This window comes from Porphyromonas catoniae ATCC 51270 (assembly GCF_000565015.1).
Taxonomy (GTDB): Bacteria; Bacteroidota; Bacteroidia; order Bacteroidales; family Porphyromonadaceae; genus Porphyromonas; species Porphyromonas catoniae.
Window position 1 is genome coordinate 1 of sequence record NZ_JDFF01000011.1, and the last position, 115343, is coordinate 115343.

Consider the following 115343-nt stretch of genomic DNA (forward strand, 5'->3'; position numbering starts at 1 on the left):
AGGAATTCGCTGAAGAGGATGGAGTCATTGATCCGTTCTTCGACTTCGTAATCACTCAGGCCGTACCAAGTCTGAAGCAGTAGGATCTTGAACATCATCAAGGCATCATAAGCCGGATTGCCTGTGGCGTTCTGAGTCTTTGTATACTTCTTGTTGAGTAGTGTGCGAATACCTCGCCAGTCAACACAAGAGCTGATCTGTCGAAGGAACGAGTGTTTCAGGCGGTCGCGACGCACCTGTGTATAAACTTGCAGGAAGCTCGGAGCGGATTCAGTTTGTTTGGTTGGAATAGCGATACGACTATTTTATCCATGAAGATACTAAATATCAGTAATATACGCAAATGGAATAGACCTAGATCCCCTCCAGTGCCGTGCAATGGTCTCATATAGAACGAAGCTAGCCCCTCAGTGATAGCTCGTTCGTTATTGGCATCTAAGGCGTTGGTCGCCTCGTCCAAGAAGATGAATTGTGGATTTTTGTACACCATTATTGGCAAACTTCTTCTTATTTCCTTCACCTTTTCGATGACTTGCACAAAAAACCATAATGATAGACGATGGAAATTTGGGGAATTACATGCTATCATTATGGCTCTTTAGTTAGTTGGCATTTGTGGCCAGATTGTTATTTCAGAGTCCTAGCTGCATTCAGCACAACAAGCACCGTTACACCAACATCAGCGAATACTGCCATCCACATGGTAGCCAGTCCGAAGAAAGCGAGGATGAGCACTGACATTTTGATGCCAACGGCAAACCAAGTGTTCTCCCTTGCGATGCGCAGTGTGCGTCGAGCCTGACGGATAGCTACGGCTATCTTCGACGGCTTGTCGTCCATCAACACCACGTCGGCTGCTTCGATGGCGGCATCACTGCCCAGTCCGCCCATCGCAATGCCCACATCGGCACGTGCTAACACGGGAGCATCGTTGATGCCGTCGCCAACGAAGGCCATTGTCCCTTCTGCATTCTCTTTGAGAATTGTTTCCACTTGACTCACTTTGTCGCCTGGCAAGAGTTCAGCATGATATTCCGCAAGTCCAACGGTCTTAGCCACATCGGCAGCCACTTCTTCCTTGTCGCCCGTGAGCATCACCAATCTCTTCACACCTTCTGCCTTGAGAGCATTTACCGCATCAGCGGCATCCTCCTTAATTTTGTCTGACACTACAATATGACCTGCATATTCTCCATCGATGGCAATGTGGAGAATGGTACCCACTTTTTCACAGGGTTGCCACTTTGCGCCCACGCTCTCCATCAAATTCGTATTACCCACACTTACCGACTTGCCATTTATACGAGCCGTCACACCCTGTCCAGCTGTCTCCACTACGTCCTTTACATCGCAGCCGTCGTTTTTGTCAGGAAAAGCCTTGCGAATGCTGAGGGCAATGGGGTGCGTGGAATATCGTTCCACATGAGCAACTAAGTGCAATAATTCATTGGGGGCAATATTTTCGGGATGAATAGCAGTAACGTCAAACACACCGTGTGTCATAGTGCCAGTCTTGTCAAAGGCAATCGTGCGCACCTTTGCCAATGTCTCCATATAGTTAGAGCCCTTAATGAGCACACCCTTTCGCGATGCTCCACCGATGCCTCCAAAGAAAGTGAGAGGCACGGAGATAACGAGAGCACAAGGGCATGACACTACAAGGAATGTGAGAGCGCGATAGATCCACACGCTCCACAACTGCCCATTGACGAGCAACGGTGGTATAACTGCCACCAACAAGGCAAGTACAACTACTATGGGCGTGTATATTTTGGCAAACTTGGTGATGAATTTTTCGTTCTTCGACTTATTTTTTGTGGCGTTTTCCACGAGGTTGAGCACCTTTGCCGCCGTGCTCTCGCCAAATGCCTTGGTTACTTTTGCTGTCACCACACCATTGAGATTTATACATCCCGACATGATGTCATCGGCAGGGCGAATGGTACGCGGTACGCTCTCGCCTGTCAATGCAACTGTATTCAGACTTGATGCACCATCGATAACGATACCGTCCATCGGTACTTTCTCTCCTGGTCGAATTACAACGATGTCGCCTACCTTCACCTCTTCGGGATTCACGTCCACCAGCTCTTCACCACGCTTTACATGGGCGATGTCGGGACGGATGTCCATCAGCTGAGAGATACTCTTTCGGCTTCTACCCTCGGCAAAACTTTCAAAGAGTTCGCCCACTTGAAAGAAGAGCATCACAAACACCGCTTCAGTGAACTGTGGTTCTGCCCCCGGCATAAAACCGATGCAAAGGGCCCCTAATGTAGCTATAGCCATGAGGAAGTCCACATCCATGCCCTCGCCATGTGCAATGTCCTCGGCAGCTTCCGTTAGCACGTCGTAGCCCACAACCAAGTAAGGCACAAGATAGACAAGCAATAGTTGCCATATCAGCAGGTTCATTGTCCGTTCTACCAATACCGATCCTACTAAGAGTACACTAGCAGAGATTATCCTTATAAGTTTGTTTCTATTTTCCTTTTCCATAATTTCCACAACTTTTGTTTTTTGCAAATATTAGGATATATCTTTTGCAACTCAGTTGCAAAGATTCCCTACATCTGCACATTCCACCCTAAAGTGCAACAGTCTATGTTGAGTAGTGTGCGAATACCTCGCCAGTCAACGCAAGCGCTGATCTGTCGAAGGAACGAGTGTTTCAGGCGGTCGCGACGCACCTGTGTATAAACTTGAAGGAAGCTCGGGGCGGATTCTGTCTGCTTAGTAGGCATAGTTATACGACTATTTTATCCATGAAGATACTAAATATCAGAAATATACGCAAATGGAATAGACCTGGGTCCCCTCCAGTGCCGTGCAATGGTCTCGGGATGCTGGGGGGGGGACACTATAAGCGCCTCACCACAGCGGAACTAACACTCGGGGGCAAAGTCGTACCTTTGTCTCTAGTGAGTGCTTCAGACATCGTCCCAAAGAAGCACCCTTTACATCAGTTCCTATCATTATAGCTATGTTTTCTGGAATAATAGAAGGCTGTGGTCGGGTTGTTGCCCTAGAGAACCACGGAGACAACCTCGACATTACACTCTCTTGCCCTTTTGCCTCAGAGCTCAAGATTGACCAAAGTATTGCCCACAATGGCGTATGCCTCACGGTCGTTGCTCAGAGTGGAGACACCTACACCGTCACAGCCATCCGTGAGACACTTGACCGCTCTAATCTAGGCAAGCTCCAGATAAGTGACGAGGTAAACCTTGAGAGGAGCATGCTCCTAGGTGGTCGCCTGGACGGGCATATCGTACAGGGACATGTGGACATGACCGCCCTATGTACCTCAGTCGAAGAGGCGAATGGGAGCTGGCTCTATCGCTTCGAGCATCAGACCGACAAGGCACTTGCCGAGCGTGGCTACATCACCGTAGAGAAAGGCTCGATAGCTGTCAATGGCGTGAGCCTCACGGTATGTGACTCAGAGAAGACATCCTTTGGTGTGGCGATCATCCCATACACACACGAGCATACGAACTTCAAGCATATACGTGTCGGGAGCGTGGTGAACCTCGAGTTCGACATCGTCGGGAAGTACCTCTGCAAGATGCAGGCTTACGAGGGCTAGCTATGGGACGTCCCCTGCTCCTCTCCATACTAGTATGGCTCTCCTCTGCCCTCAGCCTCTGGGGGCAGATGGGTGCAGTACAGGTACGTCTCGAGGGGGAGAGCATGGTAGATCATCCTCGCTTCCCCCTCTTAACTCTCGGGGGGAAGGAGCGGTTAAACATCTCTTTTGACCTATTAGGGGATGGGGGCGATTTGCTCTCATATCGTCTCAAGAGCTACAACGCCGATTGGACTCCCTCCCCTCTACTCCCCGTGGAGTACATGCAGGGGTTTGATGCCTCCCTACCCTTTGCGCCTGAGCCTAGCCGATCCACCCTTGTCCCCTATGCTCACTATAGCTTGACCTTCCCCAGCGAGGGTGAACGCATCAAACGGTCGGGAAACTATAAACTTGAGTTCTACTCCGAGCATGACCCCAGTCGAACCCTATTAGAGATTCCCTTTGCCGTGGTAGAGCCCCTTCTGGAGCTGCACACAGAGCTTACCGATGCTGCCTATGAGGACTATCGAGGCCGACACCAGCAGGTAAACCTTCGGGTGACAGCCCCTAGCTTCTCCCCTCCAAATGATGACGGACTACGTATCATCGTCCTGCAGAATGCTCGCTGGGATAATGCTGTGACTCTCACAACCCCTTATCTGAGGCTTGGACAAGAGCTACACTTCGAACAAAGTCGGGGGGCACGCTTCCCTGCTGGCAACAACTACCATCGTCTGGAGCATCTGTCCGAAAGAGCTATCGGGCTAGGCATAGAGCGGGTTAACCTCGAGGAGGGACGTTACACAGTCTATCTACACCCCATACGCAACGAGAGCGAGCAGGCCTATCGCCACGAGGAGAGCCACCAAGGGCTACAGATTATCCGCACTACGGGGAGTGACACTCCCGGTACAGAGGCCGATTATCACAAAGTATATTTTCGCTTCCTCAGCCCAAAGCTAGAGGGTGGAGATGTACTACTAGAGGGTGAAGCCTTCCGCTATCTACCCCTCTCGGAGCGCATCCTACGTTATAATCAAGAGGAGGGCACATATGAGGGCTCTGTACTGCTCAAAATGGGGTATCAGGAGTATCAAATACTCTTTCAACCTAGGGGTAGCCAAGCTCTACTTGCACAGCCTACCCTTGGGGATCATTACCAGACCAAGAATAGGTACACGGTACTTGTCTACTATCGCTCTCGCTTAGACAAGACCGAGCGTCTGCTCGCTACCCAAGAGCTGTAGCTCAGGACACTCTATACAATATTACCTACCTTTGCAAGCAAGAGAATAGAGCAATCATAACAATAGCAACCAACGAACAAGTATGAAGACAAAACTGACATGGGCACTGCTTCTCACCATGGCTCTTACCCTAGCCTCTTGTGGAAGCAAGTCTAAAGACGAGCCCAAACCAACACCTCCCACTCCTCCCAACGGTATCGGCACAGTAGATAACAATGATGCCGATGGGAAGAAGGCACTTGCTGCACCCATCTACTTCCGTATCCCTAACGGAAAGGCGTTTAAACTTCAGGTAAAGGGATCGAAAGATCTAAAGCTCATCGGAGCCAGTGCTACCGCAAAGAAGGACATCTACACCTCTGGTATAGCTGGCATCGTAGGGGTAGAGGGTACCCTCGAGACTCTAGACCTCATGGCGAATGGTATCACCGAGTTCAAGATTGCCAAAGCAACAACGAGCCTCAAGAAGCTAACCCTGTTGACAGCTGATGGTGGAGGTCAAGCAGTCTCCTCCATAGACCTCACTAATGCTCCCGAGCTTACTTATCTATGGCTCGCAGGGCACGTCCTAGAGACCCTTGACCTCACAAAGCAAACTAAGCTCGTAGAGCTTGGCCTCGGGAGCTTCGGGGCTGGAGATCCATTCAATGGCAAGGAGCGCAGCAGTAACTATAAGAAGGTATCCTTAGCGACAAACAACGTTATCGAGCGTATCGTTACCCGCACACCCCTTAGAGTCTCGACCCTTGACCTAGACAACCTACCCAAGCTCAGATTCTTTCTTGCTCAATCTCCACAGCTTGAGAAGGCTTCCTTCGCCAAGAGTAATAACCTTGAGGTCGTCTACATGAGTAGATTTACAGCAGGGCAACCTGTTGAGCTTACCCTAGAGAACAAGCCCAACCTCAAGGATATCAGCTTGATTGATGTAGTCATCCCTAAGGTGAAGCTACATAACCTCCCTGCACTATCTTCCCAGAGCAACATATCTGGTATTAAAGCAACAAAGAGCGCAGACTTTGCTGGTATCCCTAGTAGCATGCTACCCTCCATCCTTGACAAGTTCTCACCCCAGACGGTAGAGACGCTCACGCTATCCGGCTCTGACGTAACGAAGCTAGACGTCTCTGCCTTTGCAGCCCTCACCAATCTGAACCTCAAGGGTACAGGTCTAAGCGAAACAGAGCTGATCAACACCATCAAGCAGCTCAAGCAAGCCTCAGGTAAGCTCTTCATCGAAAGCTCACGTAACACCACGGGCGTACAGAAGGCTCTTACCGACAAGGGCTGGACAGCTGAGACAAACTAATCCACGGCTTAGCCTACTACACCACGACATAGCCATCCCCTATACCTTGCCCCTCCAAATAGAGGCAGGTATAGGGGATAGCTGTATAAAGCCTTGACGAAAAACCTTATCTTTGCTCTACTATCGTCTGATAAATATTGACATAATCATAATCCAAGACTTATGGAGCAAAATGAATTCTTGGCACAGGTACGTGCTAAAGCTACAGGTTGGCTAGCCCCAGGCTACGATGCCGAGACTCGCCACGAAGTACAGAGGATGCTTGACAACCCAGACACGACTGAGCTCGTAGAGGCATTCTACAAGGACTTGGAGTTCGGTACGGGTGGCCTACGAGGCATCATGGGCGTAGGCTCAAACCGCATGAACCGCTACACCGTAGGTGCGGCAACCCAGGGGCTTGCGAACTACCTCAAGCGGGAGTTCGCCTCTCTTCCACAGATAGCCGTCGCCATAGGGCATGACTGTCGAAACAACAGTGATGTCTTCGCTCGCATAACAGCCGAAGTCTTCTCTGCCAATGGGATTAAAGTGTATCTCTTCGACGCTCTACGCCCAACTCCAGAGGTATCCTTTGCCATTCGTGAGCTAGGATGTCAGAGCGGTGTCATGATCACAGCCTCGCACAACCCGAAGGAATACAATGGCTACAAAGCCTACTGGAATGATGGGGCTCAGATGATAGCTCCTCATGACCGCAACACCATTATCGAAGTAAATAAGGTGACGAAGGTCGAGGATATTCACTTCGATGCACGCCCAGAGCTTATCGAGCTCATAGGTGAGGACTTTGATCGTAAGTTCATCGAGCGTGTGGCTAGCCTTTCCCTACCTCAGAAGGAGTCGATTGCTCGCCACCATGACCTAAAGATCGTCTACACCCCTATCCATGGCACTGGGGTACGAATTATCCCTGCTACCCTTAGAGCAATCGGCTTTACCAACATCATCAATGTCCCAGAGCAGGATGTCGTCAGTGGCAACTTCCCTACTGTCCACTCCCCCAACCCAGAGGAACCAGTAGCCCTAGAGCTGGCTATCGCTCGTGCAGAAGCAACAGGTGCAGACCTAGTCTTGGCCTCTGACCCTGACGCGGACCGCATAGGTGTAGCTGTCCGCAACAACGAGGGCAAGATGGTGCTCATCAATGGTAATGAGATCTGTGCTCTGCTTACTTACTACGCCATCGCTAGCCGTAGAGACTCTGGGCGGCTACAGCCAGAGGACTACGTGGTCAAAACCATTGTCACCACCGAACTCATCCGCACCATAGCAGAGCAGAATAAGGTAACACTCTTCGACTGCTATACAGGCTTTAAGTGGATTGCTGATGTCATTCGTCAGAATGAAGGCAAACGCAATTACATCGGAGGTGGTGAAGAGAGCTACGGCTTCCTTCGCGAGGACTTCATCCGTGACAAGAGCTCTGTCTCAGCCTGCTGTATGTTCAGCGAACTCGCTGCTTGGGCCAAGGACAAAGGTCTCTCTATCTACCAGCTCCTGCAACAGGTCTTCCTCGAGTATGGTCTCTACAAGGAGCAGGGGGTAAGCGTTGTCCGTAAGGGGAAAACGGGTGCTGAGGAAATCGAAGCTATGATGAAGAACTTCCGTGAGAACCCCATGAAGAGCCTTGCTGGTAGCCCTGTCATCGAGATACTAGACTATGCTAAGCTTGAGGGACGCTGGCTTGATAAGCGCGAGGTCTTCTCTCTCGACATGCCTACCACGAGCAATGTCCTGCAGTACAAGACAGCTGATGGGACAAAGGTCTCTATCCGTCCCTCAGGTACAGAGCCCAAGATTAAGTTCTACATCGGTGTGCGTGGCAAGGTCAGCTCCATCGAAGAGCTACCCTCAGCTGAGACAGCTTGTCTCAATAAGATCGCTACGATCCGCCAGGAGCTAGGCATCTAAAATGCCCTCTTCTCTTAGTAAGGAGACTGTGCTACGACCTCATGAGCAGTAGCACAGCCTCCTTATTTATGTATCTCATTCCTCTGTTTAAGCATCTCATAACATCCCTCTCTCCCTATGAATATCTACCTCTGCCCCTCACCCGAGCTCTATCCCCTCTATCATCGTCCAGGGGCTATTGTCATCATTGTGGACATCTTCCGCGCCTCCACAACGATGATTACCGCTCTGGCACACGGAGCACGGAGTATCCTACCGGTAGCAACGACAGAGGAAGCAGAAGAGCAAGGTAAGGCTCTGGGGTGCTTAATCGCTGCCGAACGTAATGTGATGAAATGCCCATTTGCTCAGCTAGGGAATGATCCTGCGGAATACACCGAAGCCCTTGTATCAGGGCAGGATATCGTCTTTACCACAACCAACGGTACTCGTGCACTGAATATAGCAACCGAACACGGAGCAGAGGAAATACTCGTTGGGGCATTCACCAATCTTAGTGCTACGCTACGCTATTGCCATACACAGGGAAAGGACGTCCTAATCCTAGCTGCAGGATGGAAGGGACAACTCGCACTGGAGGATACACTCTATGCAGGAGCCTTTGCCTTCCTCGCCGAACAAGCTACGATTGGGAAGGCCTCTAATGATGGGACACTCATCCTTCGTGACCTATGGCAAGCCAAGGCTCAAAGTCTAGAAGATCGCATCACCTACATCCAGCACTCTGAGCACTATGCACGCCTAGTACAGGCTGGATTTTCCTCTGCCGTCCCACTTTGCATGACCCTAAACACAACGTCAATCATCGCTCGAATGCGAGGAGCTCGTCTTCTCCCGATAGACAGCCAGCCATAGCCTCGTTCCTTCATGCCTCTCCTTCCTTCCGACACCTCTAAAACTCCCCCCACCATATTTCTTTATCTCATAAACTCACTACGCTGATATCCCCTTGTCTATTATTTGGTTTTCGGGCTGTTCGTAGGTGCTATATCAAGACTAAATCTATCCATACAGTCCCTCTGATAGATTGTGCACTCACCTTACTGCTAAGTGTATATAATTACGTACTTTTGTAAGCAATTCAATGATAATGTATTCTAAACAGACAGATCGTTCTATGACTATCGACCAATTCGACTTCAAAGGCAAGAAGGCCTTCGTACGTGTAGACTTCAATGTCCCACTCGACGAGCACTTCAACATCACCGATGATACACGTATCCGCGCTGCTCTGCCAACCCTCAAAAAGATCCTTGCTGATGGTGGATCAGTCATCATCGGCTCGCACCTCGGCCGTCCCAAGAAGGTCGAAGATAAGTTCTCCCTCCGCCATATCCTCGCACATGTCTCTAAGCTCCTTGGCGTAGAGGTGAAATTCGCTCCCGACTGCGTAGGTGAAGAAGCTCGTACACTGGCAGGTAACCTAAAGCCAGGTGAGGCTCTACTACTAGAGAACCTCCGCTTCTATGCTGAAGAGGAAGGTAAACCTCGTGGGCTAGCTGAGGATGCTTCGGACGAAGAGAAGGCAGCAGCTAAGAAAGCAATCAAGGAGAGCCAAAAGGAATTCACGAAGAAGCTCGCTGCTCTGGCTGATGTGTATGTGAATGATGCCTTCGGGACAGCACATCGTGCACACGCCTCCACTGCCCTCATCGCTGCTTACTTCGATGCAGACCACAAGCTCTTCGGCTATCTCATGGGTAAGGAGGTAGACGCCGTAAATAAGGTGATGCAAGACATTCGTCGTCCATTCACTGCAATTATGGGTGGATCGAAAGTCTCCTCTAAGATTGATATCATCGAGAACCTCCTCGGGAAGGTAGATAATCTCATACTCACAGGGGCAATGACCTATACCTTCGCTAAGGCTGCTGGTGGTAACATCGGGAATTCTCTCTGCGAAGATGACAAACTTGACCTCGCTCGTGAGATTGTAGCTAAGGCTAAAGCCAATGGAGTGAACCTTGTCCTATCAACGGACTCCAAGATTGCAGATGCCTTCAGCAACGATGCCAAGACAGACTTTGCACAGAATGATAATATCCCCGCTGGCTGGATCGGTATGGACATCGGTCCCGACAGCATCCGTGCCTATCGTGAGGTAATCCTAGGCTCGAAGACAATCCTATGGAATGGCCCTACGGGAGTCTTTGAGATGGATAACTTCTCTGATGGCTCACGTGCCGTAGCAGAAGCAATCGCAGAGGCAACAGCCGCTGGTGCCTTCTCGCTTGTCGGAGGTGGTGATAGTGTAGCCTGCGTGAATAAGTTCGGCTATGCTGACAAGGTCTCCTACGTCTCCACTGGTGGTGGTGCACTGCTCGAGGCTATTGAGGGGAAGAAGCTCCCAGGTATCGCCGCTATCGAAGGCGAATAATCCTCCTCTCTACTTCATCAATACACGAGCCCCCAGATAGCCGAATGGCTATCTGGGGGCTCGTGTATTAGTACATTCCGAAGAGATATACTTCTCTTAGATATATCGCTTCCTAGTCGTTATAGAGGAACTCCTGACCTCGGACAACACGACCTCGGTGCATTACGAAGCGAAGCTGTAAATCTTCGTTGAGGAAAAGTACATCTGCATCCCGCCCAGCCTCAAGAGCTCCCTTATCTGCCTCAATGCCCATGATACGAGCAGGTGTCGCTGTCGCCATGTAAACAGCATCAATCAATGGAATACGTGCCTGCTTCACAGCCGTACGAATCAGTCGATCCATCGTAGCAACACTCCCCGCCAACGCAGATCGGTCAGAGAGCTTGCAGACACCATCCTCTACGATAGCATGCCCCGTAGGATCCTTGAAGTCGGGAGGTGTACCCGTATAGAGTAGAGCATCAGTTGTGAGAGCCATCCGTTCGCGCCCCTTCGTTGCATAGGCCAGATGCACCATCAATGGTGGCACATGTATGCCGTCACAAATAACCTCGATATCAAAATCGGGCATGTCCAAGATTGTTTCTACAGCTCCAGGTACCTTATAGACACCCTTCTTATGCGAGACCTTCATGGCGTTATAGAAATGTGTAGCGAGCGTATAGCCATGCTCCCAAGCATCCTTGATTTCCTTCTCTCCTGCCTCAGTATGGGCTATTGCTGTCACGACATTAAATTTCTTGACATAACGCCCAAACTCCAATGTCCCCTCGATCTCTGGTGCAGCATCCCAGCGACGGATAATGCCATTACCTCGCTCCATGATCTTCATATATTCCTCTGGGTGAGCAGCACGAATGAGCTCTGGGAGCTGTGCTCCAGCCATCTTAACCGAGAAGTAAGGTCCCTCTAGGTGTAGCCCCTCAACTGTAGAAGTTTCCTCTGGGATAAGAGCTTCCGTACACTCAATGCCCTTCATGATTGTCTCATAGCTGGAGGTAGAGAGTGTAGGGAAGATTGTAGTCGTGCCATTCAAGAGGTGATAGTCAGCTGCCGTGCGGAAGGCCTCGACAGTACCATCCATGAAGTCCGCCCCAGCGGCACCATGTACGTGCATTTCAATTCCCCCAGGGATAATGTAGGAGCCACGAGCATCGATCCGATATGCCCCCTCCACTGGGATCTCGGTGTTTAGAATGGCTCGTATCTTCTTACCTTCGATGAGTACCGAGCCACCATCTATCCATCCAGAGGGCGTATAGATACGTCCACCTACTATTTGTGTGTACATCTTATTTTGTAGTAATTATAATGTCTTGAGGTATTTGTTGATTAAATGTACAGGTAGCCCCATTACGGTATAGAATGATCCTTCGATCCTGCTGATACCGGCATAGCCTACCCATTCCTGTATTCCATAAGCTCCAGCCTTATCTAGTGGGCTATAACGCTCTACGTAGTAACTAATCTCTTCACCCGTGAGAGGGAGAAAGTCTACGGTAGCCGTATCCATGAAGGAATGAACCTTCCCTGCCACACATATTGCTACACCTGTGGTCACATAGTGTCTCTCTCCAGCGAGCCTGTGGAGCATCGCTTTAGCTTCCTCTCCATCCTTAGGCTTACCAAGCACTTGACCTTTGAGGAACACAAGCGTATCGGCTGTGATGAGTAGGGTATTTGGCTCTAGGGAAGGGAAGTACGCCTCAGCCTTGCGTGCAGCTATGTAGCGTGGGATTTCCTCCAAAGGAAGCCCATCGGGATAAGTCTCATCTAAATCGGGCAGGACACGCTGCTCGAAGGTTAAATCAAGCCCTCTCAGGAGCTCTACTCGCCTCGGTGACTGTGAGCCGAGGACAATCTTATAGTTACTTAAGTTCTCCCACATCAGAATAGGGAACTGAAATAGTATCTTTTACTCTTCTTTCGCTTTCCTCTCTGCGTTATTACCAGCCGAAGCCTGCCGAGAGTGACCAGCAATCATTGGCACGCAGGGTTTGCTCAATCACGTCACGTACCACCCCGTAGCCTCCGTTGCAGAGTGATATATACTTAGCTACAGACTTCACTTCCGGAGCTGCATCCGCTGGTGCACAGGGCAGAGCCACGAGCTTCATAATCGTAATATCGGGTATATCGTCCCCGATGTAGGCAATCTCCTCAGGTCGAAGCCCCGACTCACGACAGAGTACCTCGAGCTGAGCAGCCTTATCAGAGATACGCATATACACATGGGCAGCTCCGAGCTGACGAAAGCGCCGCTCCATCGCATCGCTAGCACCACCAGAGATAACGGCGATGGTGTAGCCCTGCTTCACAGCGTACTGCATCGCATAGCCGTCCTTCACATTTACGGTGCGCATAGGCATACCATCCAGCCCAATAGGGCTGACGTTTGCACTTATGACCCCATCCATATCTAGGACGAATGCCTTGATCTTTGTCAGGTCGAAAGGTATACTACTCATGACTTTTTTAAAAGATTTATTATACAAAGGTACAGTTAATTACCTAGACTGCAACATCCCTAAAAGTAGGTAATCGCCCTTTTGTAAAATGAAATAAAAAGACGGCCTCCACCTTTATGTGGAAGCCGTCTTGATTTCTATCGCAAGGGAATTCTATCGATTCCCATTGATGGCGAAGGTAAGTTAGAGGTTTACTCTACGGTGCCCTTAATACGGATCGTGAAGGCACCATCACGACCATTGCTGTATATAGCAATATTCTTGTAGAAGGGCCCGGGGCGACCCGCAGGGTTGTAGGTAACGGTGATTTTACCCTCCTTGCCTGGAGCAATAGGCTCACGGCTGTACTCAGGTGTCGTACATGCGCAAGGCGTAGCGACACGTGTGATCACTAGGGGCGCATCACCTGCATTGCGGATAATGAAGGTATGAGAGACCTTACCGTTGGCCTCCTTAATTGTACCAAAGTCAAACTCCGTAGCAGGAGAGCTGATCACAGCCCCCTTCGTCTGAGCCATCAGGACTCCAACAAAGAGGAGCACTGCGCTCAATATATATCCAATCTTTTTCATATTTCTTAATCTTAACTTTAAGTATTCTACAACTTCACTCGAAGCAAAGATACTCAATAATATTGAAGTGAAGGTACCAAGAGAGCTGGGTAAAATGTTTAGGATAAGCGTGAAAGATTCGTATAAGATGGGAAGATTAGCGAACCCAACCACTAGAGAAGTAGTCTGGTAACTCTAGAGTTTTAGGCGCAAAACTTTAGAGGTGCACTTCGGAAGCTCTAGAGGTTTCCATGAAAGGGTAACATAGCATCCTATCCCGAGCAAAAGGCTAGACAAAGGCAAAAAGCCTCCTACCACAAACAACGTACGATTACTACACACAAATGATATCTACTCACAAGTGTCATCTATTCTAGGTAAGGATGGCGAGCATAAGTCACTTGTAACGAACAAACATATAACAGTCCGGCATAGATACAAATATGAAATAGGATAGAGAGCTCGTTACGTGAGCAATCATCCCCTTCGCCTTACACTGGATTAAGCTCCGAGAGACGGTAGGCTTCGTGAATAGCCTTATTGCGACGAAGTATCTGACAAATAGCCTCTACCTGATGGCTACTGAGTACTTGGATGCTGATCTTACCCTCGAAGATACCTTCATGTGCCAGCATGTGAATCTCACTGATGCTGACCTTGAAGTCCTCAAGCAAGACTTGTGTGATGACATTTAGTAGGCCTTTTGAATCAATGCCACGCACGACGAGCGTGGTCTCAAAGCGTGGCGTGTAATGAAGCCCCCACGTAGTAGATATAAGGCGATCCCCTTGAGCTGTCTTGTAGCGAGTAGCCTCGGGACAAGACCTACGATGGACGATGATCTGCCCGTTATCGGCAAGGATCCCAAGCGCATCATCCCCAGGTATTGGATGACAGCAGGGGGCAATATGGTAGTTGAGTCGCCCATCCTGCTCCAGCAGTTCGTAGGGACGAGTACGATCGATGACAGCGGGCGATACTGAGCCTACAACAGCTTGCCCTTCTACACGCTCTTTAGATCCGAAGAGCGATGTAATGGCACGTGTCATTCGATTACCTCCTCGGTTGGCTCCCTTATTTTGGAGTGCCTGCTTAAAGTCCTCAGGGAAAGTAAATGTCCCCTCCCCAATATGCCGAAGGAACGTGTCAGGCTTATCGAAGTGATAGAGATAAGTAAGGCGATCAAGCAAAGAGGAAGAGAGCGTCTCACCATGCTTACGGAGCTCCTGCGTTAGAAGTTCTTCCCCTAGGGCAATAGCCTCTCGCTGGCGACGGCGTAGTGCAGCCTCGATCTTAACCTTGGCATAAGCTGTGGTGACGTAGTCAAGCCAAGCAGCTTCAGGCTGGGTCATCTTACTGGTGAGGATCTCGACCTGATCCCCATTGGAGAGGCGATGAGAGAGCGGAAGCACCTTGTGGTTTACCTTGGCTCCGATACAGGTATCCCCAAGGTTTGTATGCACAGCATAGGCGAAGTCTAGGACGCTAGCATTGATGGGGAGAGTGATGGGGCGCCCCTTAGGAGTGAAGGCTGTAATATCATGGGCATAGAGACTGAGATGGATGGTGTTAAGGAACTCCATACCCTTCGAGTCTGGATGATTGAGTACCTCGCGAATGGTATCAAGCCACGCCTCAAGCTCGTGGTCTTCCTCCACTGTGCTATTCTTATAGCGCCAGTGAGCTGCGAGCCCCTTTTCTGCTATTTCGTCCATCCTTCGGCTACGGATTTGCACCTCAATCCACTGGGCATCGGGGCCTAGCACCGTGAGGTGTAGAGCCTGATACCCATTACCCTTTGGGGTAGAGATCCAGTCACGCAGGCGGTCAGGTCGGTTACGGTAAGTCTCGGTAATTGCTGTATAGATATCCCAGCAGCGATTCTTCTCTGGGTAGCCATCATTGCTCTCAAAGATGATACGTACAGCAAAGAGGTCATAGACTTCCTCGAAGGGAATACCCTTGAGCTGCATCTTACGCCAGATGGAGAAGCATCCCTTCACTCGGGTCTTCATCTCGTAGCTAATCTCCATACTATCCAGACGTGCCTTCAGTGGAGCTGCAAAGCGCTGGAAAAGGTCTTCACGCCCAGCCTCCGTCTCTCTGACCTTACGTAGTATTTCCTCATAAGCCTCGGGATGCTCATAGCGGAAGCTGAGATCCTCTAGCTCCGTCTTGATGGAGAAAAGCCCAAGGCGATCAGCAAGAGGGGCATAGAAGAATGAGGTCTCACCAGCTATCTTCAACTGCTTCTCTGGCTTCATGGATGAGAGCGTACGCATGTTGTGCAGACGGTCAGCAATCTTGATGAGAATCACACGGGCGTCATCACCAATCGTCAGCAAGAGCTTACGAATATTCTGTGCTTGTAGGCTATCGATACTCTGAGGTACCTGTTCTGTGGAAATCTTGGTCAGCCCCTCTACAATCCGAGCAATCTTATCCCCGAAGCCTCGACGGATATCCTCCACCGTGTACTCCGTATCCTCGACCACATCATGCAGCAGTGCCGAGCAAATGGAGGTAGAACCAAGCCCTATCTCCTTGCAGACAATGCGTGCCACAGCGATTGGATGCAAGATATAAGGCTCACCACTACGACGACGTACGAGACCATGAGCATGGCACGCTAGGCGGAATGCTTGGTCAATGATCTCCGTCTTCTTACGGTGCGGTGAGGCGATGTAGTCACTAAGCAGTGCTTGGTACTCCTGCTGGATGAGTGCTTCCTCCTCGGGCGTGAAGCTAAGACTAGGCTGTGACATAGTAGCTAAGGTAAAGGTGATTAGATCTGGGAGATGAGATAGACGGTGTATAGGACAAAGCAAAGAACAAGCACGGCACCCTCCATGCGCTTAATCACACGCTGACCAAAAAGGACTGCAAATACATACAAGAGGAGAGCTGCAAAACTCATCATCGTAAAGTCAAGTGTTGAGACCCCTCCAATGTGGATAGGGGTAACGGTAGCCGTTGTACCGAGGATAAAGAATACATTGAAAATGTTTGATCCCACGATATTCCCGACGGCTATCTCTGGCTCCTTCTTTAGGGCTGCAGCTATCGAGGTAGCTAGCTCCGGTAGAGAAGTCCCAGCTGCAACGATGGTCAGACCAATGAAGCCCTCACTCATACCTAGGTTGCGAGCAATGCTGGAGGCTGAGCGAACGAATAGCTCCCCTCCAGCAATGAGGCTTGCAAGCCCACCGATGATGAAGATAATGAGTAGCCAGAGAGGGTAATGCTTCACAGGCTCAGAGGTCACATGGGGGTCACTTGGTTTATCCTTGGCAATAGCAAAGGTATAGGTTAAGAAGATGAGGAAGAAGCCTAGAAGGATAATCCCTTCACTCCTGCTCAGTACATTCTCTACCTCTCCTATCCCTGAGAAGACACGGTCTAGAGCCATGACCGATAGGACAAGGCATGCAAGGAGCATCAGAGGCATCTCCCGCCGTATCGTACTCCTTGTAATGGTAATGGGTGTAACCAACGCTGTGATACCACCAATGACCAGCACGTTGAAGATATTACTCCCAACGACATTCCCTATCGCTATATCCGAGTTTCCCCTAAGCGCGGACACGAGGCTAACAACAAGCTCGGGAGACGAGGTGCCGAAGGCTACTATGGTGAGCCCTACAACGAGCGGTGATACCCCAAAGCGACGAGCTAGGACTGAGGCTCCCTCGGTCAGATAGTTGGCGCCAGCGATGATGAGGACAATGCCTAGGATGAAAAGGAGAATATCAAGAAACATAAAGAATATGAATAGGAGAAGGGACTAACTATTAAAGGTGATACATAACAAGGCAAAGAGGCTATCCAACAGGCCTAATGTCCACAGCCTGGACAACCCGAGCAACCACTGCTCCTCTTATCGTCTCTCTTGGGGCGAAGCATCCTCACCAGAGAACGTCCAACAAAGAAGAGCACAATACCAACAATGACGAGTACGATGATTTCCTGAAGCATACAGTATCTTACTTATCCCAGTAGTAGGGAGGTTTGATAGACAATAAAACAAACGAGCCACGCTAAAGCACATGAGTACACTGCAGCGAAGGCACCCCATCGCCAGTGTCCCGCCTCACGCCCTATTGCTATGAGCGTAGCGATACATGGGAAGTAGAGCAGGACAAAGAGCATGAACGTATAGGCGACAATCGGCGTGAAGGAAGGTGCCCCATCCGCTCTCCGCTCGGTGCGCATACGTTCGGAGAGCTGGGCCACAGCCTCCTCACCATCATCCCCTGAGCCCGTATAGATGACACCCATTGTACTGACCACGACCTCCTTGGCCATAAGCCCTGAGACAATACTTACACCCATTTTCCAGTCAAAGCCTAGAGGACGGATGATTGGCTCACTGATATGCCCTATGCGCCCAATGATAGACTGCTCCTGATGGTAGATAGCGAAGGCATGCTCCAGAGAATCTACCTGGGCTTGCTTCTCCACCTCTGGGAGGAGGGAGGCTTGCACTGCCTCTACCTTCTGATCCTTCACCGCACGGGCATCGTTCTGCCTAGGGTAGTAGCTCATAAACCAAACAAGGATAGAGGCCGCAAGGATCACAGTACCCATCTTCTGTAGGTATTGCTTGGCTCGTGTCCAGACATGGATGAGGATGGATCGAGCCGTAGGCGTACGATAGGGAGGGAGCTCCATCACGAAGGGGATATCCTCCCCCTTGAAGGTTGTGCTTTTCAGCAGGCGTGCCGAGCATACGGCTACCAGCACACCAATTAGGTAGAGAGAGAAGAGTACAAGCGTTGCCTGCCAAGGGATGGGGAAGAATGCTCCCGATAGCAGTATATAAACCGGTAGGCGTGCCGAGCAGCTCATGAATGGTAATACGAGCATCGTGACAAGCCGACTCTTCCTACTCTCAATCATGCGTGTACTCATCACCGCTGGCACATTACAGCCAAAGCCCATGATGAGCGGGATAAACGACTTGCCGTGCAAGCCCATCTTGTGCATGAGCTTGTCCATGATGAAGGCTGCTCGAGCCATGTATCCACTGTCCTCTAGCAGGGAGATAAACAGGTAGAGGATGATAATCTGAGGCAAGAAGACGATGACACCCCCTACCCCTGCGATAACCCCATCAACGATGAGGTCTCTTAGTGGCCCATCTGCCATGATGCCACCTACCCATTCCCCGAGCTTCGCCACTCCTAGATCGATGAGATCCATTGGATATTGCCCTAGGGCGAAGGTGCAGAAGAACATGAAAGCCATCAGGGCTAGGAATATTGGGAAGCCCCATAGACGATGCGTCACGATGTCGTCAATGCGATCGGTCAGCGTTCGTTTACCACTATGCTTAGGGCGATAGGTCTCCTTCAGTGCGCCAGAGATAAAGCCATAGCGAGCATCCGTAATCAGGGCTTCGGCCTCCTCACTTCGCTCCTCCTTCAGACGGCGTAGGGCGAAGTCACGAGCAGATAGCAGGAAGCCCCCACGTGCATATCGGTGTAGGAGTTGGCTCTCGATGTCCTCGTCTCTCTCTAAGAGCTTAATCGCAGTCGAGCGCGCCAGAATCGGGTCGTGTAGTGTGGTATGCTCCTTGACCTTCTCTGTCAGTTCCTCAATCATAGGCTCCAGCGTAGAGCCATAGGGTATGCGCAGAGGGCGAAGTTTACCACGCTCGGGGTCAAAGAGCTGAGGATCGGCAGATTTAATACCTGGTGCTAGCGAGATGACCTCATCGAAGAGCGCCTCCAGTCCTAGCCCCGTACGGCATACGGTAGGGATCATCGGTACGCCCAGCAAGCGGGATAGGCGAGGATAGTCAAAGTACTCCTTGCGTGCGATGAACTCATCGAACATATTGAGGGCTACGACGACTGGCAGCCCAAGCTCCTTGAGCTGAAGCGTTAGGTAAAGGTTACGCTCAAGGTTACACGTATCGATGACATTGAGGACGAGGTCTGGTCGCTCATCACCCGTTATATAGCTACGTATATAGAGCTCCTCTGGACTGTAAGGCGATAGAGAGTATGTACCAGGGAGGTCGATGATCTCTAGTCGATAGCCTCCGTAGTATATATGCCCCGTCTTCGCCTCTACAGTGACGCCACTGTAGTTCCCCACATGCTCATGTGCGCCACTTGCTTGGTTGAATAGCGAGGTCTTCCCACAGTTGGGATTCCCCAAGAGCGCAATACGTAGCGTAGGGAGTGTCCCTGCTTGGGCTCTGCCCTGCATCCGATGTAGGCTGTGTAGCTGTGGCTCGGGAAGTAGCTCCTCATCCCCACCCTGCATCTCGGGGTGAGGCTCCATAAGGGGCTCAAGCGGACGCACCTCAATGAGCTCAGCATCCTTACGACGGAGTGAGACGTTGTAGTCAAGTATCTTGTAGTAGATAGGATCCTTGAGGGGGGCATTGTGTACGGACATGATCTCCTTACCCTGCACGAAGCCCATCTCGAGGATACGCTTACGGAAGGCTCCCGAGCCTCCCACTCGCACGATGACCGCCTTATCTCCTGTCTTTAGTTGCGCTAAGTTCATACCCAGCAAAGTTACTCAAACTAGCTGACCTAGCTGACTAATGCATCTAGGCTATTTATGAAGGCTATGATGCCCAAGGAAATAAAAGGAACTATATTCTTGCTCCTATCGATGACTCTGCTAAGAGGACGCCTCTCTAAACCTATTGTGAGGCATGCACTACAAGCCTCATCTCAACCCCACCCGTGGGTATCGCTCAAACCCATGCATGGGTTTGCAGGAGAATGCATACATGGGTTTACGATGAAACCCATGCAAGGGTCTCTTTCATCACCTTACATGGGAAGCGAATAAGTTGTACACTAGAGAAACCACGAGGATTAGACCAGTTACAACGAGTAGGGAATTAAGGATGGGGAAGTGAGCCTCTTCCTTAGGCAAAGGAAAGGCTCTAGCTACTTACGCTCGGTAGCAGTAGCCATCACAGTACCGTCATGGAAGCGTAGCTCCAGCGGTGACTCTGGCGTGATAGCAGAGGCAGAAGTAAGGATTTTCCCTTGAGAGGAAATAATACTGAATCCACGCCGAAGGATGGTATCTGGATGAGCGAGGCGTATGGACTGCTCGTAGTGTGCGAGGCGGGTCTCTTCCCGTTCTCTTACATGGTTTAGGGCAGCTGAGAGTGGAGCTATGCTCTGCTCTAGGCTGTACTTCTCCTCACGAAGGCGGTAGCGGAGTGCCGAGGGGATGCGCTGAGTATCTCGAGCCAAAACGTGTCGAGCCTCGTGGAGGAAGCCCTTGGCAGATACGAGGAGCTTAGAGTAGAGGTTTGTATTTCGTCTCTGCTCTTGCTCGAAGAGCCTCTGCGGAGCAATCCTCAGACGAGCCATGAGGGTATGTAGCATCTGCCCTCGCCCTAGGGATAGCGTTTGCAAGAGCTGTGGAAGGGACTTGCTCAGCTCCTGAAGTTCTGCTAAGAGCGATGCCTGACTTTCAATGAGAAAGGCAGCAACGGCTGTTGGGGTCTTGAGCGAACGATTGGCGATGAGATCCAGTACAGACTCATCTCGCTCATGCCCTATGCCAGAGATAATAGGTAGTGGGAACTGTGCGCAGACTTCGCATAGGCGGTAGTCATCGAATGCTCTTAGTTCGCTCACCGCACCACCACCTCGGATAATGACCACCGCATCAAAGTGCTCCTCCTGCTCCAGTACACGCCCTAGGGCAGAGATCACCGAGTCCGTTGTATGCTCCCCCTGCATCTGTGCTTGGAAGAGAGCCGTGTAAAAGACCACCCCAAAGGCATTATCGTAAAGCTGGCGAATGAAGTCTCCATATCCCGCTGCACTAGGTGAGGAGATAATAGCTAGACGCTGTAATGGAGTTGGCAGGGAGAGCTCTTTGTTTAGGTCATACAGCCCTTCCTTGCGTAGGCGAGCAATGGTCTCTAAACGTAGACGGGCAATCTCCCCAAGTGAGTAGCGAGGGTCTATATCAATGATATTCAGACTAAGGCCATACTGCTCGTGGTAAACAACCCCAACGAGGGCAAGGATGCTCATCCCAGAGCTTAACTGACCTACACCACTCCTCTGGAAGCTACGCTCTATCTCATTGTAGGTCGATGCCCAGATGGTCGCCCGCACACGAGCTACCACCTCTCCACGCTGCCCCTTCTCTAGTAGCTCTAGATATCCATGTGCCTGCACACCACCCCTCCTTAGGTCACTTACCTCCGCACGCACCCAATAGTGCGCAGGGAATGAATGCTCTAAGCACCGGCGGACTGAGCCAAGTAGCTCAGTTAGGGAAAAGGAACGGGGGGAGGTAGTGTCCACTACTGGGGCACTTCGGTGGGTATATGGATGCTTCGGTCGAAGCTGACATCAAGTGAGATAAGCGTCTCAGTAGCGACCACCCCAGGGATCTCCTGGATCGTGCCATTGAGGATACGCATGAGGTCATTATTATCCACTGCATAGAGCTTAATGAGCAGGGTATAGGGCCCTGTCGTATAGTGGCACTCCGTGATCTCTGGTATCTCCTCTAGCCGTGCAGCTACCTCCTTATAGAGTGAGCCTCGCTCAAGGCGCACCCCTACGAAGGTACACGTATTGTAGCCTAACTTCTTAGGATTAACATGGTATTTAAGGGAGGTAATCACACCACTCTCGATCATACGCTGCAAGCGTTGGTTGACCGAGGAACGAGAGCTATTCTCGCCTTCAGCTACATCCCTCAGGGGGACACGAGCATTGTTGGTAAGACGTCTAAGGATCTTTAGATCCAGATCGTTTAGCTTTTTCATCTAGAGAAAAGTGATACTTACGTACTTAATTGGTGCAAAAGTAGTAAAGTTTTGTTGATACAAGCTGTGTGATCAGACTACACGCATGAAGATAAGAGCGCATGAACCTAAATACAAGACTACTCTTCCTCTAGATCAACCCAGTCGTACTCTAGATCTGCCTCATCCTCCACCTCTTCTTCGTCCTCGAAGTCTGGTAGAGGCTCATCGTCATCCTCCCAGACCAAGCTCTGCACGTCGATGGCTTGCTGGATGATGGTCTCTGCTCGGTGCTTGGTCTCACGGTTCAGCTCCTGCCATAGGAGGTCTTTCAGTTCTACTAGTCCGAGGTGTGCAGCTGATGAGATGAAGATAATGGGTAGCTTCTCTGGGAGTGATTGGCTTAACTCTTCCCGAAGCCACCCCTGTATCTCCTCATCAATGAGGTCACATTTGGTAATGGCCAGCACCTTACGTTTCTCTATCAGCTCGGCATTATACTTGACCAGCTCACCGAGTAGGAGCTTATACTCGTTAGCGATACACTCTGTGTCTGCTGGGATCATGAAGAGCAACAGAGCATTACGCTCAATATGTCGAAGGAAACGCAACCCAAGTCCCTTACCCTCCGATGCACCCTCTATAATACCAGGGATATCAGCCATGACGAAGGAGCGATCATCTCGGTAGCACACCATCCCGAGGTTAGGCTCCAAAGTAGTGAAGGGATAGTTAGCGATCTTAGGCTTGGCAGCTGTCAGGACAGAGAGTAGCGTGGACTTCCCTGCATTGGGCAGTCCCACAAGACCTACATCGGCAAGCATCTTCAGTTGGAGGATTACCGTACGCTCACGTGCAGGCTCACCAGGCTGTGCATAGCGAGGAGCTTGGTTGGTAGAGGTCTTGAAGAAGGTATTCCCCTTTCCTCCTCGTCCTCCCTTGAGGAGTAGCTCGGTCTGCCCATTCCGGCTGAGATCCATGATGAACTCTCCTGTCTCAGCATCATAGATCACCGTCCCAACTGGCACCTCGATTGTCTGGTCAACACCATCTGCACCCGTGGAGCGCTTCCCGCTACCACTGGCACCATTGGTGGCAATGATGTGTCGCTGGTAGCGTAAGTGCAGGAGCGTCCAATAGTTCTCATTAGCGCGAACGTAGATATCTCCACCTCGTCCGCCATCCCCACCATCAGGCCCTCCCTTAGGGATGTACTTCTCTCTGCGAAAGTGTGTAGAGCCTCGTCCACCTTTGCCTGAGCGACAGTAGATCTTGACGTAGTCTACAAAGTTTGATTCTGCCATAGGGACTTTAATCCTTGGGATGAAAGGGTAAGAAATAAATCGAATGAAATAAGGAAAGGCACGTAGCTGAAGCATCCCGACCAAGAAGGGGGTGACACTTCAGCCACTATGCCTTATCCTCCAACCGTAATGGGTCTATACGCTCGCTTGAACCCTCTCTTTAGCCTAGGGCATCAATGACACGAGCGATACGAGCTGTGATGTCGGTGATTGCTCCGCTACCAGCTATGGGGTGGTGCACACCCTTCTTTGCATAGTGCTCTGCGATGGGTGCAGTCTGAGCGTGGTAGACACCGAGACGCTTCTGGATCGTCTCTAGATTATCATCGCTACGACCGCTATCCTGACCTCGCTTGAGAAGACGCTCTACGAGCTCATCCTCCGCAACCTGAAGGTCTAGTACGGCATGCACCTGAGTATCCAGCCTAGCAAATAGGGCATCCAGAGCTTCGGCTTGTGCTACCGTACGAGGGAAGCCATCGAGGATAATCCCCTTCTTAGGCTTACGCTCTCTGAGCACCTTCTCTATCATGTCGATAATGAGGCTATCAGGTACAAGCTGTCCGGCATCCATATAGCTCTTGGCAGCCTTCCCTAGCTCACTCTCCTGACGGATCTCTGCACGTAGGATATCTCCCGTAGATATGTGGTCAAAGCCATACTTCTCGATAAGCACTTCGCTCTGGGTACCCTTACCCGAACCAGGAGCACCGAAGATCACTAAATTCAACATTGTCTTATGCTTCGTCTTTAAGTTGATAAATATCTTTGAACATACGCCCATAGTTGTCGTAATCCAGCCCATGACCAAGGATGAACTTATTCTCTATCTCCTCGGCAACGTACTCGGCCTTCACGTCACATTTAAGCGCCTCAGGCTTGGAGAGCATTGTAGCGATATGCACTTCTTTAGCACCCAGTTCGTAGAACCGCTTCTGTAGGCAGTGCATCGTGAAGCCTGTATCAATCAGGTCCTCAACAATGACGACTACACGTCCCTCCAGTGGCACAGTCACAGGCATGATTTCACGTAGCTGCCCCGTACTCTCTGTACCAGCATAGCTACTATACCGAGCGAAGGCCACCTCAAAGTCCTCATCAATGGCGTACATGAGCTCGGAGGCAAACATAAAGGCTCCATTCATGATACATACGAAGAGCGGGTCTCTGCCCTTAAAATCGTTCTTGAGGCGAAGGCCTAAGTCTCGTATAGATTGGCTTATGCGCTCTGCCTCTATGTAGAGCTGGAATGTGCGACCATGTACTACTACTTCTCTCATATAGCCTGATGTCTGGGTAGATATTTGTAATCTATGGGGTAATACCTTAAAAGAGGTCACAAAGATAACATTTCCTCCCCGAACTCTTCCCGAGCAAGCACCACTTTATACTCCTCACCACCTCCACCATACAGATAGCCGTACTCCGACTAGACAAGAGAGGCTACGCACCAAGCAAGCTCTTCCCCTCCACCTCATACACACTGATAAAGAGCGAGATAGCAAGAATCAAAAAGCTGTCACAATGAGTTATGGTAACTCGTTAAAACAAGTTATGGTAACTCGTTGTAGAGACTTATGGTAACTCATCGTAACGACTTACCATAACTCGTCACAGCGACTTATGGTAACTCTTTCGCACTCTCCTTAAATCCGTTTATATAGGCACTTTATGAAGGCTCAAAAGTGGGATTTCTTCCACATAAATTCCCCTTACCTATATTCCCCACGGAGGGTAATAGGTAAGGGGATGACTAAACATGCTATTGCGACCCGAAAGCCCCACTATCTGTAAGGGCAAGACATACTAGAGCAGGTGCATCTTCACAAGGACAATCTTGGTGGAGGTACACCGCAACATCTCGAAACGAAGTGACCCTATCTCCAGCACTTCTCCCTGCGAAGGTATACTCGAATGATGGTGCAAGATGAACCCCGCTATCGTCATGAAGTCTTCGTCCTCGGGAAGGGAAAGTCCAAACTGCTCGTTAATATCATCGATCTCCATACGTCCGCTGAAGATGAACGTACGGTCATCAACCTTCTTGGCTATGCGTTTCTTGCGATCATGCTCGTCCTCTATATCACCGAAGATCTCTTCGACCACATCCTCGAGCGTGACCATTCCAGCTGTACCTCCCAGCTCATCAATCACAACAGCGATGCTCTTCTTACGTTGCATAAGGAGCTTCATCAGCGCACTTGCCTGCATGCTCTCAGGGACAAAGATCCCAGGGACAATATGCCGATGCCAATCTCCACTTCGGAACATTTCACTAGAATGAATGTACCCAATGGCTTCATCAATGTTCTCCTTATAGATGATGATTTTTGACAGCCCTGTACGGATAAAGAGCTCCTCAAGATGCGCCTCTGTGACATTATATTCTGCCCCGACGATCTCGTTACGAGGAATCATACAGTCACGTACCTGAAGCCCAGAGAAGGATATAGCGTTTTGAATAATCTTCACCTCGGTTTCAATGCCCGATGCTTGACCATCATCAGAGCTATGTGTGAGGTAGTACTCTAGATCAAGGGCTGAGAGCGCAGGACGGATAGAGACCGAGCTAGCCTTTTGACCTGCAATGAGCAGTATGCCACGTGTGATAAGTCCAATGATAAGGACAAAGGGATAGAGTACCACATAAACCACAAAGGCTAGCCCCGAGAAGAAGCGCATCGTGCGGTTAGGATTCGCACGGAACGTCACCTTAGGCATAAACTCTCCTACAAAGAGGATGAGCAAGGTGCTTAGGATAGATTGTAGAAGCAGGATCAGGCCATCGTTCTTCCCGACAAGAGAAATAAGCCAAGGCTCCATAAGCTCCGCCATCAGCAGACCATAGATGACAAGGGCAACGTTATTGCCGAGAAGCATCGTGGTAATAAACCGATCAGGACGACCGTAAAGCAAGCCCAAGATCTTAGCTGAAAAGCCTCCCTTATTTCGGTCTAGCTCAAGACGCAACTTATCGGTGGAGAGGAACGCAATTTCCATCCCCGAGAAGAAGGCTGAAGCAATAAGTGCAAGCAGAATATATAGGTAAAGCATCGGATAAGTGGCTAACGAATACCCCTCTGGAGTGTATCCGGGGTAGCGGGTTGAGGTGAAGGACTCTTCGCAGCGTCCTCTTCGTACTCAATCACACCTCGGTTATCATAAATTTCGTACCAACTGAGGTCATCTGTTGCCTCGAAGTGTGAGCCACGAAGCTCTCGGCCTTGTGTAAAGAAGTACGTGGTATCCTTAGAGTAAAGGCGGCGACTGTCACGTAGCCAGAAGAGACGATGAGTATTCAGTCTCTGACCATTAGGTCCCTGCACACGTACATTGCCAATCAGCTCCCATTCCTCATTCTGAGTACGACGAATGGCAGAGTCTGCTTTAATGAAGACTTTACTCCCGCTGATGGTGTCGTAGGGACGAAGGAGCAGTCCATGAGGGAAGACCCATTCATTGCGCTCTGGACGCTCATAGATGAGTAGCTCTGCAGCTGTCATGCGGTAGCGTATCAGGCCAGAGTCTGAGATGAGCGTGTTGAGCTGAACCATTCGTGCCGAGTAGAGAGAATCGATGTTTACAGCGAGATTCTTAGTCTCTACTCGCTCCTTCGAGCACGCAACAAGGAAGAGAAGCCCCGCAAGGACAATGAGGACTCTAGACAGGACAACGCAGGGCAACGAGAAAAGACCTCCTACCAAAGACGTAGTGTCCTTGGTAGGAAGTCCTTTATATCCCCCGGCCGCAGAGTGCGGCGGAAGTTCAAGCATAGGCTAGGCTATGGATTAAGGGATGACGACCGATTCGCCGCCGATGTTTAGCGTACTGCCCTTCTTTATCTCTGGGTGCATGAAGATATCCTGAGCTGAGGGGAGGAGGCGAGAGTACGAAGAGATAAGACGATTAGCCTCACCTGCAACCTTAGGATCAACGCTGGCAGCACGGCGCAGCTTGTTGATGACGAGGTAGTAGACGCAACGCTGCTTCACCTTATCATCAGGGAAGTAGCTAGAGGCTGAGTTAGCAGTCATCTGAGCTAGTACAATTAGCGCACGACCCGAGTTGGGGTTCTCAGCAAGCACCTTACTAGCATAAGCACGGGCTTGGCTGTAGTTATTTTGCTTCATCGCTAGCTGGATAAGCACTTCGTAGCACTTAACGCGGTCAGTAGAACTCTTGGAGAGAGAGATTGCCTTGTTGAGGTAATCACTCGCTTCGGAGTACTTATTATGCTCAATGAGGTTCCCAGCGAGAAGCATAGCTGCAGTAGCAGTAGGCTCGATATCGAAGAGGTACTGGCTAGCACGGAAAGCAGCAGTAGAGCTACACCCTGCATTCTGGAAGAGAGAAGCCGTGGAGGTAAGGAAGGCCTTATCCGTCTTATGTGCTTCAATCTTGTCCACTGTATAGACCCTATTCAGCATCTCACAGCCAGCTAGACCACTCTGGGCGAACTCGGCATCCATTGGGTTCTTAAACGTCTCAATCTGCTTGCGGGCCTCAGCATCGTTAGCTACAGCTTCGAGAGCGGCATCTGCATAGCCTGCAGCCTCGAGGTAGTCATTGATGTAATTCTCCACCTTCGTCGTATCCCTCATTGCCACAGCACGAGAGGAGAAGGCAAAGTAGTAAAGAGCCTCTGGTGCAGTCTGCTCCTTGTAGCGAGCCACAACAGGCTTGAGCCAAGCGTAGACCTGAGCATAGTCTGCATCGTTACCTACAGTGACTAGATACTCCTTTGTCTTACCTAGCATAATCTTATCTGCTCCCATCTTAGCGTCGTCACCAAAATAGGTAGCACGATCATCATAGAGCTTCAGTAGATCGGCAAGAGCTTTCTTCTTCGCTGCGGGATCCTTGGCCTGACCAAGTTTCCACTGAAGGATCTTCACCCCAATGATGTATATATTCTTCGAGGAAGCAGGGCATTCATCGTAAGCCCTCTTCCAGTGTTCAAACGCATCTTGATAGTTACCCGTCTTACCAAGACTGGTGAATAAGCTGATGCTTTGGCGGCAACGGATACTGTCCTGACCTGAGCCAAAAGGAGTTCCTGAAGCCTTACCCGTCTGAGCATAGGCAGCCGTGGAAAGGAAGCCAAGGGCTGCCACCAGGATCATTCTGTTCAGTTTCATTATCTCTGTATTTAGTATTTATGTTACACCGATTCTTAATCGGTACTACTTAGATTACTCTCTATTCTCGTGGGTTTAATTGATACGAGCCTTGCGGAACCAACCCTCATTAAAGGTCACACCCACCGTCAGTCCTAGGCTATGCTCCTTGACCATACCCGAGGCTTGTGGGTGAAGATAGCTATAGTCAATAGTCAAGCTCACCAGCGATCGGCGATCCACCAAAGGAATACCAATCCCTAGGGAAGCCCCATACTGAGTATAGCCAGCGAGCGTACCATCCGGTGTAGGCACCTTCACATAAGAGTTCGAGCCATTGAGGCCAAAGCGGTAGTAGGAGCGACTAAAGATACTCCGTCCACGATAGTTGGGGAGCCACTCTCCGCCGACAGCTATACGATAACGATCGGTAAAGCGAGCACCGGTACCCGCATTATCCCCTGCACTCCCCCATTTCATGTAGGAGACATCCGCCCCGACCATGAAGACATCCTTGTATCGATAAGTCAGTCCACCTGACAGGCTCATCGGGGAGATATGTTGTGCGCCAGAGGAAAGGGTGTCCGCCCGAAGGAGGGTGCTACGCCCTGTCTGGGTATTGTACTGATATTGTAGGAGTACAGACTCTGACCGTAGCCCCATCTCTGGAGCAAAGGTTGCCCCAAAGACTAAGCTCTTACCACGCTTAGCATCAAGCATCCATTCATATTGAGCTCCGAAATCGAAACGAAAGCCCTTGAGGTGAAGCTGGCTCCGATCCACAGGGTTGATGGCATTACTTCCACTACTATAGATGACCTGATGCTGTCGGGTCGTATAGCCGAAGAGATATGAGGCATTTACCCCGAGGGAGAAATTCCCGATACGCCCACCAACACCTAGATAGAGATCGTTATAGCTCCCCTCACCTGAATAGGCACGTTGGTAGAGGCTACCGCTGTTATCCCCCTGGAGCTTCTCTGTGTTGCCGAAGCGATAGCCTACAGTAGAGAAGGGCATGATCCCCGCACTAATGGCTAGATGCTTGCTCACAGGGAAGAGGATTGTGGCGTAATCAAGATTCCCGAGTACACGGCTATCCTTCTTGCTCCCCTCCGATAGGTATGACCCTCGGAGAGAGACAGCAAGATCCATGATGAACGTCAACGAGTCCACCGCAGTATATGAGGCAGGGTTAGCAGGGCTGACGATGTTTGGGTCACGCAGTCCTGCGCCAAGCCCCCCCATGGCACGTGCGCCTGCCGTCATTCGCTCACCGAGTCTACCATAGCCATAGCGACTATAGGGGGAGCGCTCACTATTATTCTGTGCATGTGCGCACGGGATAGTGAGAGTGGCAAGTAGTCCTGTGAGGACGAGTCGGGAGATGATCTTCTTCCTTGTTATCATTTGTTGTACTCCAATATCTTATTCAGCCCAAAGAGCACCAAGTTTGGCTCTACATATACATCCTCCTCGAGGAGCTCCTGGATCATTTGTGCATCACCTCCGGTGAGGTAGACAACGGCCTCGGGGTGAAGGCTGCGTAGAGAGCGAATGTAGCCATCTACCTCGTATATGAGCCCCCGCAAAGCCCCTCTACTCAGAGCCTCTTGGGTCGTTGTCCCATAGCCTAGAGAGGTATCCTTCAGATCGGAGAGTAGAGGCAGACGGGAGGTAAAGTGATTAAGAGCCTTGAGCCTAGTGTAGAGCCCTGGGGAGATATTTCCTCCGAGATACGTGCCTGAGCTTGTGACACGCTCGAAGGTAATGGCTGTCCCTGAGTCTACAATCAATAGTTCCCTCTCTCTCGGAGCGAGCGAGTAAGCACCGACGACAGCTGCCAGTCGGTCACTCCCTAAACGCTTACGATCATACGCCACCTCTAGTGGGACGGCTGTATGCTCATCCACCATGACCACAGAGGGCAAACGCTCGGAGAGAAGCCCCAAGAGAGGCTTGTCCACTCGTGCTACAGAACTGTATATAGCAGCCTCCAGCGAGGGGTGAGCCGATAAGATTTGTCCTGCGTCTCGTAGGGAGAGGTGAGGGAAGGTATAGCATTGTACTAGCTCCTCCTCGGTAGCAATAGCCACCTTGCACACCGTATTCCCTTGGTCAATGATTAAGTTCACTTAAAGGTAAATCGTCTATTAGACCACAAAGAAACGCTTTTTCCGTGGAATAGGCTCCATTAAATACGCTAGCAAGTCCTTTTCTCAACCACTGAGGGCTCCGTCGTGCTATCTGCTATAAGTCAAAGAGAGACTCCCCTTCGCCTAGCTCGGAGCGCAGGAGGGCAAGGGCCCGCTCCTCTGCCGAACGCATCGCAGTCTCATCCTCGGGCGTCTTATCCTTCAGCCCGCAGAGGTGTAGCACACCATGTATGATCACTCGGTGGAGCTCTTCCTCGTAGCTTGTACCCAATTGCTCAGCATTACTGCGTACCGTATCTAGGCTAATGAGCATGTCTCCTGACACCTTATCCCCCTCGCTCTCGTCGAAGGTAATGATGTCGGTGTAATAGTCGTGATCGAGGAAGTCTTGATTCGTCTGTAGGATGCGCTCATCCCCACAGAACTGGTAGCAGAGCTCCCCGACCCTACGGTCATAGCTCTCGGCTACCTCTTCGATCCATGTACGGATAAGCTTCTTACGGAGCCTCGGCTCCTCCACATCTTCATCCGAATAAAAGGCTATCATATCTATGTATTTAGTTGGTGCGAGTCTACTCTTGCTTAATCAGGGGCTCTTCGTCGGCCAGACGTCCATGTCCGTAGCGCAAAATCTCGAATGGCTCCTCTGTACAATCAACGACCGTAGAGGGGGCAAGTGGTATATCCCCAGCATCGAAGACCCCTGAGACGAATGAGCCAAATCGCTCATCGATTAGCTCGGGATTGGTCACATACTCTGGCTCATCACTATCCTCTATCGGTAGGGATGCCGTGATGAGCGGGTTACCTAAATGCTCACTGAGGAGCTGCCCAATAGGGTGCTGAGCCAGACGCACGCCCACCTCACGTCTATGCTTGAATATCCGAGGTAAGGCTCCCGAGGCAGGGAGGATAAACGTATAGTTCACCTCATGCTCCTTGATGAATTTAAATGCTCGGTCATTCATCTTGCAGTACTCCGACACTTGGCTCAGCGAGTGGCAAGCCATTGAGAGGGATTTCTTTCGGACGTCTATCCCCTTGAGTCGGCACAGCTCCTCTATAGCCCGAGCATTCAGAGCATCACAACAGTAGGCATAGCCCGAGGCTGTCGGATAGATAAAAATCTCTCCATCCCTGAGCTGATCTACGAGCCTTGTGAGGAGGCGGTAGTCGGGATTATCTGCGTAGAGCTTAATCAGCATGGCGTGCTCCTTCCTTATTTAGCGTTAGAGATGGCTGTGCCTTGGCGTACGATTTCGTAGATGAGGATCCCTGCAGCCACAGACACGTTCAGCGAGCCAATGGCTCCGACCTGAGGAATACGCACGATATGGTCTGCTCGGCGAAGGACTTCCTCCGAAACCCCTTCGTCCTCAGCCCCAAGGACAAGGCCAAGGGGTAAGCGAAGCTCCGTCTCAGTATAGACGTCTCGTGCCTTCTCGGAGGCAGCGACAATTTTCAGACCGCTTGCCTGGAGGAGAGACACAGCTGACATAATAGAGCTTACCCGACATACAGGGAGACGATGCAAAGCTCCTGCCGAGGTCTTAATCGCATCCGCCGTCACCGTCACACTCCCACGCTCGGGGATGATGAGGGCATCGACACCAGCACACTCCGCCGTACGTGCTATTGCCCCGAAGTTACGGACATCAGTGAGTCCATCCAACAGGAGCACGAAAGGAGAGCGTCCCGCCTCATAGAGCATGGGGATAAGGGTCTCTAGCGGCGTGTACTCAATCTCACTGATGAAGGCGATGACCCCTTGGTGCTGCTTGCGTGTCAGACGTGTCAAACGCTCCTCGGGTACAATCTGTAGGGGGATCGTACGCTCACGTGCTAGGGCAATAATGCGACTGACCTCCTCGCTCCTCAACCCACGTTTAAGTAATATCTTGTCGATCTCTCGCCCAGCCTCCAATGCCTCAAGCAGAGGATGCATGCCAAAGATCAAATTAGGCTTTCCCATCTAGTCGTATCCTATTCTTTCAAATCTCTTTAGGACAAAGATAGCAAAAGGTAGCCTTTGTTTCGATAAAGGCTTACACCTTAGCTCCACCAACCTAATCCGCCAACCCTCCCACAGAGGCTACGAGGAAGGGGTAAAATAGGTATCCCCGTAACCTTGCCAGAGGTATCCTCGTAACCTCGCTGGAGTTTGCCCCGATACCTCCAGCGAGGTTACGAGGATACCTCTAGAGCGGAAGCAAAGGATCTTCGTCCAGAGAGGTAAACATTCCTATTCACCACCCTACCCTAGTCCAAGGTCAAATACCCTTCGGTGGCTAAATCTGGGTATCTTTGTGGGCTATTAAGCGCATCCTTGCGTTAAGTAGCTGGGGATGCTTGGGTATCTAAACAGCCTATTCAAGGACAAGAGCACCCCTCCATAAAGGGAACAGAGGACAAGAGATGATGCAGACTAAGGAGCAGATGCGCCTCTTCGGGGTATTCTTTCGTATCGGTATCGGTACGATAGGTGGCGGGTACGCTATGATCCCGATGATGGAGCATGAGGTCGTCAGGAAAGAGGGCTGGCTCAGCGAAGAGGAATTCATAGACATCATGGCCGTGGCTCAGGCAACCCCTGGGGTCTTCGCCGTGAACATGGCTGGGCATATCGGCTACAAACTCGGGGGCGTACGAGTAGCACTACTGGCAGCCCTTGGGAATATCCTTCCCTCCTTTGTCATCATCTTGCTCCTAGCGGCACTCTTTAGACAGTTCAAGCAGTACCCCCTCGTCGAATATGCCTTCCGCGGGATACGCCCCGTGGTAGTTGCCCTCATCGCCGCCCCCGTTTTCACGATGGCACGTACAGCTGGGCTTACCCGATACACGTTCTGGATACCCATTGTAGCAGCTGGACTAATTTACCTGCTAGGGGTCTCCCCGATCTACATCATCCTCATCGCAGGCCTCTCGGGATGGCTCTGGGGACGTTACTCACGCCATAAAGAAACGCTGCGATGATCTTCTTTAAGCTCTTCCTCGTCTTCTCCAAGATCGGTATCGTAAACTTCGGTGGAGGGTATGCGATGCTCTCCCTCATACAGGACGAAGTGGTACGTAAAGAGGGGTGGCTCAGCTCGGGGGAGTTCACCGACATCGTAGCCGTGAGCCAGATGACCCCAGGGCCTCTGGGTATCAACATCGCGACCTACGTGGGCTATACCTCCGTACTCAATGATGGCTATCCCCCACTGATGGCTATCCTAGGCTCCTTCATAGCTACACTATCGGTGCTTTGGCTCCCCTTCCTACTCATGATCGGTATCAGCAGATACCTACTGAGGCATAAGGATAGCCCCTTCGTTCGCTCCATCTTCTCGGGTCTGAGACCTACAATCGTAGGGCTTGTGGCGGCAGCTGCCTTGGTATTGATGAATGTCGAGAACTTCGGTGCCCCTAGAGAGGCAACTCTGCAGTTTGTGGTCAGTATCCTCCTGTTTGCCCTTGCCTTCGTTGCCTCCTATCGTTTCAAGACAAATCCCCTACTGCTACTAGCTGTGGCAGGGGGCTTTGGTATGCTCTTCTATAGCTTCGTCCCTGTCTAGTACAGGGTACGGATACATTTCCCCTCCTATTTGACTATGTCCTTCGCTCCTATTGGTGTCTTCGACTCAGGCTATGGTGGCCTGACGATCCTCTCTGAGATACAGAGGCGTCTGCCTCAGTATGACTACATATACCTCGGAGACAACGCACGCTCACCCTATGGCACGCGCTCCTTCGATGTGATCAACGGCTTCACCAAGGAAGCGGTAGAGTACCTCTTTGCTCAGGGATGCCCTTTGATTATACTGGCTTGTAACACCGCCTCGGCAAAAGCCCTAAGGGAGCTCCAGCAACATTACCTACCCTACACCGATGATCCCACACGCCGTATACTCGGTATCATCCGCCCAACAGTGGAGGCCATCTCGAGCTTCACACGAAGCAACCATGTGGGTGTCGTCGCCACCCCCGGCACCGTCTCATCAGGGTCTTATACAACAGAGGTAGGGAAGCTCTTCCCCGAGGTCATCGTCAGCGAACAAGCCTGCCCTATGTGGGTACCACTCGTGGAGTATGGGGAGAGCCAAAGCGAGGGAGCTGATTACTTCGTGCAGAAGTACATCGGGCAGCTCATGGCACGAGACGAGGCTATCGACACGGTACTCCTAGCATGCACTCACTATCCACTCCTTCGAGACAAGATTCAGGCAGCCCTGCCTAGTGGGGTATCACTCATCTCGCAGGGCGAACTGGTCTCCGCCTCACTCGAGGACTACCTTATGAGGCATCCTGAGATGGCTTGTAGGCTAAGCCAAGGAGGGGCGGTCTCGTACCGTACGACAGAGTGCCCCGAGAAGTTCGAGGAACTTGCCTCCATCTTCATGGGCACAGAGGTGAATGCCATTCGGGTTAAGATTGACTAGCCCATGAAGCAAATTCTCCTACTCCTCACCCTTCTCTTTTCCCTTTCTCCCTCCTTGATACATGCGGAGGAACTACCCCTCACCCTCGGGGCAGAGCGCATGGAGCTTCTCCTACCTCTCCTGCAAGGCAAGCGAGTAGCCCTCATGGTCAATCAATCCTCCCTCGTTGGCAAGGATAAAGTGCATCTAGTAGACACACTCCTCGCCCAAGGCGTACAGATTATCAAGCTCTTCGTGCCCGAGCATGGGCTAAGAGGGAAAGTAGATGCTGGGAAGTACGTACAGAGCGGGAGAGACACAAAGACAGGGCTACCTATCATAAGCCTCTATGGACAGAGAAAGCGTCCCTCCGAGACCATGCTCTCCGATGTCGATGTGCTGGTATTTGACCTACAAGATGTAGGGGTACGCTTCTACACCTATATATCCTCCATGCACTACCTCATGGAGGCCTGCGAAGAGACACAAAAGACCTTCATCGTCTGTGACCGCCCCAACCCCAATGATTTCATCGATGGCCCTATGCGGGAGCCAGACTGTCGCTCCTTTATAGGCGTTGACCCTCTTCCCCTAGCACATGGCATGACTGTAGGGGAATTAGCTCTGATGATTAATGGGGAGAAATGGCTGCGCTCCAAGAGAGCATGTCGGTTGAAGGTCATCCCCTGCCTCGGCTGGAGACATGGGGTTAGCTACAGCTTACCTGTGCGCCCAAGCCCCAACCTTCCTAACGACACCTCCATAGCCCTATACCCATCTCTTTGCCTCTTCGAGGCTACAATCCTCAGCGTAGGTAGAGGTACAGACAAGCCCTTCCAAGCCGTAGGACATCCCGACCGACGCTTCGGGAAGTACGTCTTCACCCCCGAGGTAAAGCTTGGAGAGGACTCCAATCCCAAGCATAAAGGGAAAGCCTGCTACGGAATCGACTTTTCCTCAGTCCCCTTTCCCAAGGGGCAACTAACCCTTGCACCCCTTCTACAGCTCCAGCAGAGAGCATCACGCCTAGGGCTTACCCTCATCAACCAGTCTCAGCTCTTCGACCTGCTCGCAGGGACAAAGAAACTTCGCACCCAGATCCTTGAGGGCTGGAGCGAGGAAGCTATCCGAGCCTCTTGGCAGAAGGGTCTCTCCACCTTCCGTAAGCTCCGCAGGCACTACCTCCTCTATCCCGATGACCGGGAGACAGCACAAGCTCCAGAAAGCAAGTAGCACCAAGTCAATCAGCAAAGCAGAGCTGAATCGCCAAGCAAAGCAGAACTAAGTCGCTCAGCAAAGCAAGAAAGCCTCTACCCACACTGTGAGTAGAGGCTGGAAAGGAATAACTAGGAAATATCTTTAGGAGCCCTAATAACGCTAGCTAAAGAGTCTCCAGAGCCCTGCTGTCACCATCGTCACTACAATCCCAAGACCTAACGGCAAGGCAATGGAGAGGAGCGTCCAACGCCAACTCCCCGTCTCCTTATAGATTGTATAGATCGTAGTGCTACATGGATGGTGCAAGAGACAGAAGAGCATCAAACACACCCCTGTCATGAGTGTCCAGCCACCACTCTGCAGGACAGCAAAGGTCTCCGCCGTACCACCCTCCATGAGTACCCCTGCTTCACTCCCCGACCCTCCGAGGACGAGTGTCGTCAGCATCAGGACAGTAGGCATGACAATTTCATTAGCAGGAATCGCAAGGACATAGGCTAGGAGTATTACGCCGTTCAATCCCATAAGCCAACCCGGATACTCCAGCAAGCTGATGAGGTGCTCTGCGATGCTCATCCCCCCGATATGGATATTGCACGAGAGCCATATCAAGCCTCCTGCAGGCGCAGCAAACACAACAGCTCGCCAAAGGACAATCAGTGTGCGGTCAATAAGAGACGTGTAAAGCGTCCGCCAGAACTGCGGAGGACGATAGGGCGGTAGCTCTAAGTGAAAGGTAGAGACCTCCCCTCTAAGCACCGTATGAGACAGCACCCAAGACGAAGCAAACATTACCCCTACACCTAGTAGCACAACCGCTAGCACAGCCCCAATACTTGCTAGCCCTGCGTAAGCTGTCGGTACAGCTGCACCGATGAAGAGAGAGGCTAGGAGGATCTGCGTAGGCCAGCGTCCGTTGCAGAGGGAGAAGTTATTGGTGATGATGGCTATTAACCGCTCTCGCTCACTATCAATGATTCTCGTAGAGACCACTCCAGCTGCATTACACCCAAAGCCCATACTCATGGTAAGTGCCTGCTTACCATGCGCTCCACTTCGGCGGAAGAGCTCATCGAGGTTGAAAGCCACCCTCGGCAGATAGCCGAAGTCCTCCAAGAGCGTAAAGAGTGGGAAGAAGATAGCCATAGGCGGGAGCATCACCGAGACCACCCACGCCATAGTTAGATAGACTCCATCTACAAGGAAGCCCGTCAGCCACCACGGAGCATGTAGGTGTAGCATCGCAGACTTCAGCAAGGGATGGATGTACCCCACTAGGAGATCACTGAGGAGCTCTGACGGGACATTCGAGCCAACAATCGTAAGCCAAAACACCCCACCCAGTAGTAGGAGCATAATCGGGAAGCCCCAAGCACGACTAGTCAAGATACGGTCAAGCCGAACGTCAAGCGGTAGGCGTCCCCCTGCATCGGCCTGTGTAACGACCTCCGAGCAGATACGATAAGCATCTGCATAGATGGCCTCCGTCCATTGGTCATGGAAGTTATCACCGATGACGAGGTGTACCTCCCGTGCCTTCTCTAGGAGCTCTGGGTGGTTAAAGCGTGTTGTTACGGATGGGTCATCCTCTATGAGGCGATAGGCAATCCATTGCTTATTCGGTACCTCTGGGTAATACTGACCTACAGCCTCCTCGAGTAGGGCTACCTGCTGGGCAGTATGCTTCGGTAGGCTATTCTTACGATAGGGGCTACAAACATATTCACCGAGGGCTACGGAGCGGATTGCAGCTAGGAGCTGATCCATGCCCTCGCCAGAGCGTGCACTAGCTCCAACGACGGGTATGCCTATACGGCGCGAGAGGGCATTTAGGTTAATCTCTATCTTGTTGCGCTTGGCCTCGTCGAGGAGGTTTACACAGAGTACAGCCCGATCTGTGATTTGAAGTACCTGAAGGAGCAGATTCATGTTCCTCTCTAGGCGTGTAGCATCGGCGACGATGACCGTGACATCAGGTGCAGAGAAGAGTATGAAGTCTCTAGCTATCTCCTCATCCTCACTCGTGGAGGATAGGGAATAGGTCCCCGGGAGGTCTACAATGCGATAGTCGTCACCAGCATACGAGAAGCCCCCCTCTGCCTTGCCAACAGTCTTTCCGGGCCAGTTGCCAGTATGTTGCTTCAGCCCTGTGAGGGCATTGAAGACGGTACTCTTCCCAGTGTTTGGATTACCAGCCAAAGCAATGGTGAAGCGCACATCCGTGGTATGCTCACCCTTACGTTGGAGGAGGGCTCGGGAGGAGGGGCAAGAGCTATTACAGCCCTCACATGAGGTCGGGGTCTGGTGCTTGGTCATTGTTTCGGTGGCTGGATGAGGATATAGCGTGCTTGGTCTTCCCTAAGAGCAATCGCTGCCCCACGTACTATATAGGCAATGGGATTACCCAAAGGGCTACGCATATCGATACTAATACTACTGCCTGGCACAAAGCCTAGATCCATGAGTCGGCGACGCATAGCCCCCCGACAGGCAGGTGAGAGGGATAGGATATAGGTCTCTACTCCTAGAGGTAGGCGTGTGAGGCGTTGCACCTCGCCTGCATGTGTATCCTTAACCTCCTCGGGACAGGCTTCTCTCAGGCTAAGAGCAAGCAGTATGGGCGTGGGGAAGGTGAAGGTCTCGCCCTCGTAGCGCAGGACACATACATCCCCACTCAGCGTCTCCATATAGAAGATAGAGTCCTTCGTAAGACCTAGAGAAGATAAATATTGGTAGCTCATCGGCTCATCATCCTCAATATGTAGGACGAGATACCACCTCCCCTCGTGCAGCTGCTCTAGGGGCAGTACGGAGGGTGTGCTCGGACGAAGACCTTGGCTCGTCGGGATGGGGTCACCGTGCGGGTCATAAAGGGGATTACCGAGGAGCTTAGCGATACGCTCATGCTCCTTGGCCGTGAGTTCATGCTCCTTGGCATGAGCTAGTCGGTGCCACTCCTTAGGTGAGTAGCCCGAATGCTCAGCTAGGTACAGCTCGTAGAGGCGATGGGCACGTGTTAGCTCGATGGCTCGTTGCTCCCCAAGGGGGGTAAGCTCCATCCCCTCAGAGAGGAGATAACCCTCGCGACGAAGCTCTGCGATAAGCTCCGACTGATCCTCTTCACTCAGCTCCAGAGAGGCAATTGGGGAGGGACTAGACGAGGGTGTAGTACGAGCCTCGTAGATGGCCTTTAAGAGGTCTTCGGCAGCAGTACGTCGAGTAAGTCGCTGGGGGAGGAGACCAATCTTATGTAGCCAGCCTAGAAGACGTTGTCTGAGATTAAGCTTCATCGTACTTCGGGGTTAATAAGGGAATAGTCCCTAGGTGAGAAAGGAAATGGCTACACACGCTCCCGTGTGTAGCCATTTATCCTATTAGTGGGAGCCTATGGTCTCGAAGAGTAATGTTGTCTCCTTAGCCTAGATAGTTTTTAAGTGGATCACTGAAGCCCTCCTGACGTAGACGGCGGATGGCCTTCTCCTTAATCTGACGGACACGCTCACGGGTGAGGTTAAACTTCAGTCCGATTTCCTCCAAGGTCATCTCCTGGTGCCCTCCTATACCGAAGAAGAGCTTGACGATCTCACCCTCTCGCTCGGAGAGCTTAGAGAGGACATGGTCGATTTCCCTAGAGAGGGATTCATTCATGAGGGTACGGTCAGCGTTGGGAGCATCTTCATTGACCAGCACGTCCAGGAGGCTGTTGTCCTCGCCCTCAACGAAGGGGGCATCGACGGAGATATGACGACCAGAGACCTTCAGAGTGTCTGTTATCTTATCCTCGGGGATGTTTAGCTCCTTAGCTAGCTCCTCTGGGGAGGGCCGACGCTCGTTCTCTTGCTCGAACTTGGATAGAGCCTTCGTAATCTTGTTCAGCGTACCCACCTGATTGAGCGGGAGGCGTACAATACGAGCCTGCTCTGCCAGTGCCTGAAGGATTGACTGACGAATCCACCATACGGCGTAAGAGATGAACTTGAAGCCACGTGTCTCGTCGAACTTCTCTGCAGCCTTAATCAAGCCTAGGTTGCCCTCGTTGATGAGGTCAGGCAGACTGAGCCCTTGATTCTGATACTGCTTGGCTACGGAGACCACGAAGCGGAGGTTAGCACGGGTCATCTTGTCCAGCGCCCGACGGTCCCCTCGCTTGATTGCCTGGGCTAGCTCTACCTCTTCCTCGATGGTGATGAGTTCTTCGCGGCCGATCTCCTGTAGGTAGCGGTCTAGAGAGGCACTCTCACGGTTGGTGATCGACTTTGAGATCTTCAGCTGTCTCATTATTGTTTCTTCTTACTTCTAACTATTATCTACTCTACTAACGCCCTTTGCCCCCTGCTGGGTATCTAAGCCCCACCCTAGGGCGCACCTAAAGGGTATCCCACCCGAGAGGGAAGAGACACCACCTAGCTAGGGTCATAAACAATTGTATCCGTGCCTGAGACCAACGTCTTGTCACTACCCAATAATGATTTGCTTGCCGAGGCATTATAGATTGTGTGGCAAGCCTTGTCCTTACGGGACGATGAGCGTCTGAGTAGAAGAGCGCACGACATCAGGGCTACTTGAGAAGGGGCATATTATAGCCCTCCAACCCAAGAACTGCAAAGATACAGCTTTTGTTCCTAAGATCCTCTAAAATGCTCTCCATGAAGCTATCACCTCACAATCGACTGGTGGGTTTCCCTCCAACCCCAATGTGGATAGCGAGGGAACCCACCCGTGGGTATCAAAACACCCCTTGCAAGGGTCTCCTCTCCTATCCTTGCAAGCCTTTGTCCCCAAACCCTTGCAAGGGTTTCCCCAGCCGATTTTAGAGGCAAGGGAAAGGGCTACACCATGGACTCTTGTCCACAATGTAGCCCTCTTTCTTTGGGAGGCATAAAAGACCTAGCCTCGACGACGTAGCTCTGAGAGGAGGACCGCCGTAGCAATGGCGACATTCAGCGACTCTGTATGCCCTCCCCCACGAGGATAAGGGGGAATGGTGAGGCGTCGCTGTACTAAAGCCTCAATCTCAGGCTGTATGCCCTGACCTTCGTTACCCATAATGAGCAGAGCCGAGGCATCTGAGGATGGGAGCTTAGCTGTATATAGATCTTCGCCTCCGAGGAATGTACCAAGAAGCTCCCCCTCATATTGTCGGAGGAAGGAGAGAGGCTCACTGAGGCGATGCAGGTGCACCCGAGCGAGTGCCCCCATTGTAGCTTGCACAACTTTCGGAGCATACGGATCAGCAGTACCAGGAGCCAAGAAGACGTCACGCACACCATACCAGTCAGCTGTCCTTAGGATCGTACCTAGATTTCCGGGATCCTGTATTCGATCGAGGAAGATACTGAGCCCCGAGGGTGTCGGAGGAAAACCTTCATTCACCTCAGGGAGAGAGAAGGCAGCCAAAGCCCCCTGAGGTTGCCTCAGACTACTGATGCGCCCCCACTCAAAGCTCCGAGGGACGAACTCTACACGCTTGGGGTATTCCTTCGGTAGATAGGTCGAGAGCAGAGCCTTGACCTCCGTCTCCAACTCTTCACTGACTACGAGCAAGGCACACGAATAAGCCCCGAGGAGCTCCGCTATGAGCTTCAGCCCCTCGGCAAGGAAGAGCCTTTCGGCACTGCGCCCTTTACTTTCGTGTAGTGATTTTAAGGTCTTGAGTTCGGCCTTACTCAGCATCGAAGCGCACTTCCTTGAAAGCGTAGGCACGCTCCCAGCCATCCTCACGCTGCAGGACCAGTCGCCCCTCAGGCGTCACATCCTTAATCTGCGCACGGAACTGACCATTGATGTCCGTGAACGGATAGAAGCCCTCCCTCCGATAGAGATACTTCATATAGTGACGATGCACATCCATGTATCGCCCCAGCAGGAAGTCAGGCAAGAGTATGGCCAGCTGCTCATGTAGGCGAATAAGCACCTCCATCGGCTCAAGATTGCGCCCAGTAATCATGCGTAGGGAGATCGCAATAGGTAGCTCTGGAGGAAAACTCTCATCATTGATATTCATCCCGATGCCAATAACGGAGTAATCCACTCTCTGCCCTGTGAGGCTGTGCTCAATCAATATGCCCGAGAGCTTACGATCACCATAGAAGATGTCATTAGGCCACTTTACCTTTAGCTGCGACTTCTGCTCATCATTCATATACGAGGCATAGGTACGTAGCACTGCCCAAGCGGCAAGCTCTGAGACAGCGAACTGTTGCTTACCCTGAAGGAGATCTGAGCGCAGGAGGATTGAGAAGGTAAGGCTATCTCCCGGACGAGAGGTCCAGCTATTGCCACGCATCCCTCGCCCTGCTGTCTGCTGACGGCATACGACGGTATGTAGCTGAGGGAGCTGTCGGCCCGCGCCAACCTGCTCGATGAGGTACGTATTCGTACTCTCTACCTGATCGATGAACTCTAAGAGTGATGTATCCATGAGATGAATAAATTATTTAGTTGTCGTTGGAAGTAAGGGGTGGTAGGGTGGCTCGTATAGCCCTCGGGAGCTTAGCCACAACGAGTTCGTAGGAGTGCCTAATGAGACGCACAATCTCACGGTACGGTAGGTCTCGCTCGAGATAGACCGTGTTCCAGTGCTTCTTATTGAGATGGTAGCCAGGGATGACTGCCTCATACTTTGCTCGGAGATCTTCAGCCAAATCAGGGTCACACTTCAGGGAGGCTCGAGGCTCACCACCTGAGAGTACAGTCATGGCGAAAATACGCCCCTTGACCTTAAAGACTAAATACTCATCTCCGAAGGGCAAAGACTCATCTGCACACGGGAGCGTAAGACACTCCTCTCGGAACTGCTCTATATCCATTATCCAGTATTATCATTACTTTTGCCTCTCGAGTCATATCGGCTCGTAAGCATATCTTATAGAGGCAAATGTATGAAAAAACTCGTGTTTGCGAGTAACAACGCACATAAGCTAACCGAGATACGTGCTATCTTGGCTGGGAAAGTAGAGGTCATAAGCCTCAGCGAGCTAGGTTGTCACGATGACATCCCCGAGACGGCAGAGACCCTGGAGGGTAATGCCCTAATCAAGGCTGAGTACATCCATCGTCACTATGGCGTCTACTGCTTCGCTGATGATACAGGACTAGAGGTCGAGGCTTTGGACGGAGCCCCAGGCGTGTACTCGGCTCGCTTCGCAGGGGAGCATGCAACCCCAAGTGAGAATGTCTCTCTCCTACTAGACCGTCTATCGCACACCCCAGAGCCTCGTCACGCTCGCTTTCGCACCGTAGTAGCCCTCATTGATGAGCTAGGCACACACTTCTTCGAGGGGAGCATCGAGGGTACAATCACCACAGAGCGTAGAGGAGAGAATGGCTTTGGCTATGATCCTGTTTTCATACCAGAGGGAGAGGTACGCACCTTCGCACAGCTCAGTGAGAGCGAGAAGAACAGCATGAGCCATCGGGGGCGTGCCGTCAAGAAGCTTGCTACCTATCTATCCGCCTTAGCCTGTCACCACGAATAACGTCACTACACTACTATGCTACGTCTGCTCCTCAGGGTCCTATACCTGCTCTACTTCATCTGTATCGGAGGGCCACTCTTCCTGACCGCCACACTCCTATGCAGTCTCGTGACGATCATCAGTAGTTACCTCGGTGCACCAGCCTCATTCATCAGCGGGGCAACGGGCATTTGGTCTAGGATATGCCTCTTCGTCTCACTCTGTCGAGTAGAGGTACGAGGCAGAGAGCATCTCCCCTCACGTGACGCACCATGTGTCGTCGTAGCAAACCATCAAGGAGCCTATGACATCTTTGCTCTGAATGGGTACATTGGTATCCCCTTTAAGTGGGTACTCAAGATACAGCTACGTCGCCTCCCCTTCGTAGGTAAAGCCTGCGAGGCAGCACACTACATCTTCGTAGACGAAACGAAGCCCTCCTCCATTGCTAAGACCATCTCTGACGCAAAGCGCGTACTGGCCACAGGCAACTCAATTTTTATCTTCCCCGAGGGAAGTCGTACCCTCACAGGCGAGATTACACGCTTCAAGAAAGGAGCTTTCGTCATTGCCTCCGAGCTAGATGTACCCATCCTACCGGTGACGATTGACGGAGCCTTTGCCATCCTTCCCCGAGGGCATATCCTCCCCCACCCTAGGAAGATTATCCTAACGATTCACCCAGCCTTCCTCATGAGTGATCAGGGTACTCCGCCAGCACATATACCTGCCTCGGCACGCCACGCGCAGCAGGTGATTGCCTCTGCACTCCCCAAGGGAAGCTAGAGGAATACCTCACCCTTTCTCCCACAGACAACAGAGAACATCCCTAACTACCACAAATAATATCCCCCACAGAGCCTGTGACTCTGTGGGGGATATTATTATATATATGCCTCCCCAAAGGGAGATTGTATAGAAGGACAGAAGTCCTCAATGCTTAGCGACCCGAGATCAATGCACCGAAGTCACGCTGACCACGTAGCCCCACAAACTCTAGGTCATTTGCAATACGTGTCGTAAGCGTTGGATCTAGCTCTATGGCTCTACGTAGCGCAGCGATGGCAGCAGAGCTATCATTTGTGCGCGCACCAATGATGGCTCGCAGATATTCTGTCGTAGCATTAGGCTTAGCGATAGCAGAGAGTGTGGCGAGTGCCTTACTGTAGTCACGATTGAGGATCTGTGCTACGGCTGCATTATTGCTGGCATAGTCCCCATAGGCTGTCTGAGCCTTGGCATACTCCCCTTGGCTTAGGTAGAGGTAGCCAAGTACCTGACCTACCCCTGGGAGGCTACTTCCCTCAGCGATGAGCGAAGTGGCCTTAGCCACATCTCCATCCTTCAGTGCAATGAGCCCAAGGTTTACCTTGCTCTCTGCATTATCCTTTTGCTTGAGGGCTTGCTCAAACCAACGCTTAGCTGTCACGTAATTCTCTCTCTGCAGGTAGAGCGTACCGATATTATTATAGGCTCTATAGTCCTTAGCATACTTCTGTGCTGTGAGCTTGTAGATGCTCTCCTGTTGCTGCTGGTCATCGGTAAGCGTTGCAGCATATAAGAGCTCTTCGACAGTGAGTGCGCTTGGGTACTTCTCTAGAGTCTTCTTAATCTCATCATCACTACGACCGATAATCTTGACATTAGCAATGAGGCGTGAACGGCGGAGCTTAGGGAGGACTTCCTCGGCTAGCTTACTGAAGACGCTGGAGATATTCTTAATCTCGCGCTCACGTTGCTCTGGGTCAGGATACATGCTGAGTACACGTAGGACAAGGTCTTTATCCTGGAAGTTACTCTGCTCAACGAGCTGCTTAAATCCTTCCCAGTCCTGTGCAGTGTAGTGGGCATCAATAGCGACGTCTTGCATCTTCTCCTTACGGAAGCGTCCCTTCAGAGCCGTAGTCGTATTCTTCTCACGAGAGGCACTAAGCTTCTCATTCAGCTCACGACCACCATCAGGGGAAGCGTATGCTTGCACCTCGACTGACACCTCTTGATTGGGGGTTTCCTTAGCATTCTGCACTGTGTACTGCCACTCTTGTACCTCGTCCTTGGTAAGCTCTGAGCTGCGTACGTTAGACTGCTGGATCTGGAACATGATGTTCGCATCGTACGCCTCCTTCACAATCCGCTGGAAGCCATCAGGAGCAATCACGGGAGCTACACCTGCCACCGTTGCTAGAGCCTCGGTAGCAATCACCCCATCAGCGACCTTCAGATCTGGGAGCTGGATGGTACGGCTACCCTGCTTACCCTTGAGGTTGAGGTACAGCTCACTCTTTGCCATGGCTGGGATATAGGGGATGGAGAACTGCACCGTAGCATTGGAGCCATTGGCATAATGCACAATCCGGTCGTTTCCATATACCTTTTCTCCCTGGAAGGTCGTACCTGTACCCCACTTCTCCCCTCCTTGATAACGGATAATGGGGACTACGGTTAGCGTAGCATCCTTAGGGAACCATTTGGCAGGGAAGGTCAGATGCACTGTGACAGGCACCTTACCACCGACTACCTCTAGAGGCTGAGGCTCTGCCTTCACTTGATCAGCCGTGAGTGGTCGTAGCTTAGAGCTACAGCTACTCGTGATGGCAAGCACTGCTACAGAGAGCACTGCGGTCGTGATCACATTCTTAATCATTACTAAATCGTATTTGTATTAGATAATATTCATTTGTTCGTCTTGACTTTATTCATCCTTATGCTCTCCTTTATGAAGTGAGGGGAAGAGTAGAGAAGCCAATGCCCCTAGGATCAATAGGACAAGTAGGGCTGAGCTTACATTAGCAGCCAGCTCAGTACGATGGATTGATTTCGGATCGAAGACCATCTCTAGCTGATGCTCCCCTGCTGGGATATAAGCTGCACGAAGGACGTAGTTCGCGCGAAGGATAGGTAGCTCCTCCTTGCCATCCAGTATTAAGTGCCAGCCATGCGGATAATAAACCTCAGAGAAGACGAGTAGGCGAGGCTGTTCTGTCTTAGTACGATAGGTAGCCCTGTTAGGCACATAGCTACGCAGCTCAACAGTAGGCTCTGGCATCACGGTATCGAGGGCTACAATAGGCTGGTAGTCCTTCAGCATGGGACGGAATCGGTCGTCTATAATCCCCCTACTGCGAAGAGGTGCATCATCTAGTGCCTTCATCTCCTCATCGGCATTCCCTACCCACTGAACTTCATTGACAAACCAAGCAGCTCCGAAGGCCTCCTCATTACGCTCAACATGCAATGCCCCTGACCTATCTGGCAGGATGAAGTAGCGAGTATCAAGCATATTATAGACCTGCATGTTCTGCTTGGATAGTTGATGCTCTATGAGATCTTGATAACGACGTAGTTTAGCGGCATGATAGCCTCCCACACTACGATGATTAGCACTTGTGGTAGCATCATTGAAGCTGTTTACCGCGAGGTTCATCACACGATAATGAGGATCTTTATCTGCCATGATTGTCCTATCGGCGTCTGTGACGGGCCGAGCCTGCTGTGCAACAAGGTCCTTATCGATGAAATGCTCATCGTTGAGGTAACGCTTATCTACCAGCCACAAGTCCCCTAGGGTAATCACCCCGACAAGGAGATAGAGAATAGGAGCTTTAATCTTCCCCCAATAGTAGAGCGCACAAGCCCCAAGTGAAAGAAGGAGGACGAACACACTACGCCAAGCATCTGCCGAGACGATGCTCGCACGAGCATCCTTGAGTGCAGCCATGAGGCTGGGTATCGGTAGCTGACCATCTCCCATTGCTTGGCGGAACATCGCCTGCTCCTGCTCGCTCATCAAGCTAAAGAATGTGCCTGGCACAAGAGCGAGAATCAAAGCTACGCCCAGCGTAAGGGCAAGGCTAACACCCAGTGCCACTCTGTTTGCAACTACCTCCTTCGGCTCTCGTACAAACTGTATGAGCCCCAAGACAGCAAGTGCTGGAATGGTAAACTCCGCTACCACGAGGATCGAAGAGACAGTCCTAAACTTATTGTACAGCGGTACATGATCAATGAAGAGGTCTGTCAGCCACATCATATTGTGTCCCCATGCGAGGAAGATCGAGAAGAGTGTCCCCACCAAAAGAGCCCACTTCAGCGGCCCCTTGACGATGAATGCCCCGAGGATGAAGAGGAAGAGCACGAAAGCCCCCACGTAAACAGGACCAGCGGTGAAGGGCTGGTCACCCCAATAGTGGTTAAGACCTCCTAATATCTGCTTGTAGTCAGAGGGGATATGCTCCATCGCAGCAAGATCCTCTTTGAGTTCTCCCGTTGCACCACCATAGGCATTCGGCACAAGCAAGGTTAGTGTCTCACCCTTCCCATAGCTCCATGCTGTGATATATTCCTTATCCAAGCCGGCACTTGTAGCCTCTACTCCCCCTGAGATCTTATCCTCCGCACTGGGCGTCAGTTCACTTCCCCCACGGATGGTCTCTGAGCCATATTCATAGGTATGATAGAGGTTAGAGCTATTGATGCCGAGGGCGATAAGCCCTGCTCCTAGTGTCACGAGGGAGGCAAACACAAACCGCCGTAGCTTCTTTGTCCGAATGGCCTCCCACAGATAAGCCCCTAAGATGAAGAGAATGAGGAAGGCAAAGTAATAGCTCATCTGCACGTGGTTCGAGAGGAGCTGGAGCGAGGCAAAGAGAGCCGTCAGTGCTCCTCCCACGAGGTACCTTCCTCTATAGCTATAGACAATCCCAGCGATGGTGGGTGGGATGAAAGCCAGTGTCATGAGCTTCCATATATGCCCAGCTGTAATCAGGATGATGAAGTAACTGGAGAAGGTCCACATCACAGCCCCCAGCACCGAAGGCCATCGCCCTACACGCATCGCCCGTAGGAAGAGATAGAAGCCCCCAAGCATGGCGAAGAGGAGCCAGCTGTATCCAGGCAAGAGACAGAATGGCCACTGCAGCGTCAATACGCCCTGTATCTTACTGATGATATAGAGTGAGGGGTAGGAGGGCGAGATTTGGTACATCGGCATCCCACCGAAGAGGCTATTTGTCCAATACGACACCTCTCCCGTTGCTTCGGCCAGACGATGCACATCCGATCCATTGCCACTTGCTCCAGCTACATCTTGCTGGAAGAGCTCTCTTCCCTCGAACACAGCAGGGGTAAAGTAGGCGATTGCAAGGAATATAAAGAGGATTAAGATGCCTCCCAGCTGAGGCAACACCTTCTTCAGGTGCTCCGTATTTATCTGTATTATTGGCTTCACGCGGGTCTGTCTGTCCATTAGTCTATTTACCAAAGCTAATCAGGCCTCTCTGAGGCACTGCGCCCCAAAGTTACCAAAAAGCCCCCACTTATCTCCTGCCATACGAATAGGTCTCTCAGGGTACACATTCCCCACATAAGTGCCATAGTAGGGATAAAGAGAAGTAGCCCAAGGTGGTTCATCCCCCAGCTGTGAAATCCCCAAACCACATCATTATGGTGAAAAAAAGGAACACAAGCCTTTGGGCTAGGAGTAAGATATAAAGTAGAGTTTATGCCTCTTGTAACAGCCTCTGTCTATCGTATTTATGGGGGTACATAACGAGTTACCACAACTCGTCTCAACGACTTACCATAACTCTCTTCGACGACTTACCATAACTCGTTGCAGCGACTTACCATAACTCGTTGCAGCGACTTACCATAACTCGCTAAAACAAGTTATGGTAACTCGCTATGGGCTCCTTTAGGGCAAAGGATAACCACCTGAATAAGAACCTGTTACACAGGAGTGGTAGACAGGGAAAAATTGAGGTATATGAAGCCCGGAACAACTGAACAGAGAGGCTAGTAAGAGGTGAAGGAATGTAACAATAAAGGCTCCTCAGCTTGGCATTACGCAAGATTGAGAAGGTTTCTTTGTTGTTTAGTACAAGTTTTTACCTATCTTTGCTACCGAACTGAGCAAGAGTTGCCCAGTGCTTTCATATAAAACTAACGAAACGTATATGAAGAAGTTTTTCATGGTAGCAGCCCTTGCTGCTACATCGCTTGTCGCAGCACAGGCACAGGAAGAGTTCAAGCCAAAGGCTGGGGATGTAACCACAGATTTTAGCCTCTTTGCTAATGGTCTCTTCAACACCCCACTCTCTCTCCACAATGGAGGAAACGTACCAGCTGGTGCAAGTTTTAGTGGTGAAGCTGGAGACTTTAAGCTAAACCCTGTAGGGGTACTCAAGGGTCGTTACTTCTTCCAGGATGACCTTGCTCTACGCCTCTCTCTCGGTCTAGCAATGCCCTCAGTCAAGCAGACCACAAACAATACAAACGACTCTCAAGAACAGAAGTACCGCACCTCAACGCTTTTCGTGGGTCTTGGTATCGAAAAGCACTTCGCTGGCACAAATCGTCTCTCTCCTTATGTTGGTGCAGAGCTACACCTCGGCTCTTACTCAACCAACTATGAGTTACACCATACAGCCACAGCTGGTAACGTAACGACTAAGACGGACAAGGAGGTTAAGACAGCTCCAGGCTTCGTCTTCGGTGGAGGCCTCTTCCTCGGTGCCGACTACTACATCGCACCTAAGGTGTTCCTTGGTCTCGAAGCTGGTCTTAACATTGACTCTCGTAGCCTAGGTAAGACGACTGATATCACAACAACTAACCAGACCATCAATGGGGTTGCACAGCCCACGACAACAGCTGATAACAGTGGGAAGACCAAGTACAGCGGTGCTTCTCTGAGCACAGACCTTCAGGTTGGTTTCAAGATTGGTTTCGTCTTCTAAGACAAACCTTCTTTCTCGCTAGCTAAAGGCTAGCAAATGATCAAGGCCTTGCGGGAAACGCTCCTGCAAGGCCTTGATTATTGTTAGAGAAGGGGCTAAAATAACTCGTCCGTAGGTGCAGCATCAGAGAAGATAATACTCGTAGCACCAAGCGTGATGACATCACCCGACTCAAGATAACACCACTCACGTGGCTCGAGGATACGGCCACCAACGAACGTACCCACATGGCTGTCGTCATCCGAGAGAGCGAAGCGTAGTCGTCCTGTCTTTCCTTCGCTGATACGTAGGATGGCATGGTGTCGATCCATACTTGGGTCAGCTGTCGCGATAGGGATGTCGGTCTTCGTGTCCTTGTTCCTTCGCCCGATATGATTATCACCAAGGAACAGGGGGAAGGTCTGTTTGTGGGCAAAGACATTCTCAATCACCGTGAGTGAGCCGAGGGCAGGCTTCTCCGCCTGCTGGGTACCCTCCTCCCTCGGCAGACGAATACGTAGATTCAGCTGACGTGCACACTGTGGACAAACAAGCGAGATGCGTTCCTCTCCCTTGGCCCTCATCTCATCAATACGCTGACGTGTCAGAGGGATGGGCGTGTCACACTTAGGGCAAAAAATCTTCTTCATTGCACACAGGAGAGGGGTTGAGACTAAGGCTTCACCTCGGCTTTAGCCTCCTTTGGAGCTGTAAGTAGCTCACGATAACGCACCGGGTCTTCTAGGAGCTTTGTTGCCTCAGCAGTCATCTTATCTTCGCGGATGCTTCGCTCAATTGCTCCACGATTGTAGTAATAACGTGTGAGAATCGCTGTCGTGAGGTACTGCTCAATCTGAGGACGATGGAACTGCAAGTCATGCTTCAGATCAGGTACAAGGAGTGCCTTGAGCTGATCAAAGGCTTCCTTCCCCTTCGTATAATAGCCCTCAAACTTAGCGAGCTCAATGAGCTTCGTCAGCTCCTTGCTACTCTGACGGTCGTAATCAAACTTCTTGTCAATCAGACGCTGCGAGAAGTCTGCATAATCCTTGTCCGTCAGCTTGAAGTCAAGAGGTGAAGCAATCGTCTTGTGCTTATGCGTGTAGTCAGTGACCCAGTCGAAGGCATCATTATTATAACGCAGATAGATAAGCATCGTAGGAAGGGTATCCGCCTTGAGTGCAACGTCTGGCAGGATACCACCAGCATCACGTACCTCACGACCAGCACGTGTATGATACACCTTGGTCAGGCTATCGGGAAGTACCGTCGCACCCTTACCCTCACGAAGGGACTGATAGTCGATGCGCTGTATGCATCGTCCACTTGGGATGTAGTATTTGGCTGTGGTGAGCTTCAGTGTACCATCGTAGGGCAGTGACATAGTCGTCTGAACAAGTCCCTTGCCATAGCTCTTCACTCCCATGATGACGGCTCGATCCATGTCTTGTAGGGCACCGCTGACGATCTCAGAGGCGGAGGCAGACTGAGCATTGATTAGTACGACAATAGGCATCTCTGTATCAAGAGGCTTACCGCTGGTACGATACGTTGCACTTTGTCGGCGTGTATCACGTCCCTTCGTTGTGACGACAACCTCACCTGCAGGCACAAAGAAGCTCACAATCTTGATTGCTTCATCAATGAGTCCTCCCCCATTATCTCTTAGGTCAAGGATGAGGCTCTTGATTTGGTGCTTCTCCTTGAGCTTGAGGAACGCATTCTTCACTTCGTCAGCAGCCGTATTGGGGAAGTTCGTCAGCGCGATGTACCCACAGGACTTACCTAGCACACCATAGTAAGGAACTGGATTAACCTGTATCTTCTCTCGGCGAAACTCTATACGACGAGGCTTCGATTCTCCACTACGCTGGATGAGCAGTGTAATCTTACTCCCAGGTGTGCCCTTGAGTGCTGCACTGACGATCTCCGATGTGGACTTTCTATAATCCTTACCATCAATCTCTAGGATCACGTCACCTGCACGCAGTCCAGCACGAGCGGCAGGCATACCCTCCATTGGGTCATTGATGATGATTGTACTATCAGGACGCTGAGAGATGACCGAGCCAATACCACCGTACTCACCAGTAGTCAAGAGGCGTATCTTATCATTATCCTCCGACGAATAATACTCTGTATAGGGGTCGAGACTCTCTAGCATACTCGTCAGCCCAATTTGGCTAAGTCGCTTGATGTCTATCGAGTCCACGAAGCTGCGCTCCAGCAGTGCCATTGATGAGCCTAAGACATCAAGGGCCTGGATATAGCTAAACTTATTATCACCAGCCTTCTTCCCCTTCCCTCCATTCTGTGCTACAAGTGAGCAAGAGGAAGCGAGTGCTAGTAGGAGGCAAAGTGTCTTTGTCCAATATCTCATTCGAATACCTTGTCTAAACGGATTAATTTATCTGTAGTTCACTAGAGGCGATCACCGAAGATCGCTGAGCCAATACGTACGAGTGTTGCCCCATGTCTCAGAGCAATGGGATAGTCTCCACTCATGCCCATCGATAGCTCTGTGAATCGCTCAGGGCAAAGAAGAAGCCCGGAGGTACGCACCTCATCGAAGACGCTACGCACGAAGGCGAATTCTCGCTCAATCTGTGCTTCATCCTCTGTATTACTTGCCATTGCCATAAGCCCACGTAGCTCCACGCCCTGCCACTCTTCGGGGGTGCGATGGATGGTCTCAAGCAAAGCGAAAAGCTCGTCCCTCGAGAAGCCACTTTTCGTCTCTTCTTGTGCCACATGCAGCTCTAGAAGGACAGGGATTACACGGCGATTATTTATGCTCGATCCGCTCACTCGATCAGCCTGTCTGCATATCTCTCGGAGCAATCGCTCACTAGTAACGCTCTCGATCATGGCGATGAAGGGAGCGATATACTTCACCTTATTTGTCTGCAGAGGACCGATGAAGTGCCAAGCGATGTCGGGATAGCTCTCGTGCAGAGCCTCCCACTTCCCTACAAGCTCCTGCACACGGCTCTCTCCGAATATTCGTTGGTGAGCCTCGTAGGCTTTGATGACGTAGTCGGCAGGGTGAAATTTCGATACGGCTACGAGCTGAGCTGTCGAAGGCAACTCAGCTCGTAGCTTAGAGAGGCGAGAGGCTATTTCCTCACTTCTGAGGAGCGACATACTGGTAGACGTCTAGGATCTGCGTATCGGTGATGGCCGCTAGTTCGTAGCTAGCCATCTGCCCATCGAGCTGTGCGGTGAGCTCCTTGACGGCGTTGGGGAGTGAGTCCGACTTGACAATCATCGTGGCAGAGGTTTTCTTCTCTGAGCCACTCTTCTCGTCAATAGTGATGAAGTTTACCTTAGCACGGAAGTAACGGTCATCCTCAGGTATGTCATTGAGGAATAGCTCAGCGATACGGGCACGACGGATATTGACGACCTCAAGCTCACCCATGGAGACTAATGGGGTAACCTCCTCGATGATACGCCTCTCTGCCTCTGTGAAGTTCAGGGCATCGACCAAGTAGCTTTCGGAGACCTTCTTCATACCCATACTGTCTGCCTGACGCTCGTAGGAGACCTTACATTCAAACCAATAGTTCATCTCTATATCTTTTACTAATTCTATTATTCTTCGTACATGCTAGCGATCTCTTTGGCGAAGTGCTCGTTGATCACCTTGCGCCGGATCTTCAGCGTATTCGTCAGCTCACCCTTCTCCATAGAGAATGGCTCGGTGAGTAGAACGAATCGTTTTACCTTCTCGTATTGTGCTACGGAGCTTAGTGCCTGCTCGATGTGGGTCGTCATGAGGCGGTGTAGCTCGTGGTTCTCAGCGAGAGCCTCATCACTGACGCTGGTATCGATACCACGCTGACGTGCCTCGCGTCTCAGTACCTCCCAGTTGGGGTATATCAGTGCGCTCACGAACTTATATCCATCCCCGATGATTGCCACCTGCTCGATGATTGGGTCGATTGTGAGCATTCCCTCGAGCATCTGTGGAGCGATGTACTTACCGTTGGCGGTCTTGAAGAGATCCTTAATACGCTCTGTGAAGTAAAGGGTATCTCCCTCAAGACGTCCAGCATCCCCTGTACGAAAGAAGCCATCCTCGGTGAAGGCCTCCGCATTGGCAGCATCATTATGATAATAGCCCGAAGCGACCGTAGGACCTTTGATTAGGATTTCACTTGTCTCTGGGTCGATCTTGACCTGCAGAGCTGGCATAACCGTACCAATGGAGTTTAGGTCAAACCCAACTAAAGGGCAGGAGCTCACCGTAGCTGTCGTCTCAGACAGCCCATAGCCTACGACCATCGGCACATTAATAGAACGGAGGAAACGATATATCTCGGGTGAAATCGCAGCACCAGCCGTGGGGAAGAAACGCCCACGCTGCAGGCCAATCGTCTTCCTCACCTTGGCAAAGAGTGTGTGGTCGTAGATGGAGAAAAGCATGCTCAGGTGAAGTGGAGCTTTCTTCCCTACATTTATATAGTCAAAGAAGTAACGCTCCCCTATTCGTATTGCATGGCGCATCACACCTCGTATAGGTGTAGGAGCCTGGTTGATCTTGTCCTGCACGCCCATATAGACTTTCTCCCAGAAGCGAGGCACGTTACTCATCATCGTTGGGCGCACCATCGGTAGGGCATCAAGAATCTTCTTTGGGTCTGAGAGGATGGCGATGGAGACCCCCATACTGAGGCAGAGGTACGTCCATGCCTTCTCAAAGATATGGTTCAGAGGGAGGAAGCACATCGATATATCTCGGGGGGAGATGAAGGGATACTTCAGCTGGTGTGCGTATACCTGCTCAATGAAATTACTGTGATGGAGCATCACACCCTTACTTTGCCCTGACGTCCCTGATGTATAGATGATGACGGCGAGATCTGTGGCGAGGGCTTCACTTGAGGTCACATTCGCCTTATTCTCGTAGGTCACAGAGTCTCCTCGGCGGATGAACTCATCGTAGTACATCGAGGTCGTATCCCCCTCTGCCAAGACCACCGCTGGGTCGATGATGATCAGCCTGCGCAGCATGGGACAGCGTTGCTGGACTTCGTAGGCGTTATTGTACTGAAACTGCCCACCGACAAACATCGTCTCTACCTCTGCATCCTCTACGACAAACGCTACCTGATCGGGGGTGCTCGTAGCGTAGAGAGGAACAGAGACTCCTCGCATCATGAATATCCCCAGCTCGGTACATAGCCCCTGCACGGTATTGGGGGAATAGATGGCGACTCGGTCGCCCTTCTTCAGCTGGAGGTAGGCTAAGCCTTTCGCTGCTGCTAGACAGCGGTTTGCCACCTGCTCCCCATTGAGCTTAACCCACTTCTCTGACTGTCTGCTATAGTAGCGCAGGAGTGGCTTATTCGGGTAGCGAGTGCGGAACTGATGGGGGTACTCCGCAAAGTGATATTTAGGGAATGGGGAAGTCATCTCTATTGCATAAAAATGGTTGCATCACACTCCTCGGGGTAAACCTCCCCGAGCAAATGATTACTCTACAAAGATAGCCCAAAAGCATCAGCTATCGCACGAGCGTGCGAGCAATCCCTAGAGCAACACATCCTAATTCCTAGCATACAATTAAGAGATCGACCATCAGCATTGATGTTTCTCCATCATTGCTTCCTCTACGTTTTACCCTCCAGACACCCAGGCTGATGATCAGTCATTTGTCTTCGTCATGTGTTGCCTCTGGACGCGAAGATGTAAGCATCCCTACCCATCCGACGTAACGCCCTCTATTTACGTCATTTGCAAAGGCATTCGGTGAGTTACCATAAGTCGTCCCAGCGAGTTACCATAACTCTCTGCAACGACTTACCATAACTCCTCTGGACGAGTTACCATAACTTTTTGAAGCGAGTTACCACAACTCGCTCCAGGCTCTTTTAGTCAGCCACATAATCCCCTGTCTATTAACCTACTACACAATCAGCAATGAGAAGGGGAATCAAGGTATTACACGGGGCGAGGGGAATACATACCTAGATACATTGCCCTCCTCCTGCATAAAAGAGGTAGACTTACTATAGCTTGTCTTTACTCATTATTATATAGCGTATATTTTGCCCCTTTATATTTATTTGATTTATTTGCTTACCTTTGCAGTTGTAATATTAGTTAAGATTAATGGCAAGTAGTCAGATACATAATGAGGTAGATACACTGAGAGGCAACGCTTCTCAGCGTCTCTTCTTTGCCAACGTTTGCCAAAATCTTAACATAATTTTGCCCCCCCCCCACTAGCGGGAAACAATACTTAACAAAGAATAGAAGCAGGGACACTGCATGGCACGTATCGCCATGTAGTGTCCCTGTCGCTTTATGTCCAACCTACAATTAAATGATAGCTTATTATGAGAAAAACCTTATGGGGACTCTTCTTCGTGGCAACGATGCTTAGCTCGTGTAAGAAAGAAGATCCTAACTCCCCCTCCTTCACGCAATCCTCGGAGAAGGAAATGAAATCTAGAGATGCGCACATCTCATTCGACATGGAGGTAGATCAGCCCAAAGCGTTAAACTTTGATATCAACGCCGACGGCCTTCCCTTGCTTATCCGTAGCCAAGACAAGATTAAGGTGTATTGCAGCATTGTGCAGTCAGAAGCTTCCACAGTAAACTTTTATGGCGGTGGATTTGTAGAACTAAAGCGGGTGCCGGGAACAACAAATACCTTCAGGGCTCGAGACGCAGCGATAAAAATGTGGATTTATAGTCCGTATAGGGAGGATAATCTCGGTACTAGGTGTACCATGTCTTGTGCAATTATCCCCATGACAGCTGAGGAAGAAAACTTGGCTAAAGATGGGAAACTAATGCAAGCAATGATTATACAACAATCCACCCCTAATACGCCCGGACAAGCAACAGTAGTACACCCCAATGATACAAGAGTGACACTCAATATCCCTTACTTCTCATCGGAAGTACAGATGAAATTCGAACGTCAGAAAGGAGGCGAAATGGAAGGACGAGCGCTGGCCAAGGTTAAAATCAAGCCCTACGGTACGCTCCTACGTCATAGGTTTGTCAATAAGACTACTCAGCCAATCTCAATCAAGCGATTTGGACTCTTCACGACAGGGTTTAGCCAAAACATAGCAGTAGATCTCAATCATAGATACCGCGGAAAAGAGCAGGATTCTGATCCTACAGTCTACCCTACTGCTCGCATCGTAAAGTGGTATAGCGGTAGCAATAGGTACCAGGTCTACGGCAGCCATGACCGCGAGCAAAGGTTCTCCGTCGCAGACTACGAGCTACAGACACCACTACAGATCCCTGCCGGTCAGACGTCAGATGCTTATATCCTTACTTGGGGATACCCTCACTCTGAGGGTCTTAATTATTTTTATAGGTCTCCGCAGCATAATGATATAGTCAAATATCCTCGTGTCATTAGGGTATACTATGCAGAGACAGAGACCGGGGAAAAGCTAGCAGTCTCTGGATATAAAATCAATTACTCATATCTGCCTCCTGCAGGCACGAGTTATACCGTCACATCTACAATCAATCGTCCTAGACTACCGATTGATTATGTCCTCTATGCAAACCTCAGTGGCGATGGTCGATTGAGCACCTTTAATCCTGAGCCCGTGGGGACGGATCCCATACACAGTAGAGCTGACGTAAATTACCCTAAAACCTACTTTGATATGATGCACGTATCTATAGGCGAAATAGCAGCTAACCCAGCAGAGAAATTCGGACATAACCCGATGCATGCACCGACTCCTGAGGACTGGAGATCAATCTGTGCTGAGTCGAAGGATCTGCCAAATACTAAGGGCGCAAAAAAGACAGGGGTATCCGAGACTATAAAGTTCGGCAACGTCTCTGGCACATTTACTGCAGACTACAAGCTCTCTAATGACCTCTTGGTACTCTATGGACTTCGTCTCAAAGGAAATGGAGACAAGTACCTCTCTGCTTGGAGATACGTTGTTAAGCAGATCCCTGGAGGCTTTGGTGGCCCAACAATAGATGGTCCTGGTGGATGGCCTGCTTTCGGCAAGAACTCTATCGTACAGGTTCGTTACCTCGGGCCGGGATCTCCAGTCACAATAGATGATATTGCTCAAGAAAACTGGTGGACGACAAACAATCAAAATGATGAGATTCGTGCATTCCCTCATCTGGGGTACGAAGACTGGTATTCGCCAGCCCCAGGGCATGGGCGAGTGGTCTTTCCTGGAATAATTAGCTACCTTGGGGAGGATCCGACAAATGGCATGGTCTGCTGGTTCAACGGAAGAGATATGACCACCCCTGTCCATAAGAGTACGCTGGGTAGAACTTTCAAGTACACCATTCGTCCTTTCTTTGATAAGTAAGACTATGAGAAAAGAAGCATATCAGAAACCCCAAGTAGAGCTTTTCAAGCTACGGGACAAGCTAAGTATCCTAGTCACTGCCTCTATCCATGATGCAGAGATTGATGACTGGGAAGATGACTGGGAAGATGGCGGCGAATTCCCATCTGGACAATAATAATATAGATGAGCTACCAAGGATGGCTCGTGGGTGCAAATCCCACAGCGTGAAATTTAGGTATATACCTAGATAAATCTTAGTATATACCTAAATTTTTCGCTCTGTAGTGGCGGTGTAGGCATCTATCCTCCCGCTCATTCAATCGGAAGCCCCCGACCAGTCATTACTGGTCGGGGGCTTCCGATTTTGCTAGGGAGATCAGGAGCGCTTGAAGGGATAGGGTAACTAGATGAACTGAATAAAGTAGGCAGAGGTAGTAAGGTTTGAGTCATTTCCTTCTTTGATTTCTTTCCTTAGATGGTATTTGACATCCTTCTTTAGACTGACGTCCTTCTTTAGACTGAGTTGGGTTGACATCTTCCTTTCCCTCTTTCTCCCCACCTTCTTTCTTGCTTACTCAGTCGATTTCTTCCCTATCGCCTCATACCGAGCAAGCAGAGATGCAAAAGAAGCGAGGTAGTGTCTTCGGTGACACTACCTCGCTTTATCATTGTCGGGATGACTGGATTCGAACCAGCGACCACTCGCCCCCCAGACGAGTACTCTAACCGGGCTGAGCTACATCCCGCTCTTGCTTAGTTGCGGTGCAAAGATACGTACATCAATGCTAATTACCAAATGTTTCCCTTAGAAAGTCAAGACCTTCCTTAATCTTTTCCTCGCCTTCTAGTTCGATTGCCTCTACCTTGCCTGGCTCCAGTATGCCCATGAGGACAATCTTTCCCGAGGTATTCTTCTTGTCGTGGCGCATGAGGCGCAGTAGCTCGGGATAGTCCTTGCACGTATAGAAGAACGGTGCGTACAGCTCTCGTGCTAGGTGCATCAGCTGTCGGATGTACGTGCGGTCTGTCCCTTTTATGAGGCTAGTGATATAGCTCTCGATAAGGAGCCCAAAGACGACCGCCTCACCGTGTGGCAAGGCTCGACGAAAGGTATTCGTATGCGAATAAGCCTCAAGAGCATGCCCAACCGTATGCCCAACATTCAAGATGCGACGTAGCCCTCGCTCAGTAGGATCAGCCTCCACGATGGAGGACTTGTAGGCAACGCTCTTGGCAATGAGGGCTTCCCACTCATCATCCATCAGCCCTGCGGGATCTCCGATGCGTAAGATTTCTTGCCATGCTTCCTTACCCATCAACGTAGCGTGCTTAATGACTTCGCCATAGCCCGACAGGAGTTCCTCAATAGGAAGCGTAGAGAGGAAGGAGGTATCAACGAAGACCTCTAGGGGGGCATGGAAGGCTCCTACGAGGTTCTTTATGCCGTGGTAATCGATCCCTGTCTTCCCACCTACGGAGGCATCCACCATAGCAAGAAGTGTGGTAGGGACATTCACCGTACGGATACCTCGCATATAGGTAGCGGCAGCGAAGCCTCCGAGGTCGAGAAGCGCACCACCTCCAATCAGGATAAGCACAGAGTGCCGAGTAGCACCTTCATCAGCAAGCCAAGACCACAGCTCGGCAAGGCGATTCGTTGTCTTCTCGCTCTCCGTAGCGGGCAAGGTAAGGAAGGTATGACTACCCAACGCTTCACGTAGACGAGTAACAAGTGATGTGTGTAACTCTGAGACAACCTCATCACAGACGACAAAAAGACGATCGCAAGCCACCGCCTCAAGGAAGGCAGGTAGCTTGCGATCAAGCATATTTGTTCCGAAAGTCATGCAAGGAAAAGGCTATACCTTGAGGTTGAGAGCCACAAGGAGCTCCTCTACAGCTGCGTTTAGCCCATCTGGATTCTTACCTCCTGCTGTAGCGAAGTGTGGCTGTCCGCCACCACCGCCCTGGATGTGCTTCGAGGCAGAGCGGATGAGCTGTGAAGCATTCCACCCTCTACCGTCAACAAGATCCTTGGAGAGCATGAGCGTGAGGCTCGCCTTCCCGTCCTCGGCACAAGCCGCGAGGAAAACAAAAGGCTCATGTAGCTCACCTGCTATTTGGAAGGCAATATCCTTGACCACCTCTGTAGGTACGTTACGCTGGATGAGGAAGAGACGGACACCGTTCACCTCCGTACGCTTCTCTAAGAGCTTTGCCTTGATTTCTCCGACCTTTTGACGAACGTAATCGCTGACTTGACGCTCGAGGTCTGCATTCTCCTCGATGGTCTTCTTGATTGCAGTGATGAGCTGAGGGCTATTATTAAACAGCTCCTTGACGCTACGAAGCGTATCCTCGATACCATAGAGGTAGTTCTCTGCTGCCTCACCTGTGTAAGCCTCGATACGGCGTACTCCTGCGGCGACAGAAGACTCACTCACGATACGGAAGGTACCAATACGTCCCGTAGAGCAGATATGTGTCCCGCCACAGAACTCTGTAGAAGAACCAAAGCGAATCACACGTACTCGGTCACCATACTTCTCACCGAAGAGTGCCATTGCTCCCATCTCACGAGCCTCATCGATCGGTACTTCTCTAAACTCTTGGAGTGGTAGGTCTGCACGGATACGAGCCGATACCAATTGCTCTACTCGACGTAGTTCCTCAGGCTCTACCTTAGCAAAGTGCGCGAAGTCAAAGCGAAGCACCTCATCGGATACGAACGAACCCTTCTGCTCCACATGTGAGCCAAGGACTTCTCGCAGGGCTTCGTGCAAGAGGTGCGTGGCAGAGTGATTGGCCTCGATGCGGTGACGGCGCTCCTCACTGACCACAGCACGCAGAGTCCCCTCAAGGTCCTCGGGGAGTTGCTTCATCAGATGGATAGCAAGGTTATTCTCACGCTTGGTATCAAAGACCTCATACTTCCGACCTGTTGCGTCAATGAGACAACCCTTATCTCCAACTTGTCCTCCCATCTCAGCGTAGAAAGGTGTCTGAGAGAGTACAACTTGATAGTAGGTATTATTCTTCTGCTTGACCTCACGATAGCGTAGTATCTCGGTAGAGCACTCCACAGCATCATACCCGACGAAGTGTACCGAGCCATCAGCCACAGTCTGCCAGTCACCAGCATCAATAGCAGCGGCGTTACGAGCACGCTCCTTTTGTTGCTGCATCGCAGAGTCAAAGCCCTGCTCATCGACATTCATTCCATGCTCAGAGAGGATAAGAGCTGTCAGATCAAGTGGGAAACCATAGGTATCGTAGAGCACGAAAGCATCATGACCATCTAGGGTCGTCACACCCTTAGCTCTCGCTTCGTCTATTTGCTTATCTAGGAGGCGAATCCCCGTCTCTAGCGTACGCAGGAAGCTCTCTTCCTCCTCGCGGATGACCTTAGCGATCAGGTCACGCCCAGCCTCAAGCTCGGGATAGGCATCGCCCATCGTCTCAATAAGGACGGGTAGCAGAGCATACATAAAGGCTTCACGGCGCCCAAGGAAGGTATAGCCATAGCGGACCGCACGACGCAGGATACGTCGGATGACATAGCCCGCCTTGGCATTAGAGGGCAGCTGGCCATCCGTAATAGCAAACGCAATAGTACGGATGTGGTCTGCAATGACACGCATCGCTACATCCGACTTCTCATCTGCACCGTACTCGATGCCCGTGAGGGTCGCAATCGTCTGGATGATTGGCGTGAAGATGTCGGTATCGTAGTTGGAGGTCTTGCCTTGCAGTGCCATACAGAGACGCTCGAAGCCCATCCCTGTATCAATCACACGCTTAGGAAGGGGCTCAAGAGAGCCATCTGCCTTGCGGTTGTACTGCATGAAAACGAGGTTCCAAATCTCAATGACCTGTGGATGCCCCTGATTAACGAGCGAAAGACCGGAGACCTGCTGGCGTTCCTCTTCGCTACGGATGTCAATATGGATTTCAGAGCAAGGGCCACATGGACCTTGGTCACCCATCTCCCAGAAGTTATCATGCTTATTCCCATTGAGGATACGCTCCTGAGGGAGGTGCTTTCCCCAGATGCTAGCAGCCTCATCATCGCGCCCTAGCCCCTCGGCTGGTGCACCCTCAAAGATTGTGACGTAGAGCCTATCCGTAGGCAGCTTGAGTACCTCGGTCAGATATTCCCAAGCCCAGTCAATGGCCTCCTGCTTGAAGTAGTCGCCAAAGGACCAGTTACCCAGCATCTCAAACATCGTATGATGATAGGTGTCATGCCCTACCTCCTCGAGGTCATTATGCTTCCCACTGACGCGAAGACACTTCTGTGAATCTGCGACACGAGGGTATTTGATTTCGGCGTTACCGAGGATAATGTCCTTGAACTGGTTCATCCCAGCATTCGTAAACATCAGGCTTGGGTCGCCCTTGATGACCATGGGGGCAGAGGGGACGATCTGATGTCCCTTACTTCTGAAAAACTCTTTGTAGGATTCGCGAATCTCTTTTGAGGTCATTGCTCTACAGTCTCTATATATTTATATCGTATGACTTTGCGTAAATATCCCTTCACGGGGAAGTACAAAAGTACACTATTTCAAGTTAATATATGCATAAAAAGATGCGTATGACTTCTGGACGTCATACGCATCTTTTATGAGGAGGAGGTCACACTCCCGACAAGGGGAGGCAAAGAGGGAGAAAACGCTCTGCTCTAGAACCACTTAATCCTACGGAATAAGTAGAAGGCTAGCGATGAGATAGCCGCTGACACGAGGAAGATGATAAGAAAAGCCCAATACCATTCCCCGAGGTACACGTTCACATTCATCCCAAAGAAGCTCGAGATCATCGTCGGGATCGTCAGCACGATCGAGATACTCGTCATGCGCTTCATGATCGTATTGACGTTGTTGGAGATGATGTTAGCCGAAGCATCCATCATACTCGTCACAATGTCGGTGTAGATATTGATCGTATTGTAGGCCTGCCTAAGCTCTATACTCACGTCCTCGAATAAATCAGGGTCAACACTACTGGCACGAGACGTCGTACGAAGTCGCCCCAGCATCGCTTCGTTCCCTCGTATTGATGTGCTGAAGTACACGAGCGATCGCTGCAAGCGCATGATACGCAGTAGGTCTTCATTACGAATACTCTGCTCCAGCTCTTTCTCTGCTCTATTGATCTCCAGATACATCAGCTTCAGGTACTTCAGGAACCATACGGCTGAGGAATAAATCATACGAGTGATAAACTCTCGCTGACCCGCGATCTGGATGTTCTTACGGCGAATGTGATTGATGAAGTCAGGGAGCATCTGTGTCCGTCGGTAGCATACGGAGACCGTTGCTTCGTGCCCCGTGATGATGCCGATTGGCACAGTCTGATAGGGCATTCCCTGCCCTCCTCCATCCATCGGGATACGTAGGATGGTAAGCAACCATTCATCCTCACGCTCAGCACGAGGACGTTCATCAATATCGGCGATGTCGGAGAGGAATTCTCGAGGAATGCCCAGGTCTCTAGTGAGGAAGAGGAAATCATCCTCATCGGGGCATTCTACATTGACCCAGCAGGAGTGGGTATAGTCTGCTAGTTCGGGGAGCCCAGGCTCTAGGCTAAGGAAACTCTTCATATCTATCTTGTCTCCTAGCTGCCACCATGGGTAGCTATCTATGGAGATCTTTATCTACTTTGAGGGGAGAAAAACGAGACATTTCAGGGAGGAGAGGCATCTGAACCTCACACCCAAGTCATCGTCCTAAGCTCCGAGGGAAGGAGATAAAGATCGGACGACGACCATCATGCACCGAGCATGCGCTCATCCGGAGGGAGGGAGTCGTCCATAGCTACTTTAACTCTATTTATTCAAACTATTTTAACCTATTCTTTTAACCTATTCTAGAGGAGCAAACAATCTATCAGTTGCCCTTTCTATGCCAGCAAAGATAAGAAAAAGCCCTTAGTTTCTATCCGTGGCATCAGAGAAAGCCTCATTTACCTATTTCTTGCAAACATACCTAATGGCATACGAGGGAGGATACGACAAAAGGGAAAATCCCTTGTATTCATTTCGCCATTAGCTCTACACCGATTGGAAAAATCACCCCACGAAACACCATCATAACCAACTATAAAACAGCACGATACAAAATAATAAAAATTGGACTTCACGAGTTACCATAACTCTTCGCAACGACTTACTATAACTCGCTGAAACGAGTTACCACAACTCTCCGCAGCGAGTTACCATAAGTCGTCATAGCGACTTATGGTAACTCATTAACCACCCTTACAAATAGCTGTATACAGGGCGTTTTGTGGATGGCTCCCGTCAGACTCCCCTCGAGACCATTTAACGACGAAAAGAAATCGAACAACTAGGCGGTGTTCGGACATCTAAGCGAAGAATGAACCCGACCTCACAGCCAAGGACAAGGGCTAAGGAGCGTAGTGGCAAGGAGAGATACAGCACTGCATTGAGTCGGTTTCGCTATCTTTGTTCAAAGCAACTAGTTAGTCATGGTATTCAAACTCCATTAATTATCCTTCCCAATATGAACCAGCACATGCGGGCTTTTGCAATGACCCTCTGCCTTGCAGTAGCCACTCTCTCTAGCTGTAAATCTAAGTCTGGTGGATCCGTACTCCAGCAGAACGCTACAGGTAAGCCTGGCGAACTTATGCTCGTCATGGACAAAGAATACTTCGAGGCTCCAATGGGTCTCGCTCTCTATGACCTCCTCGAGGATGATGCTCCTGCTCTACCACAGAGCGAACCTTCACTGCGTATCTCACGTGTACCGACCCAATCCTTCTCGGGCTTCATGCAGCTCGTACGCAACGTGCTCATCATAGATGTAGACAAGGATCGCTACACAAAGACCTCCCTGAAATACAGCTACGATGACTGGGCAAAGGGGCAAATCGTCCTACGGATTACCTCGCCTTCACCTGACTCTGTCATCAGCTACACACAACGGGATGGAGAGGCGATCATGAACCTCTTCGTACGCCATGAGCTATACCTCTTCGCAGACCTACTGGCAAAGCAATACAGCCAAGTGGCGCAAAGGAAGGTGGATAGCCTCTTTGCTCATCGAGTAAACGTGCCTGAGGATATACGTGCGAGCAAGGTAGGGAAGGATTTTTTGTGGATGTCCAACTCCTCGATGCGCTCCCGACATGACATACTCGTCTACACCTATCCCTATACCTCAGACAAGGACATCAGCCTTGATGCTATTGTCTCTAAGAGAGACTCCGTCCTAAAGGCAAATATCTCAGGTGAATTTGAAGGCTCATACCCCTGCACAGAGCAAAACTATGGGCTGCTCTACCGCAAGGTACAACTCGGGCAGGAGCGTCCTCGTGCCGAGGTACGCGGACTATGGAAGATGGTCGGAGGAGCTATGATGGGCGGGCCATTCGTCTGCCAGGCAATAGTGGACGAAGTGGCAAAGAAGGTGTACGTATTCGAGGGCTTCGTCTATCGCCCTAACGAAGACAAGCTACACCTCATCCGTATGATGGAGGCTGCTCTCTACACCTTCCGTCCCTCAGCGACTAAGGATTTTGACCCACAGGTCATCCTCTCTACTAAGTACACCAAGGGCTTCTAAGCAATTCCCATGGAAGGAAAACGGATAAAAGTAGCCATCACACACGGCGACATCAATGGGATCGGCTATGAGGTCATACTCAAGATCTTCGAGGATGACCGCCTATGCGAGCTATGCACACCTATACTCTATGGCTCAACACGTGTAGCCTCTTTCTGGCGTACACAGCTCACTCTTGAGCAGGTCTCTTGGCACAAGATTTCTTCGCCTGAGGAAGCCCGAGAGGGCGTACTGAATATACTAGACTGTACCAGTGGGCATGAGACGGTGAAGATAGGGGAAGAGACCGCAGAAGCAGGACAAAGTGCATTCATAGCCCTAGAGCGTGCAGTGGCTGATATACGTTCGGGGCTATGCGACGTGCTGGTCACAGCTCCAATCAACAAGGCAGTGATGCCTCAGGACGTATTCCCATTCAAGGGGCATACCGAGTACCTACAAGCTGTAGGAGCTAAGAATGCAGGTGAGTCACTCATGGTACTCGCCTCAGGAGACTGCCGTATAGCACTTGCCACAACACATATCCCCGTCAAGCAGGTATCTTCTGCCCTAAGCAAGGAGCTAATCCTAACCAAGCTTCGACTACTAGAGGCCGGATTGCAGCAAGACTTTGGGATTACGAAGCCTCGCATCGCTGTACTAGCTCTCAACCCACATGCTGGGGACAAAGGCCTAATGGGCCAAGAAGAGATGATGGTTATCCGCCCAGCCATTGACGAAGCCTTTGCCTCAGGGATCATCACCTTTGGCCCTTATCCAGGAGATGGCTTCTGGGGAAGCGGGCGTGTAGATTCATTTGATGGTATACTGGCGATGTACCACGACCAAGGCTTGGCACCATTCAAGGCTCTCTACATGAGCCAAGGGGTAAATGTCACGCTCGGACTACAGTTCGTGCGTACATCGCCTGACCACGGCACGGGCTACGACATCGCGGGCAAGGGCATAGCTGACCCTACATCCATGCGAGAAGCCATTTACTACGCTCTAGATATCTACAGAGCACGCAGACGCTATGATGAAGCGACACGTAACCCACTACGTCGCCACTACCATAACCGCAGTAGAGACGATGAGAAAATCGACACTACGAGCAGCGAGGAATACTAACGAAGTGAGACGAAGACAGAAGGTGATTTAGCTCCAAGAGATGGCACTAAACGTCTACACAGCCTCTGCTGGATCGGGCAAGACCCACACATTGACACGTGAGTATCTACGACTTGCACTAGCCAGCGATAACGAAAAAGCCTTCCAAGGCATACAAGCGGTGACCTTCACCAACAAGGCTACTGCCGAGATGAAGGAGCGTATCATCGAGGAGCTTCATCGCCTCTCGGTAGAGCCTAAAGCTTCTCCTTTCTTCAAAGAACTAACAAGTGCTCTTTCTGTCACAGAGACAAAGCTAAAAGAGCGTGCCACAAAAACACTGCGAGCCCTACTGCTCAATTACACAGACTTTCGAGTACGAACGATTGACTCCTTCTTCCAAGAGATCATCCGCTCCTTCGCTCATGAGCTAGGATACTCTGGGAATATGCGCCTTGAGCTAGACGCCAAGTCAATCATCCACGAGGCTGTAGTTGAGGTCCTCGCAGACCAAGACACAAGTAAGGCAAGCAACAGCAGTGTACAGAGTTGGATTACATCACTTGCCGAAGAATCAATGGAGTCAGGGCGAGGCTACCGCATCGAGCAGTCGATGAGCAACTTTGCCCTACAGCTGGAGGTAGAGGCTGTGAAGCTCTTACGTCAAAACCACTCGTTCCCGAAGAAAGAAGACATCAAGGAGCTCCAGGAGGAACTCAAAACCATCATCGATGAGCTACGGAAGAAAACGCTTGAGCTCTGCCATGAGATTAAAGCCATCTTCGACGAACTTAAACTTCCTCAAAGCGAGTATAAACGGGGAAATAACCCCATATCAGGCATTATCGAATGTATTAAGGCTGGAGGTGATATACTTGAGAATCCATCAAAAGGATTCTACTGTGATCAATCTGCACTTCCTAAGCTAGCAACAAGTGAAGACCCTATATCCGTCCTCTTCAGCAAAGAGAAGCGAAAGGAGCATGAAGCAATAGTAGCTCCGAAACTCCCTGACATCATTTCTTTAATCGAAAAATTCAGAGAGCTATGCCACAGCGATGAAGGGAAGAAGTACATGACAGCTGTCACAATCTATAATTACCTTGGCCTGTATGGGCTACTCATCGATATTGACACCAAGCTCCAGGAGCTCAAGCAAACAGAGGGGACAATGCTCCTAGCAGATGCTCCTTCACTCATAGCATCTCTCCTGAAGGATGTACAGACCGATGCCCCCTTCCTCTACGAGAAGATTGGGACAAGGATCCATCACCACATGATCGATGAGTTTCAGGACACCAGCACCATGCAGTATGGGAACTTCCGACCACTCCTACAGAATGCCATGGCTGAGGGATCGGACTGCCTCATCGTTGGTGATTCTAAGCAGAGTATCTATCGCTTCCGTAGCTCCGATAGTTCACTCCTCACTACTACACTTGCTAGAGACTTCCCTAAGGAAATCAAACATCAAAGCTTAAAAGAAAACTGGCGAAGCACCCCAGAAATCATTGAATTTAATAACAAGCTCTATCCTCTTCTTTTAGAGCAGATCAAGAGCATATTCAAGGATCAGATTAAGGCTAGTTACTCCAACGAAGCAGATCCCAATCGAGAGGCTCTTGAACAATCCCTACAAACACTCCTCTCCACCTATACCGATATAGAGCAAACAGTCCCCAAGCAGAAGGCCGAAGCCAAGGGCTTAGTTGCCCTCTACACCTACACGGGGAAAAAGACAAACAAGAAGGGGGATGAAGAAGGACAAGAAGAGGCAAGAAGCGAAGACGATGCCCTAAGCCAACTGCCACACACCATCATTGATTTACAGCGAAGGGGCTACCGACCCAATGAGATTGCCATCCTCGTAAGGGAACGAAAGAATGCAGCAGCTGTCGCCGAAGCCCTACAGAGCTTCCCTCGCGAAGAGCTGGGTGAGTACTCACTGGACTTCATTTCGCAAGATGCCCTCTCTGTATCAAACTCCCCATATGTTCGCTTCATCATCGCTGCTCTAGCCTATATAGGGAAGGGTGAAAGTGACCTGCAGCTAGCAATCCTTGAGGAGGCATATGGGCAGCTCTTGATGTCCGGAGGCAAACAGGCTACCCCTACTCCCCTACCCGAGAATATACTCCTCGAGTTACAGACCATTGGACGAAGAGGTCTATATGAGGCAGCAGAAGCCATCATTCATCTCTTCCATCCTGTGTTACCTGAGGGTGAAGATGCCTATATCGTCTGCCTCCTTGACATGCTTTACTCTTGGGAGGCAGAGCAAACAGCTGACATCTCAACTTTCCTAGATTACTGGGATGAGAAAGGGGCATCACAGACCATCGTCACCCCAACAAATGAGCGAGCCCTCACCCTGATGACAATACATAAGTCTAAGGGGCTAGGCTTCCCCGTCGTCCTATTACCAGACCTCAATTGGAAACTAGATGAGAATGCAGGGAAAGATAAGATCCTCTGGTGCTCAATTGAGGGCAAAGACCTACCAACTCGCTATGCCAAAAGTATCCCAAGTGTACCCATCCGCTATAGCGCCTACCTACAACACACATACTTCGCTGGTGAATATTATGAGGAGCAAATGCACAGCACGTTTGATGCACTGAACCTACTATACGTTGCGACCACACGTGCTAAAGAGGAGCTACATATCTGGGTAAAGAAAGAATCAGACACCTCATCAAACAAGAATAGTTCATCCACATCACTAGGTACGATCAATAGGCTCTTTGCGCGTAAGCTCGACGATACTCCACTGCGAGAGCTATTGATAGATGGAATCGCTAACCTCCAAGAGGATACTCCTACCACCTCTGCATTTCCACAAAGGACGACCGCCACAAAGGCAACTCCAGGCGAGGACACACTTCGGATTAGCTCCATCACGTCTTACCCCATCATCCGTCGTATATCGGTGCTGCGCAAAGGTCTGGAGTACTTCACCGAAGAGAAGCAACGAGCATATGGACACACCATGCATCTCATCCTCTCTGAGATTAAGACGGGGGATGATATCGATACTGCACTAGAGCATGCCGTGTCTGAGGGGAATATCTTACCCGAAGAAGTAGCACAGCTTTCCAAAATACTGCAGGAGATCATCTCCACACCAGAGTGCAAGCACTGGTTCGATGGTACAGGACAGGTGCGCAACGAAACTCCTATCCTAGGTGGAGGACTAAAGGGAAGTAAACGTCCTGACCGTATTGTCTTCTACGACGATGCTCATGTCGAGATCATTGATTATAAGTTTGGCCACTATGACAAACACTATACGTCGCAAGTACGGGAATACATGCAGCTCGTTCAGCGTATGGGCTACAATGACGTGCGAGGCTTCCTCTGCTACATCGATCAGAAGAAAGTCAAGGTAGTCCCCGTCTCACTCCCTAATTCCTCCGCAAAGTCCTAACCAAAGGGGACAATCAGACATACCCTGAGATAGGACAAATCGTCCGCTGTTTAGAGTCTGCCTTAGCTCTCAGGCATAAGGAAGCGATTATCTAGAAGCACAAAAGGCTCTCTATCTGAGAGCCTTTTACTATTCGCTGTAAGGACATTTGTCTTTTTCTTACGTACCTAGAGTGGGACTCGAACCCACACAGCCAAATTGGCCAAGGGATTTTAAGTCCCTCGTGTCTACCATTCCACCATCTAGGCGAACCAAGACTTGCGTCATTTAAAGGTGGTGCAAAGGTACTCCATTTCCCGATTATTCGCAACCACGAGTAACGAACATCAGCGTCCAACCTACGCCATACGAATGCAGATAACAATGGGCTAATCTACCCTGCTGAGTCTGGAGGCTAATCTCAGCAAGGCTTTGCTACTTGTCGCAATCTTGCTCAGCCCTATCGAAGTTAGGTCTTAGGTTACGTATCGTGCGCTGTAGCCCCACGAGTCCTGCTCGCTTGACAGCAGTACCAGCAAAGAGCGCAAGGTACTCCTCTTCGGTCATTGCCTCCAGCTCCTCGGGCGAGAGTGCCAGCAGCCTCTCCCGAGGCTTATAGTCCTCGACTGTCGTCGGACGTGCATATCTATTCCACGGACAGCACTGCTGACAGGCATCACAGCCATAGACACGCTTACCGATACTTGCCCTTAGCTCGGTGGGTATCTCCCCTTTCTGCTCAATCGTGAGGTAACTGATGCATCGCCGAGCATCTATACGACCAGGCGAGAGGAAGGCACTTGTGGGGCAAGCCTTCAGACAACGCTCACAGCGCCCACACATACTACGCATGGGTTCATCACACGGTAGGTCAATATCCACCAGCAGTTCGCCGAGGAAGAAATAGCTCCCTGCACGTGGGATGATTAGCAAACCATTCTTACCTCGCCAGCCCAAGCCTGCACGCTCCGCCCAGTAGCGTTCCATGATCGGGGCAGAGTCCGAGAAGGCCCTCCCCTCGACCTCCAGCCCCAGCTCTATCTGCATATATTTCAGTAGCTGATCCAGACGCTTCTTGACGACCTTATGGTAGTCCCTTCCATAGGCATAGTAAGCGAACTGCGGGGCGTCAGGATGTTGCTTCTGCTGAGGATAGTAGTTCATTGCCACTACAATCAGGCTACGTGTACCAGGAAGTAGGGCACAGGGGTTGGCACGAAGTGCTCGATTACGTGCCAAGTACTCCATATCCCCATGAAAGCCTGCCTCGACCCAGCTATCATACTCTCTAAGGGCATCCTCTGCTACGGGTGCCGCACGAGCTACCCCACAAGCACTAAAGCCGAGGCGTAGAGCTTCGGCTTTAATACTTGTGACGATCGCACTCTGCGTCTCGTCGTATGGGATGGGATTTAATTGTTGCGAAATACCCAAGCAGTGCTATAAGAAGGGTGCTCCTTAACAAACGAATTAAGGAAGGTGTAAGCTGCATCAGAGCTGTCAAATGAGGCAACACTGAGGCGAATTACTTTCCCCGTACGAGAGCAATAAGCCTGTATATCCTTCGTCCCCAGTTCACTGACGGCCTGCTTGTAGTAGCTCTCTAGTCGCTCTTTCGTTGGCTCTGTAGCAATGATGATGTGGTAGCGATTATCCTGCTCAGAGCAGTACTGCAAGCCTTGCTCTTGTGGTATGTCTACGACCTCTGGCTTCTTCTCCTCGAGAGTTGCCGTACCAAAGAGTTGCTCTGCCGAATAGCTCGTAGGAGTGAAACCTGCCTGATAGCTACGCTCCGACTCCGCCCCTCGTCCCCAAGGGATGAGAGAGAGGGCCACAAATGCTACTGCAGCAGCATAGCCCAAGGCACGCTTGGAGAAACGTAGTAGGATGTAGTCTCCCTTCTCCCGAGGGGCAGTACGCGCTACTTCGGCTGTCTCTATCATCTCTATCATTTGCTGCTGGGCAAGACGTGGTAGCGTGAGTGATGTGTAACCATAGCTCGCTCCGAGGGTCGCAGGTGAAGAGGGCTGTGGGACAAAACTCACCACACCCGAAGCACTCATCTGCAGAGTACCGATCCCTGGTAGTTCGATTGTCCCCATCTGGATCAGTGCATGACGCAGCTGCTTCACCTCTTCCTCCAGCACCAAACGTGCTCGACGTAGGGAGAGTCCGAGGAGCAGGGCATAGCGTTCCTCCAGCAGTCCATCGCTGTGCGTGAGCTCTTGGTTGAAGTGCAGCTCCGCCGATGGTGGGTAAGCAATCGCCTTATCGGCGTTGTACGAAGCCGGGAGTACCTCACGGATGAAGCCCCCAAGCTGTGGTACGACAACGTAGTGATGCCGAAGTAGAAGGAAGGTAATTTGCTCTGCTAAGCGATAGTTCATAAGCTCCTACAGTTTATCTTTACCTGCAAAGATACGGTAAACCATCGTATCATGCCATCGTAGCTCCCAACATACCAAGAAACTAAAGTAAGGAGCAAGATACACCTTCGAGGAAGGTAACCTCATGCTGTCTCCCATGGCACAAAAGGGTACACAAGCCATGCTAACCACCTCAACAAAACGCTAATTAATAGCTACTTACAAGCACCCCTCAAGGGTGCAACAACGAGTTACCATAACTCGTCATCGAGAATTACGGTAAGTCGCTACAACGAGTTATGGTAAGTCTCCAAGACGAGTTATGGTAACTCATTGGGATGAGTTATGGTAACCCGTTCTCCCCTGCTCTGAAGATCCGTAGATAGGACGTTTTATGAATGTGGGAAATGGTAGCCCAGACACCTATTCCTCTTCGCTTACCTAGGCTCTAGCATCATGCCCCTACTCCTTAAATCCGAAGGTATGGAGGGAAGCAACGAGGGGCTTTGGATCTGTCACATTGCACCTCATTGGATAAGGGAGGAAGGCTCTTGTATGGACAAAATATTTATACTACCTTTGCAGAGCTTTCTGAAAAAGCAAGCGGCGAGATAGCTCAGCTGGTTAGAGCGTCGGATTCATAATCCGAAGGTCGGGGGTTCAAGTCCCCCTCTCGCTACTCACATTTTCACCATTCTCACTGATTAAGTGTGTGGAGGCTACACCCCGATGGGATGTAGCCTCCACTGCTATATATGCCCCAAGAAAAAAGGTCGTGCGGAGAGTAGTCTCACCGCACGACCTTTTACATGAAGGAGGGACAAAGCTCAGTGCCAGCCCCTATTTCGTCGCTAGATATGGCGATCCATGGGCTCTACAACAGGGAGCTGGAAGTCCACAAAGCAGAGACCTGCTAGTGCCGTACCATAGCGCTTCTCGATTGTAATCCCTTCGGTCACAAAGTTCAGTTCGCCGAGGAAGTACTGCGAGTAAGTCTTCTGATGGAGGTCATTGATCACACGGATGAGACGTGCCTCAAGCTCCTCAATGCGGTAGCGACCACTCACCTCACAGACCAGCCCACCAACCTTCTCATCGAAGTTCTCATCAGCGTACATCCAGGCATAGACGATCCCAGCCGAGACGAACTCATCCTGCTGTCCGTGCGATACGGACATGATCGTCTTAAGCTCTGAGCCAAAGGGAGGGAGATCTATCTCGTCCATCGTCGCAAGGTGTGCCGTAGCAGGTAGCACCGAGGAGTAGACCATGATATTGAAGTCTGATATACCAGCGTCATAGAGCGCCATATGATAAGAGCCAGCGTGTAGCTCTAGGTCAGACTCACCACTTCCCTTGGTGACAAAGAAAGTGTGGGGGATAAGATTCCCTACGTAGTTACTCATTTAGTTTCTGTACAAAATAATGTTTTAATACCCAATCTTCTCGTTCTCAGAGCAAACGTGCTACCCGACATCTGGAAGTCTCTAGATAGCAACGAAATGCGATGCAAAGGTACATTAAATTTGTGTATATACCCTTATCTTGCTGAGCATATGCCCCTTCCTGATGGCTAAAAGACAAAAGTAATAGGCGATGCACCATGTGGTACATCGCCTATTATAGCTCTTATCTGAAGTAGCCCAACCTCCCTTACACGGGAAGGAAGAGGCCGTGGGAGCAACTACTGTTGGAGGAGCTCAAGGGTGGAGAGCTTGTAGACAACAGAGGCCTGAATCATCTGCTGAGCTTGCTCCATCGATGCCATCTGAAGAGACTCCGCATAGGCTTGGTTGTAGTACTTCTTTGCCTCGGCGTAGTTCTTTAGCTCTTTGTAGGAGTCACCAACCATCACAAGGTAGTTGATCTTATTCATCAGTACAGGCTCAGCTGGGATAGCCTTCTCTAACCAAGCAATTGCCTGCTTGTGGTCAGCCTCCTTGAGCTTGCCACCCGCTGCATAGTAGAGGGATTGGGCAGCCTTACCATAGTCTCCAGGGAGGGCATCTTCTCCAAGCCCTGAGAGGTATTTGCCCATCATATCCATATAGCGAGGCACGTCCTTATCCTTGTAAATCGCATAGAGTGCGCCGAAGTAATCTACTGACTTCTGGTAGGGCGTCACCTGCTTGAACTTAATGACGTCGTAGGCCTTCTTGTAGTCCGTACGGATCTTCTCTAGGTAATCCTTATACCGAGCATCACCTTTCTTAACCAGCTCCTCCATACGGTCATCATTCTTCTCGATGACGTAGTAAGCAGCAGGCTCCCCTACGGCTGCGATCCAAGCATCCAGGTTAGCATTGATGTACTCTACTATCTTAGCTGTCTCATCAGCATCATCACCACCGAGGCTACTTATAATCATATAGTCCTTACGATTGATGAGGCTGTTATCCTTCATCTTCTCAGCGATGTAGCTACGATAGAGTTTACGTACACGCACCACCCACTTCTCGGCATCCATACCATCTTGTGTAGTGAGGAAGCGAGGAGCCTGTGTGAGTAGCTCCTGCTGGATGGTGAGGTCATTGGGACTCTTGCGGTGCTGCTGGTAGAGATCCTCAAAGCTGATGAGTTCGCCCACAGCGGTACGAGCCATTTCAATGAGTTCATCAGCGTTCATGAAGCCCACGTTAATTGCGATGGCCTTCCCCTCGGTATCAATGAAGCCGAGTGTAGGGAACGCATCTACCTTGTACTTCTTCGCTGTCTCTACATTCTCAGGCTTTTCGGCATCCATCTGCAGCGAGACGAACTTCTCGTTAAATAGCTTACCCACCTGAGGCTGTGTAAAGATGGTCTTCTCCATCTTCTTACATGGCCCACACCACGTGGCATAGAAGTCCACAAAGAGAGGTTTACCTTGCTTCTTGGCTTCCTTAAGAGCCTCCTCAAAGGTTCCCTTAAAGAAGCGTATGCCTTCGCCCTCTTGGGCCCGGGCAGGTAGAGCCACGAGCAGTAGGATGAGAGCGAGGAGGTATTGCTTGAGCTGTGTCATAGCAGTCATGTCTATTATCTTAATGTTTGATACCAAGACCTTACTCTTCCTCTTGGATAATGAAGGTGCAGATATCCGTGAGGATCTTCGTATGCCCCTCATTATACACCTTGAGGCTCACAGTGTAACGGCCATTAGGGAGGACCTTCACAGCCGCCGGGAAGACATTGATTGTGCCCCCAGATACGGTGATTGTACCCTTCTTCTCCTCTTCCTTGAAGCGTGCTGCATCACCGCCATCAGAGGCCTTCACATCGGAGAGCAGGTAGTTAACAGGGTTTGTACCCGACACCCCCTGGATACGACCTGAGGACCATGGCGCAGGATACTTCTGCTTCGTACTATGTGGACTATCATCAGCGACCTTGCGATACGCCTGTACTTCCTTCTTGGGGAAGGAGGCATGATCCGCATCCAGATAGCCTACAGCCACCTTCTTACAAGCTACACCCGCAACGATGAGGAGCAGGGCGAGAGCGGAGCGAATGATCTGTATTTTCATTGGAATATTTGCTTAGAAGTCACCTGGGGTGAAGTTATACTGGAGGGAGTGGACGATACCCGTTGTCGTGCGGATGTTATGCGAAGCGATTTCAGACTTCTTCTGCGTATCGCTTGACACGATATACAGATGGAGTCTCCCAGCACCTGGCACACCAGCGTAGGCGTCCTTGAAGGTATAGAGCCAAAGTACCTTGCCCGAGGCCATGGTGTAGTTCTCTCCACCTGTCCCGATTGGATTATTCGCATTCGAGGAAGGAGTACCTTGGGCAAAAGATTCAAGAGCTATCGCCTTCTTAGGTATCACACTAGAGAGAATGAATGCCTTGGCCTCATTAGCATCTAGCGCATCGACTAGAGCTTCAGTCTGCTCCTGTGTCAGGCTCTGTGCTTCTTCCTCTGAATGGTCATCCGCATACTTCTTTAACAGATACCTACGGATACTATGGTTGGTGATGCCTAGGAAGGTTATCTCCTTGCCATAGGAGCTCTTCCCCTCAAAGACGTCCTGCAGACCGATACGGCTAGAGAGCCGTACGAGCAGGCTCCAGTTGTAGGGATCTGACTTGAAGTACTCCCACATCGTGGTGTTATGGTTCCCATTCGCACGCCCAGTCTCTACAAAATCATACTTCGTACATCCTGAGAGCAGGACGAAGGAGAGGGCAAGGAAGAGATATAGTGAATGCCTAATATTCTTCATGATTACTATCATTTTAGAGTCCATGCTACATGTAGGGATTCCAGTACTTACGCTGCAGGATACGATGGTTTACGATCTTACCATCTCGATCCTGCCAAGCACTCTGAGGAATAGGTAGAGAGAGTGCTCCACCTGCTACATCACTTGCACTGAGCTGCTGGAACTTCCCAAGAAGCTCTGTACGATAATATCCATTACGGAGTATATCGTAGTAGCGAGAGTCATTCTCCATTAGGAACTCACGCTCACGCTCTCTAAAGATAGCCAGCTTGAGGTCGCTCTCACCCGTACGTGGATAGGCTACGGCACCTGCACGCTCGCGGATTTTATTCAGGTCAGCCTTGGCTAGACCTTCATTACCCAGCTTCGCATAGCACTCGGCACGCAGCAGGTAAATATCTGCAAGCCTCCAGTAAACATAGTTAGCATTGATACTCACAAACGATAGTCCAGAGGGAGCAGAAGCATCGTTCATGAATACCGCCTCACGGAACTTGTATGGGATGGCATAATCCTTCCCATCGACGACATGAGCCTCGTTGAACTTGTAGAAGAAGGCCTGCCGACGTTTATCGCTTGCATCAGGATAAAGAGTGAGGATTGTGCTCTTTAAGAGACGGAAGGAAGCCGTCGCAATATCCCCTAGGGTCTTTGTCTTGTCTACGGGCCACATAGCGAAGGCTGATGCCACATCGTTGTGTGTGACAGCAGTATTGCTTCGGCTCTTGTCGTAGGCAAGGCTAAAGATCTCCTCGGGGTTGTTTGCCTCGGGGTTGGAGAGCAACTTGCAGAGATCCTCTGGCGTAGAGACAAGAGAATAGGCTCCAGCCTCGCCCCCGATGATCTTCGTAGAGTACTCGACACTCTTCTGGTAAGCAGTCTGTGAGGTCTCCCCTGAGATTCCATAGAGGTCTATGATGCTCCCCTTCCACGCATAGAGGTGAGCCAAGAGCGCAGCAGCATTACCCTTAGAAGCATATTGCTTAGAGGAGAGTGTGCCACCACTCACGCTACGTAGCTTATCATAGGTAGGCAAGACGCTATAGGCTCGCTCGGCATGCTCAATGGCCTTATTCACCACGTCAAGCATGCTGGATAGTGGATAGATACGGATCTCCTTAGAGTTAGCGGTCACTACGGCCTCCCCGTAACCTCGGGAGAGAAGGAAGTAACCAAACCCAAGGGCGAAGTGAGCTTGCCCCGTATGATAGTTATAGCGATCCTCTGTGAGACCTTGCGTACGATGGATGTTATCCAGCAAGAGGTTTGCCTCGAAGATCATGTCGTACACTCCCGTCCAGTCAGCCCCACTCTGAAGGATGGTCTGAGGGTTCCAATCCCTCAGCTCATCTGCGCTCTGTGTCTCATCGGCTCTGAGACCAGCTTGGGTAAGGACAGAGACAGCATCCATACAGTTATTCATGTAGAAGTGTATGGAGGATGTGGTCGTATTTAGCTCGCTCTCTGAAGCGAAAGCATTCGTATATGTGATTGCATTCTCCGGTGTGTAGTCTAGCTTACAGGAAGAGACCACGAGGGGGAGAAGAAGCAGTGCTATCTTGTAACGCATCGTTTAGAACTTTAGGTTAAGTCCAAGAGAGAACTTACGGTTAAGGGGATACATCTCTCCCGTATCCTTCCCTGTGTAGGGATTGACAATCTCAGGATCGAGGCCCGAGTAATTGGTCAGCAGGAAGAGGTTTTCTCCAGAGAGGTAGATACGAGCATCCTTCAGACGGAAGCGCTTCACCCAGTTTGCAGGGAGGCTGTAGGAGAGGGAGAGTTGCTTGAGGCGAAGGTAGCTGACTGTCTCTATGTTGCTATCTATATCACCATCGAACTGTCCGATGTAGCCACTATCAGCAAAGTCCAGTGAAGGGAACTGGGTCTTGTCTCCTGGCTTCTTCCAGAACGTTGCCTTGTTGAAGTCATTCATCACGACACCGAACTTCTGGTTGAAGTTGAAGGCGCCATTCTTAACCATGTTCATCATCTTACGACCAAGGGTGTAAGTGAAGAGCACATTCAGCGTGAAGTCCTTGTAGGTAATCTGGTTGGTGATCCCCCCATAGGCTTGGGGAAGGGCACTACCAGCGTAGTACATGTCCTTACTATCGATGCGTCCATCACCATTCTGATCCTTGATCTTACGTCCCCCTACACGCAGTGGATAGTTTTCGTTCTGGAAGTAGAGTGGGTTACGCTTACCAAGCTGGTTGTAGTAATAAGGGATCTCAGACTCATCCTGCACGAGACCTTCATCCTTGTAGGTATAGATCCCATAGATAGGACGACCCAGTACCTTATCATCGAGGTCGGTATCTCCGTAGGATTTCCTGAAGAGGTTCCAGTTGCGAGCTATATTGAAGCGTAGCATCCAAGAGAAGTCTTTCCTCTTGATGATGTCTGCTGACAGGTCAAGCTCAAGCCCTTCGTTAGAGATAGCGGAGGTGTTAGCCCAAGTCTTCTTGGCTCTGAAGAAGTTCCCAGGGGTAGGAATCTGCATCAAGAGGTCATAGGAATACTTGTAGTAGTAGTCAAGCTTTAGCTTCACTCTATAGTTGAATAAATCCATATCCAACCCTAGGTCATACTGGTCACTCTTCTCCCATGTCAAGCGACTATTGGCCATGGAGCTGGGGATAAGCCCAGCCTCTCCGAGGTGGGTGTTACTCTCCTCCATCAAGCCATGTGCGAGGTAGGCTTCCTGAAACTTCTGTCCGGACTTACCCCACGAAGCACGAAGTTTCCCGAAGCTAAGGAACCAGAGGTCTTTCATAAAGCTCTCCTCACTGAACGCCCAAGCAAGTCCCACAGAAGGGAAGGGTGCCCAGCGCACATCACTGCCGAAGACAGACGAACCGTCATAGCGGATCGAGGCCTCAGCTAGATACTTCTTCTTGTAGTTGTATGACACGCGAGCTAGATAGCTGAGCATGGCCTGCTCCTCACGGTTTGTTTTCACAGACTGCAGTGCCTCTGTGATACCCTGTGTAGTGCGGAGCTTAGGCCATCCTTCTCCGATTTCACGGATGCGGTTTGTTGGTCCTCCTTGCGCACGTCCCTCCATGCTCTCCAGCAGGTCATAGTTATAGGTTACGCCAGCCATGAGGTCGAAGTTATGGGTATTCTTCAGATTGAACCGGTAGGAAAGGATGTTCTCCCACTGGATCATCGCCATCATGGAGCGAGCAGACTCTACAGAAGAGAGCTTATTATAATTGAGATAGGAAGGCTTGAAGATATGGTTATTGCTGTAATACACATCTCCAGAAGCCGAAGTGGAGAACTTAAGGTTACGGATAAACTCGTAGTCCAGCCCCACACTCAGACGAGCGTTGAACATCACATTGCGTGCCTTTGTATCTCGTATCTTCCGTAGTGTCTCCTCCTCTGCTGCCGATCCCTTACCAGGCATGACAGTAGGTGCTTCCTTAGGGTCTACAGCTAGCCCCTGCAGCTTCGCACCATTGGCTGCATCTTGGTTATTATAGGCTAGGTTCAGACGAGTGAAGGCATTTAACTTCGGTGCTAGGCGTAGATCTAGGTTTGAGAGGAAGGTAGCCCGCTTAAACCCTGAATTGATTTGTATGCCTCGCTCATCGTAGTAGCCTGCGCTGACGAGGTAGCGGACGTTGTCATTCCCTCCCGAGGCATAGAGGTCAGCATTGGTGACCTTACCTACCTGGAAGATGTACTTCCACCAGTTCGTATCGTTGTTGTAGAATGAGTTCAGGGAGTCTTGTACTGAGGCAGGAGGGAGTTGGTCTGCAGATAGGACATTCCCATTACCCCAGAAGTAGTCGTACGACCCATCGTTGCTTGGCCCCCAGCCGTAGGAGTTCGCATAGCCCTTGGGGAAGACTGATTGGTCTGTACGCCAATCGTAGTGTCCGGTCCTCTGGTGCTGTGCTAGTAGGTAATGCACTCTACGCTCACCATGCCCCCTCATCTGAAGGGGAGTAGCTGGTAGGAAAGAGATCGACTGAGAGAAGTTGACACCAAACTCAGGTTTACCCGACTTCCCCTTCTTCGTTGTGATGAGGATGACCCCATTACCAGAGCGCGAACCATAGAGCGAGGCAGAGGCAGCATCCTTCAGCACTTCTACTGATTCGATTGTCGAAGGGTCAATCCCTGCTAGAGCATTGATCCCCCCGGATACATCCGAAGGTAGCTTCGCAAGGGGCACACCATCTACAACGAAAAGAGGGCTACCATCATTCACTCCCTGCGTGTTGAGCGAACTGATACCTCGGATATTGATCTGCGTACCACGTCCACCAGGAGAGCCAGACTGGTTCGTCACCTCTAGCCCAGAGAGCTGTCCCTGAAGAAGCGTTTCAACTGAGGGGGCTGGTGCGTCCTTCAGCTGATCAGCCTTGATGGAGCTCACGGCACCGACTAGCTCACGAGTATTGCGGCGTCCATAGGCAATCACCGCTACCTCTCCTAGTTGCTTTACATTTTCCTTGATCGTGGCATCGACAGGTTTATTAGCCTCAAAGTGTACCGTAGCACTAAAGTACCCTACACTCGAAATCTCTAGCTCACCCGAGGGGAGGTCGGTAGTGATCGCAAAGCGACCCTCTGCGTCCGTCGTTCCTCCGAGCTTAGTGCCCTTGATGCGGACGTTTGCCCCGAACACGGGTGCACCTAGAGCGTCCTTCACGACCCCCGTAATCTTACTTTTCCCCTGTGGGGCTTGCTGGAGGCGGAAGACACGTATCGTCTTGCCGTTAATGCTGTAAGTGAAAGGTGTGCCTTTGAGAATACCGGCTATAGCCTTCTCAGGGCTTACCTCATCGAAGGAGACGGTAGCCTTATAGCCCCCCGTCTTAACCTCGGGTTCATAGTCGATTCGATACCCACTTTGTCGGGCAATGAAATCGAGGATACTCGAGAGATCTTTGTCCTTGAAGGACACCGAGATCGTCTCGTGTGGTGTCTGCGCAAAGGTTTCTGTAGGTTCAGCCAGTGTGAGGGCTAGACCACAGAGCAGTACCCCAGCGAAGGATTGGATGGTTCTTCGTCTGTGTCTCATTAGGGTGTAGTTTATCTTGTCATTCTATTTATCTCGTTCACTCAACAGCCGATGCGAAGCATGTCCTCAAGGCGTATACACAGTAGACTCTCTTAGATAACGCTCAGCACAGCCACAAAGATACACAAAAGCCTAAGGTAGAGTATAGGGTACTCTTTTGCCCATACTCCCCACCCTCTTCAACTAGGTATCGAGGGTACCTCAAGACAGGTTACGGGGATACCTCAAGAGAGGTTACGGGGGTACCTCAAGAGGGTTTCCCTCGATACCTCTCAGGGGGGTATCGAGCTAGTGTAGCTTAGCAGCACCAGCAAATTTAGACAATTTAGTAGACCATACATCTCTGTCCCTCCACTCCTATCATCACAAGGCTCATATCACACATTATGCACTCTATTTCCCTCAGATGCTGTACCTTTGCACCGAGAAGAGAAACACTCCTCTCTATTCACAAACTCCAATTTATAAGATGAAATCACATCTACACCTACAGGTGCGAGGTCTCCTTGTGCTTACGCTCGCCCTAGGTCTAGTAACCTCAGGTTGTCGTAGCAAGAACAATGACGACGCCGAGCGAGCCAAGCGAGAACAACTCCGTAGAGAGGCTGAAGCAAAGAAGCGAGAAGAAGAGGCCAAGCGAGCCAACAGCATCATCACAAACAACGTCATCAAGCAGATAAAGCTCGCAGCTTCCTTCGGCTTGAGATTTGGGGCTAATGCACCCTACAACATTGGCTTCCTTCCTGCAGAGCCTGCAGGCATGGGTACCCTACAAACTCAACCTGAATACATCTATATGGGTATCCCCTCAAACCTAAAGGATAAGGCGATTGACCTCTCCCAAGGAGATGCAACCACCAACACATGGACAATAATGTATCGAGGAGATGCCTCATCAGAGGCAAAGGTCTTCGGACATAACGGGAACACCACAGCTAAGAAAGGTAGTACCCTCACTTTCTCTGTCAAGGATCCTTGGAAAAATATCTTTGAGGTAAAACTACACCTCGTCTTCGAAGGTACAGACAAGAAGGAGCAGGTAGTGGATGTAAACTACCTAGGTTCGTTCAAGGTCGGAGGAGATGGTTTCCTTCCCTTCGATGACCTGAGAGAGTATAAGGAGGTAGAGCCTCAGAGCCTCAACTACGACACAGCGAACGTAAAGTCCAGCCTCATCTCTAAGCTGGCAAAGAGCAAGAAGCTCACCGAGCTCATCCTACTGCCTGCAGCACCAACCCAAGACAATTTCGACAAGCTCCCTGAGGGACTTGCCATCCGTCTTCCAGAGTCTCTCCTGGGGACAGACATCTCACTTACCGTCGATAACACCACGGAGCAAGCTCAAGAGAAGGGTTGGGCAATCACCTTCATAAAGGATGGGAAAAAGAGGGAGTTCTTTGGTAACCCTCTACTGCCTAAGCTACTTGAGGGCAGTAAGCTCCGTGTCGATGTACTCGGCGAAAATAAGTACAAGGTCACGGGAACGCTTATCTTCCATCACACTACGAAGCTCTATACCCTCACCTGCGCCTACGAAGGTACCTTCACGGAGGTGCCCGCAGCAAGCAAGCTGAAGTAACTTTCCCCTAGAGAGCGAGCCACGTCGTGTGCCTCTGCACTGATACCGGCTCGGACGCTCCATCAAATAAAGCCCCCCACTGACGTAGTTTCGTCAGTGGGGGGCTTTGTTTACTCTAAGGGATGGTGTGCCGTGGACGCTACTTTGAGAAGCGGGTAACAAGTTCAGCAAAGGCCGTGCGAAAATTCGTGAGGTCTTCGGTGAGTATCTCTGCCAGTTCCTCATCTTTCATACTACGGATTTGCCACGTCGTCTTGTCTGGGATGCGCTCTTTCCCAAAGAGGAGGTCTGCAAAGATCTCCCCCTGGAGTTTACAGCTAATCCACCCTGCACCAGAGGGCATGAAGCTGAAGTCTGCCTCTCGCCACTCAATCCTATCTAGCTCTTTAAAGAATAGGCTCTTGCGCCGGACATGATAGATACATTTATTGGTGAAGATATGCCGCCTAGCATACATAAATGGGACTTCGTCTGCCTCAAAGGCTATCTTCATCTTACGCTGCCACTTCGTCAGCGGTGACCAGAAATTGTAGTCACACCCTTCGTCATCTTGAGGGAAGACAAACTCCCGAGTAAGCCCTTCTTCCTTCAGGTAATATGCCAGACCAGAGGCTCGTGCAGGACGGAGGAAGCACTCCTCTGCCAGCTGCAGAGCCCTCCCCTCTAGCTCTAGAGTAACACCTCGTTTACTTAGGTAGGCTCTGCGCTCATCGAGCTGTGCACGAGCCTTCCTACCCAACTCCTCCTCTGCCTTAGTATCAACAAGCGGTGCGAGTAGAGCCTTCAGAGCCTCAATATCACTACCTTCCCACAGGCCAAAGAGCTTGAAGGGCGTAGCCTGCATGGAGGCGAGTCCATAGATCCCGAGGGTATAGTCTTTGGCCTCGATGATGTACTTACCCTTAGCCCCAGAGCCATAGGCTTGCCAAGCCTTCCCAACGATTGCGCTGGCCCAGAAGGCATTCCACGAACTAAAGAGTCGCTCAGCATGCCCCCCGACATGCTCTAGAAGTTCCCCTGCCTCATCCTCGCTCAGATAGCCTACATTACCTGCAGAAGCGATGATATCTACCATACGAGAGTAATTGAAGGCAAGGAAGGGAAGCCCCTCAGAGGCTACAAGGAACGTCTGATATTCCTCGAAGAAGTCTAGGAGCTTCTCCCCCTGCTTACTCTCTGGAGTCAGCAGGCTACGTAGCTCATTACCTACTGCCACAACGAGGGATACGGGCTGTGAGCCATCCATGATGACAGGTATCTCACCCTCGTGAAAATGCTCTAGGGTCTTCTTGATCCCAGCCGTCGGAGCATACTTCTCTAGCGCCCTCCCTCGGAGTCCCTCAGACCTTAGCTCTTTACCATACTCACGATACATCTCAAAGAGGATGGAGTATGCAGGTAGTACCACATAGCTCTCTTCATCGAGATCGCGTAAGATCTCTAGCGTAGTCTCCGCACTACGTACACCGTAGTTACTACGCAGAGCTTCCACAATCTGATCCTTAAACCGCAGGAGGTAAGCAGGAGCCGTCTCTAGCAGATCCTGGGCAATTGCCTCGGGGTTAAGCACCGTACGCATGAAGGGCTGGTAACGATACACGCTACTCAGTAGGGTATATTTGCTTTGCATGGGATGGGTAAATAGTAAATGGGAGTAAGTGAATCGAGGCTTACAGCTAAGCTCAATATAGTTTACCGGGATACCCCTTGGGAGGTATCAGGGGTAACTCCCAGGAGGTTACGGGGTAAACGATCAGGAGGTTACGAGGGAACCTCTGGAGAGGTTTACAGGAAACCCCAACAACACACAACAAGGCTCATGAGTAGAGAGAAACAGCCTCGCGACTACTTCTCTCTAATGAATATATTGATGGGTGTACCAGAGAAGTCCCAATGTGCCCGTATCTGATTCTCGAGGAAACGTTTATAGGGCTCCTTAACCCACTGAGGGAGGTTGGCAAAGAAGGCAAAGCTAGGCACCGCTGTCGGGAGCTGCATGACATACTTGATCTTGATGTACTTACCCTTGGTCGCAGGTGGAGGCGTAGCCTCGATGATGGGGAGCATGACCTCATTGAGCTGGTGTGTGGGAATCCGCTTACTACGTCGCTCGTAGACCTGCTGTACCTCCTCGAGGACTTTGAAGATACGCTGTTTGGTCAGAGCCGAGATGAAGATAATGGGGAAGTCCGTAAAGGGAGCGAGTCGCTCACGAATAGCTCTCTCAAAGGTCTTAATCACCGTATTGCTTTTCTCCTCTACCAAATCCCACTTATTGACGCAGACAATGAGTCCCTTGCTGTTCTTCTGAATAAGTGAGAAGATATTCAGGTCTTGGCTCTCTATCCCTCGGGTAGCATCCAGCATAAGCACGCAGACGTCAGCATTCTCAATAGCACGGATGGAGCGAAGGACAGAGTAGTACTCTAGATCCTCGTTCACTTTACCCTTCTTACGGATACCTGCAGTATCGACAAGGTAAAAGTTCATACCAAACTTAGAGTAATGCGTATAGATAGAGTCTCGTGTAGTGCCAGCTATGTTGGTCACAATGTTCCGCTCCTCTCCTATAAAAGCGTTGATGAGGGAGGACTTACCTGCGTTGGGACGTCCTACGATAGCAATGCGCGGAGCATCTAGGGGTTCATCCTCAGCCTCTCCCTCTGGTAGATGACTAACGATAGCATCAAGGAGGTCTCCCGTCCCACTGCCATTGACTGCAGAGATGGGCATAGGATCACCCAAACCGAAAGCATAGAACTCCGCTGCAGCATAATGCTGTGTATAGTTATCGGCCTTATTGGCAACTAGGAGTACGGGCTTCTTTGTCCTGCGGAGCTTCGATGCTACTTCGTCATCAAGGTCTGTCGTACCACCCTCGATATCAACAACGAAGAGGATCACATCAGCTTCCTCCATAGCGATCTCAACCTGCTTATTGATCTCGCCCTCGAAGACATCCTCACTCCCTACAACCCATCCGCCTGTATCGACGATCGAGAACTCTCGGTCAAGCCAAGTGACCTTCCCATACTGCCTGTCTCGTGTCGTACCTGACTCCTCGCTGACGATTGCCCCACGCGTCTGGGTCAGTCTGTTGAAGAGAGTGGACTTACCCACATTCGGACGTCCAACGATGGCTACTAGATGACTCATATTCTATTTCTATCTATTGTTTGGGTAGGGATGTGCCTAGTCTAGGCGGTAGCCATAGGCACGAAGTAGGTTATCTCTATTGCGCCAGTCCTTCTCGACCTTCACAAAGAGCTCCAGGAAGATACGCTTGTCAAAGAACCGCTCCATATCTCGGCGAGCCATCGTACCTACTTTCTTCAGTGCTGCCCCCTTATGCCCGATAATGATGCCCTTTTGGCTCTCTCGCTCCGCTACAATTAGTGCTTGGATATGAATGCGGTCTACCTCTTCCCTAAAGGTCTCTACCACCACTTCCACAGAGTAGGGTATCTCTTTTTGATAATAGAGGAGTACCTTCTCACGGATAATCTCTGTCACGAAAAAGCGAGCAGGCTTATCGGTTAAAGCATCCTTATCGAAGTAGGGAGGAGAGGGAGGAATGAGCGATTCAATTCGCCGACGGAGTGCCTCGACATTGAAGTTATTTAGCGCTGATAGTGGGATAATCTCTGCCTCGGGAAGCTCCTTATGCCACCGCTCTACAAGGGCAACAAGTGCCTCCTCATTCGTCAGATCGACCTTATTGATGATTAGAATCAGTGGACACTTAATCCCCCGCACACGATTCAGGAAAAACTCATTCTTGTCTGCGGTCTCCACCGTATCTGTTACATACAGTAACACATCTGCATCTCCGAGGGCAGATTCAGAGAACTCCAGCATGCTCTCCTGCAGCTTATAGCTCGGACGTAGTACTCCGGGGGTATCGCTGTATACGATCTGTAGCTCAGGGGTATTGACAATACCCATAATGCGATGCCTCGTAGTCTGTGCCTTAGAGGTGATGATGGAGACACGCTCACCCACGAGGAGATTCATCAGGGTAGACTTCCCGACGTTGGGGTTACCTACGATATTGACGAAGCCCGAGCGGTGCTGGGGACTTACTGATACTTCGCTCATCCGAGTGCTAAGTGTAGGGGTGGGATAGAAAAGGGAGACCTTGCCTGCCCGCACACGGAGGGGGACAGGCAAGGTCTCCTAGAGGGTGACTTAGTGCTTCGGGTCGTAAGCCCACTTCACATACACGGCACCCCAAGTGAAGCCTGCACCGAAGGAGGTAAGGATGAGGTTATCTCCCTTATGGAGCTTTTGCTCAAATTCCCAGAGGCAGATAGGGATAGTGGCAGAACTGGTATTACCTCGGTACTCAATGTTGACCATCACGCGATCCAGAGGTACCTGCATCTCGCGAGCCACGGCGTCGATAATACGCAAATTGGCTTGATGAGGTACTACCCAGGCGATATCGTCATACGTAAGACCATTACGCTCCATCACGAGGTGACAGCTGGAGGACATCCCCTTGACTGCCTGCTTGAAGACAGCGGCACCCTCCTGATAGACGTAGTGCATACGAGCATCAACCGTCTCGTGTGAAGGGGGACAGGCAGACCCACCAGCCTTCATGATGAGGTTAGTCTTCCCTACCCCATCGGTACGGAAGTAAGCATCCAGCACCCCTGAGTGCTCCTCGGTAGGCTCAAGCAGTACACAGCCTGCTCCATCACCGAAGAGAGGGCACGTAGCTCGGTCGGTGTAGTCCGTGACAGCTGACATCTTCTCCGCAGCTACGACAAGCACACGCTTGTAGCGACCTGACCGGATGTAGTTTGCACCCGCCTCTAGGGCATAGATAAAACTAGGGCAGGCAGACTGTAGGTCGAATGTAAAGGCATTGACACAGCCAGTCTCATGAGCTACGATCGAGGAGGTCGTGGGGAAATGGTAATCTGGGGTATTGGTAGCAAGGATAATACCATCAATCGTCTTCGGATCGATGTTATTACGCTGGAAGAGATCCTTGACCGCCTGGATAGCCAGGTACGATGCCCCCTTTGAGGGGTCCTTGAGGATACGGCGTTCGCGTATACCCACACGGGTCATAATCCACTCATCATTCGTGTCGACCATCTTCTCGAGGTCGGCGTTAGTCAGCTTATCTTCTGGGAGATAACCTCCGACAGCTGTAATAGCTGCGTTGATGATGCTCATAGGTTTTTTATTTCTGATATACGGATAGCAGGGGTTATCTTGCTACGCTTGAACATGTATAAAAATATCGAGCGCGAAGTTACAAAAAAAGCCCCAAAGCGACCTTTGGGGCTTCCTTTGTTTGTCCAGAGTGAAGGACTAAGCTTGCTCGATAGCGAGCTTACCGCGGTAGTAACCACACTCACCGCACACGGTGTGGTAGACGTGCCATGCTCCACAGTTGGCGCACTTGGCTAGCGTAGGCATAGCTGCCTTGTCATGTGTACGACGCTTAGCGGTACGGGTCTTAGACTGTCTTCTTTTAGGATGTGCCATAATCTATTTTGTTTTGAATTACTAATCTCGCTTTAATTCCTTGAGGGCTGCCCAGCGCTCATCGATCATACTTTCCTCTTCATCCTCCCCCGCATCTTGCGCTGCGCTAGCGATCTCTTCGCTCTGCACCCCATGGATGATCTCCATCATCTCCTCGTTGCAGTCTCCCTCGTCATGCAGACGCTGCATAGGCAGGGAGAGTACAATATCCTCATAGAGGAGCCACTCCAAATCCAGCACGCCATCCAGCTCAGGGATGACAAGGATCTCGTCACTCTCCTCCCGATACTCGGAGCCAAACTTTACGATCAGCTCCCGCTCGGCCTCTATATCGATCTCCATCGGATCGAGGCACCTATCACACGTGGTATCTACCACGCCATTGTAGGAGAAAGTAAGGTTGAAGATACTCCCCATGCGGTGAAGGTGAAGGTGTACCTCCACCTCGCCTCCCTCAATGCCATTTGCCTCGAAGCTCTGGAAGTACTTATCCTCTAAGAGCCAAGAGTACTCATGGTCGCCCTCGGATAGCGTCCTTAGGCAGAGTTTATACTGGTCTGTATGCATAGGGGCACTCAGCTAGTAGCGTAAAAATCTTCGCAAAGATACACAAAAGCCCCCACACCCACAAGAAGAAACTGCGAATAGTAGACAGCAAAGCGCAGAGCGAACCTATACGAAAAGTAGAGCTGGGCTTATCCGCTTGCTGTCCATCATTTTCGTGCTTCTTCTTTCGCCCTACCTTCCAAGCTCCCTAGTTCATTTGCCTCCCAAAGTACCCCTCCACTACCCCCACTTGTCATCCATATTTGTACCCTGTGTATGCTCCCACCCTCCTAGTCTCCCTAGATGATTACCCCTTTTACCCCCATCTCGCCACACCCTCATCCTCCCTCAGACAGGTACCGAGGAAACCCCTCACGAGGTATCGCCGTAAACTCCCGAAAGGTTCCCCCGATACCTCTTCACAGGTTCCCCCGTAACCTCCCATCCCCCATCCCTAGCCCTTAGAACTAAAAAGCCTCACTCTCCATCGCTGGAGAGCAAGGCAAGCACCGCAAAGCCTGTACTGATCGACCTATGAAAGTGCCGAGACCAAGTCTGTTAAGCTCCCGTAACTACGCACCTCTTCGCCATCCTTAATCTGCCAATCTGTCGCTGTCACTACCAACTTTAGCCCAGTCTCTGTATCCTCTGAGCGTTTATAACCAAGCCGTGAGAGCGCATGCATCGTCCAATAGACACGGTGATCCTCGCTAGGTATACCCTCTGCTACTAGGCAAATAGGACGAAGATCCTCCCTTTGCACTAAGAATTCTCCCCGCTCGACATCGTAGCTCAGCTCCTCAGTCCCGAAGACACGTCCCACATGCCCCCCGAGCACGAGTGCCTCGGGAATATCCGAGACGACCTTCCCCTCCCGATCCATCAGCCACAACCTATCGCCCCAGCTCAGTGCTAGGTCAAGCTCATGGGTGGAGATAAGCATACTCTTACCCAACTCATGGGCAAGTCTACGGAGCATCAACACCAAATCCAGACGAGAGGGAAGGTCAAGATGTGCCGTCGGCTCATCGAGGAGGATAAGCGGTGTGTCCTGAGCCAAAGCCCGAGCCACCATCACGCGCTGCCGCTCACCATCACTGAGCTCAGCGATGAGACGTTGCTCCATCCCCTTCAGGTGACTCTGCTCAATGGCTTCAGAAACCATTTTCTCGTCTTCACGTTGAAGTTTGCCGAAGAAGTTCGTATAGGGATAGCGTCCTAGTGCAACGACATCCCACACGGTCATATTCCCCCCATCTACCCGCTCAGTCAGTACCAGACTTAGTGCCCGTGCAACGTCTCTACGCCCTAGGCGAGCAAGGCTTCGCCCCAAGATCTTCACCTGTCCAGATAGTGGAGGGAGCAGACCAGCTATAGTATGCATGAGGGTAGACTTCCCACTACCATTAGGCCCCATAAGCATCACTACCTCACCCGAGGCTATACCTAGGTTTAGCTCCGAGGAAACCGTACGCCTACCTCGAGGCTCAGCATAGCCCGTCGAGAGATTTTCAAGCAAAAGGTGAGGACACTCTACCATATTAGCTAAAGATCTTTTTCCCTCTCTTCCGCCCCAAGACTACGAGAATCACTACGGGGGCTCCAAGGAGGGAGGTCAGGGCATTGATGGGGAGAACGAACTGGTATCCAGGAGCCTGCGTCAAGAGATCACACACCAGCAAGACGAGGCTCCCCACGAGCATCGTAGCGGGTAGTAACAGGCGATGGTCAGAGGAACGAAAGAGTAAACGTACGAAGTGTGGTACCGCCATCCCAAGGAAAGCAATCGGGCCAGTGAAGGCGGTAATGCCCCCGGCAAGTATGCTGGTGATCCCGATGAGCATATAGCGCACCCATAGGATGTTCACCCCAAGGGAGCGAGCATAGCTCTCACCGAGGTTTAGGGCATTCATTTGCTTGGGCATCAAGAGCGAAGCCAGAAGGGCAAACGCTACAACAGGGAGCATGAAGCCCAGCTGCCTCCAGGTAGTCGTAGAGACACTGCCAAATGACCAGATGAGGTACGTCTTCAGGGTTTCCTCGTGACTGAAGAACTGGAGGATAGAGATAACAGAACTGGCTAAGAACCCAACCATCACCCCAATAATCAGCACCGACACCATATCCCCTACTCGGCTTGCTACAGCCGAGATTACCAGTAGCACCACAAGCGAACCAAGGCAAGAGGCAAGGATGATCCCCCAAGTATTCACCCCTGATCCTAGGGCTAAGACCCCAGGGAAAAGCGCAGAGGCCATCGTATAGATGCCCACTCCCACGCCTGCACCACTATTGATACCTAGGATGGAGGTATCGGCAAGAGGGTTACGAAAAAGGCTCTGCATCATTAGCCCTGCCACGGCAATACCTGCCCCTGCGAAGAGGGAGGTCAACGCCTTAGGTAGACGGAAGTGTAGGATTAGATAGCTATAGGTCGTCTCTTCCCCCTTCCCTAGGAGCGCATCCAGCACGTCCCCAATTGGGATAGATACACTCCCCCAAGCTACGTCAGCGACGAAGGCGAGGAGCGTAAGGAGCGAGAGCGAAAGAAAGATGAAGGGGATCTTGAGCCTCATCACACAGAGCAAACAGAGGGTAATTACTTCAGCTTCACAAAGTAAGTCGGCTCATACTCTGGCAGTAGCTGAGGACGAGTAGCCTTGATTAAATCCTTGAGGATCAAGTCGGGGTGGTAGGGTGCTCCTTCCCAAAAGTCCGAGCTACCATAGTTATTCCGTTTCCGATCTACCCATACATTCCCAGCCTTGGCAGCTTCAAAATGTTGGTAGCGTTCGTTGAGAGAAAGGAACTCACGGAGCGTCGTCAGCCGCTGCGGAGTAACGCAGATCCATATGCCTGCATTGCGGTGATGACTGAAGACATACTCAAAGCTAACCGCCTCACTGGCACCCCCACGAGGGGCGAACTCATAGCGAAGCTTGGCATCCCTAAGCATTGAGGCCACGTATGAGCCTTCACTGGGGATATACCACACGCCTTGATAGTCGATCCCATAGAGAATTGGGAGCGTATCCTGCACGGAGGCTACGAGGTTACATGCCTCCTGATAGCGAGCCTCAATGGAACGAAAGACTGAGTCTGCCTGTACATTCCGACCGAAGAGCAGTCCAATCACTTTCAACCATTCAGCACGGGCAAGTAGACTCTCTTCCTGCCAGTTGTTTATGGTAATCGTGCTGATACCTGCTGCTATAAGTTCTTGGTCTTTATCCGTGCTTTCACTGAAACTTTGCAGGAGTACGTCTGGATGGGTAGCGAGGATCTGTTCGGTATTTCGCCCCATTCCCTGACCAATATTTGCGATGAGACCTTGCTCAACCTTTAGGTGCAGTAGGCTATCGTTGATATTGGAAGGTTCGCTACATGCCACCAGCACATCCCGTAGACCTAGTATGGGCAGTACCCCAACGTCTGTGGTAGAGAGACTGCCTAGGGTGCGGGCAGGGATAGGGATAAGCTGCGCCGTCGTCTCGAGGGAGGGACGCTTGCCACGTGGATAGAGGATGTATCGCCCAAGCGTATCACCTGTCACGGGACCTAGGATGAAGAGTTCCTTGTAACCCTCGTGATTGACGACCTGCATCCCCTTAGCATGTGTTAGGGTAACAGGATAGGCAAAATCAAGGGAGTCTACAGCGAGGCTATCCTGCAGCCCAGCCTGTCCTTTCCCCTTATTTGTACAACTAAAAATGAGGGCAAGGGCAAAGAGAGACAAAAGAATCTTTTTCATAATAACGGGGTAATTGGTTTCAGAGGAAAAGGGCTATACATGCAGGACGAGCGAAGGAAAATGCTATGTAACTAGTGAGGTGAAGGCTGGAGAGGAAGGAGAACGGACTCTGAAGAGACTAGAGGGCTAAGGCAGGAGAGATGCAAGGGCAAGGTTCAGCGAGGTTAAAGTGTAAAGGCCTCAGACGAAGGGGTGGGAGCAAGGCTACCCCTATCCCTATTCAGCTAGGACAAGACGCTGGAAACCAGGAGACATGATCGTACGAAAACGATCTGCACCATCCCCCAGTATCAGCATATATTCTACCCCAGGGAAGCGAGCGATGAAGGCGGGGACATCCTTTGAGGACAACGTCATGCAAGCCGTAGCAAGTCCATCGGCAAGCATACATGAGGGGGCAAGGATTGTTGCACTCAGTACATCCGTCTGAATGGGATAACCTGTACGGGGATCAATCGTGTGGGCATACTTTTTCCCGTTGATCACTCGGTAGTTGCGGTAGTTGCCCGATGTCGCTAGTCCCCCAGGTGTAGTAGGGAGCTGAAGTCGTAGTTCAAACTCACTGATCCTACCCGACACATCATCTATAGGCTTATCGATGCCTATGACCCAACCTTCACCCGAGGGGTTCGTTCCCCTAAAGGCAATTTCCCCCCCTAGCTCCACAAGGTAACTGGTAGCACCCTTGCCAAGGAGTACCCGACCAACGAGATCCGAACAATAGCCCTTCGAAATAGAGGAAAAGTCTATTTTCATCCTTGGGTCAGCCTTGATCAATTCATTTCCCTCAAGGTGAACTAGCTGATAACCTACGAAGGGGAGGATACTATCGATTACCTGTGGACTGATGCTATCTTTCTGCTCAAAGCCAAACCCCCATAGGTTGATAAGTGGGGCACATGTCACATCATAGCTCCCCTCACTTTTGCGGGAAATCTCCATTGCCTGCACAAAGACCTCTCGAAGCATGCTATCGGTATGTGTAGACTCATTTCTATTGATAGCCGTAATGAGGCTTGCGCTATCAAAGGGATTGAGGGAGCGACTAAATGTATGGAAGGTTGAGTCCACTGCTCCACTGTAGTCCTCGGGGAGGTCATACTGGACGGAGAAGTAGGTATGAAAGACCTCTCCTGAGAGCTTCGTGTACTCGGCCTTTGAGGATTCTTTGGCACACGAGGAGAGAAGAAGTGTTCCCACGAAGGCGAGGCAGAGCAAGCCACCTCTCTGGCAAAAGCGATAGACGGAAAACATCAGTCGAATAGTCGGTTTATAGGGAGAAATCACTAGAGCTCCTCCTCGATCTTATAGTCATTTCGATCCTGAGACTGGCGAGCGAAAAGCTCAGCAAGGAAGCCCGTGAGGAAGAGCTGAGTCCCGATCACCATCGCCGTAAGAGCGATGAAGAAATACGGGCGATCAGTGACCAGAGGGGCAGGTGTCCCCGAGGTAATATGTACCAGCTTCGAGATCAGGACAACAGCTAAAGCAATGAAGCCAACGAGGAACATCAAGCTCCCACCCAAACCGAAAAAGTGCATTGGCTTTCGCCCAAAGGTAGAGGTAAACCATAGCGTAATCAGGTCAAGGTAACCATTGACAAAGCGACTGAGGCCAAACTTACTCGTCCCATACTTACGCGCCTGATGCTGTACCACCTTTTCCCCAATACGGGAGAATCCTGCTACCTTCGCCATGTAGGGGATATAGCGGTGCATATCGTTGTAGATCTCGATATTCTTGACCACCTCCGAGCGATAAGCCTTCAGTCCACAATTGAAGTCATGTAGGTTGGGGATGCCCGAGAGCTTACGAGCCGTTGCATTAAACAGCTTCGAGGGGAGGTTCTTGCTCAGTATTGGATCATAGCGCTTCTGCTTCCAGCCACTCACTAGGTCATATCCCTCCTCACGTACCATACGATAGAGCTCGGGGATCTCATCAGGACTATCCTGAAGATCTGCGTCCATCGTGATAACGACATCCCCTCGTGTACGAGCAAACCCACACTGCAAGCCTGGCGACTTACCGTAGTTACGTCTGAACTTCACGCCCCGCACATTTGGGTTACGTTGCCTCAGTGCCTGGATGACGTCCCACGAGTTGTCCGTGCTACCATCATTGATAAATATAATCTCGTAGCTAAAGCCATTTGCCTGCATGACACGGCTAATCCAAGCCTCTAGCTCAGGTAGAGACTCAGCTTCATTATAGAGTGGGATTACAACGGATATATCCATAGTCTTCTAGTTCCTTTTCAGTATGAGCCCCGTAATCGTCCCCCATATAGCTCCAAGGAAGATCGTGAAGCAATAATCCGTCCAGAGCCACTGCAAGAGGCTGATTCCTCGTATCGATTCAATCATTTGCTCTACCTCGGCAGGACTTCCTATACCCTTCATAGACCGCATCTGAGTCAGCATCGGCTCTAGAAGCATAGGAGCAACGTCACGAAAGTAGAAGTACTGGGGGATCAAGGCCACTATTGCCCCAAAGACATGGAGCAAGACTACGAAGCTAAAGCTCAACATGAAAGGGTAAGGTCCCGTAGGGTGATTCTGGTCTCGATAAGCTCGCGCTGCTCGGAAAGCTACAATGGGAATATACACAAGTAGCGCCAAGTACAACAGGAAAAAGAGCGGAGAGATGTATACCCCCAAAAGGCGCATCCCTGAGAGAGCAGCCAGAGCCACACCAAAGGAAGTACCTAGGCGGAGCGTAGTGCGGAGCAGTGGTGATGACGGAGTAGGTGTTGTCATTATTCTACTTAATGAGTTACAAAGGTACTATTATTACCTGACTGAAACGAGCAAGTTTCCCCCTCTCAAATTCTTTCCTTTCAGAAAGCAAAGGCAATCTAATCCCCGCAAACAAAAGCCTCTCAGCATCTCGCTGGAGGTATCCCCGTAACCCCTCATGAGGTATCCCCGATACCTTCTCTTAGTTTCCCTCGATACCTCTAGGGAGTTTCCCCCGATACCTCTGCGCCCCTACCTCTACACAAGCGGTAGAGGTAGGGGCGCAAGTGATACAAATGAGACAAAGGCTACAGATCGAGGGTGGCGGAGAGGTAGAGGCGACGGGGCTGGTTCGGCCCATAGACATAGGCCGAGGCTCGTCCTGGTCCCATATCGGTGTCACGCTGGAAGGCGTTCAGGAAGTTCTGCACCCCCGCCTCTAACGTCAGCTTCACGAGCGAAGTGAGCTCAAAGGCGTAGCTTGCCCGAAGGTCAAGGTCTACAAATGGCTTCGCATTGTAGAGATAGGCGTGCCCGTCGGCTACCCCACGGTAACGAGTGCCGTCCTGCTCAAACTCAAAGTGGCCATCGGGGCGGATCTTACCAGCAGGTACCCCGAGCTTGTCGAAGCCATCATAGGGCTCATGTGGTACCTTCATCCCACCTGTATAGGTACCCGAGAGGGTAAGGCTTAGGGCACGTGTGGGGTGAATTGTCCCTGTGAGGTAGCCGTAGACATTGGGGGTACGTTCGTAGTCCTTGGTGGCTATACGCTTCTGACCGGTATTCGCATCCTCGCCGAAGAGTTCCTTTTCTTCTCCATAGAGGCTACGCTGGAGCGTGAGTCCACCCTGCAGGTCAAAGAGGCGGCGGTAGGCTAGCTTTCCCTCGAGATTGACCCCGTATACCTTGCTAGGGGCGCCCTTCATGTTCTGGATTGTGATCACGTGCTTCCCAGTGGAGGGATTGAGGACACCATCCTCACTGTCAGGGGTAAACTTATTCTTAATGAAGGTAGCAAAGCCCTCGCCCATGACATTGAGTTGCCAGCCACCGAAGGCGGTATACCAGTCTGCAGATAGGCTTAGGCTGCGTGAACGCTCTTCCTTGAGATCCTTCCCTAGGACACGTTCCTTGGGTTCACCACCTGCCAGCTGTACGTGCATCTCTTCGTCGAAGAATTGTGGAGCACGGAAGCCCTCGCTGTACGAGAGACGTAGGCTAAGATCCTTCGTTGGAGAGAAGCGTACATTGGCACGAGGGCTTAGGATAAGCAGGGGATCGATGCTTAGCTTACCCCCCTGCAGTAGGCGCACATAGTCCAGACGACCACCGAGGAGGACGCTCCAGCGGTCGTTCGTGTACTCGATCTGATCGTACTGGGAGAATGTCCAGGTGACTTGGTCGATAGCTTGTGAGCGGTAGCCGCTCTTGTCACGAAGGGTTGCATAGGTACCCTCTGCCCCAGCTGTGAGAGTAAAGGAGCGAGGGAAGTGGTGGATGTAGTTACCACCCACTTGGGCATCTAGCCCCTTGGTCTCGCCATAGGAGGTGAGGGCCTTTAGGGCTTCGTCGTATGCCTCTTGATACTTGCGTGCTTGCTCCTTCTCGAGGGGAGTGCCATTGGCGTTTCCTCGGGGAAGGGTCTTCAGTGGATCTAGCAAGTCTCCGGCATAGTCCCCGCCACCATAGTAGCTCTTACGCAGTACCTGCTGGGCAGATGCGTAGAGGCTAAACTGATCTTTACCCGAAGCCGTAGCCTGATCAAACCGCAGACTTCCTCCATCGACGAAGTGCTGGAGGTACTCCGATATACGGGCTTGGAAGGGAGCCTCACTGAGGCGATCTCCCCCACGGCGATACTCGTGCATGGAGCGATATTCCGCTGTGAGCTTGCTGTACATACCCGTCTTATAATAGGAGCGGAAGCCAAGGGCTCTATTCTTCAGCTCGGGTATATCGGTGAAGCTATCTCCGTCGATGTCTACCATCCCCCTGCGGGAGTGCTGACCGAAGACCATCGCTGCAGCCCGACGATCCTCTGTGACAAGAGCGCCGTTGAAGCTCGTGGTAGGCATCAGCGAAGTATAGCGGTAATCCGCACCCTCGTAGCTGGTGTAGCTGTGGCGCAGGCTAGCGGAGTTCCTCAGTGGTTCACGTGTGATCACGTTGATGACCCCTCCGACAGCATTTGCGCCGAAGAGTGCCGAGCCCCCTCCTCGGATTACCTCCACACGTTCGATCATAGACGAAGGGATCTGCTCCAGACCATATACTCCTGCCAGCGCACTGAATACAGGGCGACTGTCGATGAGGATCTGCGAATAGGCACCTTCGAGTCCGTTGATACGTACTTGGTTGAACCCACAGTTCTGACAGTTATCCTCTATTCTAAGTCCAGGCTGGAAGCGCAGGCCTTGGCTCAGGTTATCGGAGTGAGTTTTCTGGAAGATCTCCTGAGAAAGTACCGTAACAAGACTCGGAGCACTCCTACGCATAGTCTCGTGTCTATTGGCAGAGATGACCACACCGTCTAGGTCGATAGCCTGCTGACGTAGATAGAAGTCATGGTGGCGACTATGTCCCGCTTGTATCGCCACTCCACTTGACTCCAAGGCATAGCCGAGGAGGCGTGCCTCCAGGATGTACGTCCCAGGACGCAGGTTAGGCAGAATAAAGGCACCGTTAGCATCTGTGGTCGTACCTACGGTGGTCCCCTTGATAATGATTTGGACGTAAGGAAGGGCCTCGTGTGTCGAAGCGTCTACGACGGTGCCCACGATACTTCCTGTCGTCTCTGAGTGCTGAGCGAACGCACCTATCCCTACATATATAAGTAGGCAAAGCGCAAGAGTTGCTCGGAAAAGAATACTCTTCATGACATGATGTATTAAATGAATGAACGCTGAGGAGCCAAGGGCCTCGTCCCCAAGGTGCAGTCCACACCCATAGCTGGCTTGTAGCACAGATATAGGGAGGGATGTATGCGAAGATCGGAAGGTGAAAAGTCAGAACCTCTCTGGCAAGGTAAGGCTCTCTTTGGCTCTACTAAGCACAAAGATAAGGAAAGACTACCCTAACTCTGTCTTCCAAGGCTAAAATACCTACTTGAGGGGAAGGGCAACACGATCTTTACCAATCCTCTAATACCACCTTTTCTCGACCTTCAATGCTTCCGCCACTGAACTACTAAAACTTCCTTTATTGAGCCTCTAATAGCTCCGTTACCAGACTCCCAACCCTCTCTCTTCTAGACCAGCAAGACTTCCTTCACTAGATGAGAGACACAGCCATCCTTCACCTATCTCTGTATCCTTCTTCACCATATACCTTACCCTACCTCACACCTATTACTACCTGAAACATCTGCTTTTTGTAGCCCCCTCCATCCACTCTCTCCCTACCACTAGCTTAGCTTTTTCCTATATCCCCCTCAATCACCTATCATAGGTGACAACATCCACCTATCATAGATGAAGACCGCCACCTATGATAGGTGATTGAGAAGGTTTCCCCGATAACTCTATGAAGGAAGCAGGATGAATATGGCTGGTGCAACTAGCACAATTCGAAAGATTTTCCCCTCCTCACAGAGCGAGACTGCCGAGCTAGCCTAGACTACTCCAGACCTGCCTCTTACCAGAACTAGAGCAAAGACACCTCCGAGAGGACTCCCTCCAAACAAGATGGACGTATCGAGACGCCCTCCCCTAAGCAAAGAGGACAACACGGAGGGTGGATAAATAGAAAATGCTTTATATTTGCAGTGGTTTCTATTTACTTAAAACAAGTATAGATAAACAATTGTAAATATTGATACATAATCATTATTCCTATCACTCATGACACCAAAGAAACTATGGTATGCCCTAGCGACAGTCATTCTATTGTCGTTTGGGGTGCTTGGCTTCTTCGGAGTGGAAATCTTCCGCACCATGCCCCCCTTCCCCAAGCAGGTGGTGACAACGGAGGGAGAGGTACTCTTCGAGGGTCAAGACATCAAGGATGGTCAGAACGTCTGGCAATCCATCGGTGGACAGACTGTAGGTAGCATCTGGGGGCATGGAGCTTACATCGCTCCAGACTGGAACGCTGACTACCTCCACCGAGAGTCTGTAATCATGCTTCGTAAGCTCGCCGAACAAGACGGGCTAGACTACTCCACCCTCCCCGAGGAAGAGAAGGCAAAGTATCAGGTACTCCTACGCCAAGAGCTGCGTAAGAACACCTATGACCCCACCACGGGTATCATCACCTACTCTCCTCTACGCGCTGAGGCAGCTCGGGAAGTGGGAGAGCACTACGCCAAGCTATTCCTCGGCGATGATGCTCCTGAGTATGTGAAGCTCCGCTCCGACTATGCCCTGCGAGGCAAGAGCCTAGAAGACCCAGCAAAGATGGCCAAGATGAACGCCTTCTTTGCTTGGACCTCTTGGGTCTGCGTTGCTAGCCGTCCAGGCAGTGATGTCAGCTACACCAACAACTGGCCTCACGACCCTGTCATCGGTAACGTTGCCCCAACGTCCCTTCATCTCTGGTCAGGCTTCAGCGTACTCATGCTACTGACAGCCGTGGGTATCCTCGTCTACTACTATGCACAAAGTAAGGAGGACGAAGAGGGTCCCCTGCCTACAGAAGACCCCCTACGTGGCATGAAGCCTACCGCCTCTATGCGTGCTACAATCAAGTACATCTGGATTGTATCGGCACTGATGCTCGTACAGATGGTGCTGGGGGCAATCACGGCACACTATGGGGTAGAGGGAGATGCTCTCTTCAGCCTGCCTATACAGGACTTCCTACCACAGGCTGTCTCTCGTAGCTGGCACGTCCAGCTGGCTATCCTCTGGATCGCTACCTCTTGGCTTGCCACGGGTCTGTATATAGCACCTGCCGTATCAGGTACAGAACCGAAGTATCAAGCCCTCGGGGTGAATGTCCTCTTCGGTGCCCTCATCTTTGTCGTTGTAGGCTCCTTAGTCGGACAGTGGATGGGTGTGATGCAGAAGCTCGGACTCATCGAGAACTTCTGGCTCGGTCACCAAGGCTATGAGTACGTAGAGCTCGGTCGCATATGGCAGATCCTCCTCTTGGTAGGTCTCGTGCTCTGGCTCTTCTTGATGATCCGTGCTCTGATACCGGCCCTCAAGCGCAAGGATGAGAACCGTCATCTACTGACCCTCTTCATCATCGCTTCGCTAGCCATTGCATTCTTCTACGCTGCAGGTCTAATGTATGGTCGCCAGACACACATGGCCATCGCCGAGTACTGGCGCTGGTGGGTAGTGCACCTCTGGGTAGAAGGGTTCTTCGAGGTATTCGCTACGGTTGTTGCTGCCTTCCTCTTCTGCCGTCTGGGGCTACTACGTATAAAGTCTGCCACAACGTCAGTACTCTTCTCTACCATCATCTTCCTAGCAGGTGGTATCCTAGGTACCTTCCACCACCTCTACTTCAGTGCTACACCTACTGGCGTATTGGCTCTTGGAGCTACGTTTAGCGCACTAGAGATTGTCCCACTCGTACTAATCGGGATGGAAGCCTACCACAACTATAAGCTCTCGAAGGCAACGAAGTGGATTGAGGACTACAAATGGCCTATATACTGCTTCATTGCTATGTGTTTCTGGAACTTCCTAGGTGCAGGTATCTTTGGCTTTGCGATCAACCCACCGATTGCCCTCTACTATCTGCAGGGTCTCAACACAACGGCAGTGCATGGTCACGCCGCACTCTTTGGGGTGTATGGTATCCTAGGTATTGGGCTGATGCTCTTCTGCCTACGTGGTCTCTATCCCGACTACAAGTGGAATGACAAGCTGATTGGTACGGCCTTCTGGATGATCAACATCGGTCTGTTCCTCATGGTAACCATCAGTGTCCTACCTATCGGTATCCTACAGGCTCACGAATCAATCACTAACGCCTATTGGTCAGCACGCTCGGCAGAGTTCCTCCAGCAGGACTTCATGCAGGTGATCCGCTGGATGCGTATGCCAGGTGACCTACTGCTCGGGACGGGTGAGCTACTGCTCGTAATCTTCATCTTCGGGCTACACTTCGGGTGGTCTCGCAAGGCTAAGCGATAGCCTCCTCCCCACGACTTAAAAGGACAAGGGCTGCACTCCATGATGGAGTGCAGCCCTTGTCCTTTATGCCTTCTCGGGGAATACCCCAAGGCTGTACGAGGGATTACATACGGGAGCGTACGTCATCAGCATTACCATGGGCTTGCTTACCTCGTATCGGGGCACCGAAGCTATAAGTAATGCCTAGATTAAGTATGTTAGGAGTGGTATAGTTCCTAGCCACAATCGTATTTCCTCCCGTAGTCGTGGTAGCAGTGAACTCCTTAATGAATAGGTTGTACACGCCAGCCGATAGTTTGAGTTTCCCCTGAAGGAGTGCATAGGCTAGCCCTGCAGAGGCACGGAAGGACTGGCCTATCTTGAAGCCTCCATCAATCCGAGGTGTACCATACTCTGCATTAACATTTGCCGTCAATGTCTTAGCATGATTGAGGAAGATTGTTGCATTAATGCCTGCTGTATAGCTCAGCATTTCGTTATCCCAACCCTTACCCTCATCATTGCGTACCTTACTCTTGGTGTACTGCACACTCTGGTTAAGATAGGCTTGCAGGAAGGAGAGGGCAGTGAAGTAATAGTTATTGGACAGCCCCCACGCATACTCCGTCTCGTTGTTACCAAATAGGTACTGGGCTTGGTTTGTCACAGCATCCAGCTCGATGAATTGGGTGATTCCATCCCAACGGTACTTACCGAAGGCGGAGAAGTTCAGCTTGCCTCCGAGGGTATAGCCTAGGGTGAGTGTCCCCTGCTTGGAGGCACGCAGATCCTCCCTACCCTTCATGATGGTATATTGGTTCTCATACCTAGGGAATGGGGAGAGCTGGAAAAAGCCTGGGCGCTCTAGTCGTACCGTGCCATCGAGGCTGAAGGCATGACGCTCATTCGGAGTGAAGCCAAGGTAGAGTGTGGGGAAGACATTAAGGTAATCCTTGAGGTTCAGACGTCCCTGTCCGTCCTGAGTGCCTGCATTATGCGTGTACTCGAGGCGTATACCTGCTCGGCTTGTCCACTTAGCTGATAGGGGGAGCGAAGCATCAGCATAGAGGGCATAGATGTGTTCGTCGAAGGAGACATCTTCCTTACGACCATTCAGCAGGGGTTCCGTGTGACGCTTGTAGTGGAGACCATTCTCAGTATGCGACCAAGTCCCTTTTATCCCAAAGCTCGTCTGTGCTTTACCTATCGGGAGGGTGAAGTCAATATTCGTCAGGAAGGAATTGGCACGCTTCGTCCCATGTGAGGAATAGACGAAGTCTGAACCAGGGATAACAGCCTTCTGTGGCGTGAAACTCTCTGCCTGAAAGTCATCATCCGTCTTGGAGTTAGAGAAGACATAGTCAAAGTCCCAGCTGATCTTCCTACCAGGATGAGCGGGGAAGGTCTTCTCTAGGTGGAGGTTTGTTGCTAGATAGCCATCGTCGGACTCCTCTGTATCCGTCCCGAGGGCGTACTTCTTTAGGGTCTTCGCTGGGAGGTCATAGTCTCGGGTATCATTGTCACGAATGACCTTCCCTCCATCGGGAGAGTAGGAGCAGGAGAGCCCCATGCTGAAGTCCGGACGGAAGTCATAGTCAAAGGTTGCCCTGAGGTTAAGCCCCCTATTCTTAATGACCATATCTGTTGCACTCTCCGAGTATAGCTGGGTCGAGGGATAGGTCTTCTCTGTGGCGAAGCCCCCAGCATATACCCATCTGTTATAGCCTGCCGTAAGGGATGCTGTGGTCTTGCCCTGCTTATAGTTGAGGTTACCTGACACATTCCCACCCGACTTCCCCTTGATCAGTCGGTAGCCTGTAGATAAGCTTCCGCCGAAGAAGTCATTTTTAGGTTTCTTCAAGACGATATTAAGGATACCTGCATTCCCCTCTGCCTCATACTTGGCGGGAGGTGTAGTGATGACCTCCACCTGCCCAAGGTCTCGACTGGTGTAGGAGCGGAGGAGGTTCACCAGTGCCTTCCCTGAGAGGCGCACCCGCTTGTCATTGATCAGGACGATGACGTTCCCCTTACCAATGACGGAGATGCCATCATCAGATACGTTGAGACCAGGTGTTTGCTTGAGGACGTCGAGGGCACTCTGCGCTCCGAGGCTAAGCTGCTCAGCGTCGAAAACCAGACGGTCAGCCTTTCGAGCGATAATCGGTCGCTTAGCCGAGACGGTGACTGCCTGGAGCTGAACGCTCTCCTCACTGAGGCTAATCGCAGGGAGGGTCAACTCACTCTTGCCCGAGGGGATGGTGAGTCGCTCGGTATAGGGTTTATAACCCAGCCCCTTAACCTGGAGGATATAGTCCCCCGAGGGTATTGTCAGGTGGAATGCTCCCGTAGCATCGCTCACCGCCCCACTGACGAGGGAGCTATCGGCAGGAGCGAGCAGGAGTATATTAGCGAAGTCTACAGGGGCTTTGCTTGCTGACGCAAGGACTTTCCCTTGGACAGCGACCTCTGCCCTCTGGGCAAAGGCTATTGTGCTGGTTGAGATAAGCAACAGCACGAGTGTGTACATGTAAATCCGTTGCATTGTTTACCGGGTGTTTCTAGTGACTAATACACTGCAAAGGTAGATATTCTTTTTTAATCACCAAATCTTTTCATCGAGAGTCAAAATCCTCTCCCCTCAGTGTATGATATCCCCTCCTCCTAGAGAGCATGTTAGCTCTCTACTTATAGTGGCAGACACATCGTCTATCGAACCCACGTATGCGTTCCGTAGAGACCCTTGCATGGGTTTGAGATGAAGTCCTTGCATGGGTCGAATAAGGAACCCTTGCAAGGATTTCCCCTGACGAATAGAGAGGCTACGAAGCGGAGGAAACGAAAGGCATAAGGAGGGAGTGAGGATGAGCCTCATCGGAAGCAGACAGAGGGAACTCGGATACTACCCAAAAGGGTAAGCAGAAAAGACAAACGTGGTAAGTGAGCATTGTCCTCCTTACCACGTTTGTCTAGGTCGTATTTATGCTTATGCTGGCGTTCTCGTTGCCTTTCCTTCACACAGCTCTATTGTTCCCCAGCTACTTCCTACCATAGTCGGCAGGGATCTCTCCCCAGCTGACCGTGTCCCACTTATAGACGGGTGTGGTGTAGGGGTGTGTCTGTAGCCATCGCTCTGCACGCTGGATTAGGTCAAAGAGAGGCTCAGACTTCGGGGTGCGCTCCAGTAAGGTCTTGCACCGCTTCTTGCGTACCCACGTCAGTGCAATCTGACTATCCGAGTAGATGACAAGCCCCGAGAGCTGGCGTTGCTCGATGAGGGCGAGTGCATGGACGATGGCTAGGAACTCTCCGATGTTATTCGTACCCATCTCAAACGGCCCCATTTCAAAGAGTGTTGTTCGTGAGGGTAGATAGACGCCTCGGTATTCCATCACCCCAGGGTTACCCGAGCATGCAGCATCAACAACGATAGCCTCTGGTATCGGTGTGGTCGTCTTGCTCTGCATCTCCTTAGGGACCTTATGACGGCGCTCGAAGCCATACGCACCATCTTCGTAGGCCATCCGAGCCTCACGCTCGGAGTCAAAGGCCTTAAACTTCGCATTCGGATAGCCCGTAGTCTGTGCCTGACATTCGCTCCAGGTCTCGTAGACCCCTGGCTCATGCCCTGCCCAGACAACATACCATTTCTTTCGCTTGCTCATCCCTATTCTTCGGCTTGGCAGAGACGATGGCAGAGCTCCCGAACTCCCTCGGAGGCTCCCTTCTGGATCTGTATCAGGTCGGGACGATAGGTGCTGTGCACGGGCTTAGGATCAATTAAGAAGACTGGGCAGTCTCTCCTCGTATAACCAAGGAGGGCCGCAGCGGGATAGACCTCCAGGGATGTACCAATGACAACGAAGAGATCTGCCCCTTCGGTTGCTTCGATAGCGGGTATCATATTCGGCACCTCTTCACCAAACCATACGATGAAGGGGCGTAGCTGGCTCCCGTCAGGAGCCATATCACCCACGTGCAGCGCAGAGGTATCTGGAGTAACGGGGTAAGTGGTGTAGGGGTCGCGTACTGACCGATTCTTCATCAGCTCCCCATGTAGGTGTATAACCTCCCTGCTACCTGCACGCTCGTGCAGGTCATCCACATTTTGGGTAATAATCGTCACCCGATACCTATCCTCTAGGGAAGCCAAGAGACGATGTCCCTCATTAGGCTGGGCACCCTCGAACTCCCGTCGACGCTCGGCATAGAAGTCAAGCACTCGCTGGGGATTGCTTGCCCACCCTTCTACCGAAGCCACCTCTTGTGGTGAATATCCTGCCCAGAGACCATCACTGTCTCTAAACGTCGAGAGTCCACTCTCGGCACTCATACCTGCCCCCGTCAACACGACGAGGTGTAGCATAGATGACTCTTGCATTACATGGGATCTGTGACCAGCGATAGCTCATCAATCAGACGCTTCGCCCCACCAACCTCATCGATGATGAGGAGTATATAGCGAATGTCGCAGATGATGCTACGCTGATAGTCGGGAAGGTACTTGATATCACCCGCAACCCCCTCCCAGTTGCGATCAAAGTTGATACCGATGAGGTGGCCATACTTATTAAAGACTGGGCTACCGGAGTTACCACCGGTCGTATGGGTAGTGGCACAGAAGTTCACAGGCATCTCATAGCTACCATCAGCCTGCTTCACCGTCCAGCGGCTACCATGACCATAGCTCTGGTTCTGGTAGATCTGCTTGAGACGGTCTGGGACAACGAACTCCCATGAGCTGGGGTTCTCCTTCTCCATTATTCCCCTCAGCGTAGTTGGTACTTTGTACTCAACAGCATCCGAAGGACTATACCCCCTGACCTCCCCATAGGTGAAGCGAAGGGTGCTATTAGCGTCCGGCCAAAGACTGCTCAAGCCCTCACCAACCGAAGCTCCACCACCAGCGAGGCTAATGCCAGCGAGGTAATCTCGGCGAGCCTTATCAATCTTCGTATCAAAGGGACGAAGAGCTTCTCTTAGCTCCTTCATACGACCTCGCACGGAGGAGGCAAACACAGCAACAGGATCTTCACCCAAGGCCTTCTTTTGCTCCTCTTGCGAGAGCTTCATAAAACGAGCATAGCCCTGCTCACTCGTGAAGTATGACTGGGCGAAGAGCGCATCCACATACGCCTCTACACTGCCATACTTATTGAGTCCTTGCCGCAGAGCTTCAGGCCACTGCTTCGCCTGCTGTATATACTCAGTGAGGACAGCCTTAGCAATCTTGGCATCTACCACAGGAGAATAGTCCTCATTGCAATAGCTATGGAATGCCTTCTCTAGGTCTGTAGGCTTTAGGTCAAGCCCAGGGGCTCGTGTCAGCTCAATGGCTTGGAAGATCCCTTCGTCAAGGAGCCAATACTCCCGACGCATCGCTGCACGCTCCTTGATTGCTCCATCTATATCAGTGATGGACTGTGCATATCGTACACGAGCCTTACTACCCGTCCGACCTTCAGTCGCCCAGCCCTTGACACGCTCCATCGTCTCCTGAGAGAAGGTCATGAAGCCGGAGCGTGATATACCCCAGTTCGCCCCCATGGCTCTCTTATGTCCATTCTGCGAACGGGCATACTTAGCGGCATACATAATGTTAATCTTGGGATCAGCGAGCATCTCTCGAAGCATCACCTCCTGACGTATGCCTCGCATACGGATACGGATTTGGTTATCGATGTCCCTCCATTCTCGGATCTCATCTGGCAGGGCAAAGTGATTTGTCCTACCGGGGAAGCCCATGATCATCGCAAACGAGCCCTTCTCTACACCCGAGGTAGAGATATTGAACCAACGCTTAGGGTGAAGGGGGACATTATCCTTAGAGTAGGCAGCTGGATTGCCATTAGCATCTGCGTAGATACGGAAGATAGAGAAGTCCCCCGTATGACGTGGATACCTCCAGTTATCCGTATCAGCACCAAACTTCCCAATGGAACTAGGCGGTGCACCCACGAAGCGTATATCCGAATAGACCTTCTTTATAAAGAGTAGGTACTTGTTCCCATTATAGAATGGCTTAATCTCCAACTCTGTCCCCGGATGAGAGCGAAGGTATGCCTCTCCGTACTTCTTTTGTGCAAGTCCCTCCAAGTAGCTGGGCGAAAGGAACTCCATCCCATTACCCTTCTTGATCTTCTTCAGCTCACTCTGTACGTAGCTTGTCACATCCTCAATGCGATCAATGAACGTAACCACGACTCCCTTGGCTGGTAACTCATCGGCAAAGCTCTTTGCCCAATACCCATCCTGCAGGTAGTTATGCTCTACACTACTCAGCCGCTGTATCGCATCGTAGCCACAGTGATGGTTCGTCAGCACCAACCCTTGAAACGAAATTACCTCGCCCGTACAGCCACCGTCGAAGCTAACGACGGCATCCTTGAGCGAGGTGCCATTGGGGTTATAGATATCGTATTCCTTGAGTTGGAGTCCTCGTTTCACGAGGGTTGGGTATTGTCCAGCTAGTTGCTCCATGAGCCACATACCTTCGTCAGCTCGGGCTGTTACCCATAAACTCACGGCTGCTAACACAGCAAAGATCGTCTTGCGCATATACAAGTAGTTTTGTTTGATGATGATACAAAGATAGAGAAAAGGAAGTGAGGGTGGACTGACAAGAGAAGGACAGTGTACAACGCTTTCAGTGTATCTTTGTACTTGATATTAAGAGAATAAAAATCCCTCACGAGCATATATGGTTAATCATTCCCCCTCACTCTGGCGTAGTTATGCCACTAGGCTATACGGCTTACGACTCATCTTTTGGCTCCTTTTGGCCATCCAGCTTTATCCTGTCGCCTACTATTATATTAATATCTGGAGGCTCCCATACATTAGTGAATTCGTCTATCAGGGAATAAGCATCCTCAGCTGGTCCTCGATCCCTGTACTCCTCATAGCTCTGATCCCTTGGCTTAAAGTACGCCAAGCTCTGGTGACCTTCACTCTGATTGTCTATGGCTTCCTGATGCTTTTCGAAGGCTTCTTAGTCTATTCATATAGCTCAGTCTACACCGATAGTATCGCCTTAAATATACTCGCTACCAATCCCAACGAAGCATCCTCATTCCTCGAGAACTTAAATTATAAAGCCCTCCTCTTACCACTCTTCATCCTCATCCTCCTACTTAGCCTTTACCTCTTAGGTAGAAGAAATCTAACGTCTGAAGGGAAACGCTGGCAAATACGCCTCTTCTGTGCCGTTGTACTCTCACCGCTTCCTCTCTCTCCTCGTTGTATATCCTGCACAGCGAGCAACAAGGAGTTTCCTCTATATGGCTCCCGCTGAGCGTATATACCAAGGGACGACAGACTGTCTACGTGATGCACGGGATCTAGCTGCCTATGCCGAGCAGATTAAGCACATTGATCTCGGGAAGATAGAGCATAGTGAGGATTTAGATAGTGCCACAATTGTCATCATCATCGGCGAATCAATGCGCCGAGACTACATGCACTGCTATGGCTATCCACTACCCAATACACCCAAGCAAGATTCTCTGGTCGCTACGGGAGATCTCATCCTCTTCTCTGATGTTGTTTCCTCTGCCTCTTGGACTGTAGGCTCCGTATCACAGAGCATGAGTTTCTATACTAGGGAGGATGAACCGACAGAGTGGTATAAGTTCCCTACCCTACCATTTGTACTTTCGAAGGCGGGATACTACACCTATTGGTTAAGCAATCAGGAGCGTCAGGGAGCTGGGCTACAGCCACTGGCTACACTGGCAATGACAGCAGATAGCACCCGCTTTGCAAAAGATCGAACAGTAGGGAACTGGGACTCAGCAGAGGATCTTGATCTCATTCCTCTCCTTGGGTCACAATCAATGATCCCTCAGGAGAGTAAGGTCAAAGCACTAGTACAGGTCGTTCATCTCATGGGCTCACATTCTCCCTATTCCTATCGTTGTCCTAAGGCAATGGCACGCTTCCAGACCACGGACCTTCCCAAGACCCTTCCTAACGGAATGCCAACGCCCTCTGACTCCAAACGTAGTGAGATCATCCGAGACTATGTCAATTCGATTTACTATAATGACTTAGTTGTATCTAAAATCATCGAACACTTTGCTTCTAAGCCTGCTATCATTCTCCATTTTTCTGACCATGGCCAAGCAATCTTCGAGAATCCTCAACGCCCAGACTACTGTGAACACGAGGTCTCTCAACCTGGCGTTTCAATTCCGCTCATGGTCTACTTCTCACCCGTAATGCGCCAGAGTCATCCAGAACTATACGCTAGGGTCCTTGCGGCAAAGGACAGGAAGATCATGACAGACCTCATCGCCAACTCGGTGCTAGGCTTACTTGGCATCAAGATGAAGTACTACAATCCCCAGCTGGACTTCTTCTCACCAAGCTATAATACATCACGTCATCGCCTCATCCCAGGCTATGATGGCACCCCCATAGAATTCTAAAGTATAGTCCAAAGTGTCCCCATACGTCTCTCACTCCGATAGACTGAGAGACGCATGGGGATACTATTTTCTCTGCTTTCAAAGCCACCCTAATCTCTATTAGATAGATTAAACAACAGAGAGACCACAAATAGAGGAAAGCATCTAAACGATACTGATGGCCAGGGGTCTTTACTTGGGCACACTCAACAAGCACTCGTCGTACCATTAACATGCTTAGCTCGTAATCACGTTATTATTATAAATTTGTGACCAAGAACCTGTGTGTAGCCCAATAGCACCTCTAAATTAAGTATGGTTATGAGGCACATGCTGGAATAGAAATAGAATGGATACAGAGACCACATACCTATTGCCTAAGGCAGAGGTGGCGAAGAGCATTGCCCGTCAATTCGTTGATGAGGTGTTGCCTTGGGGGGATGTCTTCGCTTTTTACGCACCAATGGGTACGGGAAAGACAACCTTCATCAAGGCACTTTGTGAAGTACTAGGTGTTGAGGACGTAATTAATAGCCCAACATTCTCGATCATCAATGAATACAGAGCGGAGCCTTCTGGAGAGCTTATTTACCACTTCGACTGCTACCGCTTAGAGAAGCTCTCAGATGCCCTCAGCCTCGGAGCAGACGACTATCTGCAGAGTGGAGCCCTATGCTTCATTGAATGGCCTGAGGTAATAGAGGATATTCTACCTGAAGGCACCATACGCATCACCCTCGAGGAGCTCGAGGATGGGCAGCGTAAGCTGGTAGCTCGGTATAGAAAAGAGGCAGAGAATCATGAATAATCTCTTTGAAACAGGGCGTGCCCACCAACGAGGAAGTATAGAAGTGGTCTGCGGGTCAATGTTCAGCGGGAAGACGGAGGAGCTTATTCGCCGTCTACGTAGAGCGAAGATAGCAGGACTACGCGTGGAGATATTCAAGCCTAGCATTGACACCAGATACGATGACGTGCAGGTGGTCTCACACGACCACAATACAATCCTCTCAACACCTGTTGACAACTCCTCAAACATCCTATTGCTGGCCTCTGAGGTAGACGTCATCGGTATTGATGAAGCACAGTTCTTTGACGAACGGTTACCCGAGGTGGTAGAGGCTCTAGCAGACCAAGGAATACGAGTGATTATTGCTGGGCTTGACCTTGACTTCAAGCGTAAGCCTTTCGGTCCAATGGCAACACTTTGTGCGATTGCCGATTCGGTGGATAAGATTCATGCTATCTGTGTAGAGTGCGGTAGCTGGGCCAACTATTCCTACCGCCTAGTATCAGGCGAGCAACAGGTAATGCTGGGTGAAGCCGCAGAATATAGCCCTCTATGCCGCACTTGTTACCTAAAGCACACACATCCTAACGACTAAGTGTCTAAACCTCTTCTTACGATAATGAACCCATTTAAGACCCTCTTGCTCTTATCGTCCCTTCTACTTGGGCTCACCATCCCGAGCTGTATCGTTGTTCAATCCAATAAGACACAGACCATACAGCAAGGCTCACACAAGCTCATGAGTCCCACACTCGGAGGGAAGCTCTTTACCTCAGCATGGATGCAGCGCTCTGCGGAGTACAAAGCACTGTGCCAACAGGCCTACAACATAGCTACTGAACGCCTACTCGCTGCGACATCCAACCCTCGCAATAAAGGTAAACGCTGGGCAATCGTAACAGATATCGATGAGACCATTGTAGACAATAGTGCTAACTCCGTACATCAAGCACTCAAGGGTGAAGACTACAGCCAATCCTCTTGGGATCACTGGTGTGACCTCGGTGAGGCAAAGGCACTCTCCGGGGCAGTAGCATTCTTCCGCTTGGCTGACTCGCTTGGCGTCTCCATCTACTACATATCCAACCGCGACGAAGTAAATAAACCAGGCACAAAACGAAACCTCATCGCACTGGGCTTCCCGCAGGTGGACGAAGAGCACTTCATGTTCCGAGACGCTTCACGGCAGTCAGATAAGACAAAGCGACGTAACGAGGTACTCCGTACCCATGAGATCTTGATGCTCCTCGGCGACAACCTAGGAGATTTTGACCACTTCTTCGACGTGCGTGATGAGGCAAAGCGTGACGAAGGTGTAAAGCTCTTCGCCGAAGAGTTTGGACGTCGTTTTATCATCTTGCCCAACCCCAACTATGGGACATGGGAACCTGCGATGAATGGAGGATATCCCTCGCTTAACGATAAGGATCAGAAGCTCCGTACAATACTTCGCTCACATAAGTAGCCTGTTCCCCCGAACGCCCACCATCCCCAAAGACCTACTCCCATGCTCACAACACGACAACTAGAGCAAATCGATCGACTCATCAGACGTGAAGTCGTCCCAGCCACAGGCTGTACCGAACCAGCTGCTGTCGCTCTCACCGTAGCCTATGCTGCAGCCATCCTACCTCGGAAGGCTCAAGCTATTGAGGTTCTACTCAGCCCTAACATGCTAAAGAATGCTATGGGGGTTGGCATCCCTGGCACAGGCATGTTTGGCATCCCCATTGCTATTGCTCTTGGAGTGGTCTTGGCGACGCCCGAGAAGCAGCTGGAGCTACTTGACACTTTCTCTGAAGAGGAGCTGAATAAGGCTAAGCAACTCGTTGCAGAGGATAAGATTTCCGTCCAGCTGAAGGAGGGAGAGCATGTGAATAAACTGTATGTGGAGGTACTGATAACAGACGAGCAGGGGCATATAGCACGCTCAGTGCTGGAGAAGACCCACACTGGACTAATTACACTGACCCTAGATGGCACCTCTCACCTAGAGCAATATGAGATCGGGCCAAGCCCTTGTGGTTGTGACGAAAAGATGGAAGGGAACGGAGAGACGGAGGAAGACATCGCCCTGACCTTTGACCTCGTCTACGAATATGCCCTTACTGCACCTCTCGAGAGCCTCCACTTCATCTACGAGGCAGCACTACAGAATAAGCGTGCCAGCGAATTCTCGCTCTCGCATAGCTATGGTCACGCACTGGGGAAGATGCTCCAGAGTGATCTCGGGCTACAATTCTTTGGTGACACACCTCTGACCCAAATGCTATCTTCGACGAGCCTTGCCTGCGATGCACGTATGGATGGAGCACCGGTTACCGTGATGAGTAACTCGGGTAGCGGTAACCAAGGAATCTCCTCCATGCTCCCCGTCTTAACCTTCGCTCAGCGCAGAGGACAAGATGAAGAAACCACGACGAGAGCCATTATGCTTAGTAGCCTCCTCGTAGTGTATATCAAGCAACAACTTGGCCGCCTCTCCTGCCTATGTGGCATGGTGGTCTCAGGGATTGGTACTGCATGTGCGCTCGTCTACCTCCTTGGTGGCACAAAGGAGCAATCAATTGGAGCAGTCAAGAATATGATTGGTAACGTCTCTGGTATGATCTGCGATGGGGCTAAACCCAGCTGTAGCCTTAAAGCTTCGACAGGAGTTAGCTCAGCATTAATCTCTGCTCTCCTAGCTATGGAGGGGCATGTAGTCACAGCTAACGAAGGCATCGTGGATGAGGATATAGATTGCTGTATCCGTAACCTCGCTGACCTCGGTCGTGATGGTATGGCTGAGACTGATCTGAAAGTCCTGAAGATCATGACCAGCAAGGGCAAGCACAGCTAGCTATCTTGGGGACTTGTGAAAGCCCCTCTGTGCTTGCGTTCTCCCTGAATAAAGTTTTTAATTGATGACTAATAGGACGCTTCTTTTTGCGCGCTTATTCTTAATCGGCTCCCTCGCTATGTGGGGCTGTGCCAACCAAGGCTCTCCCGAGGGAGGTCCCTATGATACAGAGCCACCGAGGCTCGTGAGTGCCTCTCCACAGATGAAGGCGACCGAGGTAAAAGACCGACGCTTCGTCCTGCACTTTGATGAATATATCAAGCTCAGCTCCGAGCAGGATAAGATTATTGTTTCCCCCCCACAGCTTCAGCCTGCTCGCATTACCGCTAATGGGAAGAGTGTGACTATCCACCTAGAGGATACGCTCAAAAAGGATGTGACCTATGGCTTCTACTTCGGTGATGCCATCTCTGACAATAACGAGGACAATCCCTTAGAGGACTTTGGCTACCTAGTCTCTACGGGCAAGCATATTGACTCGATGCAGCTCTCGGGGCAAGTTGTGGATGCCTTGACCTATGAGCCTGTGGCAGATTTGCTCG

Annotated in this window: 92 protein-coding genes and 3 tRNA genes (1 of these 95 running past the window's edge); 28 read left to right on the forward strand and 67 right to left on the reverse strand. The window is 50.9% G+C overall.

The window, feature by feature from the left end:
- The coding region (locus HMPREF0636_RS02640) for a transposase (protein ID WP_248616867.1) at positions 1–170 on the reverse strand (170 nt) is incomplete at its 3' end.
- A 457-nt stretch (positions 171–627) separates the two neighbouring features.
- Complete coding sequence (locus HMPREF0636_RS02650) at positions 628–2499, reverse strand: heavy metal translocating P-type ATPase (protein WP_044168328.1); 1872 nt, start codon at positions 2497–2499, stop codon at positions 628–630.
- Positions 2500–2983: 484 nt separating this feature from the next.
- Here HMPREF0636_RS02650 and HMPREF0636_RS02655 point away from each other — a divergent pair, with 484 nt between their 5' ends.
- From HMPREF0636_RS02655 to HMPREF0636_RS02680, 6 genes are all read left to right on the forward strand, one after another.
- Positions 2984–3589, forward strand: a complete 606-nt coding sequence (locus tag HMPREF0636_RS02655; protein WP_044168329.1) for a riboflavin synthase — start codon at positions 2984–2986, stop codon at positions 3587–3589.
- A gap of 2 nt (positions 3590–3591) precedes the next feature.
- The gene (locus HMPREF0636_RS02660) at positions 3592–4818 is read left to right on the forward strand and encodes a type IX secretion system plug protein (RefSeq protein WP_044168330.1); all 1227 of its coding nucleotides are present in this window, start codon (positions 3592–3594) and stop codon (positions 4816–4818) included.
- Between the two features lie 82 nt (positions 4819–4900).
- Positions 4901–6127 (forward strand): hypothetical protein, encoded by a 1227-nt coding sequence (locus tag HMPREF0636_RS02665; RefSeq protein ID WP_005467777.1) that lies wholly within the window; start codon positions 4901–4903, stop codon positions 6125–6127.
- 162 nt (positions 6128–6289) lie between these two features.
- Positions 6290–8041: a phospho-sugar mutase gene (locus tag HMPREF0636_RS02670; RefSeq protein WP_044168331.1), complete on the forward strand. Its 1752-nt coding sequence runs from the start codon at positions 6290–6292 to the stop codon at positions 8039–8041.
- Positions 8042–8158: 117 nt separating this feature from the next.
- Complete coding sequence (locus HMPREF0636_RS02675) at positions 8159–8896, forward strand: 2-phosphosulfolactate phosphatase (RefSeq protein WP_044168333.1); 738 nt, start codon at positions 8159–8161, stop codon at positions 8894–8896.
- Between the two features lie 262 nt (positions 8897–9158).
- Entirely contained in the window at positions 9159–10418 is a 1260-nt protein-coding gene (locus tag HMPREF0636_RS02680; protein WP_044168528.1) for a phosphoglycerate kinase, read from the forward strand.
- Between the two features lie 112 nt (positions 10419–10530).
- Here HMPREF0636_RS02680 and nagA read toward each other — a convergent pair whose 3' ends face one another.
- From nagA to rlmB, 21 genes are all read right to left on the reverse strand, one after another.
- Complete coding sequence (gene nagA / locus HMPREF0636_RS02685) at positions 10531–11709, reverse strand: N-acetylglucosamine-6-phosphate deacetylase (protein WP_005467772.1); 1179 nt, start codon at positions 11707–11709, stop codon at positions 10531–10533.
- A gap of 15 nt (positions 11710–11724) precedes the next feature.
- On the reverse strand, positions 11725–12306 hold the full coding sequence (locus HMPREF0636_RS02690; RefSeq protein WP_044168335.1) for a Maf family nucleotide pyrophosphatase: 582 nt from the start codon (positions 12304–12306) through the stop codon (positions 11725–11727).
- A 58-nt stretch (positions 12307–12364) separates the two neighbouring features.
- Complete coding sequence (locus tag HMPREF0636_RS02695; protein WP_044168337.1) at positions 12365–12886, reverse strand: KdsC family phosphatase; 522 nt, start codon at positions 12884–12886, stop codon at positions 12365–12367.
- A gap of 191 nt (positions 12887–13077) precedes the next feature.
- On the reverse strand, positions 13078–13458 hold the full coding sequence (locus HMPREF0636_RS02700; protein WP_044168338.1) for a DUF1573 domain-containing protein: 381 nt from the start codon (positions 13456–13458) through the stop codon (positions 13078–13080).
- Between the two features lie 470 nt (positions 13459–13928).
- Complete coding sequence (locus HMPREF0636_RS02705; RefSeq protein WP_044168339.1) at positions 13929–16202, reverse strand: RelA/SpoT family protein; 2274 nt, start codon at positions 16200–16202, stop codon at positions 13929–13931.
- Positions 16203–16222: 20 nt separating this feature from the next.
- Positions 16223–17197: a calcium/sodium antiporter gene (locus tag HMPREF0636_RS02710; protein ID WP_044168341.1), complete on the reverse strand. Its 975-nt coding sequence runs from the start codon at positions 17195–17197 to the stop codon at positions 16223–16225.
- Positions 17198–17271: 74 nt separating this feature from the next.
- Positions 17272–17412, reverse strand: a complete 141-nt coding sequence (locus HMPREF0636_RS08335) for a FeoB-associated Cys-rich membrane protein (protein ID WP_081748381.1) — start codon at positions 17410–17412, stop codon at positions 17272–17274.
- Positions 17413–17424: 12 nt separating this feature from the next.
- Complete coding sequence (gene feoB / locus HMPREF0636_RS02715) at positions 17425–19959, reverse strand: ferrous iron transport protein B (RefSeq protein WP_044168342.1); 2535 nt, start codon at positions 19957–19959, stop codon at positions 17425–17427.
- Positions 19960–20354: 395 nt separating this feature from the next.
- Positions 20355–21740: an exodeoxyribonuclease VII large subunit gene (gene xseA / locus HMPREF0636_RS02720; protein WP_044168344.1), complete on the reverse strand. Its 1386-nt coding sequence runs from the start codon at positions 21738–21740 to the stop codon at positions 20355–20357.
- Positions 21740–22210, reverse strand: coding sequence for an Lrp/AsnC family transcriptional regulator (locus HMPREF0636_RS02725; protein WP_005467762.1), 471 nt, complete (start codon positions 22208–22210; stop codon positions 21740–21742). The genes xseA and HMPREF0636_RS02725 overlap by 1 nt, the downstream gene beginning before the upstream one ends.
- Positions 22211–22329: 119 nt before the next feature.
- Positions 22330–23493, reverse strand: a complete 1164-nt coding sequence (gene obgE / locus HMPREF0636_RS02730) for a GTPase ObgE (RefSeq protein WP_044168345.1) — start codon at positions 23491–23493, stop codon at positions 22330–22332.
- Positions 23494–23653: 160 nt separating this feature from the next.
- Complete coding sequence (locus HMPREF0636_RS02735) at positions 23654–24226, reverse strand: adenylate kinase (protein WP_044168346.1); 573 nt, start codon at positions 24224–24226, stop codon at positions 23654–23656.
- Positions 24227–24230: 4 nt separating this feature from the next.
- Complete coding sequence (locus tag HMPREF0636_RS02740; RefSeq protein WP_005467759.1) at positions 24231–24773, reverse strand: phosphoribosyltransferase; 543 nt, start codon at positions 24771–24773, stop codon at positions 24231–24233.
- A gap of 526 nt (positions 24774–25299) precedes the next feature.
- Complete coding sequence (locus tag HMPREF0636_RS02745) at positions 25300–26547, reverse strand: hemolysin family protein (protein ID WP_044168347.1); 1248 nt, start codon at positions 26545–26547, stop codon at positions 25300–25302.
- Between the two features lie 11 nt (positions 26548–26558).
- Positions 26559–27266, reverse strand: a complete 708-nt coding sequence (lptC, locus tag HMPREF0636_RS02750) for an LPS export ABC transporter periplasmic protein LptC (RefSeq protein WP_044168349.1) — start codon at positions 27264–27266, stop codon at positions 26559–26561.
- A 15-nt stretch (positions 27267–27281) separates the two neighbouring features.
- Positions 27282–28631, reverse strand: a complete 1350-nt coding sequence (locus HMPREF0636_RS02755; RefSeq protein WP_052328716.1) for a tetratricopeptide repeat protein — start codon at positions 28629–28631, stop codon at positions 27282–27284.
- Between the two features lie 75 nt (positions 28632–28706).
- Entirely contained in the window at positions 28707–30020 is a 1314-nt protein-coding gene (locus HMPREF0636_RS02760) for a BamG family beta-barrel-assembly machinery protein (RefSeq protein ID WP_052328717.1), read from the reverse strand.
- Positions 30017–30745 (reverse strand): type III pantothenate kinase, encoded by a 729-nt coding sequence (locus HMPREF0636_RS02765; protein WP_044168352.1) that lies wholly within the window; start codon positions 30743–30745, stop codon positions 30017–30019. The genes HMPREF0636_RS02760 and HMPREF0636_RS02765 overlap by 4 nt, the downstream gene beginning before the upstream one ends.
- 115 nt (positions 30746–30860) lie before the next feature.
- Positions 30861–31313, reverse strand: coding sequence for an rRNA maturation RNase YbeY (ybeY, locus tag HMPREF0636_RS02770; RefSeq protein WP_005467750.1), 453 nt, complete (start codon positions 31311–31313; stop codon positions 30861–30863).
- 25 nt (positions 31314–31338) lie between these two features.
- Positions 31339–31971 (reverse strand): L-threonylcarbamoyladenylate synthase, encoded by a 633-nt coding sequence (locus HMPREF0636_RS02775; RefSeq protein WP_044168354.1) that lies wholly within the window; start codon positions 31969–31971, stop codon positions 31339–31341.
- A gap of 14 nt (positions 31972–31985) precedes the next feature.
- Positions 31986–32738: a 23S rRNA (guanosine(2251)-2'-O)-methyltransferase RlmB gene (rlmB, locus tag HMPREF0636_RS02780; RefSeq protein ID WP_044168356.1), complete on the reverse strand. Its 753-nt coding sequence runs from the start codon at positions 32736–32738 to the stop codon at positions 31986–31988.
- A gap of 443 nt (positions 32739–33181) precedes the next feature.
- Here rlmB and HMPREF0636_RS02785 point away from each other — a divergent pair, with 443 nt between their 5' ends.
- Genes HMPREF0636_RS02785 through HMPREF0636_RS02800 form a run of 4 tightly spaced genes read left to right on the forward strand, consistent with a single transcriptional unit; the run spans position 33182 to position 36402 of the window.
- A complete protein-coding gene (locus tag HMPREF0636_RS02785) occupies positions 33182–33742 on the forward strand; it encodes a chromate transporter (RefSeq protein WP_081748382.1) in 561 nt (186 codons plus the stop codon).
- Positions 33739–34326: a chromate transporter gene (locus HMPREF0636_RS02790; RefSeq protein ID WP_044168358.1), complete on the forward strand. Its 588-nt coding sequence runs from the start codon at positions 33739–33741 to the stop codon at positions 34324–34326. Before HMPREF0636_RS02785 ends, HMPREF0636_RS02790 begins: the two co-directional genes overlap by 4 nt.
- A 36-nt stretch (positions 34327–34362) precedes the next feature.
- On the forward strand, positions 34363–35190 hold the full coding sequence (gene murI, locus HMPREF0636_RS02795) for a glutamate racemase (protein ID WP_044168360.1): 828 nt from the start codon (positions 34363–34365) through the stop codon (positions 35188–35190).
- A 3-nt stretch (positions 35191–35193) separates the two neighbouring features.
- Positions 35194–36402, forward strand: coding sequence for an exo-beta-N-acetylmuramidase NamZ family protein (locus HMPREF0636_RS02800; protein WP_044168362.1), 1209 nt, complete (start codon positions 35194–35196; stop codon positions 36400–36402).
- A 144-nt stretch (positions 36403–36546) separates the two neighbouring features.
- Here HMPREF0636_RS02800 and feoB (HMPREF0636_RS02805) read toward each other — a convergent pair whose 3' ends face one another.
- The 6 genes from feoB (HMPREF0636_RS02805) to HMPREF0636_RS02830 all read right to left on the reverse strand — a co-directional run bounded on the left by feoB (HMPREF0636_RS02805) (position 36547) and on the right by HMPREF0636_RS02830 (position 43196).
- Complete coding sequence (gene feoB, locus HMPREF0636_RS02805) at positions 36547–38703, reverse strand: ferrous iron transport protein B (protein ID WP_044168364.1); 2157 nt, start codon at positions 38701–38703, stop codon at positions 36547–36549.
- A complete protein-coding gene (locus tag HMPREF0636_RS02810; RefSeq protein ID WP_044168365.1) occupies positions 38700–39677 on the reverse strand; it encodes a metal-dependent transcriptional regulator in 978 nt (325 codons plus the stop codon). The genes feoB (HMPREF0636_RS02805) and HMPREF0636_RS02810 overlap by 4 nt, the downstream gene beginning before the upstream one ends.
- 124 nt (positions 39678–39801) lie before the next feature.
- Positions 39802–40665: a sigma-70 family RNA polymerase sigma factor gene (locus HMPREF0636_RS02815; RefSeq protein ID WP_005467740.1), complete on the reverse strand. Its 864-nt coding sequence runs from the start codon at positions 40663–40665 to the stop codon at positions 39802–39804.
- A 609-nt stretch (positions 40666–41274) separates the two neighbouring features.
- Positions 41275–42060 (reverse strand): TrmH family RNA methyltransferase, encoded by a 786-nt coding sequence (locus tag HMPREF0636_RS02820; protein WP_044168367.1) that lies wholly within the window; start codon positions 42058–42060, stop codon positions 41275–41277.
- The gene (locus tag HMPREF0636_RS02825; protein WP_005467734.1) at positions 42050–42808 is read right to left on the reverse strand and encodes a biotin--[acetyl-CoA-carboxylase] ligase; all 759 of its coding nucleotides are present in this window, start codon (positions 42806–42808) and stop codon (positions 42050–42052) included. The genes HMPREF0636_RS02820 and HMPREF0636_RS02825 overlap by 11 nt, the downstream gene beginning before the upstream one ends.
- A 16-nt stretch (positions 42809–42824) precedes the next feature.
- Positions 42825–43196, reverse strand: a complete 372-nt coding sequence (locus tag HMPREF0636_RS02830; protein WP_044168369.1) for an MmcQ/YjbR family DNA-binding protein — start codon at positions 43194–43196, stop codon at positions 42825–42827.
- Between the two features lie 72 nt (positions 43197–43268).
- On the opposite strand from HMPREF0636_RS02830, the gene HMPREF0636_RS02835 reads away from it, so the two are divergent.
- Both HMPREF0636_RS02835 and HMPREF0636_RS02840 read left to right on the forward strand, forming a co-directional pair.
- On the forward strand, positions 43269–43865 hold the full coding sequence (locus HMPREF0636_RS02835) for a non-canonical purine NTP diphosphatase (RefSeq protein ID WP_044168371.1): 597 nt from the start codon (positions 43269–43271) through the stop codon (positions 43863–43865).
- A 15-nt stretch (positions 43866–43880) separates the two neighbouring features.
- A complete protein-coding gene (locus HMPREF0636_RS02840) occupies positions 43881–44630 on the forward strand; it encodes a lysophospholipid acyltransferase family protein (RefSeq protein WP_044168372.1) in 750 nt (249 codons plus the stop codon).
- A 154-nt stretch (positions 44631–44784) separates the two neighbouring features.
- On the opposite strand, the gene HMPREF0636_RS02845 is transcribed toward HMPREF0636_RS02840, so the two are convergent.
- Both HMPREF0636_RS02845 and HMPREF0636_RS02850 read right to left on the reverse strand, forming a co-directional pair.
- Complete coding sequence (locus tag HMPREF0636_RS02845; RefSeq protein WP_044168374.1) at positions 44785–46488, reverse strand: tetratricopeptide repeat protein; 1704 nt, start codon at positions 46486–46488, stop codon at positions 44785–44787.
- 48 nt (positions 46489–46536) lie between these two features.
- A complete protein-coding gene (locus HMPREF0636_RS02850; protein WP_081748383.1) occupies positions 46537–49089 on the reverse strand; it encodes a glycosyltransferase family protein in 2553 nt (850 codons plus the stop codon).
- Between the two features lie 709 nt (positions 49090–49798).
- Between HMPREF0636_RS02850 and HMPREF0636_RS02855 the strand changes: the two genes are divergently transcribed.
- Positions 49799–50581, forward strand: coding sequence for a BT1926 family outer membrane beta-barrel protein (locus HMPREF0636_RS02855; RefSeq protein ID WP_005467727.1), 783 nt, complete (start codon positions 49799–49801; stop codon positions 50579–50581).
- A gap of 95 nt (positions 50582–50676) precedes the next feature.
- Here the strand turns inward: HMPREF0636_RS02855 and HMPREF0636_RS02860 are convergent, their stop codons facing one another.
- Genes HMPREF0636_RS02860 through HMPREF0636_RS02880 form a run of 5 tightly spaced genes read right to left on the reverse strand, consistent with a single transcriptional unit; the run spans position 50677 to position 55978 of the window.
- Complete coding sequence (locus tag HMPREF0636_RS02860; protein ID WP_005467726.1) at positions 50677–51210, reverse strand: FHA domain-containing protein; 534 nt, start codon at positions 51208–51210, stop codon at positions 50677–50679.
- A gap of 23 nt (positions 51211–51233) precedes the next feature.
- The gene (locus HMPREF0636_RS02865) at positions 51234–52940 is read right to left on the reverse strand and encodes a S41 family peptidase (RefSeq protein WP_044168375.1); all 1707 of its coding nucleotides are present in this window, start codon (positions 52938–52940) and stop codon (positions 51234–51236) included.
- Positions 52941–52981: 41 nt separating this feature from the next.
- The gene (locus tag HMPREF0636_RS02870) at positions 52982–53704 is read right to left on the reverse strand and encodes a YggS family pyridoxal phosphate-dependent enzyme (protein WP_044168377.1); all 723 of its coding nucleotides are present in this window, start codon (positions 53702–53704) and stop codon (positions 52982–52984) included.
- Positions 53685–54131, reverse strand: a complete 447-nt coding sequence (locus HMPREF0636_RS02875) for a DUF4494 domain-containing protein (protein WP_044168379.1) — start codon at positions 54129–54131, stop codon at positions 53685–53687. Before HMPREF0636_RS02875 ends, HMPREF0636_RS02870 begins: the two co-directional genes overlap by 20 nt.
- Positions 54132–54154: 23 nt before the next feature.
- Entirely contained in the window at positions 54155–55978 is a 1824-nt protein-coding gene (locus HMPREF0636_RS02880; RefSeq protein ID WP_005467722.1) for an AMP-dependent synthetase/ligase, read from the reverse strand.
- Between the two features lie 1397 nt (positions 55979–57375).
- On the opposite strand from HMPREF0636_RS02880, the gene HMPREF0636_RS02885 reads away from it, so the two are divergent.
- Both HMPREF0636_RS02885 and HMPREF0636_RS08440 read left to right on the forward strand, forming a co-directional pair.
- Positions 57376–58887 carry a hypothetical protein gene (locus tag HMPREF0636_RS02885; RefSeq protein WP_155807275.1) on the forward strand — a complete coding sequence of 504 codons (1512 nt, stop codon included), beginning with the start codon at positions 57376–57378 and terminating at the stop codon, positions 58885–58887.
- 4 nt (positions 58888–58891) lie between these two features.
- Positions 58892–59044, forward strand: coding sequence for a hypothetical protein (locus HMPREF0636_RS08440; protein WP_155807276.1), 153 nt, complete (start codon positions 58892–58894; stop codon positions 59042–59044).
- Between the two features lie 228 nt (positions 59045–59272).
- Here HMPREF0636_RS08440 and HMPREF0636_RS08535 read toward each other — a convergent pair whose 3' ends face one another.
- From HMPREF0636_RS08535 to HMPREF0636_RS02905, 5 genes are all read right to left on the reverse strand, one after another.
- A complete protein-coding gene (locus tag HMPREF0636_RS08535; protein ID WP_282705264.1) occupies positions 59273–59404 on the reverse strand; it encodes a hypothetical protein in 132 nt (43 codons plus the stop codon).
- A 136-nt stretch (positions 59405–59540) separates the two neighbouring features.
- Positions 59541–59615, reverse strand: a tRNA-Pro gene (locus tag HMPREF0636_RS02890).
- Positions 59616–59654: 39 nt separating this feature from the next.
- On the reverse strand, positions 59655–60716 hold the full coding sequence (aroB, locus tag HMPREF0636_RS02895) for a 3-dehydroquinate synthase (RefSeq protein ID WP_052328718.1): 1062 nt from the start codon (positions 60714–60716) through the stop codon (positions 59655–59657).
- 12 nt (positions 60717–60728) lie between these two features.
- Positions 60729–63356 (reverse strand): alanine--tRNA ligase, encoded by a 2628-nt coding sequence (gene alaS, locus HMPREF0636_RS02900; protein ID WP_044168385.1) that lies wholly within the window; start codon positions 63354–63356, stop codon positions 60729–60731.
- A 197-nt stretch (positions 63357–63553) separates the two neighbouring features.
- Positions 63554–64477 carry a magnesium transporter CorA family protein gene (locus HMPREF0636_RS02905; protein ID WP_044168387.1) on the reverse strand — a complete coding sequence of 308 codons (924 nt, stop codon included), beginning with the start codon at positions 64475–64477 and terminating at the stop codon, positions 63554–63556.
- A 922-nt stretch (positions 64478–65399) separates the two neighbouring features.
- On the opposite strand from HMPREF0636_RS02905, the gene HMPREF0636_RS02910 reads away from it, so the two are divergent.
- Genes HMPREF0636_RS02910 through HMPREF0636_RS02920 form a run of 3 tightly spaced genes read left to right on the forward strand, consistent with a single transcriptional unit; the run spans position 65400 to position 70980 of the window.
- Positions 65400–66464, forward strand: coding sequence for a DUF4837 family protein (locus tag HMPREF0636_RS02910; protein ID WP_044168388.1), 1065 nt, complete (start codon positions 65400–65402; stop codon positions 66462–66464).
- A 9-nt stretch (positions 66465–66473) separates the two neighbouring features.
- On the forward strand, positions 66474–67574 hold the full coding sequence (gene pdxA, locus HMPREF0636_RS02915; protein WP_044168389.1) for a 4-hydroxythreonine-4-phosphate dehydrogenase PdxA: 1101 nt from the start codon (positions 66474–66476) through the stop codon (positions 67572–67574).
- 40 nt (positions 67575–67614) lie between these two features.
- Positions 67615–70980 carry a UvrD-helicase domain-containing protein gene (locus tag HMPREF0636_RS02920; RefSeq protein WP_044168390.1) on the forward strand — a complete coding sequence of 1122 codons (3366 nt, stop codon included), beginning with the start codon at positions 67615–67617 and terminating at the stop codon, positions 70978–70980.
- Between the two features lie 164 nt (positions 70981–71144).
- Here HMPREF0636_RS02920 and HMPREF0636_RS02925 read toward each other — a convergent pair.
- The 3 genes from HMPREF0636_RS02925 to HMPREF0636_RS02935 all read right to left on the reverse strand — a co-directional run bounded on the left by HMPREF0636_RS02925 (position 71145) and on the right by HMPREF0636_RS02935 (position 73346).
- Positions 71145–71228 (reverse strand) — tRNA-Leu (locus tag HMPREF0636_RS02925).
- 166 nt (positions 71229–71394) lie between these two features.
- Positions 71395–72393 (reverse strand): tRNA epoxyqueuosine(34) reductase QueG, encoded by a 999-nt coding sequence (queG, locus tag HMPREF0636_RS02930; RefSeq protein ID WP_155807277.1) that lies wholly within the window; start codon positions 72391–72393, stop codon positions 71395–71397.
- A complete protein-coding gene (locus HMPREF0636_RS02935) occupies positions 72372–73346 on the reverse strand; it encodes an HU domain-containing protein (protein ID WP_044168391.1) in 975 nt (324 codons plus the stop codon). The genes queG and HMPREF0636_RS02935 overlap by 22 nt, the downstream gene beginning before the upstream one ends.
- A gap of 584 nt (positions 73347–73930) precedes the next feature.
- Between HMPREF0636_RS02935 and HMPREF0636_RS02940 the strand changes: the two genes are divergently transcribed.
- A tRNA-Met gene (locus HMPREF0636_RS02940) sits at positions 73931–74004 on the forward strand.
- Between the two features lie 172 nt (positions 74005–74176).
- On the opposite strand, the gene HMPREF0636_RS02945 is transcribed toward HMPREF0636_RS02940, so the two are convergent.
- The 6 genes from HMPREF0636_RS02945 to HMPREF0636_RS02970 form a co-directional block, all read right to left on the reverse strand.
- On the reverse strand, positions 74177–74731 hold the full coding sequence (locus HMPREF0636_RS02945; protein WP_005467706.1) for a pyruvoyl-dependent arginine decarboxylase: 555 nt from the start codon (positions 74729–74731) through the stop codon (positions 74177–74179).
- A 278-nt stretch (positions 74732–75009) separates the two neighbouring features.
- Positions 75010–76326 carry a thioredoxin fold domain-containing protein gene (locus HMPREF0636_RS02950; protein WP_044168392.1) on the reverse strand — a complete coding sequence of 439 codons (1317 nt, stop codon included), beginning with the start codon at positions 76324–76326 and terminating at the stop codon, positions 75010–75012.
- Between the two features lie 40 nt (positions 76327–76366).
- Entirely contained in the window at positions 76367–76828 is a 462-nt protein-coding gene (locus HMPREF0636_RS02955; RefSeq protein WP_044168393.1) for a hypothetical protein, read from the reverse strand.
- Between the two features lie 12 nt (positions 76829–76840).
- Positions 76841–77530, reverse strand: coding sequence for a hypothetical protein (locus tag HMPREF0636_RS02960; RefSeq protein ID WP_044168536.1), 690 nt, complete (start codon positions 77528–77530; stop codon positions 76841–76843).
- 25 nt (positions 77531–77555) lie between these two features.
- Positions 77556–79100 (reverse strand): RagB/SusD family nutrient uptake outer membrane protein, encoded by a 1545-nt coding sequence (locus HMPREF0636_RS02965; protein ID WP_044168394.1) that lies wholly within the window; start codon positions 79098–79100, stop codon positions 77556–77558.
- A 3-nt stretch (positions 79101–79103) separates the two neighbouring features.
- Positions 79104–82574 (reverse strand): TonB-dependent receptor, encoded by a 3471-nt coding sequence (locus HMPREF0636_RS02970; RefSeq protein ID WP_052328719.1) that lies wholly within the window; start codon positions 82572–82574, stop codon positions 79104–79106.
- Between the two features lie 469 nt (positions 82575–83043).
- Here HMPREF0636_RS02970 and HMPREF0636_RS02975 point away from each other — a divergent pair, with 469 nt between their 5' ends.
- Positions 83044–84153 (forward strand): hypothetical protein, encoded by a 1110-nt coding sequence (locus tag HMPREF0636_RS02975; protein ID WP_044168395.1) that lies wholly within the window; start codon positions 83044–83046, stop codon positions 84151–84153.
- A 139-nt stretch (positions 84154–84292) separates the two neighbouring features.
- On the opposite strand, the gene HMPREF0636_RS02980 is transcribed toward HMPREF0636_RS02975, so the two are convergent.
- The 13 genes from HMPREF0636_RS02980 to HMPREF0636_RS03040 form a co-directional block, all read right to left on the reverse strand.
- A complete protein-coding gene (locus HMPREF0636_RS02980; protein ID WP_044168396.1) occupies positions 84293–85783 on the reverse strand; it encodes a DUF1266 domain-containing protein in 1491 nt (496 codons plus the stop codon).
- A 215-nt stretch (positions 85784–85998) separates the two neighbouring features.
- Positions 85999–87309 (reverse strand): ribosome biogenesis GTPase Der, encoded by a 1311-nt coding sequence (der, locus tag HMPREF0636_RS02985; RefSeq protein WP_005467696.1) that lies wholly within the window; start codon positions 87307–87309, stop codon positions 85999–86001.
- A 36-nt stretch (positions 87310–87345) separates the two neighbouring features.
- Positions 87346–88251 carry a GTPase Era gene (gene era / locus HMPREF0636_RS02990; protein WP_044168397.1) on the reverse strand — a complete coding sequence of 302 codons (906 nt, stop codon included), beginning with the start codon at positions 88249–88251 and terminating at the stop codon, positions 87346–87348.
- A 90-nt stretch (positions 88252–88341) separates the two neighbouring features.
- Positions 88342–89343: a beta-ketoacyl-ACP synthase III gene (locus HMPREF0636_RS02995; RefSeq protein ID WP_044168398.1), complete on the reverse strand. Its 1002-nt coding sequence runs from the start codon at positions 89341–89343 to the stop codon at positions 88342–88344.
- A gap of 138 nt (positions 89344–89481) precedes the next feature.
- Complete coding sequence (rpmF, locus tag HMPREF0636_RS03000; protein ID WP_005467693.1) at positions 89482–89658, reverse strand: 50S ribosomal protein L32; 177 nt, start codon at positions 89656–89658, stop codon at positions 89482–89484.
- A gap of 21 nt (positions 89659–89679) precedes the next feature.
- Complete coding sequence (locus HMPREF0636_RS03005) at positions 89680–90225, reverse strand: YceD family protein (protein WP_044168400.1); 546 nt, start codon at positions 90223–90225, stop codon at positions 89680–89682.
- Between the two features lie 511 nt (positions 90226–90736).
- Positions 90737–91723: an ABC transporter ATP-binding protein gene (locus tag HMPREF0636_RS03010; protein ID WP_162147889.1), complete on the reverse strand. Its 987-nt coding sequence runs from the start codon at positions 91721–91723 to the stop codon at positions 90737–90739.
- Positions 91724–91745: 22 nt separating this feature from the next.
- The gene (locus tag HMPREF0636_RS03015; RefSeq protein ID WP_044168403.1) at positions 91746–92780 is read right to left on the reverse strand and encodes a FecCD family ABC transporter permease; all 1035 of its coding nucleotides are present in this window, start codon (positions 92778–92780) and stop codon (positions 91746–91748) included.
- Between the two features lie 23 nt (positions 92781–92803).
- Positions 92804–93955 (reverse strand): ABC transporter substrate-binding protein, encoded by a 1152-nt coding sequence (locus HMPREF0636_RS03020; protein WP_044168405.1) that lies wholly within the window; start codon positions 93953–93955, stop codon positions 92804–92806.
- A 216-nt stretch (positions 93956–94171) separates the two neighbouring features.
- Positions 94172–95209 (reverse strand): FAD:protein FMN transferase, encoded by a 1038-nt coding sequence (locus tag HMPREF0636_RS03025; RefSeq protein WP_081748384.1) that lies wholly within the window; start codon positions 95207–95209, stop codon positions 94172–94174.
- Positions 95210–95241: 32 nt separating this feature from the next.
- Entirely contained in the window at positions 95242–96195 is a 954-nt protein-coding gene (locus HMPREF0636_RS03030) for a glycosyltransferase family 2 protein (RefSeq protein WP_044168407.1), read from the reverse strand.
- A gap of 6 nt (positions 96196–96201) precedes the next feature.
- Positions 96202–96714 carry a DUF4199 domain-containing protein gene (locus HMPREF0636_RS03035; protein WP_248616861.1) on the reverse strand — a complete coding sequence of 171 codons (513 nt, stop codon included), beginning with the start codon at positions 96712–96714 and terminating at the stop codon, positions 96202–96204.
- Between the two features lie 287 nt (positions 96715–97001).
- Positions 97002–99572 (reverse strand): TonB-dependent receptor, encoded by a 2571-nt coding sequence (locus HMPREF0636_RS03040; RefSeq protein ID WP_044168409.1) that lies wholly within the window; start codon positions 99570–99572, stop codon positions 97002–97004.
- A gap of 963 nt (positions 99573–100535) precedes the next feature.
- Between HMPREF0636_RS03040 and HMPREF0636_RS03045 the strand changes: the two genes are divergently transcribed.
- Positions 100536–102782 carry a nitric-oxide reductase large subunit gene (locus tag HMPREF0636_RS03045; RefSeq protein ID WP_044168410.1) on the forward strand — a complete coding sequence of 749 codons (2247 nt, stop codon included), beginning with the start codon at positions 100536–100538 and terminating at the stop codon, positions 102780–102782.
- 103 nt (positions 102783–102885) lie between these two features.
- Here the strand turns inward: HMPREF0636_RS03045 and HMPREF0636_RS03050 are convergent, their stop codons facing one another.
- The 4 genes from HMPREF0636_RS03050 to HMPREF0636_RS03065 all read right to left on the reverse strand — a co-directional run bounded on the left by HMPREF0636_RS03050 (position 102886) and on the right by HMPREF0636_RS03065 (position 109319).
- Positions 102886–105306: a TonB-dependent receptor gene (locus HMPREF0636_RS03050; RefSeq protein ID WP_081748386.1), complete on the reverse strand. Its 2421-nt coding sequence runs from the start codon at positions 105304–105306 to the stop codon at positions 102886–102888.
- Positions 105307–105799: 493 nt separating this feature from the next.
- A complete protein-coding gene (locus HMPREF0636_RS03055; RefSeq protein WP_044168414.1) occupies positions 105800–106426 on the reverse strand; it encodes a ribonuclease H1 domain-containing protein in 627 nt (208 codons plus the stop codon).
- Between the two features lie 2 nt (positions 106427–106428).
- Positions 106429–107127, reverse strand: a complete 699-nt coding sequence (locus HMPREF0636_RS03060; RefSeq protein WP_044168541.1) for an SIR2 family NAD-dependent protein deacylase — start codon at positions 107125–107127, stop codon at positions 106429–106431.
- Between the two features lie 14 nt (positions 107128–107141).
- Positions 107142–109319: a S46 family peptidase gene (locus tag HMPREF0636_RS03065; RefSeq protein WP_044168416.1), complete on the reverse strand. Its 2178-nt coding sequence runs from the start codon at positions 109317–109319 to the stop codon at positions 107142–107144.
- A gap of 142 nt (positions 109320–109461) precedes the next feature.
- Between HMPREF0636_RS03065 and HMPREF0636_RS03070 the strand changes: the two genes are divergently transcribed.
- The 7 genes from HMPREF0636_RS03070 to HMPREF0636_RS03100 all read left to right on the forward strand — a co-directional run.
- Positions 109462–110055, forward strand: a complete 594-nt coding sequence (locus HMPREF0636_RS03070) for a hypothetical protein (RefSeq protein ID WP_044168417.1) — start codon at positions 109462–109464, stop codon at positions 110053–110055.
- Positions 110042–111190 carry a phosphoethanolamine transferase gene (locus HMPREF0636_RS03075; protein ID WP_052328720.1) on the forward strand — a complete coding sequence of 383 codons (1149 nt, stop codon included), beginning with the start codon at positions 110042–110044 and terminating at the stop codon, positions 111188–111190. The genes HMPREF0636_RS03070 and HMPREF0636_RS03075 overlap by 14 nt, the downstream gene beginning before the upstream one ends.
- Before the next feature lie 328 nt (positions 111191–111518).
- The gene (gene tsaE, locus HMPREF0636_RS03080) at positions 111519–111977 is read left to right on the forward strand and encodes a tRNA (adenosine(37)-N6)-threonylcarbamoyltransferase complex ATPase subunit type 1 TsaE (protein WP_044168419.1); all 459 of its coding nucleotides are present in this window, start codon (positions 111519–111521) and stop codon (positions 111975–111977) included.
- Positions 111970–112554, forward strand: coding sequence for a thymidine kinase (locus tag HMPREF0636_RS03085; protein ID WP_044168421.1), 585 nt, complete (start codon positions 111970–111972; stop codon positions 112552–112554). Before tsaE ends, HMPREF0636_RS03085 begins: the two co-directional genes overlap by 8 nt.
- A 24-nt stretch (positions 112555–112578) precedes the next feature.
- Positions 112579–113424, forward strand: coding sequence for a 5'-nucleotidase, lipoprotein e(P4) family (locus HMPREF0636_RS03090; protein WP_052328721.1), 846 nt, complete (start codon positions 112579–112581; stop codon positions 113422–113424).
- Positions 113425–113466: 42 nt separating this feature from the next.
- Entirely contained in the window at positions 113467–114801 is a 1335-nt protein-coding gene (locus HMPREF0636_RS03095) for an L-cysteine desulfidase family protein (protein ID WP_044168422.1), read from the forward strand.
- A gap of 118 nt (positions 114802–114919) precedes the next feature.
- Positions 114920–115343 carry the beginning of an Ig-like domain-containing domain gene (locus HMPREF0636_RS03100; protein ID WP_248616862.1) on the forward strand. 1619 nt of this gene lie beyond the right edge of the window, so 424 of the gene's 2043 nt are visible here — the first part of the coding sequence; the start codon lies at positions 114920–114922; its stop codon lies off the right edge, out of view.

Excerpts from the sequence above, each read along its gene's own strand:
- HMPREF0636_RS08440 (WP_155807276.1), top strand. The coding sequence starts at position 58,892 with ATGAGAAAAGAAGCATATCAGAAACCCCAAGTAGAGCTTTTCAAGCTA.
- HMPREF0636_RS03085 (WP_044168421.1), top strand. The coding sequence starts at position 111,970 with ATGAATAATCTCTTTGAAACAGGGCGTGCCCACCAACGAGGAAGTATA.
- HMPREF0636_RS02675 (WP_044168333.1), top strand. The coding sequence starts at position 8,159 with ATGAATATCTACCTCTGCCCCTCACCCGAGCTCTATCCCCTCTATCAT.
- HMPREF0636_RS02975 (WP_044168395.1), top strand. The coding sequence starts at position 83,044 with ATGAAATCACATCTACACCTACAGGTGCGAGGTCTCCTTGTGCTTACG.
- HMPREF0636_RS02875 (WP_044168379.1), bottom strand. The coding sequence starts at position 54,131 with ATGAACTATTGGTTTGAATGTAAGGTCTCCTACGAGCGTCAGGCAGAC.
- HMPREF0636_RS02695 (WP_044168337.1), bottom strand. The coding sequence starts at position 12,886 with ATGAGTAGTATACCTTTCGACCTGACAAAGATCAAGGCATTCGTCCTA.
- HMPREF0636_RS03090 (WP_052328721.1), top strand. The coding sequence starts at position 112,579 with ATGAACCCATTTAAGACCCTCTTGCTCTTATCGTCCCTTCTACTTGGG.
- HMPREF0636_RS02965 (WP_044168394.1), bottom strand. The coding sequence starts at position 79,100 with ATGCGTTACAAGATAGCACTGCTTCTTCTCCCCCTCGTGGTCTCTTCC.
- HMPREF0636_RS03065 (WP_044168416.1), bottom strand. The coding sequence starts at position 109,319 with ATGCGCAAGACGATCTTTGCTGTGTTAGCAGCCGTGAGTTTATGGGTA.
- HMPREF0636_RS02920 (WP_044168390.1), top strand. The coding sequence starts at position 67,615 with ATGGCACTAAACGTCTACACAGCCTCTGCTGGATCGGGCAAGACCCAC.
- HMPREF0636_RS02775 (WP_044168354.1), bottom strand. The coding sequence starts at position 31,971 with ATGCTGATTAAGCTCTACGCAGATAATCCCGACTACCGCCTCCTCACA.
- HMPREF0636_RS02970 (WP_052328719.1), bottom strand. The coding sequence starts at position 82,574 with ATGAGACACAGACGAAGAACCATCCAATCCTTCGCTGGGGTACTGCTC.
- murI (WP_044168360.1), top strand. The coding sequence starts at position 34,363 with ATGTCCTTCGCTCCTATTGGTGTCTTCGACTCAGGCTATGGTGGCCTG.
- HMPREF0636_RS02735 (WP_044168346.1), bottom strand. The coding sequence starts at position 24,226 with ATGTTGAATTTAGTGATCTTCGGTGCTCCTGGTTCGGGTAAGGGTACC.
- HMPREF0636_RS03025 (WP_081748384.1), bottom strand. The coding sequence starts at position 95,209 with ATGTTTTCCGTCTATCGCTTTTGCCAGAGAGGTGGCTTGCTCTGCCTC.
- aroB (WP_052328718.1), bottom strand. The coding sequence starts at position 60,716 with ATGACTTTCGGAACAAATATGCTTGATCGCAAGCTACCTGCCTTCCTT.
- HMPREF0636_RS08535 (WP_282705264.1), bottom strand. The coding sequence starts at position 59,404 with ATGTCAACCCAACTCAGTCTAAAGAAGGACGTCAGTCTAAAGAAGGAT.
- HMPREF0636_RS02670 (WP_044168331.1), top strand. The coding sequence starts at position 6,290 with ATGGAGCAAAATGAATTCTTGGCACAGGTACGTGCTAAAGCTACAGGT.
- pdxA (WP_044168389.1), top strand. The coding sequence starts at position 66,474 with ATGGAAGGAAAACGGATAAAAGTAGCCATCACACACGGCGACATCAAT.
- HMPREF0636_RS03045 (WP_044168410.1), top strand. The coding sequence starts at position 100,536 with ATGACACCAAAGAAACTATGGTATGCCCTAGCGACAGTCATTCTATTG.
- HMPREF0636_RS03050 (WP_081748386.1), bottom strand. The coding sequence starts at position 105,306 with ATGCAACGGATTTACATGTACACACTCGTGCTGTTGCTTATCTCAACC.
- HMPREF0636_RS02910 (WP_044168388.1), top strand. The coding sequence starts at position 65,400 with ATGAACCAGCACATGCGGGCTTTTGCAATGACCCTCTGCCTTGCAGTA.
- HMPREF0636_RS02945 (WP_005467706.1), bottom strand. The coding sequence starts at position 74,731 with ATGAGTAACTACGTAGGGAATCTTATCCCCCACACTTTCTTTGTCACC.
- era (WP_044168397.1), bottom strand. The coding sequence starts at position 88,251 with ATGAGCGAAGTATCAGTAAGTCCCCAGCACCGCTCGGGCTTCGTCAAT.
- HMPREF0636_RS03075 (WP_052328720.1), top strand. The coding sequence starts at position 110,042 with ATGGCTCCCGCTGAGCGTATATACCAAGGGACGACAGACTGTCTACGT.
- HMPREF0636_RS02955 (WP_044168393.1), bottom strand. The coding sequence starts at position 76,828 with ATGAAAATACAGATCATTCGCTCCGCTCTCGCCCTGCTCCTCATCGTT.
- HMPREF0636_RS02650 (WP_044168328.1), bottom strand. The coding sequence starts at position 2,499 with ATGGAAAAGGAAAATAGAAACAAACTTATAAGGATAATCTCTGCTAGT.
- HMPREF0636_RS03055 (WP_044168414.1), bottom strand. The coding sequence starts at position 106,426 with ATGAGCAAGCGAAAGAAATGGTATGTTGTCTGGGCAGGGCATGAGCCA.
- feoB (WP_044168342.1), bottom strand. The coding sequence starts at position 19,959 with ATGAACTTAGCGCAACTAAAGACAGGAGATAAGGCGGTCATCGTGCGA.
- HMPREF0636_RS02850 (WP_081748383.1), bottom strand. The coding sequence starts at position 49,089 with ATGGACAGACAGACCCGCGTGAAGCCAATAATACAGATAAATACGGAG.
- rpmF (WP_005467693.1), bottom strand. The coding sequence starts at position 89,658 with ATGGCACATCCTAAAAGAAGACAGTCTAAGACCCGTACCGCTAAGCGT.
- HMPREF0636_RS02790 (WP_044168358.1), top strand. The coding sequence starts at position 33,739 with ATGATCTTCTTTAAGCTCTTCCTCGTCTTCTCCAAGATCGGTATCGTA.
- HMPREF0636_RS02785 (WP_081748382.1), top strand. The coding sequence starts at position 33,182 with ATGATGCAGACTAAGGAGCAGATGCGCCTCTTCGGGGTATTCTTTCGT.
- HMPREF0636_RS02980 (WP_044168396.1), bottom strand. The coding sequence starts at position 85,783 with ATGCAAAGCAAATATACCCTACTGAGTAGCGTGTATCGTTACCAGCCC.
- HMPREF0636_RS02865 (WP_044168375.1), bottom strand. The coding sequence starts at position 52,940 with ATGAGATATTGGACAAAGACACTTTGCCTCCTACTAGCACTCGCTTCC.
- HMPREF0636_RS02885 (WP_155807275.1), top strand. The coding sequence starts at position 57,376 with ATGATTATACAACAATCCACCCCTAATACGCCCGGACAAGCAACAGTA.
- HMPREF0636_RS02870 (WP_044168377.1), bottom strand. The coding sequence starts at position 53,704 with ATGTCGCTCCTCAGAAGTGAGGAAATAGCCTCTCGCCTCTCTAAGCTA.
- HMPREF0636_RS02705 (WP_044168339.1), bottom strand. The coding sequence starts at position 16,202 with ATGTCACAGCCTAGTCTTAGCTTCACGCCCGAGGAGGAAGCACTCATC.
- rlmB (WP_044168356.1), bottom strand. The coding sequence starts at position 32,738 with ATGGGAAAGCCTAATTTGATCTTTGGCATGCATCCTCTGCTTGAGGCA.
- HMPREF0636_RS03070 (WP_044168417.1), top strand. The coding sequence starts at position 109,462 with ATGGTTAATCATTCCCCCTCACTCTGGCGTAGTTATGCCACTAGGCTA.
- HMPREF0636_RS02820 (WP_044168367.1), bottom strand. The coding sequence starts at position 42,060 with ATGCTGAGTAAGGCCGAACTCAAGACCTTAAAATCACTACACGAAAGT.
- HMPREF0636_RS03060 (WP_044168541.1), bottom strand. The coding sequence starts at position 107,127 with ATGCTACACCTCGTCGTGTTGACGGGGGCAGGTATGAGTGCCGAGAGT.
- HMPREF0636_RS03020 (WP_044168405.1), bottom strand. The coding sequence starts at position 93,955 with ATGAAAAAGATTCTTTTGTCTCTCTTTGCCCTTGCCCTCATTTTTAGT.
- HMPREF0636_RS02655 (WP_044168329.1), top strand. The coding sequence starts at position 2,984 with ATGTTTTCTGGAATAATAGAAGGCTGTGGTCGGGTTGTTGCCCTAGAG.
- HMPREF0636_RS02950 (WP_044168392.1), bottom strand. The coding sequence starts at position 76,326 with ATGACACAGCTCAAGCAATACCTCCTCGCTCTCATCCTACTGCTCGTG.
- HMPREF0636_RS02740 (WP_005467759.1), bottom strand. The coding sequence starts at position 24,773 with ATGAGAGAAGTAGTAGTACATGGTCGCACATTCCAGCTCTACATAGAG.
- HMPREF0636_RS02840 (WP_044168372.1), top strand. The coding sequence starts at position 43,881 with ATGCTACGTCTGCTCCTCAGGGTCCTATACCTGCTCTACTTCATCTGT.
- HMPREF0636_RS02755 (WP_052328716.1), bottom strand. The coding sequence starts at position 28,631 with ATGAAACTGAACAGAATGATCCTGGTGGCAGCCCTTGGCTTCCTTTCC.
- HMPREF0636_RS03035 (WP_248616861.1), bottom strand. The coding sequence starts at position 96,714 with ATGACAACACCTACTCCGTCATCACCACTGCTCCGCACTACGCTCCGC.
- HMPREF0636_RS03030 (WP_044168407.1), bottom strand. The coding sequence starts at position 96,195 with ATGGATATATCCGTTGTAATCCCACTCTATAATGAAGCTGAGTCTCTA.
- lptC (WP_044168349.1), bottom strand. The coding sequence starts at position 27,266 with ATGCTTGAACTTCCGCCGCACTCTGCGGCCGGGGGATATAAAGGACTT.
- HMPREF0636_RS02660 (WP_044168330.1), top strand. The coding sequence starts at position 3,592 with ATGGGACGTCCCCTGCTCCTCTCCATACTAGTATGGCTCTCCTCTGCC.
- tsaE (WP_044168419.1), top strand. The coding sequence starts at position 111,519 with ATGGATACAGAGACCACATACCTATTGCCTAAGGCAGAGGTGGCGAAG.
- HMPREF0636_RS02830 (WP_044168369.1), bottom strand. The coding sequence starts at position 43,196 with ATGGATATAGAGCAGTTCCGAGAGGAGTGTCTTACGCTCCCGTGTGCA.
- HMPREF0636_RS02995 (WP_044168398.1), bottom strand. The coding sequence starts at position 89,343 with ATGAGCATCATCAACGCAGCTATTACAGCTGTCGGAGGTTATCTCCCA.
- feoB (WP_044168364.1), bottom strand. The coding sequence starts at position 38,703 with ATGACCAAGCACCAGACCCCGACCTCATGTGAGGGCTGTAATAGCTCT.
- HMPREF0636_RS02680 (WP_044168528.1), top strand. The coding sequence starts at position 9,159 with ATGACTATCGACCAATTCGACTTCAAAGGCAAGAAGGCCTTCGTACGT.
- HMPREF0636_RS02880 (WP_005467722.1), bottom strand. The coding sequence starts at position 55,978 with ATGACTTCCCCATTCCCTAAATATCACTTTGCGGAGTACCCCCATCAG.
- HMPREF0636_RS02760 (WP_052328717.1), bottom strand. The coding sequence starts at position 30,020 with ATGATAACAAGGAAGAAGATCATCTCCCGACTCGTCCTCACAGGACTA.
- HMPREF0636_RS03015 (WP_044168403.1), bottom strand. The coding sequence starts at position 92,780 with ATGAGGCTCAAGATCCCCTTCATCTTTCTTTCGCTCTCGCTCCTTACG.
- HMPREF0636_RS02745 (WP_044168347.1), bottom strand. The coding sequence starts at position 26,547 with ATGCTTTACCTATATATTCTGCTTGCACTTATTGCTTCAGCCTTCTTC.
- alaS (WP_044168385.1), bottom strand. The coding sequence starts at position 63,356 with ATGACCTCAAAAGAGATTCGCGAATCCTACAAAGAGTTTTTCAGAAGT.
- der (WP_005467696.1), bottom strand. The coding sequence starts at position 87,309 with ATGAGTCATCTAGTAGCCATCGTTGGACGTCCGAATGTGGGTAAGTCC.
- HMPREF0636_RS08335 (WP_081748381.1), bottom strand. The coding sequence starts at position 17,412 with ATGCTTCAGGAAATCATCGTACTCGTCATTGTTGGTATTGTGCTCTTC.
- HMPREF0636_RS02825 (WP_005467734.1), bottom strand. The coding sequence starts at position 42,808 with ATGGATACATCACTCTTAGAGTTCATCGATCAGGTAGAGAGTACGAAT.
- HMPREF0636_RS02855 (WP_005467727.1), top strand. The coding sequence starts at position 49,799 with ATGAAGAAGTTTTTCATGGTAGCAGCCCTTGCTGCTACATCGCTTGTC.
- HMPREF0636_RS03005 (WP_044168400.1), bottom strand. The coding sequence starts at position 90,225 with ATGCATACAGACCAGTATAAACTCTGCCTAAGGACGCTATCCGAGGGC.
- HMPREF0636_RS02935 (WP_044168391.1), bottom strand. The coding sequence starts at position 73,346 with ATGAACTATCGCTTAGCAGAGCAAATTACCTTCCTTCTACTTCGGCAT.
- HMPREF0636_RS02665 (WP_005467777.1), top strand. The coding sequence starts at position 4,901 with ATGAAGACAAAACTGACATGGGCACTGCTTCTCACCATGGCTCTTACC.
- HMPREF0636_RS02860 (WP_005467726.1), bottom strand. The coding sequence starts at position 51,210 with ATGAAGAAGATTTTTTGCCCTAAGTGTGACACGCCCATCCCTCTGACA.
- HMPREF0636_RS02845 (WP_044168374.1), bottom strand. The coding sequence starts at position 46,488 with ATGATTAAGAATGTGATCACGACCGCAGTGCTCTCTGTAGCAGTGCTT.
- HMPREF0636_RS02690 (WP_044168335.1), bottom strand. The coding sequence starts at position 12,306 with ATGTGGGAGAACTTAAGTAACTATAAGATTGTCCTCGGCTCACAGTCA.
- HMPREF0636_RS02710 (WP_044168341.1), bottom strand. The coding sequence starts at position 17,197 with ATGTTTCTTGATATTCTCCTTTTCATCCTAGGCATTGTCCTCATCATC.
- ybeY (WP_005467750.1), bottom strand. The coding sequence starts at position 31,313 with ATGATAGCCTTTTATTCGGATGAAGATGTGGAGGAGCCGAGGCTCCGT.
- HMPREF0636_RS02700 (WP_044168338.1), bottom strand. The coding sequence starts at position 13,458 with ATGAAAAAGATTGGATATATATTGAGCGCAGTGCTCCTCTTTGTTGGA.
- HMPREF0636_RS03095 (WP_044168422.1), top strand. The coding sequence starts at position 113,467 with ATGCTCACAACACGACAACTAGAGCAAATCGATCGACTCATCAGACGT.
- HMPREF0636_RS02810 (WP_044168365.1), bottom strand. The coding sequence starts at position 39,677 with ATGAAGCTTAATCTCAGACAACGTCTTCTAGGCTGGCTACATAAGATT.
- HMPREF0636_RS02725 (WP_005467762.1), bottom strand. The coding sequence starts at position 22,210 with ATGAAAAAGCTAAACGATCTGGATCTAAAGATCCTTAGACGTCTTACC.
- HMPREF0636_RS02815 (WP_005467740.1), bottom strand. The coding sequence starts at position 40,665 with ATGAGACAGCTGAAGATCTCAAAGTCGATCACCAACCGTGAGAGTGCC.
- HMPREF0636_RS03040 (WP_044168409.1), bottom strand. The coding sequence starts at position 99,572 with ATGAAGAGTATTCTTTTCCGAGCAACTCTTGCGCTTTGCCTACTTATA.
- HMPREF0636_RS02960 (WP_044168536.1), bottom strand. The coding sequence starts at position 77,530 with ATGAAGAATATTAGGCATTCACTATATCTCTTCCTTGCCCTCTCCTTC.
- HMPREF0636_RS02800 (WP_044168362.1), top strand. The coding sequence starts at position 35,194 with ATGAAGCAAATTCTCCTACTCCTCACCCTTCTCTTTTCCCTTTCTCCC.
- obgE (WP_044168345.1), bottom strand. The coding sequence starts at position 23,493 with ATGGCAGAATCAAACTTTGTAGACTACGTCAAGATCTACTGTCGCTCA.
- HMPREF0636_RS02835 (WP_044168371.1), top strand. The coding sequence starts at position 43,269 with ATGAAAAAACTCGTGTTTGCGAGTAACAACGCACATAAGCTAACCGAG.
- HMPREF0636_RS02905 (WP_044168387.1), bottom strand. The coding sequence starts at position 64,477 with ATGAAGAGTTTCCTTAGCCTAGAGCCTGGGCTCCCCGAACTAGCAGAC.
- nagA (WP_005467772.1), bottom strand. The coding sequence starts at position 11,709 with ATGTACACACAAATAGTAGGTGGACGTATCTATACGCCCTCTGGATGG.